The organism is Ruegeria atlantica (assembly GCF_013033965.1).
GTDB classification, from domain to species: domain Bacteria; phylum Pseudomonadota; class Alphaproteobacteria; order Rhodobacterales; family Rhodobacteraceae; genus Ruegeria; species Ruegeria atlantica_D.
The window spans coordinates 228,844-341,930 of sequence record NZ_WQFE01000002.1 but is presented as its reverse complement, the minus strand read 5'-3'; the positions used below and the strand labels follow the sequence as shown (position 1 = coordinate 341,930).

The 113,087-nt window shown below is 55.6% G+C and carries 115 protein-coding genes, 1 tRNA gene, 1 pseudogene and 1 riboswitch (2 of these 118 only partly in view); of the genes and pseudogenes, 54 read left to right on the top strand and 63 right to left on the bottom strand.

Annotated features, from left to right (window positions below):
• A protein-coding gene (gene glpK / locus GOW16_RS05565) for a glycerol kinase GlpK (RefSeq protein ID WP_170411515.1) crosses the window boundary here: on the top strand, window positions 1–615 show its 3' portion. Its footprint begins 864 nt before the window's first position; only the last 615 of its 1,479 coding nucleotides appear in the window; the start codon falls outside the window, past its left edge; its stop codon occupies window positions 613–615.
• A 13-nt stretch (window positions 616–628) separates the two neighbouring features.
• Here glpK and smpB read toward each other — a convergent pair whose 3' ends face one another.
• The 10 genes from smpB to GOW16_RS05515 form a co-directional block, all read right to left on the bottom strand.
• The gene (smpB, locus tag GOW16_RS05560; protein WP_170382128.1) at window positions 629–1,111 is read right to left on the bottom strand and encodes an SsrA-binding protein SmpB; all 483 of its coding nucleotides are present in this window, start codon (window positions 1,109–1,111) and stop codon (window positions 629–631) included.
• 47 nt (window positions 1,112–1,158) lie between these two features.
• Window positions 1,159–1,701 carry an isopentenyl-diphosphate Delta-isomerase gene (gene idi / locus GOW16_RS05555; RefSeq protein WP_170411512.1) on the bottom strand — a complete coding sequence of 181 codons (543 nt, stop codon included), beginning with the start codon at window positions 1,699–1,701 and terminating at the stop codon, window positions 1,159–1,161.
• A gap of 208 nt (window positions 1,702–1,909) precedes the next feature.
• On the bottom strand, window positions 1,910–2,323 hold the full coding sequence (locus GOW16_RS05550; protein WP_170411509.1) for a c-type cytochrome: 414 nt from the start codon (window positions 2,321–2,323) through the stop codon (window positions 1,910–1,912).
• A 113-nt stretch (window positions 2,324–2,436) separates the two neighbouring features.
• Window positions 2,437–3,450: a P1 family peptidase gene (locus GOW16_RS05545; protein ID WP_170411506.1), complete on the bottom strand. Its 1,014-nt coding sequence runs from the start codon at window positions 3,448–3,450 to the stop codon at window positions 2,437–2,439.
• A 24-nt stretch (window positions 3,451–3,474) separates the two neighbouring features.
• Window positions 3,475–4,221 carry an SDR family oxidoreductase gene (locus GOW16_RS05540; RefSeq protein WP_170411503.1) on the bottom strand — a complete coding sequence of 249 codons (747 nt, stop codon included), beginning with the start codon at window positions 4,219–4,221 and terminating at the stop codon, window positions 3,475–3,477.
• A gap of 60 nt (window positions 4,222–4,281) precedes the next feature.
• On the bottom strand, window positions 4,282–4,701 hold the full coding sequence (arfB, locus tag GOW16_RS05535; RefSeq protein WP_170411500.1) for an alternative ribosome rescue aminoacyl-tRNA hydrolase ArfB: 420 nt from the start codon (window positions 4,699–4,701) through the stop codon (window positions 4,282–4,284).
• Window positions 4,702–4,962: 261 nt separating this feature from the next.
• Entirely contained in the window at window positions 4,963–5,607 is a 645-nt protein-coding gene (locus GOW16_RS05530) for a queuosine precursor transporter (RefSeq protein WP_170411497.1), read from the bottom strand.
• 91 nt (window positions 5,608–5,698) lie between these two features.
• Window positions 5,699–6,583, bottom strand: coding sequence for an esterase-like activity of phytase family protein (locus GOW16_RS05525; protein WP_170411494.1), 885 nt, complete (start codon window positions 6,581–6,583; stop codon window positions 5,699–5,701).
• A complete protein-coding gene (gene mepA, locus GOW16_RS05520; protein WP_170411490.1) occupies window positions 6,556–7,419 on the bottom strand; it encodes a penicillin-insensitive murein endopeptidase in 864 nt (287 codons plus the stop codon). The genes GOW16_RS05525 and mepA overlap by 28 nt, the downstream gene beginning before the upstream one ends.
• Window positions 7,416–8,783 (bottom strand): MFS transporter, encoded by a 1,368-nt coding sequence (locus GOW16_RS05515; protein WP_170411487.1) that lies wholly within the window; start codon window positions 8,781–8,783, stop codon window positions 7,416–7,418. Before GOW16_RS05515 ends, mepA begins: the two co-directional genes overlap by 4 nt.
• A 129-nt stretch (window positions 8,784–8,912) precedes the next feature.
• Here GOW16_RS05515 and GOW16_RS05510 point away from each other — a divergent pair, with 129 nt between their 5' ends.
• The 3 genes from GOW16_RS05510 to yaaA all read left to right on the top strand — a co-directional run bounded on the left by GOW16_RS05510 (window position 8,913) and on the right by yaaA (window position 12,122).
• Entirely contained in the window at window positions 8,913–9,200 is a 288-nt protein-coding gene (locus GOW16_RS05510) for a YggT family protein (protein ID WP_170411484.1), read from the top strand.
• A 78-nt stretch (window positions 9,201–9,278) separates the two neighbouring features.
• Window positions 9,279–11,318 (top strand): DNA helicase RecQ, encoded by a 2,040-nt coding sequence (recQ, locus tag GOW16_RS05505; protein ID WP_170411481.1) that lies wholly within the window; start codon window positions 9,279–9,281, stop codon window positions 11,316–11,318.
• A gap of 33 nt (window positions 11,319–11,351) precedes the next feature.
• A complete protein-coding gene (gene yaaA / locus GOW16_RS05500; protein ID WP_170411478.1) occupies window positions 11,352–12,122 on the top strand; it encodes a peroxide stress protein YaaA in 771 nt (256 codons plus the stop codon).
• Here the strand turns inward: yaaA and GOW16_RS05495 are convergent.
• Together GOW16_RS05495 and GOW16_RS05490 are read right to left on the bottom strand one after the other, a co-directional pair.
• Window positions 12,113–12,574 carry a VOC family protein gene (locus GOW16_RS05495; RefSeq protein ID WP_170411476.1) on the bottom strand — a complete coding sequence of 154 codons (462 nt, stop codon included), beginning with the start codon at window positions 12,572–12,574 and terminating at the stop codon, window positions 12,113–12,115. The two genes, yaaA and GOW16_RS05495, sit on opposite strands and share 10 nt — an antisense overlap.
• 9 nt (window positions 12,575–12,583) lie before the next feature.
• Window positions 12,584–14,791 (bottom strand): response regulator, encoded by a 2,208-nt coding sequence (locus GOW16_RS05490; RefSeq protein WP_170411474.1) that lies wholly within the window; start codon window positions 14,789–14,791, stop codon window positions 12,584–12,586.
• A gap of 115 nt (window positions 14,792–14,906) precedes the next feature.
• Here GOW16_RS05490 and GOW16_RS05485 point away from each other — a divergent pair, with 115 nt between their 5' ends.
• Entirely contained in the window at window positions 14,907–15,752 is an 846-nt protein-coding gene (locus GOW16_RS05485; protein ID WP_254429692.1) for a 2-keto-4-pentenoate hydratase, read from the top strand.
• Between the two features lies 1 nt (window position 15,753).
• Here GOW16_RS05485 and GOW16_RS05480 read toward each other — a convergent pair whose 3' ends face one another.
• The 4 genes from GOW16_RS05480 to GOW16_RS05465 are packed head-to-tail and all read right to left on the bottom strand — an operon-like array spanning window position 15,754 to window position 22,431.
• Window positions 15,754–17,796: a hypothetical protein gene (locus GOW16_RS05480; protein ID WP_170411468.1), complete on the bottom strand. Its 2,043-nt coding sequence runs from the start codon at window positions 17,794–17,796 to the stop codon at window positions 15,754–15,756.
• Window positions 17,793–20,555, bottom strand: coding sequence for a DUF4159 domain-containing protein (locus GOW16_RS05475; protein WP_170411463.1), 2,763 nt, complete (start codon window positions 20,553–20,555; stop codon window positions 17,793–17,795). The genes GOW16_RS05480 and GOW16_RS05475 overlap by 4 nt, the downstream gene beginning before the upstream one ends.
• Window positions 20,552–21,427, bottom strand: coding sequence for a DUF58 domain-containing protein (locus GOW16_RS05470; RefSeq protein WP_170411461.1), 876 nt, complete (start codon window positions 21,425–21,427; stop codon window positions 20,552–20,554). Before GOW16_RS05470 ends, GOW16_RS05475 begins: the two co-directional genes overlap by 4 nt.
• A complete protein-coding gene (locus tag GOW16_RS05465) occupies window positions 21,424–22,431 on the bottom strand; it encodes an AAA family ATPase (protein WP_170411458.1) in 1,008 nt (335 codons plus the stop codon). Before GOW16_RS05465 ends, GOW16_RS05470 begins: the two co-directional genes overlap by 4 nt.
• A 64-nt stretch (window positions 22,432–22,495) precedes the next feature.
• Here GOW16_RS05465 and GOW16_RS05460 point away from each other — a divergent pair, with 64 nt between their 5' ends.
• The gene (locus GOW16_RS05460; protein ID WP_170411455.1) at window positions 22,496–23,074 is read left to right on the top strand and encodes a DUF1285 domain-containing protein; all 579 of its coding nucleotides are present in this window, start codon (window positions 22,496–22,498) and stop codon (window positions 23,072–23,074) included.
• Here GOW16_RS05460 and GOW16_RS05455 read toward each other — a convergent pair.
• The gene (locus GOW16_RS05455) at window positions 23,071–23,919 is read right to left on the bottom strand and encodes a DMT family transporter (RefSeq protein ID WP_254429691.1); all 849 of its coding nucleotides are present in this window, start codon (window positions 23,917–23,919) and stop codon (window positions 23,071–23,073) included. The two genes, GOW16_RS05460 and GOW16_RS05455, sit on opposite strands and share 4 nt — an antisense overlap.
• 271 nt (window positions 23,920–24,190) lie before the next feature.
• On the opposite strand from GOW16_RS05455, the gene GOW16_RS05450 reads away from it, so the two are divergent.
• Window positions 24,191–24,955 (top strand): hydroxypyruvate isomerase family protein, encoded by a 765-nt coding sequence (locus GOW16_RS05450; RefSeq protein WP_170411449.1) that lies wholly within the window; start codon window positions 24,191–24,193, stop codon window positions 24,953–24,955.
• A gap of 65 nt (window positions 24,956–25,020) precedes the next feature.
• A complete protein-coding gene (locus GOW16_RS05445) occupies window positions 25,021–25,251 on the top strand; it encodes a DUF2798 domain-containing protein (protein ID WP_170411446.1) in 231 nt (76 codons plus the stop codon).
• A gap of 33 nt (window positions 25,252–25,284) precedes the next feature.
• On the opposite strand, the gene polA is transcribed toward GOW16_RS05445, so the two are convergent.
• Window positions 25,285–28,089 (bottom strand): DNA polymerase I, encoded by a 2,805-nt coding sequence (gene polA, locus GOW16_RS05440; RefSeq protein ID WP_170411443.1) that lies wholly within the window; start codon window positions 28,087–28,089, stop codon window positions 25,285–25,287.
• 27 nt (window positions 28,090–28,116) lie between these two features.
• Here polA and GOW16_RS05435 point away from each other — a divergent pair, with 27 nt between their 5' ends.
• Window positions 28,117–28,608, top strand: coding sequence for a hypothetical protein (locus GOW16_RS05435; protein WP_170411439.1), 492 nt, complete (start codon window positions 28,117–28,119; stop codon window positions 28,606–28,608).
• A gap of 7 nt (window positions 28,609–28,615) precedes the next feature.
• Here GOW16_RS05435 and GOW16_RS05430 read toward each other — a convergent pair whose 3' ends face one another.
• On the bottom strand, window positions 28,616–28,792 hold the full coding sequence (locus GOW16_RS05430; protein ID WP_170411436.1) for a zinc-finger domain-containing protein: 177 nt from the start codon (window positions 28,790–28,792) through the stop codon (window positions 28,616–28,618).
• Window positions 28,793–28,879: 87 nt separating this feature from the next.
• Here GOW16_RS05430 and GOW16_RS05425 point away from each other — a divergent pair, with 87 nt between their 5' ends.
• Complete coding sequence (locus GOW16_RS05425) at window positions 28,880–29,872, top strand: ABC transporter ATP-binding protein (protein WP_170411982.1); 993 nt, start codon at window positions 28,880–28,882, stop codon at window positions 29,870–29,872.
• On the opposite strand, the gene GOW16_RS05420 is transcribed toward GOW16_RS05425, so the two are convergent.
• Window positions 29,869–30,333, bottom strand: coding sequence for a DUF1203 domain-containing protein (locus tag GOW16_RS05420; RefSeq protein WP_170411433.1), 465 nt, complete (start codon window positions 30,331–30,333; stop codon window positions 29,869–29,871). The two genes, GOW16_RS05425 and GOW16_RS05420, sit on opposite strands and share 4 nt — an antisense overlap.
• A gap of 119 nt (window positions 30,334–30,452) precedes the next feature.
• Here GOW16_RS05420 and GOW16_RS05415 point away from each other — a divergent pair.
• From GOW16_RS05415 to GOW16_RS05405, 3 genes and pseudogenes are all read left to right on the top strand, one after another.
• Window positions 30,453–31,808 (top strand): annotated as a pseudogene (locus GOW16_RS05415) (PHP domain-containing protein); the annotation flags it as partial.
• A 336-nt stretch (window positions 31,809–32,144) separates the two neighbouring features.
• Window positions 32,145–32,558 (top strand): group III truncated hemoglobin, encoded by a 414-nt coding sequence (locus GOW16_RS05410; protein WP_170411427.1) that lies wholly within the window; start codon window positions 32,145–32,147, stop codon window positions 32,556–32,558.
• 148 nt (window positions 32,559–32,706) lie between these two features.
• A complete protein-coding gene (locus tag GOW16_RS05405; RefSeq protein ID WP_170411424.1) occupies window positions 32,707–33,645 on the top strand; it encodes a DMT family transporter in 939 nt (312 codons plus the stop codon).
• 74 nt (window positions 33,646–33,719) lie between these two features.
• On the opposite strand, the gene GOW16_RS05400 is transcribed toward GOW16_RS05405, so the two are convergent.
• Entirely contained in the window at window positions 33,720–34,832 is a 1,113-nt protein-coding gene (locus GOW16_RS05400) for an S-(hydroxymethyl)glutathione dehydrogenase/class III alcohol dehydrogenase (protein ID WP_170411421.1), read from the bottom strand.
• 130 nt (window positions 34,833–34,962) lie between these two features.
• Here GOW16_RS05400 and GOW16_RS05395 point away from each other — a divergent pair, with 130 nt between their 5' ends.
• Complete coding sequence (locus tag GOW16_RS05395; RefSeq protein WP_170411418.1) at window positions 34,963–35,253, top strand: I78 family peptidase inhibitor; 291 nt, start codon at window positions 34,963–34,965, stop codon at window positions 35,251–35,253.
• A 42-nt stretch (window positions 35,254–35,295) separates the two neighbouring features.
• Here the strand turns inward: GOW16_RS05395 and GOW16_RS05390 are convergent, their stop codons facing one another.
• Complete coding sequence (locus GOW16_RS05390) at window positions 35,296–36,138, bottom strand: formylglycine-generating enzyme family protein (RefSeq protein WP_170411416.1); 843 nt, start codon at window positions 36,136–36,138, stop codon at window positions 35,296–35,298.
• 325 nt (window positions 36,139–36,463) lie between these two features.
• Between GOW16_RS05390 and GOW16_RS05385 the strand changes: the two genes are divergently transcribed.
• Both GOW16_RS05385 and GOW16_RS23145 read left to right on the top strand, forming a co-directional pair.
• Window positions 36,464–36,931, top strand: coding sequence for a hypothetical protein (locus GOW16_RS05385; protein ID WP_438826263.1), 468 nt, complete (start codon window positions 36,464–36,466; stop codon window positions 36,929–36,931).
• Window positions 36,931–37,173: a hypothetical protein gene (locus tag GOW16_RS23145; RefSeq protein ID WP_438826262.1), complete on the top strand. Its 243-nt coding sequence runs from the start codon at window positions 36,931–36,933 to the stop codon at window positions 37,171–37,173. Before GOW16_RS05385 ends, GOW16_RS23145 begins: the two co-directional genes overlap by 1 nt.
• A gap of 3 nt (window positions 37,174–37,176) precedes the next feature.
• Here GOW16_RS23145 and GOW16_RS05380 read toward each other — a convergent pair whose 3' ends face one another.
• A complete protein-coding gene (locus tag GOW16_RS05380) occupies window positions 37,177–37,902 on the bottom strand; it encodes an SDR family NAD(P)-dependent oxidoreductase (protein WP_170411413.1) in 726 nt (241 codons plus the stop codon).
• A 229-nt stretch (window positions 37,903–38,131) separates the two neighbouring features.
• On the opposite strand from GOW16_RS05380, the gene GOW16_RS05375 reads away from it, so the two are divergent.
• The 5 genes from GOW16_RS05375 to GOW16_RS05355 are packed head-to-tail and all read left to right on the top strand — an operon-like array spanning window position 38,132 to window position 42,338.
• Complete coding sequence (locus tag GOW16_RS05375; RefSeq protein WP_170411410.1) at window positions 38,132–39,463, top strand: NAD(P)/FAD-dependent oxidoreductase; 1,332 nt, start codon at window positions 38,132–38,134, stop codon at window positions 39,461–39,463.
• The gene (locus GOW16_RS05370; protein ID WP_170411408.1) at window positions 39,417–39,962 is read left to right on the top strand and encodes a hypothetical protein; all 546 of its coding nucleotides are present in this window, start codon (window positions 39,417–39,419) and stop codon (window positions 39,960–39,962) included. The genes GOW16_RS05375 and GOW16_RS05370 overlap by 47 nt, the downstream gene beginning before the upstream one ends.
• Window positions 39,962–41,185, top strand: a complete 1,224-nt coding sequence (locus tag GOW16_RS05365; RefSeq protein ID WP_170411406.1) for an MFS transporter — start codon at window positions 39,962–39,964, stop codon at window positions 41,183–41,185. The genes GOW16_RS05370 and GOW16_RS05365 overlap by 1 nt, the downstream gene beginning before the upstream one ends.
• The gene (locus GOW16_RS05360) at window positions 41,182–41,799 is read left to right on the top strand and encodes a DUF3833 domain-containing protein (protein WP_170411404.1); all 618 of its coding nucleotides are present in this window, start codon (window positions 41,182–41,184) and stop codon (window positions 41,797–41,799) included. Before GOW16_RS05365 ends, GOW16_RS05360 begins: the two co-directional genes overlap by 4 nt.
• Window positions 41,796–42,338, top strand: coding sequence for a DUF3833 domain-containing protein (locus tag GOW16_RS05355; protein ID WP_170411402.1), 543 nt, complete (start codon window positions 41,796–41,798; stop codon window positions 42,336–42,338). Before GOW16_RS05360 ends, GOW16_RS05355 begins: the two co-directional genes overlap by 4 nt.
• Before the next feature lie 22 nt (window positions 42,339–42,360).
• Here GOW16_RS05355 and GOW16_RS05350 read toward each other — a convergent pair whose 3' ends face one another.
• The 10 genes from GOW16_RS05350 to GOW16_RS05305 all read right to left on the bottom strand — a co-directional run bounded on the left by GOW16_RS05350 (window position 42,361) and on the right by GOW16_RS05305 (window position 52,019).
• Entirely contained in the window at window positions 42,361–43,497 is a 1,137-nt protein-coding gene (locus GOW16_RS05350) for an energy transducer TonB family protein (protein WP_170411400.1), read from the bottom strand.
• Window positions 43,494–43,871, bottom strand: a complete 378-nt coding sequence (locus GOW16_RS05345; protein ID WP_170411398.1) for an ExbD/TolR family protein — start codon at window positions 43,869–43,871, stop codon at window positions 43,494–43,496. Before GOW16_RS05345 ends, GOW16_RS05350 begins: the two co-directional genes overlap by 4 nt.
• Window positions 43,868–44,194, bottom strand: coding sequence for an ExbD/TolR family protein (locus GOW16_RS05340; protein WP_170411395.1), 327 nt, complete (start codon window positions 44,192–44,194; stop codon window positions 43,868–43,870). Before GOW16_RS05340 ends, GOW16_RS05345 begins: the two co-directional genes overlap by 4 nt.
• 31 nt (window positions 44,195–44,225) lie before the next feature.
• A complete protein-coding gene (locus tag GOW16_RS05335; RefSeq protein ID WP_170411392.1) occupies window positions 44,226–44,891 on the bottom strand; it encodes a MotA/TolQ/ExbB proton channel family protein in 666 nt (221 codons plus the stop codon).
• Window positions 44,888–45,322: a hypothetical protein gene (locus tag GOW16_RS05330; protein WP_170411389.1), complete on the bottom strand. Its 435-nt coding sequence runs from the start codon at window positions 45,320–45,322 to the stop codon at window positions 44,888–44,890. Before GOW16_RS05330 ends, GOW16_RS05335 begins: the two co-directional genes overlap by 4 nt.
• 127 nt (window positions 45,323–45,449) lie before the next feature.
• Entirely contained in the window at window positions 45,450–47,987 is a 2,538-nt protein-coding gene (locus GOW16_RS05325) for a glycoside hydrolase family 9 protein (RefSeq protein WP_170411386.1), read from the bottom strand.
• Window positions 47,988–48,031: 44 nt separating this feature from the next.
• Window positions 48,032–48,961 carry a glycosyltransferase gene (locus GOW16_RS05320; RefSeq protein WP_170411383.1) on the bottom strand — a complete coding sequence of 310 codons (930 nt, stop codon included), beginning with the start codon at window positions 48,959–48,961 and terminating at the stop codon, window positions 48,032–48,034.
• Between the two features lies 1 nt (window position 48,962).
• On the bottom strand, window positions 48,963–49,928 hold the full coding sequence (locus GOW16_RS05315) for a glycosyltransferase family 2 protein (RefSeq protein ID WP_170411380.1): 966 nt from the start codon (window positions 49,926–49,928) through the stop codon (window positions 48,963–48,965).
• Entirely contained in the window at window positions 49,918–50,829 is a 912-nt protein-coding gene (locus GOW16_RS05310) for a sulfotransferase family protein (protein WP_170411377.1), read from the bottom strand. Before GOW16_RS05310 ends, GOW16_RS05315 begins: the two co-directional genes overlap by 11 nt.
• 374 nt (window positions 50,830–51,203) lie before the next feature.
• Window positions 51,204–52,019, bottom strand: coding sequence for a WecB/TagA/CpsF family glycosyltransferase (locus GOW16_RS05305; protein ID WP_217354516.1), 816 nt, complete (start codon window positions 52,017–52,019; stop codon window positions 51,204–51,206).
• 256 nt (window positions 52,020–52,275) lie between these two features.
• Between GOW16_RS05305 and GOW16_RS05300 the strand changes: the two genes are divergently transcribed.
• Window positions 52,276–54,510 (top strand): exopolysaccharide transport family protein, encoded by a 2,235-nt coding sequence (locus GOW16_RS05300; protein ID WP_170411374.1) that lies wholly within the window; start codon window positions 52,276–52,278, stop codon window positions 54,508–54,510.
• Between the two features lie 65 nt (window positions 54,511–54,575).
• Here GOW16_RS05300 and GOW16_RS05295 read toward each other — a convergent pair whose 3' ends face one another.
• The 5 genes from GOW16_RS05295 to GOW16_RS05275 all read right to left on the bottom strand — a co-directional run bounded on the left by GOW16_RS05295 (window position 54,576) and on the right by GOW16_RS05275 (window position 60,121).
• A complete protein-coding gene (locus GOW16_RS05295) occupies window positions 54,576–55,433 on the bottom strand; it encodes a sulfotransferase family protein (protein WP_302478047.1) in 858 nt (285 codons plus the stop codon).
• A 137-nt stretch (window positions 55,434–55,570) separates the two neighbouring features.
• Complete coding sequence (locus GOW16_RS05290) at window positions 55,571–56,878, bottom strand: polysaccharide biosynthesis/export family protein (protein ID WP_170411367.1); 1,308 nt, start codon at window positions 56,876–56,878, stop codon at window positions 55,571–55,573.
• Window positions 56,879–56,890: 12 nt separating this feature from the next.
• Window positions 56,891–57,595 (bottom strand): sugar transferase, encoded by a 705-nt coding sequence (locus GOW16_RS05285; protein ID WP_170411364.1) that lies wholly within the window; start codon window positions 57,593–57,595, stop codon window positions 56,891–56,893.
• A 376-nt stretch (window positions 57,596–57,971) separates the two neighbouring features.
• Window positions 57,972–58,184, bottom strand: coding sequence for a hypothetical protein (locus tag GOW16_RS05280; RefSeq protein WP_170411360.1), 213 nt, complete (start codon window positions 58,182–58,184; stop codon window positions 57,972–57,974).
• A gap of 515 nt (window positions 58,185–58,699) precedes the next feature.
• Window positions 58,700–60,121, bottom strand: coding sequence for an oligosaccharide flippase family protein (locus GOW16_RS05275; RefSeq protein ID WP_170411357.1), 1,422 nt, complete (start codon window positions 60,119–60,121; stop codon window positions 58,700–58,702).
• Window positions 60,122–60,515: 394 nt separating this feature from the next.
• Between GOW16_RS05275 and GOW16_RS05270 the strand changes: the two genes are divergently transcribed.
• The 3 genes from GOW16_RS05270 to GOW16_RS05260 all read left to right on the top strand — a co-directional run bounded on the left by GOW16_RS05270 (window position 60,516) and on the right by GOW16_RS05260 (window position 63,839).
• Window positions 60,516–61,796: an O-antigen ligase family protein gene (locus GOW16_RS05270; RefSeq protein WP_170411353.1), complete on the top strand. Its 1,281-nt coding sequence runs from the start codon at window positions 60,516–60,518 to the stop codon at window positions 61,794–61,796.
• 191 nt (window positions 61,797–61,987) lie between these two features.
• Window positions 61,988–62,902, top strand: coding sequence for a sugar phosphate nucleotidyltransferase (locus GOW16_RS05265; protein ID WP_217354515.1), 915 nt, complete (start codon window positions 61,988–61,990; stop codon window positions 62,900–62,902).
• Window positions 62,829–63,839 (top strand): NAD-dependent epimerase/dehydratase family protein, encoded by a 1,011-nt coding sequence (locus tag GOW16_RS05260; RefSeq protein ID WP_368039873.1) that lies wholly within the window; start codon window positions 62,829–62,831, stop codon window positions 63,837–63,839. Before GOW16_RS05265 ends, GOW16_RS05260 begins: the two co-directional genes overlap by 74 nt.
• Before the next feature lie 15 nt (window positions 63,840–63,854).
• Here GOW16_RS05260 and GOW16_RS05255 read toward each other — a convergent pair whose 3' ends face one another.
• From GOW16_RS05255 to rfbC, 3 genes are read right to left on the bottom strand one after another with little or no spacing between them, the layout of a single operon-like run.
• The gene (locus tag GOW16_RS05255; protein WP_170411347.1) at window positions 63,855–65,177 is read right to left on the bottom strand and encodes a protoporphyrinogen/coproporphyrinogen oxidase; all 1,323 of its coding nucleotides are present in this window, start codon (window positions 65,175–65,177) and stop codon (window positions 63,855–63,857) included.
• A 1-nt stretch (window position 65,178) separates the two neighbouring features.
• Window positions 65,179–66,117 (bottom strand): NAD-dependent epimerase/dehydratase family protein, encoded by a 939-nt coding sequence (locus GOW16_RS05250; protein ID WP_170411344.1) that lies wholly within the window; start codon window positions 66,115–66,117, stop codon window positions 65,179–65,181.
• A 35-nt stretch (window positions 66,118–66,152) separates the two neighbouring features.
• Window positions 66,153–66,683 (bottom strand): dTDP-4-dehydrorhamnose 3,5-epimerase, encoded by a 531-nt coding sequence (rfbC, locus tag GOW16_RS05245; RefSeq protein WP_170411339.1) that lies wholly within the window; start codon window positions 66,681–66,683, stop codon window positions 66,153–66,155.
• Between the two features lie 317 nt (window positions 66,684–67,000).
• Between rfbC and GOW16_RS05240 the strand changes: the two genes are divergently transcribed.
• On the top strand, window positions 67,001–68,170 hold the full coding sequence (locus tag GOW16_RS05240) for a glycosyltransferase (protein WP_170411336.1): 1,170 nt from the start codon (window positions 67,001–67,003) through the stop codon (window positions 68,168–68,170).
• 254 nt (window positions 68,171–68,424) lie between these two features.
• On the top strand, window positions 68,425–69,600 hold the full coding sequence (locus GOW16_RS05235) for a site-specific integrase (protein ID WP_170411333.1): 1,176 nt from the start codon (window positions 68,425–68,427) through the stop codon (window positions 69,598–69,600).
• Between the two features lie 165 nt (window positions 69,601–69,765).
• Here GOW16_RS05235 and GOW16_RS05230 read toward each other — a convergent pair whose 3' ends face one another.
• From GOW16_RS05230 to GOW16_RS05210, 5 genes are all read right to left on the bottom strand, one after another.
• Window positions 69,766–70,929 (bottom strand): phosphorylase family protein, encoded by a 1,164-nt coding sequence (locus GOW16_RS05230; protein ID WP_170411330.1) that lies wholly within the window; start codon window positions 70,927–70,929, stop codon window positions 69,766–69,768.
• The gene (locus tag GOW16_RS05225) at window positions 70,926–71,375 is read right to left on the bottom strand and encodes a response regulator (protein WP_170411327.1); all 450 of its coding nucleotides are present in this window, start codon (window positions 71,373–71,375) and stop codon (window positions 70,926–70,928) included. Before GOW16_RS05225 ends, GOW16_RS05230 begins: the two co-directional genes overlap by 4 nt.
• On the bottom strand, window positions 71,375–73,921 hold the full coding sequence (locus GOW16_RS05220) for a hypothetical protein (protein WP_170411324.1): 2,547 nt from the start codon (window positions 73,919–73,921) through the stop codon (window positions 71,375–71,377). The genes GOW16_RS05225 and GOW16_RS05220 overlap by 1 nt, the downstream gene beginning before the upstream one ends.
• 766 nt (window positions 73,922–74,687) lie before the next feature.
• Window positions 74,688–75,191: a hypothetical protein gene (locus GOW16_RS05215; RefSeq protein WP_170410590.1), complete on the bottom strand. Its 504-nt coding sequence runs from the start codon at window positions 75,189–75,191 to the stop codon at window positions 74,688–74,690.
• A gap of 385 nt (window positions 75,192–75,576) precedes the next feature.
• Window positions 75,577–76,236, bottom strand: a complete 660-nt coding sequence (locus tag GOW16_RS05210; protein WP_170411321.1) for a hypothetical protein — start codon at window positions 76,234–76,236, stop codon at window positions 75,577–75,579.
• Between the two features lie 74 nt (window positions 76,237–76,310).
• On the opposite strand from GOW16_RS05210, the gene GOW16_RS05205 reads away from it, so the two are divergent.
• The 4 genes from GOW16_RS05205 (at window position 76,311) to GOW16_RS05190 (ending at window position 78,810) form a co-directional block, all read left to right on the top strand.
• On the top strand, window positions 76,311–76,550 hold the full coding sequence (locus GOW16_RS05205; RefSeq protein WP_170411318.1) for a helix-turn-helix domain-containing protein: 240 nt from the start codon (window positions 76,311–76,313) through the stop codon (window positions 76,548–76,550).
• A gap of 466 nt (window positions 76,551–77,016) precedes the next feature.
• Window positions 77,017–77,757, top strand: coding sequence for a TIGR04255 family protein (locus GOW16_RS05200; RefSeq protein ID WP_170411314.1), 741 nt, complete (start codon window positions 77,017–77,019; stop codon window positions 77,755–77,757).
• Window positions 77,754–78,332, top strand: a complete 579-nt coding sequence (locus GOW16_RS05195) for a hypothetical protein (protein WP_170411311.1) — start codon at window positions 77,754–77,756, stop codon at window positions 78,330–78,332. Before GOW16_RS05200 ends, GOW16_RS05195 begins: the two co-directional genes overlap by 4 nt.
• A gap of 55 nt (window positions 78,333–78,387) precedes the next feature.
• The gene (locus GOW16_RS05190; RefSeq protein WP_170411308.1) at window positions 78,388–78,810 is read left to right on the top strand and encodes a hypothetical protein; all 423 of its coding nucleotides are present in this window, start codon (window positions 78,388–78,390) and stop codon (window positions 78,808–78,810) included.
• A 230-nt stretch (window positions 78,811–79,040) separates the two neighbouring features.
• Here GOW16_RS05190 and GOW16_RS05185 read toward each other — a convergent pair whose 3' ends face one another.
• Window positions 79,041–80,093: a hypothetical protein gene (locus GOW16_RS05185; protein ID WP_170411305.1), complete on the bottom strand. Its 1,053-nt coding sequence runs from the start codon at window positions 80,091–80,093 to the stop codon at window positions 79,041–79,043.
• 603 nt (window positions 80,094–80,696) lie between these two features.
• Between GOW16_RS05185 and GOW16_RS05180 the strand changes: the two genes are divergently transcribed.
• Complete coding sequence (locus GOW16_RS05180) at window positions 80,697–81,287, top strand: hypothetical protein (RefSeq protein WP_170411302.1); 591 nt, start codon at window positions 80,697–80,699, stop codon at window positions 81,285–81,287.
• 33 nt (window positions 81,288–81,320) lie between these two features.
• Here GOW16_RS05180 and GOW16_RS05175 read toward each other — a convergent pair whose 3' ends face one another.
• A complete protein-coding gene (locus GOW16_RS05175; protein ID WP_170411298.1) occupies window positions 81,321–81,689 on the bottom strand; it encodes a DUF3768 domain-containing protein in 369 nt (122 codons plus the stop codon).
• A gap of 550 nt (window positions 81,690–82,239) precedes the next feature.
• On the opposite strand from GOW16_RS05175, the gene GOW16_RS05170 reads away from it, so the two are divergent.
• From GOW16_RS05170 to GOW16_RS05160, 3 genes are all read left to right on the top strand, one after another.
• Entirely contained in the window at window positions 82,240–83,451 is a 1,212-nt protein-coding gene (locus tag GOW16_RS05170) for an integrase family protein (protein ID WP_170411295.1), read from the top strand.
• 180 nt (window positions 83,452–83,631) lie between these two features.
• Window positions 83,632–83,877, top strand: a complete 246-nt coding sequence (locus GOW16_RS05165) for a helix-turn-helix transcriptional regulator (protein WP_170411291.1) — start codon at window positions 83,632–83,634, stop codon at window positions 83,875–83,877.
• A 108-nt stretch (window positions 83,878–83,985) separates the two neighbouring features.
• On the top strand, window positions 83,986–86,328 hold the full coding sequence (locus tag GOW16_RS05160; protein WP_170411288.1) for a DUF5906 domain-containing protein: 2,343 nt from the start codon (window positions 83,986–83,988) through the stop codon (window positions 86,326–86,328).
• A gap of 485 nt (window positions 86,329–86,813) precedes the next feature.
• Here the strand turns inward: GOW16_RS05160 and GOW16_RS05155 are convergent, their stop codons facing one another.
• On the bottom strand, window positions 86,814–87,356 hold the full coding sequence (locus GOW16_RS05155; protein ID WP_170411284.1) for a hypothetical protein: 543 nt from the start codon (window positions 87,354–87,356) through the stop codon (window positions 86,814–86,816).
• A 40-nt stretch (window positions 87,357–87,396) separates the two neighbouring features.
• A complete protein-coding gene (locus GOW16_RS05150) occupies window positions 87,397–88,026 on the bottom strand; it encodes a DUF4236 domain-containing protein (RefSeq protein WP_170411281.1) in 630 nt (209 codons plus the stop codon).
• A 236-nt stretch (window positions 88,027–88,262) separates the two neighbouring features.
• Between GOW16_RS05150 and GOW16_RS05145 the strand changes: the two genes are divergently transcribed.
• The 8 genes from GOW16_RS05145 (at window position 88,263) to GOW16_RS05110 (ending at window position 92,345) form a co-directional block, all read left to right on the top strand.
• Window positions 88,263–88,532, top strand: coding sequence for a hypothetical protein (locus tag GOW16_RS05145; protein ID WP_170411278.1), 270 nt, complete (start codon window positions 88,263–88,265; stop codon window positions 88,530–88,532).
• The gene (locus GOW16_RS05140; protein WP_170411275.1) at window positions 88,525–88,755 is read left to right on the top strand and encodes a hypothetical protein; all 231 of its coding nucleotides are present in this window, start codon (window positions 88,525–88,527) and stop codon (window positions 88,753–88,755) included. Before GOW16_RS05145 ends, GOW16_RS05140 begins: the two co-directional genes overlap by 8 nt.
• On the top strand, window positions 88,746–89,171 hold the full coding sequence (locus tag GOW16_RS05135; protein ID WP_170411272.1) for a hypothetical protein: 426 nt from the start codon (window positions 88,746–88,748) through the stop codon (window positions 89,169–89,171). Before GOW16_RS05140 ends, GOW16_RS05135 begins: the two co-directional genes overlap by 10 nt.
• 99 nt (window positions 89,172–89,270) lie before the next feature.
• On the top strand, window positions 89,271–89,909 hold the full coding sequence (locus tag GOW16_RS05130) for a hypothetical protein (RefSeq protein WP_170411269.1): 639 nt from the start codon (window positions 89,271–89,273) through the stop codon (window positions 89,907–89,909).
• Window positions 89,887–90,291 (top strand): hypothetical protein, encoded by a 405-nt coding sequence (locus tag GOW16_RS05125; protein WP_170411266.1) that lies wholly within the window; start codon window positions 89,887–89,889, stop codon window positions 90,289–90,291. The genes GOW16_RS05130 and GOW16_RS05125 overlap by 23 nt, the downstream gene beginning before the upstream one ends.
• Before the next feature lie 2 nt (window positions 90,292–90,293).
• A complete protein-coding gene (locus GOW16_RS05120; protein ID WP_170411263.1) occupies window positions 90,294–90,872 on the top strand; it encodes a hypothetical protein in 579 nt (192 codons plus the stop codon).
• Window positions 90,862–91,644 (top strand): terminase large subunit domain-containing protein, encoded by a 783-nt coding sequence (locus tag GOW16_RS05115; RefSeq protein WP_170411260.1) that lies wholly within the window; start codon window positions 90,862–90,864, stop codon window positions 91,642–91,644. Before GOW16_RS05120 ends, GOW16_RS05115 begins: the two co-directional genes overlap by 11 nt.
• A complete protein-coding gene (locus tag GOW16_RS05110) occupies window positions 91,629–92,345 on the top strand; it encodes a hypothetical protein (protein ID WP_170411257.1) in 717 nt (238 codons plus the stop codon). Before GOW16_RS05115 ends, GOW16_RS05110 begins: the two co-directional genes overlap by 16 nt.
• A gap of 17 nt (window positions 92,346–92,362) precedes the next feature.
• On the opposite strand, the gene GOW16_RS05105 is transcribed toward GOW16_RS05110, so the two are convergent.
• Both GOW16_RS05105 and GOW16_RS05100 read right to left on the bottom strand, forming a co-directional pair.
• Window positions 92,363–93,928 (bottom strand): reverse transcriptase domain-containing protein, encoded by a 1,566-nt coding sequence (locus GOW16_RS05105; protein WP_170411254.1) that lies wholly within the window; start codon window positions 93,926–93,928, stop codon window positions 92,363–92,365.
• A 312-nt stretch (window positions 93,929–94,240) separates the two neighbouring features.
• Entirely contained in the window at window positions 94,241–94,963 is a 723-nt protein-coding gene (locus tag GOW16_RS05100; RefSeq protein WP_170411251.1) for a hypothetical protein, read from the bottom strand.
• A gap of 152 nt (window positions 94,964–95,115) precedes the next feature.
• On the opposite strand from GOW16_RS05100, the gene GOW16_RS05095 reads away from it, so the two are divergent.
• On the top strand, window positions 95,116–95,289 hold the full coding sequence (locus tag GOW16_RS05095; protein WP_254429689.1) for a helix-turn-helix domain-containing protein: 174 nt from the start codon (window positions 95,116–95,118) through the stop codon (window positions 95,287–95,289).
• Window positions 95,290–95,893: 604 nt separating this feature from the next.
• Here the strand turns inward: GOW16_RS05095 and GOW16_RS05090 are convergent.
• Window positions 95,894–96,748, bottom strand: a complete 855-nt coding sequence (locus GOW16_RS05090; RefSeq protein WP_170411245.1) for a hypothetical protein — start codon at window positions 96,746–96,748, stop codon at window positions 95,894–95,896.
• 439 nt (window positions 96,749–97,187) lie between these two features.
• Window positions 97,188–97,263: transfer RNA gene (locus GOW16_RS05085), tRNA-Lys, on the bottom strand.
• 211 nt (window positions 97,264–97,474) lie between these two features.
• On the opposite strand from GOW16_RS05085, the gene dapF reads away from it, so the two are divergent.
• Both dapF and mtaB read left to right on the top strand, forming a co-directional pair.
• Window positions 97,475–98,317, top strand: a complete 843-nt coding sequence (dapF, locus tag GOW16_RS05080; RefSeq protein ID WP_170411242.1) for a diaminopimelate epimerase — start codon at window positions 97,475–97,477, stop codon at window positions 98,315–98,317.
• On the top strand, window positions 98,314–99,570 hold the full coding sequence (gene mtaB, locus GOW16_RS05075; protein ID WP_170411239.1) for a tRNA (N(6)-L-threonylcarbamoyladenosine(37)-C(2))-methylthiotransferase MtaB: 1,257 nt from the start codon (window positions 98,314–98,316) through the stop codon (window positions 99,568–99,570). Before dapF ends, mtaB begins: the two co-directional genes overlap by 4 nt.
• A 141-nt stretch (window positions 99,571–99,711) precedes the next feature.
• Here the strand turns inward: mtaB and GOW16_RS05070 are convergent, their stop codons facing one another.
• Genes GOW16_RS05070 through petA form a run of 3 tightly spaced genes read right to left on the bottom strand, consistent with a single transcriptional unit; the run spans window position 99,712 to window position 102,446 of the window.
• Complete coding sequence (locus tag GOW16_RS05070) at window positions 99,712–100,497, bottom strand: cytochrome c1 (RefSeq protein WP_170411236.1); 786 nt, start codon at window positions 100,495–100,497, stop codon at window positions 99,712–99,714.
• A 17-nt stretch (window positions 100,498–100,514) separates the two neighbouring features.
• A complete protein-coding gene (petB, locus tag GOW16_RS05065) occupies window positions 100,515–101,846 on the bottom strand; it encodes a cytochrome b (RefSeq protein ID WP_170411233.1) in 1,332 nt (443 codons plus the stop codon).
• A gap of 15 nt (window positions 101,847–101,861) precedes the next feature.
• Window positions 101,862–102,446: a ubiquinol-cytochrome c reductase iron-sulfur subunit gene (petA, locus tag GOW16_RS05060; RefSeq protein ID WP_152459513.1), complete on the bottom strand. Its 585-nt coding sequence runs from the start codon at window positions 102,444–102,446 to the stop codon at window positions 101,862–101,864.
• Window positions 102,447–102,932: 486 nt separating this feature from the next.
• On the opposite strand from petA, the gene GOW16_RS05055 reads away from it, so the two are divergent.
• Window positions 102,933–103,376 carry a c-type cytochrome gene (locus GOW16_RS05055; protein ID WP_170411231.1) on the top strand — a complete coding sequence of 148 codons (444 nt, stop codon included), beginning with the start codon at window positions 102,933–102,935 and terminating at the stop codon, window positions 103,374–103,376.
• Window positions 103,377–103,428: 52 nt separating this feature from the next.
• Here GOW16_RS05055 and GOW16_RS05050 read toward each other — a convergent pair whose 3' ends face one another.
• Both GOW16_RS05050 and GOW16_RS05045 read right to left on the bottom strand, forming a co-directional pair.
• Entirely contained in the window at window positions 103,429–104,037 is a 609-nt protein-coding gene (locus tag GOW16_RS05050) for a glutathione S-transferase (protein ID WP_170411228.1), read from the bottom strand.
• Between the two features lie 56 nt (window positions 104,038–104,093).
• Window positions 104,094–104,723 carry an FMN-binding negative transcriptional regulator gene (locus tag GOW16_RS05045; protein WP_170411225.1) on the bottom strand — a complete coding sequence of 210 codons (630 nt, stop codon included), beginning with the start codon at window positions 104,721–104,723 and terminating at the stop codon, window positions 104,094–104,096.
• Window positions 104,724–104,776: 53 nt separating this feature from the next.
• Window positions 104,777–104,924, top strand: a riboswitch (FMN riboswitch).
• Window positions 104,925–104,996: 72 nt separating this feature from the next.
• On the opposite strand from GOW16_RS05045, the gene GOW16_RS05040 reads away from it, so the two are divergent.
• The 5 genes from GOW16_RS05040 to cobO all read left to right on the top strand — a co-directional run bounded on the left by GOW16_RS05040 (window position 104,997) and on the right by cobO (window position 108,915).
• Window positions 104,997–105,437: a 6,7-dimethyl-8-ribityllumazine synthase gene (locus tag GOW16_RS05040; protein WP_170411222.1), complete on the top strand. Its 441-nt coding sequence runs from the start codon at window positions 104,997–104,999 to the stop codon at window positions 105,435–105,437.
• Window positions 105,438–105,531: 94 nt separating this feature from the next.
• Complete coding sequence (gene aroC / locus GOW16_RS05035) at window positions 105,532–106,632, top strand: chorismate synthase (protein WP_170411218.1); 1,101 nt, start codon at window positions 105,532–105,534, stop codon at window positions 106,630–106,632.
• Window positions 106,616–107,278, top strand: a complete 663-nt coding sequence (locus GOW16_RS05030) for an HD domain-containing protein (protein WP_170411215.1) — start codon at window positions 106,616–106,618, stop codon at window positions 107,276–107,278. Before aroC ends, GOW16_RS05030 begins: the two co-directional genes overlap by 17 nt.
• A gap of 44 nt (window positions 107,279–107,322) precedes the next feature.
• Window positions 107,323–108,258, top strand: coding sequence for a DMT family transporter (locus tag GOW16_RS05025; protein ID WP_170411212.1), 936 nt, complete (start codon window positions 107,323–107,325; stop codon window positions 108,256–108,258).
• A gap of 57 nt (window positions 108,259–108,315) precedes the next feature.
• Window positions 108,316–108,915: a cob(I)yrinic acid a,c-diamide adenosyltransferase gene (gene cobO / locus GOW16_RS05020; protein ID WP_170411209.1), complete on the top strand. Its 600-nt coding sequence runs from the start codon at window positions 108,316–108,318 to the stop codon at window positions 108,913–108,915.
• Between the two features lie 34 nt (window positions 108,916–108,949).
• On the opposite strand, the gene GOW16_RS05015 is transcribed toward cobO, so the two are convergent.
• The 4 genes from GOW16_RS05015 to GOW16_RS05000 all read right to left on the bottom strand — a co-directional run bounded on the left by GOW16_RS05015 (window position 108,950) and on the right by GOW16_RS05000 (window position 111,844).
• A complete protein-coding gene (locus GOW16_RS05015; RefSeq protein WP_170411206.1) occupies window positions 108,950–109,147 on the bottom strand; it encodes a hypothetical protein in 198 nt (65 codons plus the stop codon).
• 277 nt (window positions 109,148–109,424) lie between these two features.
• Window positions 109,425–109,790: an SPW repeat domain-containing protein gene (locus GOW16_RS05010; RefSeq protein ID WP_170411203.1), complete on the bottom strand. Its 366-nt coding sequence runs from the start codon at window positions 109,788–109,790 to the stop codon at window positions 109,425–109,427.
• Between the two features lie 109 nt (window positions 109,791–109,899).
• The gene (locus tag GOW16_RS05005) at window positions 109,900–110,850 is read right to left on the bottom strand and encodes an AraC family transcriptional regulator (protein ID WP_170411200.1); all 951 of its coding nucleotides are present in this window, start codon (window positions 110,848–110,850) and stop codon (window positions 109,900–109,902) included.
• A gap of 127 nt (window positions 110,851–110,977) precedes the next feature.
• The gene (locus GOW16_RS05000) at window positions 110,978–111,844 is read right to left on the bottom strand and encodes a branched-chain amino acid aminotransferase (protein ID WP_170411197.1); all 867 of its coding nucleotides are present in this window, start codon (window positions 111,842–111,844) and stop codon (window positions 110,978–110,980) included.
• A 158-nt stretch (window positions 111,845–112,002) separates the two neighbouring features.
• Between GOW16_RS05000 and GOW16_RS04995 the strand changes: the two genes are divergently transcribed.
• Window positions 112,003–112,515 (top strand): MarR family winged helix-turn-helix transcriptional regulator, encoded by a 513-nt coding sequence (locus GOW16_RS04995; protein WP_170411194.1) that lies wholly within the window; start codon window positions 112,003–112,005, stop codon window positions 112,513–112,515.
• Window positions 112,512–113,087: the 5' portion of a response regulator gene (locus tag GOW16_RS04990; RefSeq protein WP_170411191.1), read on the top strand. 126 nt of this gene lie beyond the right edge of the window; 576 of the gene's 702 nt are visible here — the first part of the coding sequence; its start codon is at window positions 112,512–112,514; the stop codon falls past the right edge of the window. The genes GOW16_RS04995 and GOW16_RS04990 overlap by 4 nt, the downstream gene beginning before the upstream one ends.

Genomic DNA, 113,087 nt, shown 5'->3' with positions numbered 1-113,087 from the left:
CTGGATGGCAAGCGGACCTATGCGCTGGAGGGGTCAATCTTTGTGGCCGGTGCCGCCGTGCAATGGCTGCGCGATGCGTTGCAGATCATCGAAAGCGCCCCAGAAAGCGGTGAACTTGCCCAAAAGGCCGACCCGAACCAGCATGTGGTGCTGGTGCCCGCCTTTACCGGCCTCGGCGCGCCGTACTGGAAACCGGATTGCCGTGGCGCGGTGTTCGGCCTGACCCGAAACTCAGGCCGTGCCGAATTTGCCAAGGCCACGTTAGAGAGCATCGCCTACCAGACCCGCGACTTGTGGCATGCCATGCAGGGCGATTGGGGTGCGGATACCGATGTCACCCTGCGCGTGGATGGTGGCGCCAGTGCATCGGATTGGGCGATGCAAGGGCTGTCCGACTATCTTGGAGCCGAGGTGGATCGGCCAGTGATGCAGGAAACCACGGCTCTGGGCGCGGCGTGGCTAGCCGGGATGCGGGCGGGTGTTTACCCGGATCAACAGGGATTTGCAGAAACCTGGGCGTTGGATCGCCGGTTTGAACCCGAACTGTCCGCCGATGAGCGTGACGCGGCATATGACCGTTGGAAACGCGCCGTCTCCGCCGCCATGGCGTTCTGAGCAGAATGAAGGATCAGCTGTGATCCTTCATCAACCGCTGTTTCTGACGTGACCAGTCGCGCTTGGCCTGGGTTTCGCGCTTGTCGTGCAGCTTCTTACCCTTTGCGATGCCGATCTTCAGCTTCGCCCGGCCCTTGTGGTTGAAATACAAAACCAGCGGCACCAGCGTCATACCTTTGCGTTGGGTCGCATTCCACAGATTCGACAGCTCTTTGCGGGACACCAGCAGCTTGCGACGGCGGCGTTCTTCGTGTTTGAAGACCTTCGCTTGTTCGTAGGGCGCAATATAGCTGTTGATCAGCCAAAGCTCTCCATCATCGACCGAGGCATAACTTTCGGCGATGTTCGACCCGCCTGCGCGCAGGGATTTGACCTCGGACCCCTCCAGCACGATGCCGCACTCGATATCCTCTTCGATCGCGTAATCGAAGCGGGCTCGCCGGTTTTCGGCGATGACTTTGTAGTTCGGGTCTGTTTTCTGCTTCTGCTTGGCCATGACGCGTTGACTTATGCGGCTTGGGCGGCCCTTGCAAGCCGTAGCCGTCAGGAGGTGGCCGAGATAATCAGATCAGGGCCGAAAATCGTGTCGGCGTGATTGTGCAGATATATCTTGAGCCACGGCGTAAACCGCTCGGGGTATCGCTGCACTTCGGCCAGAAGATCATGGTAATCGACCCAACGGATTTCCATGACTTCGTCCGGATTAGGCTCGATTTTCAGCGGGCCGCGTACATGCGCCAGAAAGATGTCGACCACTTCGTGTTCGATCATGTTGTTGCCGACATCAGCGTGGTACTCCAGCCGGTGACGGTATTCCGGGTACAGCCCGGTAATTCCCAATTCCTCGCGCAACCGGCGCACGGCGCAGACCGAAGGCGTCTCGCCCCAATCGGGATGAGTGCAGCAGGTATTCGCCCACAGGCCGGGGGTGTGATACTTGCCCAAAGCCCGGCGCTGCATCAAAATCTCGGTTCCGCGCACGACAAAAACCGACACAGCCTTGTGCCGCAGGCCTTTTTCATGCGCCTCAAGCTTGTCAACTGGGGTCAACTCGCCATCAACCCAGGCCGGGATCATGATTCCCATCTGTCGTCTCCTGCTGCCGATCTGCCGTAAGGGCCGGAAATTCGAAATTGGCTGCCGCCAGGTCGGCTTAGCTCTGCGAAATTGTGCATGCAACGCATCAAAAACCGCGCGCTTTCAAATTGGCGTTGTTCAACACGGTTATCAAGCGCACGAAAGGCCGCAGGGGCTGCGGCCTTTTGTAACTTCAAACTGTACTGGGTCTGCGGCTTTATTCGCCAGAAACGCTTATGATATAAGCGTAAACATCCTCGGCGCCCTTCTTCAGCTTGAAGGTCATCTTGGACTTGGCCGAGGTTTCACCCAGGTAATCTTTCAAAAACGCCTTGGGATCTTTTGCGTATTCCACAAAGGTTGTCTCATCCCAGACCAGCCCGTTTTCACCAGCGGCGACGATGCTGTCACCATACTTAAATTCTTCGACGGTCCCCGCGGTTCGGCCTGCAATACCATAGAGGTTCGGACCGGTTTTGCCGCCTTTGACGATCACCTCACCTGCAGGGTCTGCAATCTGGTGACAGGATTTGCACTTGTTGAAGGTTTTCTTTCCGGCTTCGGCGTCTCCTTCGGCATAAGCGGGAAGGGCCAGAAGGCCGACGATTGCGGTCGCGAGAATGCGATTCATAGCTTTTGCTCCGATACGAATTGGCTGCACCGAATGGACCGTCGGCGCAAAAAAGAGTCAACGCGCAGATTGCCGCGCGAGGGCACTGTGCCACTGCGGCATATAGGCCGTCCTTAACTTAAGTCATGTAAGTCGGACCAACAGGGTAAAAGATCTCCCGGCGCCGGCGAGGCGAGGTATACGGCCCGCGCGATGGCCCGTGCCAGACAGATCGAAGCCACATGGCCGAGAAGCCCCAATTCGACCTCTGCCAGTTGGTGGCTACCCGTGCTGACGCCAAACACCAGATCGCCATCGCCCGGCGTATGCGCGGGAACAACCGCCCGCGCGATCCCGTCGTGGGCAGCCACGGCCAGTCGTTGGCATTGTGGCTTGGACAGCGCAGCGTCCGTGGCAACGATTGCGATGGTGGTATTGGCGTTGTCCGGTTCGGCAGGTCGCATTGCCTTTGCCTTGCGGCTGGTCACGCTGCGACCAAGGCCCGTGCTGGCATCAGGCCCTAATCCGCCGAATTCGTCGCCGTATTCAAACGGAGCGGCCCAGAAATGACGATCACCGGGCGTGGTGACGCTGCCGAGTGGATTGGCCGCCACCAAGGCCCCAACCGTGACCCCGTTGTCCAACACGAACGAGGCAGAGCCCAGCCCGCCCTTGTGCATGGCGGCCAATGCGCCGGTCCCCGCTCCGACGGTGCCCAGATCGAACTGGTCTGCGGCATCCTCGAATGCGCGACGCCCAAGCACGCGATAGGGATTCTCGGCCCAGGCTTTGTCTCCACCGTTGAGCAAGTCGAACAGGATTGCACCCGGAACGATGGGAACGACAGCATTGCCAACCTCAAACCCACGGTGTTGCGCTTGCAGGGCATCGGCCACTCCGGAACAGGCGTCCAGGCCAAAGGCCGAACCGCCGGACAGAACGATCGCATCGACGCGCGACACGGATTTGTCGGGGGCCAGAAGGTCGGTTTCCCGCGTACCCGGTGCGCCACCCATAACATGTACAGACGCCGTGAAAGGCTCAGTTGCCGTCAGAACTGTCGCCCCGGATTTGAGCGCATCATCCTGCGCGTTTCCGACCAGAAGGCCGGGAATATCGGTGATCAGGTTTCGGGGTCCGGGTGTCATTGTTTTTTCAGATTTTGGAGCGGATCAGATGCAGCGGCCACCGTCGACCTCCAATGCTGCGCCGGTGATCATGCTGGCCTCGTCGGAACACAGGAAACAAGCCGCGTTAGCCATGTCCTCAGGCGTCGAGAATCTGCCCAGCGGGATGGTCGACAGGAACTTGGCCCGTATCTCGGGCGTGTCCTCGCCCATGAAGGATTTGAGCAGTGGCGTTTCCCCCGCAACTGGGCAAATGGCGTTCACCCGGACGCCGGATGGGGCCAATTCGACCGCCATGGTCTTTGTCGCGGTGATCATCCAGCCTTTCGACGCATTGTACCAGTTCAAATTCGGGCGTGGCGACAGACCGGCGGTTGAGGCGACGTTCAGGATCGCGCCGGTGCCGCGCGACTTCATATGAGGAACCAGAGCGCGCGCCGTCAGGTAGACAGACTTTATGTTCACGTTGAAAACGCGGTCAAATTCCTCTTCGCTGACATCCTCAAGCGGGGTGGGCAGATGGGTTACGCCGGCGTTGTTGACCAGAATATCAAGGTGCCCAAGCCGGTCAAAAGCCGCATCCGCCATGCCCTGCACCGACGGGCCATTGGCTAGATCGACCTGATGTGCAAAGGCGTTGGGACCCAACTGATTGGCCTGCACTTCGGCCGCATCACCGTTGATGTCCGCGATCATGACGCGCGCGCCTTCGGACAGGAATTTCCGCGCAATACCAGCACCAAAGCCTGATGCGCTGCCAGTTACAATGGCGGTTTTTCCCTCTAACCTCATGATCTTGTCCTCTTGCAACTGCGCCGGGTCAGAGTAGCGATGCGCAACAAAGATACCAGATCAATCTTCGGCCACCTTGCCGCGCAAAGCTTTGACGTCCGACCGTGCCTTTTTGGAAGCCAATCGTCGCTTGACCGACCCATAGGTGGGTTTGGTAGCGATACGGCGCTTGGGTTTAATCGTAGCGCGGACAATAAGCTCGGCCAGACGGTTGCGTGCAATTTCTCGGTTGCGCGCCTGACTGCGGGTTTCGTCGCATTGAATGATGATCGCACCCTCTTTGGTCCAGCGTCGCCCCGCCAGCCGCTTGAGCCGCGATTTGACCGGATCAGGCAAAGAGGGTGAGCGCGCCGCCTCGAACCGCAATTCGACGGCGGTGGACACCTTGTTCACGTTCTGCCCGCCGGGACCGGATGAGCGAACAAAGCTTTCGGTCATTTCCCAGTCTTGCAGGGTGATATCGTCGGTGACGCGCAACATGGGCGCGACCTTACAGGCCTGATCCAAAAACAAAAAGGGCCGTCCCAGCGGGACGGCCCTTCGAAAGCTCAGGAGGTTGGGTCGGTTAGATCAATCGACCAGCCGGAGCGAGCGCTCCGCCAAGGGCTGCCTTAACAGGCGATCCCCCCGGTTGTTCCAACACCTCTCTCCAATCCCTTTCTCGACATTGGATCACCTCCTTTCAATCTGTTTCCGTTACCCGGAATCGTGCCACGAGTTGCGCGAAACGCAAAGCTTTTTTTACGCGGGCTGCGCCGTCAGTCGCGCCACGATTACTTTGAACGGGATCAACGCGATCAGGGCCAGCGACAGTTTTACCAGCCAATCCGCAAACGCCAGCGATACCCATAGGGGTGCCATCGGACCCGTCAGCATGAAGGGCACAGGTTCCCATGCCCAGCTGATTGCCGCATCGGCATCCGCGCCGAAAATCGTAACCGAGGCCGAGAACGCGATGATAAAGAACAAGGTGGTGTCCAGCGCCGACCCGACCAGCGTCGATGCCAAAGGCGCGCGCCACCACCGGCCGCCGCGCAGCTTGTTGAACACAGCCACATCAGTCAGCTGAGCGATCAGGAATCCGGTGCCCGAGGCCACCGCAACCCGCAGCGGTACAGCGGCATAGGTGAACCCATCACCCTGCAGAATGATTTGCGTTCCTATCAGCGAGCAGATGATACCGGTGACGAAACCGGCGAATACCACCCTGCGGGCAGCTTCCACGCCGTAGACACGGTTCATGATATCCGTGACCAGAAAAGCCACCGGGAAGGTAAAGGCACCCCAGGTCAGAAGGCCATCCAGCAGCAGAAACTGGACCAGAATGTTTGAGGCCACAACAATAGTAGCCATGGCAATGATGCCGGGAATATAAGCGCGTTGCATTTTCAGATGCCCGTTTTGACAAGGTAGCGGCGACTTGGCCAAGGGACCGTCCCAAGGCAAGCCGCGCTTCTAGACCTTTGTTTTGGACGTGTCAATCGGGCAGCACGTACTCGACCAGTTCGGTGCGCTGAAGCGCCAGAAAATTGTCATCGGAAACCATTGTCGCCCGCAAGCGGCCCTGATCATCGCGCCAAATGGACAAACCTTCGAGGTTGTCATGCGCACCAGTTCCGGTTTGAAACAGAACCTCTTCGGCACGTGGGATATCGCCGTCCAACTGCCATCGCCGCAGGCGCGATCGGAACCCGGTCCAGCCAACGTCTCGTTCCAAAACGTAAAACCTGCCATCTGGTCCGAAGTCTGCTGCAACCGGCAGGAATTTTCCGCGTTGCGGCAAGACAAAAGGCGTCGACCACGCCCGACCGTCCCAGCGGTAAACAGGGATATCACCGGCCGCGGTTCGGTTTTCCTCGGGCATTGTGAAAAGATGGCCACGGCGATCAATGGCCAACGCCTCTAGTGACCCGTTGACCTCAAAGTCATCGAACGCTGTAGGTCGCGGTAGAACCTGTGCCTTTTTCCCTGGCGCAGGATAAAATGCCACTCGATGTGTGCTTTCAAACGACACATACAGGCCGCCATCTGGTGCAACGGCTATGCCTTCTGAATCCCCAGCCCCACCTGTCAGTGGACGTCCCCTGCTGGAAATCAGCGGCCAGTTTCCAGTGATCTGAATGTCGGATATCTTGTCACTTTTGCGCTTGATCTGCGCGGTGATCAGCGTTGCCCGGTCGGTCATGCCAATCAATTCGCGGCCATTATCCGAGATGTGGACAGCTGAAAACCCGCCAAACCACTCGGCCGAGTGACGCCAAGTGAAGCTGCCAATGTGATCAGGTCTCTTGTTATCAAGTGCCCAAACCGCGCCTGCCAGCAATAGCGCGATGATCAGTTGGATTGCAGAACTTGTACGCATTGCTGAGGCAGATCGGCCAATCGGTATTCACGCCGTTTCTTGGGCGCCGGTGCATTCGGGTCGGGCGGGGGCGGGTTGAGGATGTTGTTCACCCATTGCTGCGCCTCGGCACAGCCATCGCCTTTTGGCGGAGGATCCTGATTAACGCAACCACCAGATCCGCGCGGGCATTTCAGGCGCACGTGGAAATGGTAGTGATGACCCCACCAGGGCCGGATCTTACGCAAATAGGCGCGATTGCCTGTCTCGTTCTTGCACATTTCGACTTTGGCCCCGGGAAAAACGAAAATTCGCGCAACCCGCTTATCCTTGGCCGCAGCGCGCAGCACTGCGTGGTGCTGCTTCGTCCAGTTGCCATTCACAAAAGCGCCATTCGACCGGCGCAGCGATATCGACGAGATGTTCTCGCGTGCCTTTCGGCTGAGCCGCATGTTGTCGCCGGGCAGCATCCAGATATCAATGTCCAGACCCAGCTGGTGGCTGCGGTGCCCGGATGTCATTGGGCCACCGCGCGGCTGGCTGATATCCCCGATATAGAGACCATTCCAGCCCGGCTGTTTCGCCGCAATTCGGCTGAGGTCCTGTACATAGTCAATCGCAACCGGGTGGCCCCAGTTGCGGTTGCGCGACAGACGCATCGCTTGCCATGTCGGTCCTGTCTCGGGCAATTGCACCGACCCTGCCGCGCATCCGCGCGAATAACTGCCGAAGGCTGCGGATTTTTGCTGCGAACTTTCTTTCTGCGCCCCGAACAACTGCTTTGCCAAGGGCTGAGCCGAGGCGGTGTTCGCCAGCGCAATTGCGGCCAGTAGCGCCAAAAAACGTAATAAAATCATCTGCTCTGATCCCCTTCCGGTCTGACCCAGCGCATCAGGAATAGACCCAGAATAAACAACAGAACGATTGGTGAAACCCCCAAACGCGCGCTTCCCGTGACCGCTGTGGCAATCGCGATCAGCATCGGTGCCGCAAATGAGGTCGCACGACCCGACAAACCATAAAGGCCAAAGCTTTCGACCGGCGCCTCCGGATCGGTATGGCGTACCATCATCGAGCGGCTGGCAGACTGCAAAATGCCGCCCATGCCGCCGATCAGCACGCCACAGCCGAAGAACACCATATCCGGCAGACCCGACCCTTCAGCCAAGGGGATGCCAAAGACCTGCGTCCGGTCCATCGATACAATGGTAGTGCAGACAAAGATCAGCACCCAGATGGTCACCAGAATGACCGGTTTGGGGCCGAATTTTCGGTCCAGCTTGCCGCCGATCCAGGAAAACGCAGCCGCCGCCAGAACACTGACGATGCCAAAGACCCCGATCTTGATCAGATCCCACTCCAACACCAGTGTCGCGTAGACACCGCCAAACGAGTAAAGACCGTTCAACGCATCGCGGTAGAACATGGACGAGCCCAGATAGGCTGCCAGGCTGGTGCGGTGGCGCAGGTTGGATATGGATTTTCCCAGCAGACGAAGGGCTTCGCCGACGCTGCCCTTGCGTTCCGCATTCGGATCATCGCGCACCCACAGGAAATAGGGCACCATGAACAGAATGAACCAGCCAGCGGTGAACGGCCCGACAAAGCGCGTACCCTCGCGGGTCGCTGCATCCAGCCCAAACAGCGGGTCCATTCCGATCAGCGTCTTGCCGTTGCCCTGCTCGACAAACAGCGCCAGCATGATCGCAAGTGAGATCAGTCCGCCAAAGTAACCAAAGGCAAAGCCAGAGCCGGAGATCTCGCCAACCTCATTGTCGTCGCCCAGATCGGGCAGCTGCGAATTGATAAAGATCAGCGCGTATTCCGCCCCGACAAAGCCCAGACCAAAGGCCGACAGCATCAGCCACATGTTCGACCCGTCGGGCATCGTGTACCAAAGTGCGGCAGAGCCAACGGCGTACATTACCGAAAACGAAAATATCCATGGCATCCGACGCCCCGACACGTCCGCCATGGCCCCCATCAGCGGCGCGCCAAAGGCGATGATCAGCCCAATGATGGTCATGCAATTCGCCCACACTGTCTGCGCCCGCGCATCTGCGGCGTCGGCATCCAGACCGGACGTCAGATAATACTCTGCCGCCACTCCGGCGAAGTAGGGACCAAAGACAAATGTAACGAGCAGAGTATGGTACGGCTGGCTTGCCCAATCGAAAAACCACCAGCCCCAGATGCGCTTGCGCTTGGATATTTCCGCCATTTCTGCCCCTGTTTATCGTTGCTTTCATAAGACGGGTCTTTGGACCAATTCGCAAGCGTTCTGTTGGCGCGCACTTGCTCTTTGCTGCACAGGCGCTTAGGTCTCAGCTAGTTAGAAATCGGAGTGCCCATGCTGTCGCTGATCCAAATCCTTCTGCTGATCCTGGACATTGTCTGGTTCATCATCCTGGCCCATGTGATCATGAGCTGGCTGATCAACTTTCAGGTTCTCAACCTGCATCAACAATTGGTCGCGCAAATCTGGTATGGCCTGAACCGCATCCTTGAACCCATCTATGGCCCGATCCGCCGCATCCTGCCCAATATGGGTGGGTTGGATCTGACGCCTTTGGTGGTACTGATCGCCGTTTATGCGCTGCGGATTATCCTGATCAACAATGCGGTCTATTTCGTCTGACCTCTTGTTCACTGAATCTTAGTATGTGATTGTCCTGTCTTAAGAGCAGATAAACCTTAGAGCAGGGCAACCCCGCACATGTTCGACGCCGCACCGATGCTGCGAGATGTCTTTGGATTCGACGACTTCCGCCCCGGGCAGGAAGAGATCGTTGATGCCGTCACGCTGGGCGAAAACGTGCTGGCAATCATGCCAACGGGTGGTGGCAAATCCCTGTGTTATCAGCTGCCTGCCCTGATGCGCGATGGTGTGACGGTCGTGATCTCGCCCCTCATCGCCCTGATGCGCGACCAGGTGCGCGGCCTGCAAGAGGCCGGTGTCGAGGCCGGCGCGCTCACGTCTGGCAATACCCCCGAAGAAACCGATGCCGTATGGGATGCGTTGGAAGCCGGGCGTCTCAAGCTGCTGTATATGGCACCCGAGCGTTTGGCTGCCGGATCGGCGCTGGGAATGCTGCGCCGGATCAATGTCAGTCTGATTGCCGTAGACGAGGCCCATTGCGTCAGCCAGTGGGGCCATGATTTCCGGCCGGACTATCTGCGGATCGGAGAATTGCGGCGCGCGCTGAATGTGCCCCTTGCGGCCTTCACTGCAACGGCCGACGCTGAAACGCAGGACGAGATTGTTGAAAAACTGTTCGACGGCACGCCTCCTAACAAGTTCCTGCGCGGATTCGACCGCCCCAACATCCACCTAGCCTTCGGAGCCAAGGATGGCCCCCGCAAACAGATCCTCGACTTTGCCGAAGCGCGTAAGGGTCAGTCAGGCATCGTCTATTGTGGCACCCGCAACAAGACCGAGGTGCTGGCGCAGGCGCTACGCGCCGAAGGGCACTCGGCCTGCCACTACCACGGTGGAATGGAAGCCGAAGATCGCCGCATTGTCGAAACCCGCTTTGCGCGCGAAGACGGCCTGATTGTCGTCGCAACCGTCGCCTTTGGCATGGGCATCGACAAACCCGATATTCGCTGGGTCGCCCATGCGGACCTGCCCAAATCCATCGAGGCCTACTATCAGGAAATCGGACGCGCCGGACGCGATGGCGACCCCGCCGAGACCCTGACCCTGTTCGGTCCCGACGACATCCGCCTGCGCCGCTCGCAAATCGACGAAGGGCTTGCCCCTCCGGAGCGCCGTATGGCCGATCACGCGCGCTTGAACTCTTTGCTGGGATTGGCCGAGGCGCTGAAATGCCGCCGTCAGACTCTGTTGGGGTATTTCGGTGAACAGTCAAAGCCGTGCGGAAAATGTGATCTGTGTGACACTCCGCCCGAGGTGTTCGATGGCACAACGCCTGTCCGCATGGCCCTGTCAGCGATCCTACGCACCGAGGAATGGTTCGGGGCCGGTCACCTGATCGATATTCTTCTTGGCAATGAAACCGACAAGATCCGTGCGCGGCGCCACGACAATTTATCGACCTACGGCATCGGCAAAGAGTGGTCGCGCCCGCAATGGCAAGCCATTTTCCGGCAGATGATGGGCCATGATCTGGTCCGCCCCGACCCCGAACGCCACGGCGCGTTGCGCATGACGGAAACGGCCAAGCCGATCCTGAAAGGCGAGGCGCAGATCAGTCTGCGCAAAGATACGCTGCGTAAGGCCGGACGCCGCCCCGCAGTCAAAATGATGGTGTCCGAGGAAGATGCGCCGCTGCTGTCGGCTTTGAAGGCCAAGCGGCGCGCTCTGGCCGAATCCGCGCGAGTCCCGGCCTATGTCATATTCCCCGACCGCACGCTGATCGAAATGGCTGAAAAACGCCCTGCGACGCTGGACGATATGGCCCGAATTGGTGGGGTCGGTGCGAAAAAGCTGGAACGCTACGGCGATATCTTTCTTGAAGTCATTGCCGGCGCGGTCGAGGCCGTGCACCCTGCGCGCCGCAAACTGGCTGGCCGGGATCAAGGTGATATTTACGACCAATTGCTTGAAGTGCAGTCACAGCTGTCGCGGGGTCCCGACGGGATCGACAAACCGCTGACCTGTTCCGCCTCGCAACTGGCCAAGGTTGCTCAGCTGCGGTCAGACGACCCGCGCGCGATGCAGCATGTTCTGGGTGAGCGTCGTCACGAACGGTTTGGGGCAGCTTTTCTGGACGTGTTGCGACAGACGCACTAGATACGCCGGAACAGGCAAGGAAAGAGGGCGGATATGCTGGTAGTGATTTCCCCGGCCAAACGGCTGGATTGGGCAGAACGGGACGTCGCGGTCACGCAGCCCGACTTTCAGGACGATGCCATCCGCCTGTCCAAGACTGCCCGCAACCTGACTTTGGGCGATCTGAAAAAGCTGATGGACCTGAGCGATGATCTGGCGCGTCTGAACCGAGATCGATATCGCGCCTTTTCAGACGCGCCCGAAGCCGAGGCAACCCGCCCTGCTGCGCTGGCCTTTGCAGGAGACACCTATCAAGGGCTGGAGGCGGCGTCGCTGGAGTCCGATGAAATGGCGTGGGCGCAGGATCATCTTCGTATTCTGTCCGGTCTTTATGGTGTACTGCGTCCACTGGATTCCATTCAGGCCTATCGGCTTGAGATGGGCAGCAAACTCAAGACTCGTCGCGGAAAGAACCTGTATGAGTACTGGCGCGATCAACTGAGCAAAGCGCTTAATGCGCAAGGTGCTGAGGTTGGATCAGAAGTCCTGGTGAACTGCGCCAGCCAGGAATATTTTGGCGCAGTAGACCTTAAAGCGCTGAAACTTCGCGTTATCACCCCTGTTTTCATGGAAGACAAAGCCGGCACGCCAAAGATCGTAAGCTTTTTTGCCAAAAAAGCGCGCGGGGCGATGGCGCGCTACATCATTCAGAACCGGCTGAACGATCCTAAGGGGCTGCTGGACTTTGACTCAGGCGGCTATGAATACCGGCCCGAATTGTCCGAAGAAGATAAACCCGTCTTCGTGCGCCCCTATCAGGCCTGATCCAGCATCGACGGATCGTATGCGACCAGCTCGACCGTGTTGCCTTCGGGGTCTTCGGTGAAGATGCCGCGCCAGCCGATCCATCCAAACTGCTCAACCCGATAGGGCTGACCAAGATGGTCATACCATCGCATCACCGCGTCTTGCTCGTCGAATGGCAGCGACAAGGCGATGTGATGCAAGGACGACGCGCCACCCGTCACCGGATTTTGCGATCCAGTCGGATGCAGGTCCGGTCGCGGGGCCGCAGCGTGGTGAAATAGGGCCAATACTTGCGTGTGACCACCGTATCCGGGCGCGATCTGGAAGAAGGTGATCGCGCTGTTGTGGTCACCACTAAGTCGCTTTAGCCCAATGACATTTTCATAAAATGCAACCATGGCTGCCATATCCGCGCAGCGGATGGCAATTTCACCCAGCGCGCGGGGCCGAAATCCACGATCTTCAGACATGAACTCAATCTAATCAGCCCGGCCTTCCTCTGCAATGACCGGGCAACAATCATCCGGTTTGTTGGTCAGGACCATTTGGTGAATCTTCCGTTTTTGCAGAGGTTTAGTCAGGTAGTGATCCAACCCCGCAGACAATATCCCCTGATCGTCGCCTGCCATTGCATGCGCCGTCAGGGCGACAACGGGTACATGTCTGCCGGTTTCAATCTCGCGACGCCGGATTTCGGCAGTGGCCTGTTTTCCATCCATTTTCGGCATCGAAATATCCATAAAAATTAGGTCAGGATCAAAGTCCTGATGCTCCTGCACCGCTTCGATCCCGTTTCCGGCAAACCGCAGGTCGATGTTCAGATCCTTGACCATTTTCCTGAGGATCAACTGATTGGTCCGATTATCTTCGGCCGCGAGAACGCGCATGATGCGCTGCGTTTCACTACATTCAGGCTTGTTTGACCCCGGATCATCTGGCGCGAGCTCCGAAGGGCTTTTTGTGCGGCCAAGCGCCTGCAGGCGTGCGTAGAGCTCGGCTCTGGGGATCGGTTTTTGCAGGACGCCTTCGATCAGATGCCGAGCTGGGTGGGCGTGAATGACCCCGGGGTTGGCCGACATCACAACAACCGGCAGATCGCCCATACCTCTGTCTTTCAGTATCACAGCCAGTTCAAGCCCGTCCATGTCGGGCAGGTCATGATCGCACAGCAAAAGGTTCACGCTGTCATCCAGCGCATCCAGCGCCTCTCGACCAGATGCGCATACGGTGACCTGCGACCCCAAGCGCCCCAGTTGTTTGGACAGAATTGCACGGTTGGCGGCCAGATCCTCGACGATCATCACATGGCGCAGGCGGCCTTGAAGATCCGGAGGAACGGGTTGCGGGCCTTCTGCCGTCGGCAGCGAGAACCGAAACCCGAAGCAGGACCCCTGCCCCGGCTCGCTATCCACCCAGATCGATCCACCCATTAAAGTGATCAACCGTTTCGTAATTGCCAGTCCCAGACCGGTTCCTTCGAAAGCCCGGTTTCGTTCGTCTTCGACCTGATTGAATTCACCAAAAATATGGCCGACCTTGTCTTGGTCGATGCCGATGCCGGTGTCTTCGATCGCAACATGCACATCGCAGGTTTGAGCGTCCGGGTTGGGTACGCCGGTGACGCGGATCAGGACATGGCCTTTGGACGTGAACTTGACCGCATTGCCGACGAGATTGGTCAAAACCTGACGCACCCGCCCCGGATCGCCAACAAACAAGGTGGGCAGGAACAGATCGTAGTCCACCAATAGCGTCAGACCCTTGTCGCGCACGCTGGGTTGCAACAGCATCGCAACCTCAAGAATGCAGCGTTCAAAGTCGAACTGTTCGGGGTGCAGGGTCAGCTTGTCCGCCTCGATCTTTGAATAGTCCAGGACGTCGTTGATAATCACCAAAAGCGCTTCGCCTGAATTGCGGATGGTGTTCAGGTACAGTCGCTGTTCTTCATCCAACGGCGTTTCTGACATCAATTCGGTCATGCCCACGATGCCGTTCATCGGGGTTCGAATCTCATGGCTCATATTGGCCAGAAACGCCGATTTGGCGCGATTTGCTGCCTCGGCCCGTTCGCGGGCGGCGGTGAGCTCAGCCTCGTGGCGCACGGATGCGGTGATGTTCAGGGCCAGGCTGACCACATCGCCGCCATGGCCACGCTGGTCGATCAATTTGATGTAATGGCCATTCCACAGCCGGATGACCTCGGGCTGGGGGTGTGGCATTGCCCACCTCTGCAACATCCTGTCATGCCATCCGGACGTCGGTTCCGACCCGATATCAATCAGTCCTTCGGTCGTCAGTATCTCAAGAATCCTGGGATAGGTCACACCTGGCGCAACCTCTTCCAGCCCGTCAAATACACTCAGATACGCCGCGTTTGCCCCGATCAGACGGCTCTCCTCGTCAAAGAACGCGAACCCATCCTGAATGGTTTGGATGGAATGCCACAACCGCCGTTCGGCCACTTCGATCTTGGCGTTGGCAACCGTCAGGTCGGATTTGACCTTCTCATTCTCATCGCGGACCGTTTCAACCTCGGCCTGCGTTTCACCGATGCGCTTGCTCAGCGCCATCGCGTGCAGGCCCAGTTTGCGGTTCGCGGCCGACAACTCTGTCTGCTTCATTTCCAACAAACGTTCGGCCGCCAGGCGCGCGCGCCGTTCCTGTGCCAGTTTTCCTGCAAGACTCATCTTTGGTGATCCCGGGACAATCCGCATTCAGCATCCGGACAGAGCGTGAAGAACTGTTTAAACCGTTGCCGAAATATCCAAGCTCATGTCACGTTTGGTAAAACGGAGGAGTGCTATGCGTGTTTTCTTTGGTGCTTTGATGGGTTTCGGCGTGATTGCGCAGCCACTGGCGGCGGATTGCGCAACGGAGGCTCAGATCGATCAGTTTGTCGCCGACTACATCTTGGGTACGCCCGCAGCTGCGCTTTCGCCAGATGGCTCAATGGAGGACGCGTTGTGCACGCAATCCCGACTAGCAGCAGCGTTAGAGCCGCATTTGGGGCCCATCATTGGCTACAAGGCCGGACTTACCAGCGCGCCAGCGCAAGAAAGGTTTGGCGCATCCGAACCGGTTCAGGGAGTCCTGTTTCGCGACATGATGCTGCATGACGGTGCCAGCGTTCCCTCGGACTGGGGCGCGCGACCGGTATTCGAAGCCGATCTGGTGCTAGTCGTTGGGGATGCGCGGCTAAATCAAGCCGAAACGCCCGAGGAAGTGCTTCAGAACATCGCGGCAATCCGCCCCTTTATCGAATTGCCGGATCTGACACTCGCCGAAGGCGAACCGATTACCCCGGTCACTCTGACCGCAATCGGCGTCTCACCCAGATTGGGTGTTCTGGGTGCAGAAATTCCTGTGACGGACGCGGCGGCCATGGGAAAGGCATTGGTGGACATGACCGTCACACTCCGCGCCGCCGATGGAGAGGTTCTGGCGCAAGCACCGGGATCTGCCGTGCTGGGACATCCGGCCAATGCGGCTCTTTGGCTGATGTCCAAGGGGATCGAGTTTAAACCGGGCGATCTGATTTCCGTTGGATCATTCGGTCCGCTGTTTCCGCCTGCAAAGGGGAAAGGCGGGGCAACAGTATCCTATGACGGCTTGCCCGGAGACCCGACGGTCAGCGTGGTGTTCGAGTGATCTAGCGCCGCCCTTCACGCAGCCAGCCCGCAAGAAGGAACCCGCCTGCGAGCAACAACACCAGCCAGGGCGGCAACAGCCCTGCCTGTGTCACGTCACGTGTTTCATAGGCGTTGCGCGGGGTCAGGCCGATCCATCCACGCCCCGATGCAGGACGTCCGGCACGTACATTGCGGATCGTTGGCAAACCGTCCTCCAAACGCACGGCACCGCCGCGCAGTTCAGCTATCACAGGCTCCAGCACTTCGGCCGTCGCGATGGTGCGCTCAAATTCTTTGGGTGCCGCGGGGCCAAGTCCGATGACGGTGGAATGGTCCCCCTCCTGCAGGCGATAAAGGCCGATCTCAGGCCCGAAATACTGAGCTTCGAAGCGCCCCGGAGAGACCTCATCCAATGTAATCTCCAGCGTTTCACCGTTCGGGCGCGTCACAGTCACCGGCCCGACCTCATCGCCAAGCGTCTGGCGGATAATGCGCATCACCTGGCCATTGGCCTCGGCCCATAGCGCCTCTTCCTCAAGCTCAGGCTCTTTCATCATCCAGTGCGCCAGTCGGCGCAGCAGTTCAAGCTGCGGGCCGCCGCCCTCGAAACCCCGACTCCACAACCACGCATGGTCCGAGGCCAACAACGCCACGCGCCCTTCACCAACGCGGTTCAGCACCAGCAGAGGCCGGTCATCCACTCCGGTCATCAACACTTCGCCCTTGCGGTGTTTGACGTCGATCTGGCGCAACCATGCGCCCCAGTTTTCGGCATCACCCAGGTCAGTCGTGACCGGGTGGCGATGCCCCAGATCAGTAACCATCGGGACATAGCGTTCCTCGATCACACGCGCGGTTGGATGTGCGGGTAGGATCGGCGCCAGGGGTGAGCGGAAGATGCTGTCGGCGCTGGCGAAATCCGGACCAGCTGCGACCAGAACGGCACCACCTTCATTGATATAGTTGGTGACGTTGTCCAGATAGATCGCGGGCAGGATGCCGCGCCGCTTGTAGCGGTCAAAAATGATCAGGTCGAAATCGTTTATCTTTTCCAGAAACAACTCGCGCGTTGGGAAGGCAATCAGCGACAGTTCGTCCACCGGCACCCCGTCCTGCTTTTCGGGCGGGCGCAGAATGGTGAAATGTACCAGATCGACCGAGCTATCGGATTTCAGCAGGTTACGCCATGTCCGCCCGCCCGGATGCGGTTCCCCGGATACCAGCAGCACGCGCAGACGGTCACGAACTCCGTTCATCTGGATCAGCGCGGTGTTGTTGCGATCGGTCAGCTCGCCCTCGGCTGCTGGCACGGTAAACTGAATCACGTTGCGCCCGCCATGGGGCAGCGTGATCGGCAGCTCAACATCAACACCAATGGGTATCGTGTATTGCTCGGGCTCGGCGCCGTCCACCGAGATTTCCAGCGGCGCGGTCGTGGCCCCGGCGGGCGCGGCTCCGCTGTCTTCCACCCGCAAAGTCAGGGTGACAGGCTCATCGATAATGGCAAAGGCAGGCGCGTTGCGGACGATCAGACGGCGATCCCAATCCGCTTCGCGCCCGGTCTGAAGCAGATGCATAGGCGCGGGCAGATCGGGGGCCTGATCAGCGTCATGCACGATCCCGTCAGATACCACCAGAATTCCGGCGATCCGGGCGCGCGGTTCTTCGGCCAGCGCTTCGTTCAAGGCCGCCATCACCTGTGTGCCTTCGTCCCCGTCGCCGTCACCTACGCGAATGCGGCGTAGTTCCGTATTGTCGCGGGATCCAATCTCGGCCGCCAGTTCCCCGGCAGCTTGTGCGGTCTGGTCCGCCCGATCTGATAGGGTCTGGCTGGCGCTTTCATCCTCGATCATCAACACGATATCGGTCAGCGGCGCGCGATCTTCGACCTGATAGACCGGCCCGGACAAAGCTGCGATCACCACCAAAGCCGCCAATCCGCGCAGGGCCCAGCCCGACAGGCCGCGCCACAGGGCCAGCAAGACCCCAGAAACGGCAATTGCGGCCACGATTGCCAGAACGGGCCACGGGATCAGCGGATCGAATATGACGGTTCCTGTCATTGTCCCAACCTGTCCAGCAAGGCAGGCACGTGCACCTGATCGGATTTGTAGTTTCCGGTTAGCACATGCATCACCAGATTGACGCCGAAACGATTTGCCAGTTCGCGCTGCCGTTCACCCGCATAGCCACGCCCCACCGGCAACAGCGCCTGACCATTGCGATCAATGGCCCAGGCCCCGGCCCAGTCATTGCCGCCAATCACGACCGGCGTCACATTGTCATTGAGGTTGCGGAACGGCATCCCTTCAATCTGTTCCGCATCCATAGGTGCGGCCTCGACCCACACCTCGGTGCCCGCATAGCGACCCGGGAAATCCTGTAACAGGTAGAAGGCACGGGTCAGGACATGGTCACGGGGAATAGGCTCTAACGAAGGGATATTCAGTGGCGCAGCGATCTGTTGCAGCTTGCGCCCATTTGGGCTGGCCGCCCCAAAGCGTGCGACGTCTGCATCGCGTGTGTCGAACAGGATCATGCCCCCGGATCGCAGATAAGCATTGAGTTTGGCATAGGCCTCGGCGGAGGGTTGCGGCTGGTCCGGCGAAATCGGCCAGTAGAGTAGCGGGAAAAACGCCAACTCATCGCGCTCCAAATCCACTCCGATGGGGTCCGCCGGCTCGACAGAGGTTCGATAGAACAGCGTTTGCGCCAAACCGCGCATACCGGCGGCGGCGATGTCATCAACTTGCGCATCACCCGTCAGAACATGCGCCAGAACCAGTTCCTGTGTCGCGTTCAACGCAAAATCGGTATCTTCGGGGGTTTGCGCCTGCGCCTCGGGCACCAGCAAAATTGCACCCAGCGCGACTGCGGTCGCCTTGGCCAGACCCAAGCGACCGGACAAAGCCAGCGAGGCGATCACGTCGACCGTCAGCAACAACAACGCAAGGCTCAGCAGAATGCCCCCGATAGGTGTCTCGGTGCTGATCTCCTGCCCCTTGATCGGAACATCCGATGGCCAGATCGCCGGGCTAAGCACCGTTTCATCATTCAGAACGTTGCGGGCCAGTTTCTGTTTGCCGCTTTCGTAGAGGCCCGGTCGCAGGTCCGGACCGATCTGACCAGACACAAGTTCGACACCATCGACGCCTGCCAGATTGCCTGCATCCGACAGGACGCCAAAGCCGTCCATGACCTGAATCGGCTCCCAAGTCGTGCCTTGCAACTGTGACTCCTGCCGCGATTTCGCTGCTGATGCCACTGCCAGCCGGTCCAGCATTTCGACAAACAATCCTGACAAAGGCAAGCTGGACCATTCGGCATCCGCCGTCACATGAAACAGCACAACCTGCCCCAAGCCCAGCGCTTTGCGGGTTACCAAGGGCGTTCCATCCGATAACGATGCAATGACACGATCCGCCAAATTAGGGTCTGGTTGCGCCATGACTTGAGTTGTTACCGTTACATCCTCAGGCACCTGCAACCCATAGAAAGGCGAATTTTCCGGGAAGGGTGCCAGCCCCTTGGCCTCACCCCAACTCATGGCCCCGCCGACCGAGCGTCCGCCACTGCGCAGGCGCACCGGCAACAATGTATCTTCAGCATCCCGGCCAAGATCGCTGGCCGCCATCCGCGGGCCGGCAAATCGCAACAGCAAACCGCCCTGTTCAACCCATTCGATCAGGGCCGCTTGTTCAGATTCAGCCAGTTTCGCCACATCGGCCAGCACGATCACATCCGGATTTGCGGGAAGGACTTCCAGCAATCCGCCGTCAACGAAATCCGCCGTCGGGATAAGAACTTGCGTCAGGTAGTGCAGCGGCGACAGCAGCTCCAACCCTTCACGGTTGAGCGTTCCGGCGATAAGGGCGACCTCGCGCCGACGCAGGCTGTCATCCGTCAACGTCACAGCCCCGGCCGACCGCTGGCCCTGAATTTCAAACCGTGTGATCCGGGCGCGCAGTTCCGACGGCAGGGCCAGCTCGACCTGTCCCAAAGTCTCACCACTGGCAAAGTCTAAGTCGATCGATTGCAAGGTCCGCATCGCACCGGCAGGGTCGCGACCCTGAGCCAGAACGGTGATGCGCTCTGCGGAACCAGGCTCGGCCCGTTGCGCAGACAATTGAATGACGCCGTCTTGATATGTGGCGGGCAGAATAGCTATCGCAGGTGTCGGAGCCTGATAGACTGTCACATCGCCGCGCGCGCGCAATGCAGACAGGATCGCCTCGTGCCCCTCATAGGCCAGGCGATCGCTGAACCAATGGGTGTCAAACCCTCCATCCGCCTGATTCAGAGCATCCAGAGCTATGTCTATCTGCGCCTGATTCGGTTGCCACGGTGTCGGTGTGAGCCCGGGCAAACGGCCCCGCCACGCCTCGGCCGCTTGGAAAACAGGTGGTTCGGGTTCGGTCAGCCGCAGGATAGCAACGGTTCGACCCGCACGCCCCGCCTCGGTCAATTGTGCATCGATCTGGTCCAGCGTCGTTGACCATCGCGTCGCTCCGGCCCAGCTGGCATCCAGCACCAGCAGCAACGGCCCGGACCCCGCCTGATCGCGCGAGGGGTTCAGGACCGGCCCGGCTAAGCCAATGATAATCGCCGCCGCCGCCAGCATACGCAGCAACAGCAACCACCATGGGGTGCGATCCGAAACGCTCTCATCATCTTTCAGTCCCAACAGCAGCGTCACCGCCGGAAACAATCGACGGATCGGTGCGGGCGGTACGGCGCGCAGGATCAGCCATAGGATCGGCAGGGTCAAAAGACCCAGCAACACCCACGGAGCGGTAAAGCCAATGCCCGCCAGAACCGTCATCCCGTCCCCCCGTCCAACGCACGATAGAGCCACAACAGAGCCGCCTGCGCACTGTCACCGGTGTGATGCAAGCCCAGTTGCCATCCCGTCGCGCGGCAGAGTTGGGTCAGCGCGTCCTTGCGCTTGGCAAGCCGTTCCAAATACCGCTCACGCAGGTCTCCGGCCTTGAGCGTTTCGTGCCGGACCGACCCTCCGACACTTTCAAAGATCGTGCGGCCCCGATAGGGAAACGTTTCCTCTCCCGGATCGAGAACCTGCAAAACCAGCCCCCGCACCCCCCGGTCAGCGGCTTTGGTCAGGGCCAGTTCGACCTCATCCATCGGACCCAGGAAATCGGAAATGAACACGGCGCGCGCATGTGGGATCATGGCGCGGTGTTCGGGGGGCGTGTAGTCGGTCTCGGCGTCTTCGGACCATGCCTGTGCCAGCCGGATTATCTGCGCATTGCCACGTCGCGGTGGCAAAGTCGTTCCAGTCAAGCCCACGCGTTCGCCACCGCGCACCAGCAGTATTGCGGTCGCAAGGCCCAGCAGCCGCGCGCGGTCAGCCTTGGTGGGCAGGCTCTTGTCGGATGCAAACCGCATTGATGCACCCTGATCGACCCACAGCATAACCGATTGCGCAATCTGCCATTCACGTTCGCGCACGAATTGCTGATCTCCGCGCGCGGAACGTCGATGGTCGATCATCCGGCGGCTGTCGCCGATCTGGGCGGGGCGATATTGCCAGAAGTCATCGCCAAGGCCCGAGCGGCGGCGCCCATGATCACCCAACAGAACCGTTCCGGCCAGATGTTCAGCGCGCGCCAACAGCGGCGGCAGCCGGGACGCCTCGGCCTCTGATCTTTCACGAAGGGTCAGCGCGGCATTCACGCCGCGGCCTCAGTCCGGACCAATCCTGCGGCGGTGGACTCAATAAGATCGGCCAAACTGTCACCGCGTGCCCGCGCCGCAAAGTTCAATGCCATCCGGTGGCTGAGCACCGGACGGGCCATATCCAGAACATCCTCGGCATTTGGGGCCAGCCGTCCCTGAAGCATCGCGCGCGCGCGTACTGTCATCATGAGTGCCTGCGCGGCACGTGGACCGGGACCCCAGGCAACAGTTTCGGCGACCCGTTCAGAAACACCCGCCTCTTCGGGGCGGAAGGCGCGGACAAGATCAAGGATCAACTCCACAACCGAGTCCCCGACCGGCATCCGGCGCAAAAGAACTTGGGCGGCCAACAGCTCTTCCTTGGTGAAAATCTCGTGCGCGGCTTCTTCTTCGACACCTGTCGTGGCCAAAAGAATATCGCGCTCGGTCTGGCGATCGGGGTAATCGACGTCGATCCGAACCAGGAAACGGTCCAGCTGCGCCTCGGGCAGTGGATAGGTGCCCTCTTGTTCAATCGGGTTCTGTGTCGCCAGCACATGAAAGGGCACACCCAGATCGCGGTCTTCACCGGCCACGGTCACGGTGCGTTCTTGCATCGCCTGCAGCAACGCCGACTGGGTTCTTGGGCTGGCGCGGTTGATCTCATCCGCCATCAGCAATTCACAGAAGATCGGGCCGGGAATGAATCGGAAATGACGGCTGCCATCTTCGGCTGTATCCAGAACCTCGGATCCCAGAATGTCGGCGGGCATCAGGTCGGGCGTAAACTGGATGCGGTTGCCGTGGAGCCCCATCACGGTCGACAGCGTTTCCACCAAGCGGGTCTTACCTAGGCCGGGCAAACCGATCAGCAGCGCATGCCCCCCACACAATAACGCGGTCAGGGTCAGGTCCACGACCCTTTCCTGTCCGATAAAGCGACGGGTGATCGAGGCCTTGGCCTCTTGCAGTTTGATTTCCAGCGCTTCGATCTCGGACACGAGGTCGGCAGGTTCGGTCATGACTTTCCCTTCCGTGGACTAATATGATTGAAGTGTATCGCGCGAAAAGGAAATGGCAAAAGCAATGAGCGGACAAAAACCTGTGACCCCCTCTCCGGACGGGCTGGCGGCCTCAGTCAAAGCGGCCAAAACCAGGGGTTTACCCCCCGTTCACCTGTGGAATCCTCCGTTTTGCGGCGATCTGGACATCCATATCGCAAAAGATGGGTCTTGGACTTATCTAGGGTCGCCCATCAACAGGTTCGAGCTTGTGAAGCTTTTTTCCTCAATTCTTAAGAAAGAAGAGGGGAAATACTACCTGGTGACCCCGGTGGAAAAAGTGGGAATCACTGTCGAGGATGCACCTTTTGTCGCCGTGGATGTCGACGCATCAGGCGAGGGTCAGACCCAAATGCTGACATTCACAACCCATGTTGGCGACACAGCGATTGCCGGCCCGGATCACCCGATCCGGATTGTCATCGATTCAGAAACAGAAGAGCCGTCTCCCTATGTATTGGTCCGCAACAATCTTGAGGCCCGTATAGATCGCAAAAGTTTCTACCGCCTCGTGGACATCGCCACGCACAAGGATGATTGGTTTGGCGTCTGGTCCAGCGGGCAGTTTTTCCCACTGATCCGCTCGGAAGACCTGACCGATTAGGCGGTCTTGGCGGATCGCCGCTCTTGCGCCAGAACAACTGCCATTGCAACGATTCCCGCGCCCAGCGCACGGGTCCAGTTCCACTCTTCCCCCAGCACCAGCATGATCAGCATCACATAGAAGGGGGCGACATTGATGTGGAAGGACGACAGCGCGACGCCCAGCTTGCCAATCGAGGCGATGAACAGAACCTGGCTCAGCCCCATAGACACAAGCGCATAGATCATCAGCATCCCTGCCTGCTGCATATCAAACGATGTCGCAGGCATCACATCCATGCCTAATTGTGCCGATCCGAACATCAGCACCGACGCCATCGCCAGACCCCCGACGAAGGTGATGGTGGTGCGTCCGACCCGGCTCAGTTCAGGGAAATCCCGGGCGGTCGCCATGCTGGCCCAACAGAACAAAGCCGTCGAGACAACCGCGCAAGCTGCACCCAATCCCAGTTGGGCTGGCGCCAACGCGCTTGTGGCGATCAGACCTCCGACAATTGAAACAATTACGCCCAGCGCAAAATTCCACCTCAGCCGACGCGTTCCCGCGGCCAATTCCAACAGCGTCGCCATCAAAGGCGCACACGACGCGACAATCGCAACCGTCACCGGATCGGTCAGCTTTTGCGCCACGATCATCAGGAACATGGCCACCCCAATGCCGCATCCGCCGACGATCATCGCGTGCCGCCAGCGGGCGGAAAGAACCCGATGCGGCCCGTCGATCAGCATCCAGATTGGCATCATGACAACAACGGCCAACGCCAAACGCGCGGTCAGCAAGGCAACAGGGGGCCACGTCTGCAACAGCACTTCGGCCGCCGGAAACCCGGCCGCCCAGGTCAGCATAGAGGCTACTGCCAACCCATTGCCGGACAAAGCAGAATTCCGTCCTGTGGACACAGAAAGGGTGTTCCCGCGCACAGGGTCAGGGCTCATCGCCATCATATTCAAACCTTTTGTTGGCACAGCGTTCTGAAATGATTCGCCGCGTTGCCCCGAACCTCGCTGATTCAATGGGCGCATTCTGGTCGAATTTCGACAAACTGTCGTTTTCAGTCTCTTTCGCTGAAATCACCACGCAGATAAGGTCACCGCACCAGCTATCCAAAGGCCACTCATGCCAAAACTCGCAGCGAATATTTCCCTGCTTTTTACTGAACTGCCCTATCTGGACCGATTCCAGGCCGCCGCAGACGCGGGGTTTAAGGCGGTCGAGATTCTGTTCCCTTACGAGTTGGCGGCCAAAGAAACCCAACGCGCCCTGTTGGCCAACGGGCTTGAACTGGTTCTGATCAACGCGCCGCCGCCAAACTACACGGGCGGTGATCCCGGCTATGCCGCTATTCCCGGTGGCGAAGGCCGATTCCAATCCGATATCCGCCGCGTTCTGCGGTATGCCGAGGTTCTGCGCCCAGGGCTGATCCACATCATGTCAGGCTATTCCAGCGGACCGGATGCGTTTGCGTGCATGGTCCATAACCTGCAATGGGCGGCTGACCTGGCACCGCAACAACAGTTCACGATCGAGCCTCTTAACCCGGTGTCTCAACCCGATTACTTCCTGAATGACTATGATCTGGCTGTTGAAATTTTGGATCGTGTGGATCGCCCGAATGTCGGTCTGCAATTTGACAGTTTTCACGCCCATATGATCCACGGAGACGCCTTGGCCGTTTGGAACAAGTTCCACCACAAGGTCACACATGCCCAGGTCGGAGCGGCACCCGACCGTTCTGAACCGGGGCGCGGCCCGACGGACTTCACGCGACTGTTTGCAGCGATGGAGAACACTGGCTACGCCAATTGGGTCAGTGCCGAATACACCCCTTCTACACCGCGCACCGCCGCATCACTTGGCTGGATGGGACAACACGCCACCTGATCCAGTCTGGCAAGTGAGCGGAAAGTATCTAAAAACGGGGCATCGCGACCCTAAGGATGCCCGAAATGATCCCTGCCCGCTTTGCCCATGCCGTGTTTGGTTTGATCATGTCCGGTTTGATGTCATGTATTGTCACCGGCATCGCCACCGTCAAAGCGGTCGGCTTCGGCCCAAACACCTTCGGTGATTGGATGGCATCTTGGGCTTTTTGCTGGCCAATAGCGTTTGCCGTCATCCTGACCCTTGGACCCACTGTGAAACGCATGGTCGAGGGCTGGGTCAGACCGCAGGACTGAGCCGCTGCGAAGAGGGCCTGATGAGCAGCGCCCCTAATGCGCCTCGGCCCAGTTCGCGCCTTGCCCGGCATCGACGCTCAGCTTGACGTCCAGCTTAACCGCGGGGTCCGAGGCCCCTTCCATCACGTCGCGCGCCACGTCGATCACCTGACCCACCGCATCCTCGGCGACTTCGAACAGCAATTCGTCATGCACCTGCAACAGCATCTTTGCAGGCAATCCGTTGATGGCATCCGGCATCCGCACCATCGCGCGCCGGATCACATCCGCCGCCGTGCCCTGAATCGGCGCGTTGATCGCAGCACGGCGCGAGAAGCCCGCATGCGGCCCCTTGGCATTGATTTCCGGCGTGTGGATTTTGCGCCCAAACAGGGTTTGCACATAGCCATGCTCTTTGGCGAAAGCCACGGTGTCGTCCATATACCGGCGAATGCCCGGAAAACGCTCGAAATAGCGGTCGATGAACCCCTGCGCCTCGGCCCGCGGGATGCGCAGGTTGCGGGCCAGACCAAATCCCGAGATGCCGTAGATCACACCAAAGTTGATCGCTTTGGCCTGACGGCGGATATCCGGCGTCATCTCGTCCAGCGGCACATCGAACATCTCGGACGCCGTCATGGCGTGAATGTCCAGCCCATCTGAAAACGCCTGTTTCAAGGCCGAAATATCGGCGATATGTGCCAGTATCCGCAACTCGATCTGGCTGTAGTCGAGGCTGACCAGCACGTTGCCCGGCTCGGCAATGAACGCCTCGCGAATGCGGCGGCCTTCTTCAGTACGCACCGGAATGTTCTGCAGGTTCGGATCGGTCGAGGCCAAACGCCCGGTACTCGCCCCGGTGATCGAATAGGACGTGTGCACCCGGCCCGTATCGGGGTTAATATGGGTCTGCAATGCGTCGGTATAGGTCGATTTCAGCTTGGACAGCTGCCGCCAGTCCAGCACCCGGCGTGGCAGTTCATGCTCGGTGGCAAGATCTTCCAGAACATCTGCCCCGGTCGAGTATTTCCCGGTCTTGCCCTTCTTGCCGCCTTCCAGACCCATCTTGTCGAACAGAATCTCACCCAGCTGTGCGGGGGAACCGACGTTGAAGTTTTCACCGGCCAACTCGTGGATTTCGGCCTCTAACCCGGCCATTTTCTGGGCAAAGGCGTTGGACATGCGGCTCAGCACATCGCGGTCGACCTTGATGCCGTGCATCTCCATCTCGGCCAGAACCGGCACCAGCGGCCGCTCGAGCGTTTCGTACACCGTCGTCACCTGCACCTGATGCAGTTGCGGTTTGAACAGCTGCCACAGGCGCAAGGTGATATCCGCATCCTCGGCCGCATAGGCGGTGGCCTCGTCAATCGGCACCTTGTCGAAGGTGATCGCCGACTTGCCCGAGCCCAGCAGCGGCTTGATCGGGATCGGCGTGTGGTTCAGATAGCGTTCGGACAGCGTGTCCATGCCATGCCCATGTTCACCGCCATGCATCGCATAAGACATCAGCATCGTGTCGTCGATAGGCGCAACATTCACGCCATAACGCGCAAAGATTTTGGCGTCGTATTTCATGTTCTGCCCGATCTTAAGGATAGACGGGTCTTCGAACATCGGTTTCAGCAGGGCCAGAGCCTCGTCCAGCGGCATCTGCCCCTCGGCCAGTGCATCCGAGCCGAACAGATCATCCGTTGCGCTTTCGCGGTGAATCAGCGGGATGTAACAGGCCTCACCCGCCTCGACGCATAGCGATATTCCGACCAGTTCGGCGATCATTTCATTTAGCCCGGTGGTCTCGGTATCCACTGCGACCCAGCCACGCTCATAGGCCTGATCAATCCACTTTTGCAGCGCCCCGGCATCGCGCACACATTCGTATTTGGACGCGTCGAACGGGATGGCCTCTGCTTCGGCTACTTCATCTGCGGGCGCAGGCGCATCGGCAATCACCGGTGCTTCGGCGCCCAGCTTGTCGGCAATCCGCTTTGTCAGAGTGCGAAACTCCATCTCGGCCAGGAAGCCCAGCAGGGTCTCGGCATCGGGGTCTTTCACTTCCAGATCATCCAGCGTGAAATCCAGCGGCGTGTTCTCGTCCAACTGCACCAGCTTCTTCGACAGCTCGATCTGATCGCGTTTTTCGATCAGAGTCTGACGACGCTTGGGCTGCTTGATCTCTTCCGCACGGTCCAGCAGCGTTTCCAGATCGCCATATTCGTTGATCAACAAAGCTGCGGTTTTCACTCCGATCCCCGGTGCCCCCGGCACGTTGTCAACACTGTCGCCTGCCAGCGCCTGCACATCGACCACGCGTTCCGGCCCGACGCCGAATTTCTCGACCACGCCATCGCGGTCGATGCGCTTGTTCTTCATCGCATCCAGCATTTCGACGCCACCGCCGACCAATTGCATCAGGTCCTTGTCGGAACTGACGATGGTCACACGCCCGCCCGCCTCGCGCGCCTGAACGGCCAAAGTGGCGATAATGTCGTCCGCCTCATAGCCTTCAAGCTCTTTGCAGGCGATGTTGAAGGCTTTGGTGGCCTCACGCGTCAACGGCATCTGCGGGCGCAGGTCTTCTGGCATCGCTTCGCGGTTGGCCTTGTAGAGGTCATACAGATCGTTGCGGAACGTGTGCGAACCCTTGTCAAAGATCACCGCCACATGGGTGGGCGCATCTGGACCGGCGTTTCCTTCGACATATTTCTGCAACATGTTGCAAAAGCCCGAAACGGCTCCGATTGGCAGTCCGTCCGACTTGCGCGTCAGTGGCGGCAGCGCGTGATAGGCTCGAAAAATAAAAGCTGATCCATCGATCAGATGCAGGTGACAGCCTTTTCCGAATTCGCTCTTGCTCATGGTGCCCTGCCTTATAGGATCGTGGTCATGTTCAGTCTGCACGTTTTATCGGCCATCGCGTCCGCAACCGCAATCGCTCTTGTCGCCACAACCGCGCAGGCGGGGCCAAAATTGCCCGCTGATTGCTTGTCAATTCAGGGCACTTCTTCCAACTGCGCCCCGATCCTGGCTTGCTTGGGCAACAGCGGTATATTTTTCACAGGCCGCGCTATCGGATGGGGTGAAGGAACCCACGCCGGGCGGACAAGTGCGAATTTTGGCTGTCATGGACAGTGGCGCGCCCAAGGAAGTTTTGGTTTCGGGGAAGCCACACTTGAATGTGACAATGGGCTAACCGGAAAGGCTTTCTTTACGTACCAGCATCCGGAAACCGGCACCGCCAGTGGCATTGGCCGCCTCAGCAACGGAAAGGCATTTCATGTGTGGTCCGGTGCCAATGTCGATCAGTTCCTGATCAATAAATATGGCGATGTCGATGCTGGCGCGCTGTGTCAGAATTTTGCCAAACCCGGCACCTGACGGGCCGTCAGCCCTGCTCTGAGCCTTTCAGAACATATTTGCAGTCGCAATATGGGCACTCGACCCAGCCGCTGTCCTCGGGGATCTGCAACCAGACGCGCGGATGGCCCAATGCACCTTCGCCACCATCACAGGCGACACGGGCGGTCTCGACGATCTTGGTTTCCGGCGCTTCAATTGTCACGGCTGGCGATCCTTCACTGGTTGTCGGCCTCGCGGGCATGCATTAGGTGCGTTTATGAGCGATGAGCAAACCGGGGGCAAGAGCCACATGGCCGATGCGGCAATCAGGATCGAAGGGCTGCGCAAGACCTATCGCGGCGGCAAGGGCCAGCCCGAGAAACAGGCGTTGAAGGGCATTGATCTCAGTATTCCGCGAGGGTCGGTGTTTGGCCTGCTGGGACCAAACGGGGCTGGAAAATCGACGTTGATCAACATCCTGGCCGGTCTGGTGGTGAAATCGGCCGGCTCCGTGTCGATCTGGGGCTATGATCAGGACCGCAATCCGCGCCAATCCCGTGCTTCGATTGGGGTCATGCCGCAGGAACTGAACCTTGACCCGTTCTTTACCCCGCGCGGCGCGCTGGAGGTTCAGGCCGGGCTGTATGGCGTACCCAAGGCCGAGCGCCGAAGTGACGAGATCCTTGAACTGGTCGGCCTCAGCGACAAGGCCGAGGCCTATGCCCGCACCCTTTCGGGCGGTATGCGGCGGCGGCTTCTGCTGGCTAAAGCGCTGGTGCATCACCCCAGGATTCTGGTGTTGGACGAACCTACGGCAGGCGTGGATATCGAGCTGCGCCAGATGCTTTGGACAAATGTGCGCAAGCTGAACGACCAAGGCATGACCATCATCCTGACCACACATTACCTGGAAGAAGCGCAAGAGATGTGTGATGAGATCGCCATCATCAACCACGGTGAGAAAATCGCGCAGGACAGCACTGCCAACCTGCTTGGCCGCATGGACAGCCGCACCATGGTCATCGTGCCCGACAGCCCTGTCGTTGAACTGCCGGTGACTGAAGGCGTCGAAGCCGCGTTGCGCGACGATGGTAGCCTAGTGTTGCAATACCACAGCGCCCAGACCAGTGCCGAGCAGGTTTTGGAATCCGTGCGCGCAGCCAATATCCGCATCCGCGACGTTCGCACCGAAGAGGCTGATCTGGAGGATGTGTTCCTCGCCCTGACGTCCAGCCGATCGGAAGGCACACCGACCGGCGATCAGGATCAGCCGCACCGGGGGATGCACCGGGTCAAGCTTTAGGCGCGATCAATTCGCGCCTGATAACAGTTGTTTCGCGAGGATCGGATGTGGATATAGGCCACATCTGGGCGGGCAAAGATATCTCTGATTTTTGCATCGATCTGGCCCGTAGGCGTGATGGCACCGGTGCCATAGACGATGCGGTCATCTGTTCCATAGCCCTTGATCAGATAGTCTGGCGAGGTGGTCAGGATTTCTGGCATTTCGGTACCCTCATACCGCTCACAAGGCGCTGCACACAGAAAGATCGGGCCGGTTTCGGCGTAAGGTTGCGTCTCTAAAAAGGGGCGATGTGCCAGTATCAGCATATCCTCCCCTTCGGGGATATTCTGCAAACAATGGCGGCAGGGATTGCCTGCTCCGGTCGAAACAGCGCGTTCTGGCGTTATGCCATATGCATCCGGGTGACCAGACTGAAGGGCGCGAACTTCGTCAGTCGGTAATGCGGTGATTTTGAACATTGGGATCTCCTTCTTTGCCTCGAACATGCCCGGTACCCAGCTTTCAGGCGACCCGTTTCCTGCGCAATGACGCAAAGGACTCGAAAAGGAACAAAGCGTGAATATAATATGGAATCGTCATGTATGCCGAACTGTCGATCACGTCGAACTTCACCTTCCTCACTGGGGCCTCGCACCCCGAGGAGTATATGGAGCGTGCCGTCACCCTGGGCCTGCCTGCCATTGTGATTGCCGATGACAACTCGGTCGCCGGCATCGTCCGCGCCCACACGCAAGCGCGCGAGATCGCCCGCAAGGTGCGCGAACGGCTGGAGTGGGAGGCGCAGAACACCTCTATCGGTCCGCCTTGCCTCGATCACATCCCCAAACCGCCCTCATATCCCGTCCACGCGGTGCCGCGCCTGATCCCGGCGGCGCGGCTGATCTTCACCGATGCGCCCACCGTAACCGCCCTGCCCCTGAACCGGCAGGGCTGGGCCAACCTGTGCCGTATCCTCTCCAAAGGCCGCCTGCGCGCCGAGAACGGCGATTGCATCCTGCACATGTCCGATCTTTTGGAGTTCTCAGACGGTCTCCACCTGCTGCTCTGGCCACAGGCGGCCCGGCCTCCGGGCGGCGCGGACGCATGGCGGACACAGGCGCAACAATTGACGCGCCGCTTTGGTGGGCGGATGCATCTGTTGAGGCACCTCCGGTATGATGGCGCAGATAGTGCATATTTCTCAATATTAGAGACTGAATCAAGTCAACTTTGCATTCCAACCCTCGCCAGCGCCACGCCGCTGATGCATCACGGCGCACGGCGCAAGCTGGCCGATGTTGTGACCGCCATCCGTCTGCGCCGCAAGGTGGATGAGCTAGGCCGTGAAGCATTGGCCAATGGTGAGCAACGCTTGCGCTCGAAACCCGAGATGCTGCGGATATTCAAAGGTCATGAGGACGCCGTTACGCGCACTCACGCACTCAGCAAAGACCTGAAATTCTCGCTGGGCGAGCTCCGCTATGAGTACCCCAGCGAGGGCAGCGCGCAGGAAACCCCGACTAAACGCCTGCACCGTCTGGCGCATGAGGGGGTGAACTGGCGTTACCCCGAAGGGGCGTCAGACAAGGTGCAGAAGATGCTGGCGCATGAACTCACCCTGATCAAAAAGTTGAAATATGAACCTTACTTCCTGACTGTTCACAACATCGTCAAATTCGCCCGTTCGCGTGACATCCTGTGCCAGGGGCGCGGCTCAGCAGCCAATTCAGTTGTTTGCTACTGCCTGCGTATCACCGAGGTCGGCCCCGAAGAGGATACCATGGTATTTGAACGCTTCGTCTCCGAGGCGCGCGATGAGCCCCCCGACATTGATGTGGATTTTGATCACGAGCGCCGCGAAGAAGACGCCAGCTGGCTGACCGCTGCGCGTGGCAACGGCTACCATCAGGTCGACGATGTCTGGCGCCGTGCCGGGCTGAGGCCCTCGGTGATCGAACGGCTGGCCGAGGCCGATGCTTTTGCTGCCTGCGATCTGACCCGGCGTGAGGCGTTATGGCAGGCCAAGGCGATTGCCACCGCCAAACCGCTGCCCCTGTTTTCACAGGATCTGGAGGGCGAGGCGCTGGACGAGCCCGAGGCCTACCTGCCGCAGATGACGCTGGGCGAACAGGTGGTTGAGGATTACGTGGCCACCCGCCTCAGCCTCAAAGCACACCCGGTGGCCTTGTTGCGGCACCTCCTGACGCCGGACCCGCGCGACAAAACCACGCCTGTTGCATGATCACAGAACGAGATATTAGCCCTGAACAGAGTCGAAATCGGGCCTGAAATGACCAAACCAACCTTACCCCCGCGCTTTCCTGCAACGCCGAACCAGATCAGCGCACAGGTCCACGCATTTTACGCCCGAGTGCGAGAGGACGCGGTACTGGGGCCCGTCTTCAACAAACATGTCCACGATTGGCCCGCACATGAGGAGAAGATCGCCGCGTTCTGGCGCAACGCGATTTTGTTCGAGCGCAGTTATGACGGCAACCCGCAACGAGTCCATATCGAGCGGCCCGACGTAAAGCCCGAGTTCTTCGCCCATTGGCTGGACCTGTTCGAAGAAGTCGCAACCCAGACGCTGCCCTCTGAAACCGCGGCACCTTGGGTCGCGCTGGCCCGTCGCATCGGGGTGGGAATGAAAGCTGGCGTGCAATCCGCACGCCAACCCAAGGACGCACCACCGATCCTGCGATGATCTTGCGTCATACCGGCCATGCGATGTTAGCGGTAAATTAGGGGCTATGCGTGCCACCAAAATGGGTTTACTCAAAGGCAAGCCACCCGCAGCACAGGCGGAGTGATGGCGCAGTTACAACACCGATATATCACCCGAGGCCGCACCGATGAGCACTCAGAACTCTACCCTCCGGGGACTTGGCTATGCGTTTTTGGGCTTTGCGGTCTTTGCCAGCCATGACGCATTGATCAAGGCGCTTGGCGGCGTCTACTCGGTGATGCAGATCATCTTTTTTGCCACGCTGTTTTCCTTTGTGCCGATGGCCGTCACGATTCTGACCGACCGGACAACAGGGAACTTTCTGCCCCATCACCCCTGGCTGGTGTTGCTGCGATCTGGCCTGATGGTCACTGCAATGTCCTGCGCGTTCTATGCGTTTTCAGTTTTGCCGTTGGCCGAGGTTTATTCGCTGCTATTTTCCTTCCCGCTGATTGTGACAGTCCTGTCGATTCCCATTCTCGGCGAAGTGGTCCGCGCACAACGTTGGGCCGCCGTGGGCGTGGGCTTGATCGGCGTTCTGATTGTTCTGCGCCCAGGCGCAACGGATATCACGCTGGGTCATCTGGCCGCTCTGACAGCCGCTTTCTGCAGCGCCTTTGCATCCGTGCTGGTGCGCAAGATCGGGAATGAAGAACGCTCGGCCGTACTGATCCTGTACCCCATGCTGCTGGCCATCGCGGTGATGAGCCTGGCCCAACCTGCGGTGTACCACCCCCCATCCCTGCTGCATCTGGCGATGATGGCATTGGTGGGCGTGTTCTCGGTCATCGCCCAGCACCTGATCATTCTCGCCTATCGCGCCGCGCCTGCGGGCGTTATTGCCCCCAGCCAATACAGCCAGATCATCTGGGCCACGATTTTTGGCATGGTTTTCTTTGGTGAACGCCCGGACATCTGGGTGGCGGTTGGCGCAAGCGTCATAATCGCATCCGGCGTCTATGTGGTCTGGCGCGAGAGCAGGGCCAACACCACCTCGGCCAACACCCCTGTTCTGCGGGTCCGGTCACCGCGGTCAGATACCGGGGCGTCACGGCCGGGGGAGTAAATCCCAGAAAAAACGGCGCACTGTTCTGCGCGCCGTTGATACTCGCATTTCGCGGATCGCCTCGTATAAGAGTCTTAGTAAACCACCACCGATCGGATACTCTCGCCCTTATGCATCAGGTCGAAGCCGTGGTTGATGTCGTCCAGACCCATGGTGTGGGTGATCATCGGGTCGATCTCGATCTTGCCGTCCATATACCAATCCACGATCTTGGGGACATCGGTCCGGCCCCGTGCACCGCCAAAGGCCGTGCCGCGCCACGAGCGGCCAGTGACCAGTTGGAATGGGCGGGTCGAGATTTCGGCCCCGGCAGGCGCTACGCCGATGATGATCGATTCACCCCAGCCCTTGTGCGCCGACTCCAGCGCTGCGCGCATCACGCCAACATTGCCGGTGGCATCAAAAGTGTAGTCCGCGCCGCCCTTGGTCAGACTGACCAGATAGGGGACCAAATCGCCTTCAACTTCGGACGGGTTGACGAAATCGGTCATGCCGAATTTGGTCGCCATTTCCACTTTGGAAGGGTTCAGATCGACGCCAACGATCTGATCGGCCCCGGCCAGACGCAGGCCCTGGATCACGTTCAGGCCGATACCACCCAGACCAAACACGATGGCACGGCTGCCGATTTCCACCTTTGCCGTGTTGATCACCGCGCCGATGCCGGTGGTCACGCCACAACCGATATAGCAGATTTTGTCGAAGGGCGCGTCCTCACGCACTTTGGCCAGCGCGATCTCGGGCAGAACCGTGTGGTTCGCGAAAGTCGAGCAGCCCATGTAGTGCAGGATCGGATCGCCATCCAGCGTCGAAAAGCGCGAGGTTCCGTCGGGCATGAGACCCTGGCCTTGGGTTTCACGGATCGCCTGACACAGGTTAGTCTTGGGGTGCAGGCAGTATTCGCACTCGCGACATTCCGGGGTGTAAAGCGGGATCACGTGATCGCCCGGCTTCAGGCTGGTCACGCCCGGGCCGACCTCGACCACCACGCCCGCGCCTTCATGGCCCAGAATGGCCGGGAACAGGCCCTCGGGATCAGCACCCGACAGGGTGAATTCATCGGTGTGGCAAATGCCGGTGGCCTTGATCTCGACCAGAACCTCACCCGCTTTGGGGCCTTCGAGGTTCACATCCATCACTTCCAAAGGTTTGCCCGCCTGAACGGCGACGGCGGCACGGGTACGCATGGTCGTTGTCTCCCTGTCTTATTTGCCCCGACCCTGCGTTAATTGCAGGGCGTTTTCAACTGCGCTTTGGTGACAGGTTGGCTAATTGTTTGATATTGCAGTAACGACATTGTCAGAAGGAGAAACGCCAATGCACCGATTTTTGCCCGCGCTGGCCCTGCTGGCAGCCTGCGCCGAAACAGCGCCCGTACCCGAGGACAACCCGACCCCGCCCGAAGCCGCGCCGGTTGATCTGGCCTTTTGCCTGGGCGAAGACTTTGCCGATTCTATCGGCCAACCCGTTTCGACCATTCAGGCGCAGTTGCCGGAACGGTCGCGCGTTCTGGGCCCCGATGACCTTGCCACACAGGATTATCGCATCGACCGGCTGAATGTTTTTGTGAATGGATCAGGTATCATTCAACGCCTGACCTGCGGGTAGTACACATTTTGGCAGTGCCTCATCAGCTCTGAACGGATTTCTTTACTTCTCCACTTCAAAGATGCGAACAACCCGAATACCTGGGTAAGGTCTCCTGCGATCCAAAGTCGGGCGAATACGAGACGCTGGACGCAACCCATCCATGGCGGTATTGAACGCCCCGCCTTTGGCGACCACGCGTTCGCAAGAACTTTGCTGTTTTGAGAGAGACAGGTAGGCACTACTTGTTGGCAAACCTAAATGCTCTTCCGTCCAGCAAGACAGGGTAATCTCATCAACATTGCCCGCCATATGGCGAACACCCCACGCATTGGCTGCATCGAGGTCTTCAACCGGCACCGGAATTCGTCGGTTCTTGAGCGCAGGCAGTGATACTTCGCGCCCGCGCAGATGCTCTGTCGCCCTTCTCGAAAAGTTCGCCTGATCAGCAGTCAGTTCGTCCCCTTGCGCGAACCTAGTTTCCGTCCCGGCGCGGGCGGCGTATTCCCATTCTGCCTCGGTTGGTAAACGATAAACTTCCTCGCCAACCAGCGAGTTCAACCACGCCGTATATTCCAGCGCATCCAGATACGACACATTAATCACGGGGTGGTCAGTGCCCAGGGTCACTTGCCCGTATAGCGTTTGCACACTGTGCTCTGGCACATGTGAGCACCCTCCGGCGTCAACGCAGGCCATCCATTCCGCATGCGTAACTTCATTGCGACCAATCGCATAGAGAATATCCATCTTTACCCGATGGCGAGGGTGTTCGCTGGGGATGATGTTGATCTCATCTGGCCCACGCACGCCAAGATAGCCGTCCTTGCCGTAAAACGTGAAAGGATTGCGGGACTCACCGGGGATGGCCCCCATCATGAATGAACCGGGAGGCATGACGATCATTTCGGGGCAATCTTCACATTCCTGAAAACGCTCAAGCGGATTTCCGATAGGACCCCTCGTCGGCGGGGCACTTTCTGCCGCAATCTTCGCGGTACATACCGCTCCCCAGATCACAAGCAATGAAACGGAAAGAAGTGCCGCGCGATAGAAAATCATCTCTTTTATAAAATCCTGAACGAGGGTGAACTGCGCCCATTGGCTGGAAAATTTGAATCAGGCCATAGGGCAAATTGCAACTTGATCACCGCCTTTTTCGGCTGGGTCGCTCTCGACTCGGTAGGTGATTCTGCGATAAGAACAAAGTAAGAACATTTAATGTCTGCCGATGCCAAAACGCCGAATACTCTCATTGTGGTTCCCTCGTCTGGAGGCTGAACGGCTGATCCGTGCTGCGCGGGGGCTGCATGCTGGCCCTTTGGCCGTGGTTGCGGAACAGTCAAACATGCAGGTGATTACGTCGCTGAACGCAGAAGCGCAGACCGCCGGGCTGCGCGTGGGTCAGCCGGTGCGTGACGCCCATGCCATGTGCGCGACCCTGATCACGCGGCATCGCAATGCCCCGGCCGAGGCAGCGCTGCTGAGCGTGATCGAAACCGACTGCGCCGATATGGGACTGAGCGTGCAGATGGGCATTGCCGACACGCTGGGCGCAGCTTGGGCACTGGCACGCTATGCGGGGCACGAGGCCACATCGGATCGCAACGGCGACGCCATCAGCCTGGAAGCCCGCGCCACCCGCGCGCGCAGGCAAAACGGCGGCACTGGATCAAGGGCGGGGCCGCGCCGCAGGTGATGGCCCTGGGCGATGGCGCACGCATTGCCGCGCCGGGGCAGTCCTATGGCGCGCTCAGCCCCCTGCCCATCGCAGCACTGCGGCTTGAGGATCAGGTAGTCGCACAACTAAATCGACTGGGCCTGCGCCAGATCGGCGATCTGCTGGGCCAGCCGCGTGCAAGTTTGGCGCGGCGATTTGGGCGCGGGCTGGTGTCGCGGCTGGATCAGGCCATGGGCAGTTTGGTTAAAATATCTGATTAGAGTCTATTTTCCTCGGTAAACCAGCCAATCCGGCAGGTAATCCAGCAAACGGATCACCCAGGAAAACGGCGCCGGGAAATCGGTGCGGAACCGGCGGCGCGACATCGCCCTGACCACCCGGTCCGCCGCGTCCTCGGGTGTCATCAGCATCGGCATCTTGAAAGTGTTCTTTTCAGTCAGGCGGGTCTTAATGAAGCCTGGATTGACGATCCGCACGGTTACCCCCGTACCTGACAGATCAAATCGCATCGTTTCAGCCAATGAGACCAGCGCTGCCTTGCTCGCTGCATACCCAACCGCAGCCGGAAGCCCGCGATAGCCGGACAAAGACCCGATCAGCGTTATGTCACCCCGGCCCAAACGCACAAAACCCGGCACCGTCTCACCCAACACGCGTAGCGCGCCAAGGTAATTCACGTCAGTCATGGACAGAACGGTCTCGGTGTCCCAATCGGCGGACCTCATCGGTTCATAGGCACCGGCGTTGTAGACCAGACCGTCCACCTCGCCGACCTCTGTCACGGCGCGGCGAACAGCATCAAGGTCAGTTACGTCAAAGGGTACTATTCGCGCATTCGGCAGAGTTTCACAAATCTCGACCAGCCGCGCCGCATTGCGGGCAGACAGGACCAGGTTTGCCCCCTGACGGCTCAGCGCTTCGGCCACGGACCGGCCTAACCCCTCGCTGGCGCCCACAATCCAATAGGTTTTTCCGTCAAAACTGCTCATGCGTGGGCCATTCGAACTGTCGGGTACACATGGCCCGGACATTGGTTTCGTGTTGTTTCAGACATGTTAGGGAATTTACGGGCCAGCGACAAAGATGGATCACGTGAACGCATCAAAAATCGGGCCAGACTTTACGAAGTAACGCACGTTCAAAAAAAGTCCAGCCAGATTGATCCGTATCCACATCTGATGCGTAATCTCTTTTAAAATGTCGCACTAAGAGGATCACATGTTCGACGAACCAAGGGGCGTACGCAAGAAAATCGCAATTGTAGGTGCAGGCATTTCAGGTCTATCCGCAGCTTACTACCTGTCAGAAGACAATGACGTAACGGTCTATGAGGCCGAGCCACGACTGGGCGGCCATGCCCGGACGGTGATGGCAGGTAGAAACGGTGATCAACCGGTCGACACCGGTTTTATCGTATTCAACTATTCCACCTACCCCAACCTCACCAAGCTGTTCGATGAATTGCACGTGCCGGTCATCAAAAGCGAGATGAGCTTTGGCGCCACCATCGACAATGGTCGCCTCGAATATGGCCTAAACAATCTGCGAACCCTGACGGCGCAAAAACGCAACCTGATGCGCCCGGCCTATTACAAGATGATCTCAGACATCTTGCGCTTTGGCAAAGAGGCGCCAGAGGCTGCCAAGGACGATGACACCACGATTGGGGAACTGATTGATCAACTGAGACTGGGCCACTGGTTCCGCCACAACTACCTGATGCCCATGTGTGGAGCAATCTGGTCCACCCCTGTTGAGTTCATTGACCGCTTTCCCGCACGGTCACTGGTACAGTTTTTCCAGAACCATGCATTGCTGGCTGGCGATCGGGCCAAACAACACCAATGGTGGACAGTCAAAGGTGGCAGCATCGAATATGTTCGCAGGATCGAGGCCGCCTTGCGCGCTCGCGGCAGCGAGATCCGCGTCGCCTCACCCGTCCAGCACATTCAGCGGAATGAACTGGGCGTGACAGTACACAGCGAGGGTCAGGCGGATCTGTATGATGAGATCATTCTGGCCACCCATTCCGATCAGTCATTGGCTATACTGGGTGACAGCGCAACGACTGAGGAACGGGCGGCGCTGGGATCGATCAAATATCAGCCTAACAAGGCCGTTTTGCATTGCGATCCCGGCCAGATGCCCAAAAGACGCGCCTGCTGGTCCAGCTGGACTTATCGTTCCCAGGCCGGAAATGTCGGCGTCACCTACTGGATGAACCGGTTGCAGAACATTCCGGACAGCGATCCGATGTTTGTTACGCTCAACGTCTCGGCAGATATTCCGGAAGACAAAGTTTATGACGAAGTCGAATTCGCCCATCCGGTGTTTGATCAGGCAGCCCTGAAGGCCCAAGGTCAAATTCGCGAAATGCAGGGGCAGAACAAAACCTGGTTTGCAGGCGCATATAACCGGCACGGTTTTCACGAAGACGGGATTGCCAGCGCGATGCATGTCGTCGAACGGCTGAAAGCTGCCCCTCTATCCAACGGAGCTGACAATGGCGTTCTTGAAAAAGATCCGGTCATCCGTGTCCCGGCCGAATAACGCGATCTGGCGCGCTGCGTTTCTGTCACTGGCTTTGCTGGCCCCCGGCGAGCTAGCAGCATCAGCTGTGACGAATGAGTTGCCAAATGCCGAGCTGCGCGGATCCGCGACGTTCCGTTATCTGGGCCTGCCCATCTATGACGCCAAGCTGTTTACGCCCGGTGGCGCCCCGTTCAGCTGGAGTGAGGATTTCGGGTTGCAGCTGACCTACCGCAAGAACATCAAGCAGAAGGCTCTGATCGAATCCACGCTTGATGAAATGACACGGCAGGGCAACAGCGGGCTGACACAGGCTAATCTGGGACAGTGCTTTGAGGCCGTCAGCAAAGGTGATGTTTATCTGGCTGTCTCGGATGGGCCAAACAAGGTTGGTTTCTGGCTCAACGGGCGCAAAACCTGCACCCTGACCGGGCAGGGCATCAAAAAGACATTCATGTCGATCTTTCTTGGCGACAATACCAGATCGGCAAGCTTTACGCGCCAGTTGAAGGGGCAATGATGCTGTATCCACGGGTCAGCTTCTATGCGCTGATGCTCGCGGCGGCGGGTATTCCCCTCTATATCCACTTGCCGCGCTTTGCCTCCGTGAACCTTGGGATCAGTCTCGGCGTGATTGGAACGGTGTTGCTGGTGATCCGGCTTGTGGATCTGGTGCAGGACCCGCTGATTGGCTGGGCAATTGACCGATGGCCGAGTGGTCAGTTGGCCTTTGCCGCCATTGCCGCCGCGGGGTTGGCAGTTGGCTTTCCGCTGCTTTTTGCCCTGCCCGAGGGCGCGAGCGTAACATCGCTGGTCCTTATCCTGATCCTGCTGTTTTCGGCCTACAGCCTTGGTACCATTCTGCTGTATGGGCGCAGCGCCACGCTGGCCAAGACACCAGACGCCAAAGAGTTGATGACACTGGCAGCCTTCCGTGAAGGTGGACAATTGGCAGGTGTTGTCATTGCCGCCAGCGCCCCTGCCCTGTTCGTCGCTTTGGGGGCCGGCGCGCAGGGGTACCCCGCCTTTGGACTGTTCCTGGGTGTTCTATCCATTATGACCATTGCAGTGACTTTCCCGATGTGGCGGCGCACGCCTATTACTGGCGAGGGCCTGTCTTTCGCCGGGCTGGGTCAGGCCGGGGCACTGCGCCTTTTGGCGCTGGCCCTGGTCAACAGCCTGCCAGTCGCCATCACTTCGACCCTGTTTCTGTTCTTCGTCGAAGACAGGCTGCAACTGCCGGGCAAGGCGGGTCCGTTGCTGATCCTGTTCTTCCTCAGCGCCGGCGCCAGTGTGCCGCTTTGGGCTAAGCTCAGCAACCGAATTGGGCCGAAACAGACTCTGATCATCGCCATGCCACTGTCCATTGCCAGCTTTATCGGGGCGGCGATGTTGCCATCAGGCGAACTGCTGGGCTTTGCCTTGATCTGCCTTGCCTCTGGCGCGGCGCTCGGGGCCGACATGGTAGTTCTGCCTGCCATGTTTTCGGTCGTTTTGACCCGCGCTGGCCTGAATGCCTCAGCCGCGTTCGGTATCTGGTCCTTTGCAGGCAAGCTTGGGCTTGCGCTTGCTGCCTTTTTCACACTGCCCCTGCTTGAACGCAGCGGCTTTGCACCCGGTCAATCGAATTCCGCACAAGCCTTGGACACACTCAACCTAGCTTATGCGGTGCTTCCCTGCATCCTGAAACTCGGCGCGTTTGGCATGGTCTTGACGCTGCCAACGGAGGTCTCAGCCAAATGAAAACGCTTGTTGTTTTACTGCTCGCCGCCCTCGCTCTGTTTATTGCCAAGAACCGGTTCCTGAGCTTTCGGGCGCAATCGCCGGACGACTACACAGGCACAGGACCAGCGTTCAAAATGAAAGAGGTCCTGAACGGAGAGATCCTGTCAGAAGGTCTGATCTATGGACCGAATGGCAAGATGTCTAACAGCTTTGTCGCCCGCATGGTTGGGAAATGGGATGGCAACACCGGCACGCTGGCCGAATACTTCACCTATTCCAACGGCAAGCAAATGACACGCAAATGGTTTCTGACGCTGGGCACTGGCAATACGTTTACCGCCACGGCTGACGACATCGTCGGCGAAGGCCATGGAACGATTTCGGGATCAACCGTCAAACTGACCTACCGCATCATTTTGCCCAAGGACGCCGGTGGGCACACGTTGGATGTAACCGACTGGATGTATCTGACCGAAAACGGTGTGATCATGAACCGATCTGAGATGCGCAAGTTCGGCATTAAGGTCGCAGAGCTGATCGCCACGATGCGCCCCGCGCCCGAGGTCAAATCCGCTCATGTCCCCGGTTCAAACGGCTATGATGCGGACGCAGAGCAAAGGCCAGTACAATGATCTCGCGCCGTGTCCTTGTTGCGGGTCTGGCAGTCGCCGGACTGGCGGTTCTGACTGCCTGTTCAGCTAAACCGCGCATTCCCAAGACCTTTCTATCTGACCGGCAGTTAAACCTTGAAGAGTTCTTTGAGGGTAAGACCGTCGCCTATGGCCAGTTTCAGGATGTTTTGGGCAACGTTCCGCGCCGCTTTACGGTGGATATCGACGGAACGTGGGATGGCGAAACCCTGACTCTGGTTGAGGACTTCGTCTATGACGATGGCGCGACCGAGCAACGTATCTGGACGTTGACCAAAACCGGCGCGGACACCTGGACAGGCACCGCCCCCGGCGTACTGGGAACCGCCAGCGGGGTTGAGCGCGGCGATACGTTCAACTGGAAGTACAAGATCGACCTGCCAATCAAAGAAGGCACCATGCGGGTCAATTTCGATGATTGGATGTGGCTGCTAGAGGATGATCGCCTGCTGAACCGGGCCTATGTCTCGCGTTACGGTGTGCGATTGGGCGAAGTTATCCTGTTCTTCGAAAAGAAATGATGTCCTGCGGACCGGCCCCGGGTCAATTGCTGGTGTAGAAGAAGGACAGTTTGCGGCTGACCCCACCCGGCGGCAGCGGAAAGGGCGAGGCCGCCTGTACCTGCGCCCGTGCAGCCCGGTCAACCTCGGACGATCCGGAACTGTCGATGACATCGACCCAGGCCAGGGTGCCATCGGGATTGATCTCGAAAAACACTTTGGCAAACCCCCGGGCCGCTACAAAAATCGGTGGCGCGCGGTTCAGGTGAACCAGAACCTCACCGGCATAGTTGGTTGTGTCCGAATTCCCAGGACCGCGCCCACCCGAGCGGCTGCCGCTGCTGCCGGATGTGAATGCATCCAACCCTTCGCGCCTATAGGCATACAGCGGCGATTCAACCTCTTCTGTCGGGAACTGCAACTCGCTGAAGTCCCGCGCGCCATTCAGCACGCCACGCCGTTCCGGCGTCGGCTGGCGATCGGCGCGCTGCGGCCGGATCGAGGACGTCACGGCCAGCTCTGTCCCGTCTTCGGCTGCATCCTGTTCGGTCGGTTCAACCGGATCGTCAGGATCAATCGCCTCGGCTTCCAACGGAACCACGGGGATCGCAGCCTCGGGCGACGGAGTGATCGGCAATGCCGCCAACTCCTGTGGAGCAGGGGCCACGGGCTGGATCTCGGTCGCGACCTCCGGCTCGGCAATGTCTGCTTCGGGGTTTCCTTCAGTGACTTCTGCCGCTGTTTCGGCCTCGACCGGCGGGGTTTCATTTGCATCATCGCTGGCGGCGGCATCCTCTTCGGCGGTGTTTTCGGTATCGGCCACATCCGGCTCGACCGGTTCCGTCGCAATCGACTGAACCACCTCCGCCTCGCCGATATCAGGCGCGTAAACCTCCTGCGGGTTTTCAGACGCAACAAGCGCCTCGCTGACCGGGATTTCCGGTTCCTCGGGCGGCGTTTCAACCGGGGGTTCGGGTGCTTCGGCCGGTTCAGGTTCAACCGGCTCGGCGACGACCCCGGCAAGGTCCTCGAACGTCGTGCTTAGCTCTATTGATTCATTCGCCTGACCATCTGGCGTGCCTTCCGCAAGCCGCTGCCCGGTCACGCTCAGCCCCATCAGGTGCAGGAAAAGCGACACCAGAATAGCCGCTGCCGCTATCATGGCCGAGCGCCGGATCATTCCAGGGCCTTCTCGGTCACAACAAAGACAGATGATGCGCCCAGGCGGCGCAACGCACCTGTCACCTCGATCAAACGGGGACCCGGTGCGTTTCGGTCGGGAACAATGCGTACAGCCTCGGCCCCTTGGTCACGCATATGCGTTTCGGGGTCGGTTGGTTCTCCGCGAAAGCTCAGCGTGCCATCTGCGTGCAGGATCAGCGCATCGGGCGGTTCGCGCCCTTCAAGGTCTGACGTGTTCACCAGCTTAAGATCCGGATCCAGCGGCGGGGCCAGCGTGCCGGTGAGCAGGAAAAAGATCAGCATCAGGAAAACGACGTTGATCAACGCAATCGTCGAGTCGCGGTTGCGTTTGGGGCGTCTGTACTTGATCATTCCAGCACCAGAATGCTTAGCCCGTCACGCCCGCGCAACCGGACCAGAACATCTATGACGCGCTGCGCCGTCGTATCTGCGTCCAAACTGACCAGCACCTGCCCAGACTCCAGTTGCGTTTCCAGATCCGCAAGCGAAACCGGCTGCCCGTTCAGGATCAGCCGTTCCGATCCCAGTTGCAGGAACAACCGCTCGGTCGGTGTATCCGAAGTCGCATTGCCGCCTACTGCGTTGCTCAGCTCGATCTCACCATATTTGGAGAAGGTCGACGACAGCATGAAGAACAGCAACAGCAGGAAAATTACGTCGATGAGGGGGGTCATCGACAAAGGGCGCCGGACAAAGGGTGCGACGTTACGCATGTCCGGGCGCGGTCGCCATTGCCCGTGTATCGTCAGCCTGCGGAACGGCCTGCCCTGGCACCAAAATCGTGCGCAGCGCCTTGTCTGCAAACACCCGCTCACGCGCTGTGCGGCTTTCGAACCAGGACAGCAGCATCGAGGTCGGCATCGCCACAGCCAGCCCTACAGCCGTTGTCAAAAGGGCGACCCAGATGCCGCCGGCAAGCAGTGATGGGTCAACAGATGATCCGGCGGATTGCAGGCTCTGAAACGCCTCAATCATCCCCAGAACCGTGCCAAACAGGCCCAGTAGCGGCGCAAGCTGTGCCACCGTGTCCAACATCCGGAACCCACGCTCAAGCCCTGCAAGCGCCAGACCGGCCTCGGCATCCAGCCGTTGGTCCAGACCAGGCGTATCCGGGGCTTCCATCGCGACCTGCACCAACGGGGCAAGATAGCTGCGGCTTTGGGCCAGGCGCGCGTGGGCGGTTTGCGGATCGCCCGCATCCCAGGCCGCAAGCGCCTCGGACAATACCCGGTGGCGCCCGACGCCAGAGGCCGCAAATTGCCAGAGTTTGTAGAGCGTGACCGCAACGGTCACCACGGACATCGCGATCAGGATGGCAACAACCGGCCCGCCCAGATCAAGGATTTCGCGCAGCGCTTCAAAGGGGCTCATCCAATCAACTCCACATCTGTTCGGCTTCGCAATTTTAGCCCGTCCTCACATATCGAACTCTCTGCTCCGGCCACCTTGCAGGTGTTTGTGCCATTGATCAGGGCGCGTCCGACTGCAATGCAGCCCATACCCGGCAAATCGAACTGTCGTACTCGCGGGCGATCTACGGGTAAGTCGCGAAAGTTGAAAAGTGACAGTCTGACCACGCTGCCAGAAGCGTCAAATATCACAGTCTCAAAGCTGGCCTCATCAATGGCCGTCCCGGTTTGGTTTTCCACCACAAAGGTCAATCTGCAGGCGTTTTCGACGTCCTGAACCGTATTCAGCTCGATTTGAAGGCTTTCCAAAGCAGTCGCTGCGGTCTGTGCCATAGCAATTGCAGGCAATGCGAATACGCAAAATGCAACAAGTGCCGGACGGAGAAACAACATTGGCGCGCTCCCGGTTGTTCAAGGCAGACATCAAGGGCCGGCGACGCTCCGCTGGCGTTCAGCTACACATAGTCAATGCAGGAGGTTGGTGAAAGGGGGACCTTTGAGTTTGTGATAAGGGATCACATCAGCGTTCTTGCGCGGTCGCCAGCGCGCAGGCAATCAACCACTCAAGGGCGTTGGACTTCATACCATGTTCGGCTGAAATCACGATACTCCGGCTTTCAAAAATCTGGGCATAAACAGGCCAGTCTTCCTGGTTCGTCGGATAAATCGAACCACGAACCTTTCTGAGTTCCCATTCATGCATCTTTCCCCCGGTTACGCCAAAGCTGATCTGACCGGGAATAGTGGCCGCCCCAAACCTTTCGGTCATCAACGGGTCCGCGAAATCCCGCTTTCCGAGGCCCTGAACGAGTGAAACGTTGGCTGGGTTACAGCCCAGGCCAAACCACATCCCCTCAATGGCAGCGTTGGATATTTCGGTCGGCAATTCGCCCCTTGCGGCGTAGTACATCATCCACTGACTGGCACGCCAGTTCGAGCCCGGCCCAAACCGCATCCAGGCCCGGCTCCACGGATAGGTTGCAGTTGTGTGCAACCCGAAATCGCGTCCCATGCGTTTCAATTGCAGGGCACGGTATTTGATCCATCCTTCAATTGCCGCAACGATTTTCGCGTTTGACGGGCGTCCTTCGCGGGACGCCAGAACATATTCGAGGTACGAGTTGGGATACCTCTCTGCCACGATCGCTTTGATCGGGTTGTCGGATTGCGGTGCAAAAGGATTGTTGTCTTCGAACAAAACACGGGCGGTCTCATCCCCGCTTGCGCGGAAAACAACCGCCGCCGAAGCGATGCGCGCCCGTTGCACACTATCGCGATTGTTTCCCGCCTGATCCTGGGCAGGCACCGGCTGGCTCTCTGCCCAATGCCAGGCACGGACGGCTTCATTGATGAGGGCGTCACCCAAAACGGCATCGCCACAAACCGTCTTGATCACATGGCCCAGTTTTGCCGCTCCAAAGGCGAAACGGAAGGCGGCCCAGTCTTCGGCGCCGTAGGCGTAGGTTGTCTGAACCGGATTCCACGAGACCGACCCGATAATGCCGCTGCTTGAATATTCGACCCCGCCGATGATCGCGCCATCGTCACCTTGCGTTCTGCGCCACACCGAGGCCCCCCAAAGTGCCTCGTGAATGAGATCTGGCAGAACCGTTTCCCCATCGCCCAAATCCAGATCGTTCTTTTTGGCAGCAACAACAGGGTCAGCGAACGGCTTGCCACTTTCCGGCAGGTTAAGGGACAACGAACGGGTGTGTTCAAAGGTCTCTATTATATCCGCCATGTGGTAGACGACATCCATATGCTGGATGCGTCGATCCCAGTCTCCGGCGTCATGCCAGCCACCCCATGCGTCCGGGTTGGCGGCCATCGCATCCTGATCAGCCGAACCGTTGGCCGGATGCGCTGCTGCATACTCGGACAGCAATTTGAACGCGTCGGCTTTGGCGTACCCTTCGATTGTCTGGCCTATGGTCACTTGGGTTTGCCAAACGGTCAGCCCGTCGTCGGGATGGCCATTGCGCGGGCGCGTCCTGCCTTCACCATAGGGCTCAGCGATCTCGCAGCCTGATCTTTGGTGAAAATACCAACGCGCGGCCAGCCTCAGTGCGTTTTCATAGGGCCGAGGTGACACCTCGAATGGAAACGAACGCCCGAAACCTTCAACATGCAGATAGTATTGCCCGGCGCGTTCGATATTCGAAAAGTCGGCCTCGTATATATCGCAGCCGTTGAAGTTTGCGCCTTTTTGATGCGGTTCCCCGACGGATTTTGCCAATGCCAACTGCCCGGACTTCAACACGGAACCGTCTTCCGCTGAAATCAGACTCCAGCCCGTGCCTTGTGACAACAGCGCGTCAGTGCTGCCGGTGCGACCGTCTTTGTCGTGACCCCACCAGCTGCCGACATATCCGATCTTGGGACCGGTCAGCGGATACCCGGCCTGACAAACATGGATGGCCTCGCTGAATACCTGGGGCTCGCGACGTCGTTCGGTCAGCGGAACCGAAGGCCCCTCAAGCGTGACAAGCGCACCGTCAGGCACAGCGCGATCCAGCTCGAACGTCATATAGTGCCGCTTGCTGCTTTCCCATCGTCTGACCGCGACCGCCCGCGTGCCGATCGGTGTTGATTTGCGGTAAAGCGCTACGATCTGGGCGGGCTCTCCATTGATCGTGATGCGCCAATTCTTAGGCTGGTCTGCCAGGGCGAGCTTCTGGCGCGCTTTCTTTCCTTGCCGAAATCCGCTGCGACGGCTTTGTGGGACAACCTCCGGCCACGGTATGAACAGCTGAGGTTCGGTCAGGTTCATGTCACCCGAAAAGCACCCTGACCGACCGTTCAGCTGACCCGCGGACCCAAATGGGTTCCAGGGATCCGGGGACCATTTCACGCGGTCCGTGTCGGAAACGGCAACGGGTTCGGCAAGATCAAAAGCTGTATCCAGAACCGTTATGTGCACCATATTGCCACCCGCAAACCCAATGATGCTGTCTTGCGTTTCACCCGAGGCCGCAGAGGCGCCGAGACAACTGGCAAACGGCGCAAAAACCGCTAACGCGGTTCCCTGCTTCAACAGCATGCGTCGTGACAGCGCCATTGCCTTTATCCTCCGCACGGGTCTTTCGTACACTCTCGTCAGACCTAAACTCGTCGATCCAGGCTGCGAACGAACCGCCAGATCAATTTAGGGCGAAACAGGCTATCTGGGTACATAAGCATTCCGCACAGCCCTTCAACGAGCGCGGTTGGTTTGCGCCCGTACTGGTATTGATTTCTGACGCCGGTCCAGAACACGTCAATTTGCCTGGCCCGCAGCAGACGTCGCAAGCGCGATCCGAACTCTTGTTGCATCGCCGGATTGTCGGCGACTTTGTCGATGCACGGAACTCGGCGGGAAAACACCGGACCACGAGTCATGTAGTTGGCACCGCTTGCGACCTGACGATAAAACAATAGCGCGGGCCCTGCGACCACGGCAAACGGACCGATCAGCGCGACGCGGCACCAAAACTCCCAGTCCTCACCATTCGTGAGACTTTCGTCAAATCCCCCGGACTGCCGCGCAATTTCCGCACGAAGAGCCAGCGCCCCGCCATTTACGATGAAGTTTTTTCGCAGCAAAGCGGCTAGTTGATCGTGCTGAGGGACAAGTAAGCGGTTGTCTGCCCCCCGCAGCTCCTCACCATCCATGTTGATGCGCTGCACACCGGCCACCGCACCGACCACATGCGGGTCAGTCAGGGCTGCACTGAATCTGTCCAACGCCTGAGGATGCAAAACATCATCCGCGTCGAGAAACAAAAGCAGTTGGCCCTTTGCCATTCGTAAGCCAAGATTTCGGGCTGCACTGACCCCTTTGGCCGGTCCTGAAATCGGCAGGATACGGTCATCCTTTCCAGCAAACCTTTCCAGAATGTCCCGAGTGCCGTCAATCGACCCGTCATCAATGCAAAGGACTTCGAAGTCTGACATGGTTTGCTGGCAGACGCTTTTCAGCGTCTCCTCGATGAACCGCTCCATGTTCCGAGCCGGGATAATGATCGAGAACCGGAGTGCAGACTTTTGCTCCATGTCATCGCCCCCCAACCCGGTCAACCTGAACTGCCGACGCGCTGTACTCGGCGAAGTCGAACCGCAAAAGAGCCGCTAGCATCCCCAATCCGCGAAAGATTTCCAACACGCCGCGGTGCCACCTGGCACTTGAACCAAACCCCAAACAAACACAGATCAGACAGCCCCAGCCAATAGCGCCAAATCCTTTGATGGCGCGCATCACAACCCCACGGCGATGGATCAGTGCGATGCGACCCAGCGTGTTGCCCTTTCGGAACCAGCGCCGTGCAAGCCAGCGCATTGAAGTCCGGTTTTCGGGGACGTCGTCCCAGACCAAGGCGTCCGACGACGCCCGGATTGTACCCCCGGCTTCGCGCACCCTCGTGAAGAACTCTTCGTCCTCACCGCCGGTGATGTTGAAACGTGGATCAAACCAGATCCCAAGCTTGCGGACAACACTCGCATCAACGAGGGAGTTATTGGTGGCAGCCGAATTCAGGCGTGTCCCTTGTTCGTAAGGCCCCATTCGGAACAGATTCAATGCGTCAACCCAGCCCGGCGGATCCTTCCGGTATTTTGGCTCTACCGGCCCCTGAACCGCGACAGTATCGGGCAGCACTACCGTTTCAAGCATCTGTTCCAACCAATGCGCTGACACGGATTCATCATCATCCAGAAAGGCGATGTAGTCAGCGTCTTGCGGTGCTTCCGCCAGCGCCCGATTGCGCGCGGATACAATTCCACGCGCATGTTCGACAACATAGCAAACCGGCCATTTGGTTAAATTCTGTATGTCGCCCAATGTGTCCTTTGCGGTTGCCTCCGGCGCATTATCAACAATCACCATTGTGACACGCACGGTCTTCTTCTCAAGTTTTTGCGCATTGAGACTTTCGATCAATGAGCGAAGCCCCTGAGGTCGCAGATATGTGGCAATGCAAATTGCAATATGAGGATGGGAGTGCTTTCGCAGATCAGCGTTCATAACCAGCCAGCTCCAGCGCGTTACCCGCCAGCCTGTCAAACCGGGCTATTTTTGCGTCCGACCAGGATGCCCAGCGCTTTACCGGGTTGAAATCCGCCGATTTTTCTTCGGGTTTCCACCGGTCATCATTCGAAACTTTCGACCGCGACGAACCACGGACGGGCATTTTGTCGATCTCGTCCCAGGGATAACGGTCCTCGGCCAATCCGATATGGGACAGCAATCTGCGAACATTTTCATGCGTATCTGCGACGACGTCTTCGTATCTGACGATCATCGTGTCTGAATTTGCGTTTTTGCCGGTGTCATCAAAAGTCATGATCGCCTCGGTCCCAAGGCGCCATTCATCGGCCAGTTGGCGAAAGTTCTTACTGGTCAACGAATACCGCGAGAACGTCTTAAGTGACGATTCCACCACGTCACGCCCATCTCTCAGGCACAAAATGATTTTTGCGTCGGGAAAGATATAGCGTGCGAGGGTCAGATCCTGAACGTGCGGGCATTTCAGCAAAATGTGCTTCGCATCGTCTTGCGCCTGCAATTCGCGAAACCAGGCCCCGGCGAGCATGGCCAGAACGTCGTACTTTCCCATAACTTCTTCGTTTCTTGGAAAATACCGCAGAAAGTCACGGGTGAATGCGGCTGCGTCTCCTGCTGCGTGCAGCAAAGGGAATTCGTAAAGTCTGCCGGGGTCGGCTGAAACATCCGGGTGTTTTGACACAAGGTCGCGAACAAAATTTGTGCCCGATCTTGGCATAACTCCCAACACCAGAATGGGCGTGTTAATGTCGCCCCGGGCACGACGCGCCAGATCGGCCAGATGCTTCCCCTGTTCAGGCGAAATTCGGGGCATGAAATCTTCGTCATTTAAAAACCGGGCGCCAAGAACACGCTTTGTCATTCTGACTACTTGGTTGATGCGAAGATCGCCGGCCAACTGGACCGTATTTGAAACACTCATGCGTTATCCACCTCTGTTGGTGATGGAAGAGCCATGCGCATTTCGCACCGTCAAACGATGGCACCTGCGCTGATCATACCCAACAACGCCCATCTTTCTTGAAACTATCCCGTTGACCGGTCTAACCGATGCCAGCGCCAATGACACATGACACTCGTGCCAGGCAAACGCACGAAATAGGGATATCCGGACCCCTTCCGCCGGAATGTCGATCAAAAAACGTCTAAGAAAATCAATGATAAACACAAAAAATACCTTTTGAACTCGTGACGTGCCGCACCTTTCAGACCATACAAAACAACAACCAACTGCCCTCAGCGGCGCGAAAACAGTCTTGATACATCCTTCTTCAAAACGATGCTCAACGCATGCGGCACAGTCACCAGATACCTTGTGAAAAGATACCTTGGACCCGTTGCAATGCGATGAACCCACTCTAACCCAAAATTCTGCATCCAAAGCGGCGCGCGGGGATAATCCCCAACGACGTAGTGAAAGCACCCTCCGCAGGTAACAACCCAGGCGCAATGTTCCAGTTTTGGCGCGATCCGGGCGGAAAAATACTGCTCTTTGGGTTTGCCCAGACCAACCCACAAAATATCGGCACCGCTGGCATTGATGTCGGCGACAATATCGTCTTCCTCAGCATCACTGAAATAGCCGTTTCGCCTGCCCGCGATTTTCAACCCGGGGTAAAGTTCAACCAGCTTTTCAGCGCAGTGGCGATTGATGTCTTCCACTCCACCCAGCAGATAAAAGCTCAACCCGTGCTCTTGCGCCATTTTAGCGGCCGTATGGATGAAGTCGGTTGTTGCCGTGCGCTCTGGGATTCCTGGTCCGTTGTGGGATATCTTCGATGCCCAAACGACGATTTGGCCATCCGCGTGGACGATGTCCGCCGAGTTGATCACCTTCGCAAAGCGCTCATCGCTCGCATAAGAAGAGATCGCGTGTGCATTGGAATCAAAAACCGTTACTGCGCGATGTAAACTTCCGCTTTTACGACGTTCGACATCTTCAAGCATCGCCGCATTAAGCTGTTCGTCGCTTGCAAGAGCGACGGGCATTCCTCCGACAAGAATATGCGGTAATCGCATGTCAATTGTCTTATTCATCCCTACAGATCCCACAAACCTCCCAGCAAAATAGCTGGGTACAAACAACAATAACCAAGCGCAGCGATTCTAAATGTAAGGTTAAATCCAAATACTCAGTCTTTAGTCAAATTCACTCCAAACCAGGTGATCACGGCCACATAACCACCATTTTCCAAACCAATCCACTAGATCCTAGCACATTGTCGCCGTCTAGTGCAGTTTTCTCTGTTGAAAAAGCCGTCCAGGGCCTATGTTCGCAATAGTCCTTTTTTCGAGTGTTTATTTTGTTATGACCGATCAGTACCGCAGAGGTTTGGATGTAGAGCTATCCGGGTTAGGCGCGCCATCAACCGGTGACCCGGAACTTAGGGTACTGTCGAACGTCGCATGGGCTATCAGACGTTCTTTTCTCTGGATTGTGCTTTTCAGCTTTAGCGGGGCAGTTCTAGCCTATCTTCTTACCTATGCCGCTGACAAGAAGTACACCTCCAGTGCGAAGGTGATGATTGAAACTCGCGTCCAGACGGAAACCGAGTTTACCCCTCAGGTCTCGGGGCTTCCGCTGTCACTGACATCCCTGGAAAGCGAGCTTGAGCTTTTGCGCTCGACCGATTTGATCGAAAATGTTGTTGATCGCTTGGACCTGACCTCCGACCCGGAGTTTTCCGGGGAGGAAACCGGCTTTTCTCTGTCGCCGGTTGCGTTGCTGCGCGGCGCTATCAAAGGCGCGCTCAGCCTTGTTGGTGTCGGGAATGATACCGGGTCGGCAGGGGACGGCACACAATCTGAAGCCGAACTTCTTCGCGAAACGACCATCGAAAACCTGTTGAAATCCAGCAGTATCGAACAAATCGGCGAAACGTCTGCCGTCTACCAGATACAGGTTACCGCAAAATCTCCGCACAAAGCGGCGAATGTCGCCAACAGTCTCGCGTCCGAATATCTTACAGTTCTGACGAAGATGAAGCGCGACGACCTTCTTCAATCTCAGGAATGGCTGGCGACGCGGATTGGACAAATTCGTGAAGACCTGAACAAACTGAGCTCGGATCTCGAAGCACATTCGATTGAGACCCCTTATACGCCTGACGAGTATGCGACGATCAAAGCGCAGCGGATCAAAGCGGAGAAACGCGCAAAGCTGGCGACGGATGAGCTGATCGTTATCGAAGATGACATTGCGGCCATTAAAAACCTCAGAAGTAATGGAAAGGATAAGGAAGCTGTCGCGCTTGCAATGCAATTGGGAGTACTGCCGCAAGGTTCATCTGTGCAATCAGACTTGCAAAGTGACCTGGAAGCCTTGGATGCAGCTCAGGCAGCCGCAGAGCAAAAAATCGAAGTTCTGAACGGGCAACTTGCCGGGCTGAGCCTGCGTATCGATACGTTGCGGGAACAACAGGTTCAACAAGTTCAACACGACTCCATCACCAAGAGAATCGAAAACGAAATTTTGGTGGCTGAAGAGATCTATCGGGACTTTGTCTCGCAGTTGGGCCGACGGACGGAACAAGGCAACTATTTGGATGCGGGCGCGCATATCATCGAAACGGCCAGGGTCTCCGTTGATCATTCCGATCCGAAGCGCTCGCAGGTTGCGATTGTTGCTTTGTTCTTTGTGTTCTTCGCCGGTATGTGCTGGACCGTTCTCAGAGAGTTGGTTCAAAACCGTCTGAGAACTACGTTCGAGTACGAAAGCACAACCGGAACTAAGCTGACCGCAATTGTGCCCGAAATCAAAGACGAGCCACCCTTTGAATCCTTCTTTACGAATGATGGAAAATTCGACCCCCAACTGTCACATTTTGGCAGAAAGCTATTGGCCAGTAGTGATATCGGCTTGCGAACCCTGAGAAACGACGCCTCTCCGACTTCGCCGCAAGCTGCTGAATTTTTCTCCAAAAACCTGGATGGGAAGTCCGGTCAACGGATCTCGGACGAAGCCTGCATCATCTATTCGGGTGCTTCCGCACTACCTGATGAGGGGAAAACCTCGTCTCTGCTTCTAATCGGCTCGGGTTGCGCCCAGGCAGGATATCGAACCCTTATCATTGATTGCGACACCGTCACATCGACCTACAGGGATTTGTCCCAGCTTTCGGTCGAAGCTCTTAAGAAGGCGGTAAACGAACCCCAGTCCATGCAGGACTTCATTGTCGGGACCCCACAGGATGGCTTGGACATTTTGCCCCTGATCGGCGCCAGGGATGATGAGGTCCGCACCAAGGCAGTAGAAGATTTCTTTTGCTCACCGGCGTTCCTGAACCTTCTGTATTCTCTTTCGGACTCATACGAGGTCATTTTGTTGGATACTCCGCCGCTTCTCAAATCTGTGGAGTCGGCCTACCTGTCCCAGATTTCACAAAGGGTTATCCTGTTTGCAAGGTGGAACAGCACAGACAGAAACTCAGTTTTGCAAGCCATGCGCGAACTGGAAAACGCAGGCGTCCGCCCTTCCGCTTTGGTGGCAACGCGCGTCGACATGAAACACGTCAAGCACTACGCGGACCCGATATTGAGGTGAGACTGTGTCTTTGCGGATCGTGGTTCAGCAATTTCCGTTTTTGCAAACCTGAAGCATAGGTTTCATCAGCCAGACGCGGCGTCTCTATCTTCATTCTGTGCCGCGTACCCGCGATCAAATTGGTAGCAATACGCGTCGGGCAGCTGGACGCTTTCAAAGCCGGTGCACAAAGCTTCTGCTTCCTCTTGGGTCAACTTGTCACGCCATTTATCGACCTGTTTTCGGCTGTTCCTATGGATATCATATGGGTTTTCTGTGTCGTCGGCAGTCGCCGAGGACAGCTCTTGTACAGATGACCGGACACTTGGGCTCATTTCGCGACCGCAGAACCCATAAACGGTTTCCAGAACCCCTTCTGTATCCAGGCAAAGATCCTCATATTTTACATGCAGGAACTGGTCATGGCCTTCGGCATGGTTGATTGCCGCGCACCAACATTTTGCAACACGCCGTCCGAACTCTTCCAAGCGTCGTAGTTGGTCGCCGCCTGCGTCCCACCAACCACGCTCCTGGAAGCTTAGCGCAATGTCCGCCGGATGACGTGTCAGGAAAATCAAAACAGGCTTGTATTCCTGAAAAAACCAACCGCACGCAAAGGGATTCACTTCTTTGATGACCATTCGGGCTGGGCCGTGGGAATAAGGCGGCCATTGCGACAAATGAGCCAACACGCTGGGCCGGAAGGCCGCTGAACCCGCCTGGATCCGCTGTTTTACGTCAAGGTAAATCTCCGGTGGCGCCGCGATGTCAAATTCTACCATGGATTCACCTGAGTGCCGTGTCACGTAGGTTCGCGTGAAGGGTTCTCTGAGGTACTGAATATCTGGGCCGAGACCCAACAAGCTGCCGATCCAACTTGAACCGCTGCGCGGCATCGATACGACAAATATCGGCCTTCCGCTTTGGCTTCGGGACGATCCCATAAGTGATGCGAAGCGCACTGCCGTGTAAGGAATCAAATTTTTAAAACGCTTCATGCCGTACGCCTGCCAAACGTTACTTCACATTGCCAAACCGATTTCCATCAGGGAACAAAATCATGGCGGGCCACTTGGGACAACTATTCGGTCAGTGGAACGTCCGTCATGATCTCTTGAACGGATATCTCCAGACTATCGCCAGGAAGAAGTTCCGTCAGCTTTTCAGCGGCGAGCGTTTGAAGTTGCCCGTCCACCACCCGAAAAATCACCACGGTGTAATCAATATCGCTGATCAGCGACTCTGTGCCAATCTCGCTCGAAGCGCCCGCAAGGTACTTCGAGATGGTATCCATGCGAACACCTGCATCCCGAATGGCAAGACTTGCGGTCCGGCGCTCTTGCAGCAATCGTAGCGACCTTTCTTGCTCATATTGCTCCTGATCTCGACGAAGCCGAGTCAAAATAAGCCCGGTGGTCGCCAAGTCCTCTTCAACGTCCAGAAGACGTGTGGCCGAAAGAACTGTGGTACGGCGCGTGTCGGCAAGCCTGGAACCCGGGGCCAAACCCTTATCTACAAGGCTTACGACCCTCGCTTCTTCTTCTTCGTCAGCGGCCAAAGCCTTGGCCAGCTCTGACTTTTGTTGCTCCAGAATTCTGATTCTTTCCGAGGCCTGCTTTTTCGCGTTCTCGAAATAAGCACGCTCGCCGGCTTCGTTGTCACGGTTAATGGTCCGGATCTTAATCTGTTCAGCCAGAAGTTCCTGCAAAACCTTTGGCGAAATGGTCACGTCCTCGGGTTTGGGTGGGGCAAGATCCAAATTGTTTGCCAGTTCGGTAGATGCGCGCCAGACCTCAACAACGGCTTGAGCGTGCTGAACGGCGGCTTGACCATAAGTGGTCTGGTAGCGCACCAATTGAATTGGATCAATCGTCACATCATCCGTCAGTAGTTGACTTCTAACGCCGCCCGCCAACGCAACCGCCTCACGCGCCGTAATAGCCGGTCGGTAATCAATCATTCCCGTTCGCGCCACATCTCCGCCGATCACGATCGGGCGGTACCCAGTCCGCGCGATTTCAATCTCGTCTCCATCCAGCTGGATAATGTAGATTTCACCCTGAAGGTCGTATTGCTTGACGATCTTTCCGGCGGCGTCCTGCCGAACCAGTTGCTCCAACTCTTCGGACGACAGACCTTGAGCCCTGAAATGCCCCAGCCAATTCAGATTGATGTCCCCGTGCACGTCAATTGTTGCATCGAAGGATAAATCATCCAGGCCTGTCAAAGATACACGCACTTCGTCGCCGGGTTCCAAATTGAAATCCGCGGCTGACGGCCCCGCGCTTAGAAACAATGCGACAATGAAAGCCCACAGCCCAACGACCCGCAGACTTCGTTTGTACATGGCTGATGTGAATATCACACCGCAATTCGATCTGGTTTTCATGATCCTACCATTTCAGCGACCGGTGCCGCTACACACGGCCCCGATGGTCCGATAAAGAATTTTGAGGTCGACCCAGAATCCGATGCTGCGCGCATAGTCGCTGTCATAAACCGCACGATGCGAGAACTCGACCTCGTTCCGTTTCGACACTTGCCACAGCCCCGTTATTCCTGGTTTCATCAGATTGTAGTCGTGACCGGGGTAAAGAGCCTTCTGTTCCGGCATCATCGGTCGCGGGCCGACCAAGCTCATGTCTCCGACAAGCACGTTCCAGAGCTGCGGCAACTCGTCCAACGACGTCGTTCTGATAAAGCGACCAAGTTTTGTAACGCGCGGATCATTGTCCAACTTTTGCTTTGTTTCCCATTCCGCGGCAGCGGCAGGATTTTTGCTCAAGTGTTTCTCGAGAAAACCGTCCGCATCTGGAATCATCGAACGAAACTTCAGGAAATCAAACTCGCGTCCACCTAAGCCGACGCGGCGCTGCCGAAATATGACCGCTCCACCGTCCAACTTAATCAAAACCGCGATTGCAAACATAAGCGGCAAAACAAAGGGCGCACCAACCAGCACCAAGACAATGTCCAAGAGACGCTTGCCTTTGATCGCATAAAAACTTCTCAGATTAAAATAGTCGTCTTTATTCTTTGTAGAGCTTTGACTTGGTTGATAAATATTGGTGTCTTCTAACTCAAAAGAACCTCGTATTTGGTTCATAATAACCCCCAAAACTAACACAGCACACAATACTAACAGCGCACGGGCACCAACCGCGCGCGACACTCACTTCCGACTATTGCCCGCCACAATGGCAAACCAAGGCAATGTTCAACTACTTTTCGCTCGATAGACCTGGGACCGGACGCTTATAATTGCGCTTACCCAAGAGTTCTGGTCCGACTCACCTAAAAATGCCAAGCGTTCATAACCTTAAAAAATATCGCACTTATAACCTTAAGTGACAACATATTTGTTAAGAATAGGCATGTGCACGCCCATTGTGCCAAGTAAATGAACAGCTTCCACAGGAGCAACGATACCGGTCTTGCGGGCAGATCAGTCTGGTGCGCGCGTCATTTGACGAGAAGATTTCTCAGTTGCGGGATTTTACCGGCAACTTGTTGATGATTTTCAGGCGTAGTTTGCTGTTAAAGGCGACGTGCAAGCAAGCAAGCAAAACAGGCGCCAGGCATCCGATCAGGATGCTGGAAATCGCGGCCTCGCCCAAGCCTGCGCCGCGCAGCAGAAATGCGACAAAACACAGCGCGAAAACCAGGGGACCCGACAATAAATACACGGCAACCATTGTTCTTAGCTCTTGCTTTCGGAATTCAGTAACGATTCTGCATCTGCCCAGTTTAGGCTTGGAATGTGTACATTTTGGGGCAGGCATTCAAGTGCCCCACCTCCTGTAAAAAGATGACCCCCAACAAACACATGTTCTGAAGTCACAATCAGTATTGAGGCTGGCCTTTTGATCCCCGTTCGGAAGCAGACAACGATAGCTCGTATAGCCCGAAGAAACAGCTTGTCCGACGGTGGCTCAAAACCAAGCAAGAAGTTTCGCGGTTCGTTGTCGGTCAGCGGTTTCTACTGGTTTTCATATACTTAACCTGCCCGCGCAAACGAAGGACAGCGCAGGGCCAAGGAGATCAACTCTCATGACACTTTTGCCAATCGTGACAGCGCTCAAATCAGAAACGAAAACCAAACCAGCCACAGCACCCAGGGGCGCGTATAAGCGGAATTTCGCATGGCATCTGGCCGGAGGGGGTTCGCCAGGACCTTTGTTTTGATGTGGATGTCGTTCTGCAAAGTAAATCAGGAGGAAAATCCGCTTAGGGCAAACCACCGGGTTGCCTTCCGAAACACCGCCACAGCTGCCGTTTGTCGTACGCCGACCAAGACTGCAAACATGACCAGCGCGCCAAGCGTCAATACCCCGAATTGCGCAGGAACATCGGTCAGTGCGTCGGCCCAGAAACCAAATGGCGCAAATGCCATCGCACCGACCAAAGCCTTGATCACTTCGTCGATCGGAATGGTAATGGGGTCAATTCTACTTCCGAAGTAGTAATAGGCGACAAGCCCAAGCACACCGCTTACCAAAAACGCCAGCGAAGCTCCTGACGCTCCAAACAGGTAAATGAAAACAAACGAGAGCCCGACGTGCACGGCCAATGAGCAGATGGTGATTCCAAGCTGAAGCCCCGTCTTTTTGGATCTGGAAAACGAAAAGCTCAAATACGCGCCTTGCAAGCCGAAAGCCAATGATGCCAGGGCCAGAACCCGCAAGAACCCTTGTGTTTGAGACGCAAAAGCGGGTTCAAACATCAAATTTGCAAAAACATCTGCGGCGCAGACCAGTGCGGCAACGATTGGCATCGCGATTAGCATCAGGAACGAAAAGTAGCGCGTCAGCACCGCGTTCGAAGAGGCGGTTCCACGGACTTCCAGTTCCTCAAAAACCGATGGACCCACAACGCGCGACAAGGTATCCATCGGCAACCGCAACGTCCGCGAAGCAAGAGACTGGGCAGCCGCAAAATACCCGGCGAACTCCATGCCTGCAAAAATCGCCAACAGAGACTGCGTTGACATCGCAAAAAACGTTGCGGTCGACGAGACCACGGCGACGGGAAAACCAAATAACAAATAGGCTTTCAACGCCGAGTAGCTGGGAACTTCGATACCCGATCTTCGAAGTGCAATCAGCAAGGCATAAGCGCCCGGCAACGCTGCGCCCAGCGACATTCCGATCAAGGCACTTTGGTAGCCGCCCCCGTTCAATACGAATAGGACGGCAAGCGATACGCCCAGCAAATGCCGCAGTAGCGTAACCGCCGCGTATTTGGGCCCTTCATTGTATTGGCGCAGGCAGGCCGTTCCCAATTCGTGCATTGCGTGGCTGACGCAATACACAGCGGCAAAAAACAGGCTGTCGATCCAGGAGCCCGGAACAATCAAAGGAATGAGACTGGCAAAAACCAACAGCGCCAACGCCAACGCGACCGACGTACCAAGCACGGACGCGATCGTCCTGCCTTCGAACTCTTTCGAGTGATGGAACCTGCCGATAGCGATGGCAAGCCAATGGAACGTGAAGGAAAAAATCAGGTTTCCCAGAAGAAGCGTCAGGTTGTACCGCCCGAAATCCGCAGGCCCCAACACGCGTGTCAGAACAATCAGGATCGCGATTGCGATTAATGCCGACAGCATTCTGGGGGCAAAATACCACGTCATTGGAAGTGATTTACCGTCTTTAGCTGCCGAACATTCATAAACTCTCACCCAACCGCCCGACATGGGCGAAAAACTATTTTAACCAAAATACCGCGATGCGAATAACTATCACGTAGCGCTTTTGCAGTGTGCCAAATTTTGTACTTTTAAGACCCACAATCCGGTCTGGCACGATGTCTTTTTAGGCATAGACACCCTTCTTTGTCGATTCAGAGGGTGCTGATTGTTTCGAAACAAAGCTTCACACACGCCGATTGGCGGGTATCATGCTAATGCAGCTCAGATAGGTTTGGCGCGTCATTTTCAGTCAGCCTGTCGCTCTTACGTAGATTAAACAGTTCAACAGTTAGTGCCTTGCTCGGGAATTGAGCGTTTGGCCATTCAAGACACATTCATGACGCTTGCCAATGTAAACATTCCGTCGCAGCAGTCCGCAGGACTTTTGTTCCATCACCTTATCCTGGCGGTGGGGATGGTGGTCATGTTGATGATCGGAACGGACTTTATCTCAATCGTCTTGTGGCAGCATCCAATGGCCAAGAAGGTCGAAGTCATCCTTCTTATCCCGCTGCTGGCGATTACGCTTTTGTATTTCAAGCATTTTATTCGCGGCGTGCTTGCCTCGCCCGAGATTGCGCTGATGGTTTTATTTGCCGTCTTATCAATTGTTTGGAGCGACTACCCACGGCACACAATACAACGGTGCATCCCTCTGGTCGTCACCTCGGCATTTGCTTTGGCCCTGGGCAGTATGATGTCACTGCGCGGGCTGTTGCTGTTCATTTCGATCTTTTTTGCCGCGACGATGTTGCTGTCGCTGGGCGCTATTATTGCGTTGCCCCAAGCCCGCGGGATCCCTCCGTGGGACGATGTCTGGAACGGCATCTATGTACACAAAAACGGTTTTGGTCTTGCTGCCGCTCTGGGCATGGTGTCTTGCTACTATGCCTCTTGGCAATTCACCGGACGGTTGAAGGCGGTCTTTGTTGCCGGGCTTGTCCTCTCACTGTTCCTTTTGGTGATGTCTCAATCGCGCACCTCGCAGATCGTGGCAATTCTTTCGATGTCCGCCATGCTCGCCAGTCAAATCATGCCGAAGAGGGAAACAATTTGGGCCATTACATACATATTGTCTTCCGCCTTCATGGTTGGGGTGGTGACGTTCATTCTTGCGTCCCCCATTGCCGAGCCAATTTTCGGGCTGATCGGCCGTAAACCAACTCTGTCGGACCGAATCCCGACATGGGAACTGGTCTGGCCCTTTGTCACCGAACGGTTCTGGGTCGGCTACGGATATGCTGCCCACTGGTACGAGGAGGGAACCTATGCCCTCTACTACGCAATGAAGCTGGAGTACCCGCCTCATTACTCACACAACGGGTTGCTCGAAACGTTTCTGAATGTTGGTTTCGTTGGGGTAATACTCTTATTTTGTGCGTTTTTTCGCCTGTTTTTCTCAGTCTTCTACTGCATGCGCTACATCCCGCAGAGGGACGCGTTCGTTTTTGTTTTCGTTTTGGGGATGCTCTATTTTTTCTCTAACATTACCGAAAGTTCCATACTCAGCAGGCTTAGCGACAGTTGGATGTTCTTTGTAGCATACGGAACAAAGATCAGCCTCGTCGCCAAAGCCTTGCGTCGCAGCGCAAGACTGCAAGGTGGGTCAGTCGTTTGAACGTCATGGCAGGAAGAGTTTCCAAAACTATTCATTTTTCGTTAAATTGATCCCATTGTTTCGAAAAGTAGTACATTTCTACTGACACGACCCGGGCAGAACAATTGACAGCAACCGCCCCGGTGGTGTGCACTTTTGGCATTCGTACTTTGAGTCTTTTTCTAATCGTCCAATCCTCTGAGGAGGCGCAATTGAAGACAGCAATATTTGCCGGCGGCAAGGGTTCTCGCCTGATCGAGGAAACCCGTGTACGCCCCAAGCCCTTGGTTGAAATCGCCAACCGACCGATCCTGTGGCACATCATGCAGCATTATTCGACCTATGGTCACCACGAATTCGTACTGGCGCTGGGGTACATGGGCGACCTGATCAAACGCTACATTTCCAACCTGTGCCAATACGAGGGCAATCTGCGCATCGACTTCGACAAGCGAGAACTGTTCGGCGAACCAGACTATATCAACGGTGCCCGGGACGTGGAAACGCCGCCCTGGACCGTGGATCTGATCGACACTGGCATGGACACGATGACAGGTGGCCGTCTGGCCCGGCTTCAACCTTATCTGGGTGGCGAGACTTTCATGCTGACCTATGGCGATGGGGTGTCAAATGTCGATCTGGATGCCCTGCTCGCGTTTCACAGATCGCATGGCAAATTGGCAACCATCACCATGGTCCGCCCGCTGACCACCTTCGGTCACCTGCAGGTGCGCGAGGATGGGCTGGTCGAAGGGTTCATGGAAAAGCCCGAGACCGCAGCCGACTGGATCAATGGCGGTTTCTTCGTGCTGGAACCCGAAGTGTTCGATGCCGTCGCCAGCGTCAATGGCGACGAAATCATGTGGGAAGAAGGACCGCTGCCCAGGCTGATGGAGATGGGCGAGTTGATGGCGTACCGCCATCCCGGCTTCTGGTATTGTATGGATCACCTGGCGGACAAACGCCGGCTTGAGGAGATGTGGAAAAATGGCAACCGACCGTGGGCAACATGGGAACATTCAGAAGGTCCTGTTAACGGGTCATCTCGGCTACGTGGGGACGGTCACCGCCCCGGTCTTGGCCGCGGCGGGAATCCAGGTGACTGGGTGCGATATAAATCTCTTTGACCGGGCCGATTTCGCGCCTGGAGGGGACGTTCCCGACATTCCGAACATTGGCAAGGACATCCGCGATCTGACGGTCGAGGACCTGAAAGGTTTTGACGCGGTTGTGCATCTGGCGGCCCTGTCAAACGACCCGCTGGGCCAGTTGCGCCCGGGCCTGACACAGCAGATCAACCACGAGGGAACAATCCACGTGGCTAAACAGGCAAAAGCCGCCGGCGTTTCTCGTTTCGTGTTCGCCTCATCCTGTTCGAATTATGGCCGCGCGGGAGAGGAGTTCGTCGACGAGAACGGCCAGCTTAATCCGCAGACTGACTACGGCGTGTCCAAGGTGCTGGCCGAACGGGATCTGAAACCGCTGGCGGATGAGACGTTCACTCCGACTTTCCTGCGCTTTGCCACGGCCTACGGGGCAAGCCCGCGGATGCGGTTTGACATCGTGCTGAACAATCTGATCGCACACGCCTATACCTCGGGCCGCATTCTGATGATGTCGGACGGCACGCCGTGGCGGCCGATCATCCATGTCGAGGATATGGCCCGCGCTTTCCTTGCCACGCTTGAAGCCGACCCAAAGGTGATTTCGGGCGAGGCGTTCAACGTTTGCCGCACTGAAAACAATTATCAGATCAAAGACCTGGCCGAAATCGTGGCCGACACCGTGCCCGGCGCCCAGATCGACTATGCCGCCGATGCCGGGCCAGACAACCGGTCGTACCGCGTCAGCTCTGCCAAGATCGAGAAATGCATTCCGGGGTTCGAACCCAAATGGGATGCGGCTCGGGGCGCACAGCAGCTGTATGAGGCGGTCAAAGCCTGCGATCTGAAAGTAGACGACTTCGAGGGCCGGAAATACAAACGTCTGGCCCAACTGGAGGCGCTGTTGCAGGAAGACCAGCTGGATCAGGATTTTCGCAGAACCGTGCCGGTCGCATCGTGATCGGCACTCCTTGATTTACACAGCCTGGAGCGTTTCCATAACGGTCCGGGCACCCCGTTCGCCGGATTTGAACGCCTCATCCGTCCACTGGTACCCCCATTCGCCAAACCGGCCGACATAAGTTATACCGACCTCATCCAGCCATTTGTGTACAATCGGCAGCGCCTCTTCACGATCGAGGTCGAAGATGATGTTGGCATGGGTGATCAGACGAGCATCGGTGTGCAGGATTTCCTCGTCCTCTTTGATCAGACCGATCTTGACCAGATCGTCGATCACCGGCTGGATCAAATCCTGTGGTGACACATCCAACGGTCTGTACTTGTGAGAATAGTAGCATTCGGCCTGAATAGAGCCACATCCCGGCGGGCAAGTCTTGGTCGACATCTTGTGTGGAAAGCTGAGACGCGTGAACACGATGTCTTCGTCATAGATGTAGGTCCAGGTCGCAGGTGTGAAATCATCCCGCGCAAGCCCCAGGTTGACGGTGACGCATGTTGTACAGGCCAGTTTGGCAGCCGCATCCAGAACATGCTGCGGCGCGCCTTTGACCATCGGGATCAGATCGGGCAGCGGAATGGACGAGATCAGCTGACCGTAATGCTCTGTCACGCCATTCTCGAACTGGACGGTCTTCCCAACAGGGTCGATCGCGACCACTTTGTGATCCAGATGTAGTTCTGACTTCTCCATGAAGGGCTTTAGGTACGAGATAAAACCACCCTCGGTCGGATACCGGAAATCGGTGATATAGTGCACATCCGGCGTTTCCGCGAAAACAGCGCCGCGGATAACCTCGTCCATCGACGGACGATACAGCCGCGGCCCCATCCAGACCGTACTCATCTGGTCGGCATCGACCGTGTGGTACTTTTTGCCGTAAACCGCCGGGAAATGTGTAGCGAAGGTCTCTCCAAAAACCGAAATGAGCCATTCCAGATAGTTGGCCGGTTTCTCGACCACTTCTTTCTTCGACGCTTCGATGAAATCCAGAATGCACTGTGTTTTCAACTCGTCCGGCAAGTTGTGCAGATTGGCCTGCGCCGGATGCTTGACCCACGCGCCGTGGTAATAGTTGTTTACGTAAGCCTGCAGCTTTTCGTACGCACCACTAACATTTTCAGCGAACAGGTCCTGAATACGCGGGTCTTTTGAGAACGAGATATGCGGGCCATCATCAAAGATGAAACCGCTGTCATGAACGAAGGTGGCGGTGTGCCCGCCGGGAAAACTGTTTTTGTCATACATCCGCGAACGAATGCCCTGACCATGCAATTGGTGGGCCGCACCCAAACCGGCCATGCCGGACCCAAGAATAACTATATTTTCGTTGCTCATATCAATTTTCTCTCGCAATTTCGCGGCGCCACCATGCGATGGTGTCCGCAACTCCGGTTTCCAATGTGAATTTCGGGGTCCAACCCAGCATGTCGCGCAAACGCGTATTGTCGGCCTCGACCAATGGCGGATCGCCCGCGCGCGCCTCGCGGGCCCCCAGGCGAACCAAATCTTCCGCGCCGATCTGGCGAGCGATTTCCATAATCAGTTCAGCCAGCGGAATGGCTGTGCCACTGCCGATGTTAAACGGCCCTTCGAGATTGCTGTTCAACAATCCAACCATCGCACTGGCCACATCTTCGACATGCAGAAAGTCCCGTTTCTGCCGCCCATGGGTACACAGTGCCTCGCGACCCTCCAACAAGGACACAATGACATCCGCCGCGAGGCGCTTGGGGTTTTCACCCGGCCCGTACAGAAAGAAAGGTCGCGCCCAGGCACCCGAAAGGCCCAGCGCACCACACATCCGGCCCAAAGCAACGGATAGCCCCGCCTTTGCCGCCCCATACTCGGTAGCCGGATCAAGAGGCGTAAATCCTTCACGCAGCTTTGTCGTTCCGCTCCAATCGTACTCCATGCACGACCCGCAAAAGGTCACGCGCTGGCCACCGGCTTTGGCAAAGGCAAACAGCAGGTCGATTGAATGATGCATCCATTGGAAATTGTCCAAGGCTTGCTGATTGCCTGGTCCCATGTACCAGGCCAGCGCCAACAGATGACTGGGCTTGTGCTCTTGTAAGACTGCCGCAACCGCTGTTGCATCAGTCATATCGACCTGAACCCAACTCGCGTCGCCATCAACGTCAGGATGCGGATCACTGCGATAGGTGGCAATCACCGAATGACCGGCATCTGCGAGTTGTCGAACGCAGGCACGGCCAATAAAGCCAGCGGCCCCCGTCACCAGCACTTTGGTTGTATCCTTTTTCGAGCTCGTCATGCAGTGGTCTACCGTTCTGAGAATCTGTTCTGGGATCAGGCGTCAAGCAATGGCCAGCTGGCGTCTTTTTCGGAAACAGTCGTGATAGGTATTGGCCATTGTATACCCAAAGCAGGGTCATTGTATCGAATCCCCTGCTCGACACCCGGGGTGTAGAACGCACTGGCTGAATAGAAAGCCTGCGCCCCGTCAGTCAGCGCAAGATAGCCATGTGCGAACATCTCGGGCACGTAAAGCGCGCGCCTGTTCTGCGCCGAAAGCTCAATTCCAAAATGCTGATGATAAGTTGGACTGTCAGGTCGCAGGTCCACAATCACATCATAAATCGCGCCTGTAATGCAGCGCATGAACTTGGCCTCGGTCGCCGGGGACTGTTGATAGTGAAGTCCACGGATCGTTCCTTTTTTCTCATTAAATGAAAGGTTTACCTGGGCGATGGCTGGCTTTAGGCCATGCTCTTCGAACTCATTCGCGCAGAAGGCGCGGGCAAAGAACCCACGGTCGTCCGAAATTTCCTTCAGGTCGACAACAAATGCACCCTTCAAAGGGGTTTCAGTAAAAATCATTAAAATTCCGCCTTTTTCAACGGCACGCAAACAATACGCCAGCCGGCTGCCTTGAAATCTGGCAAAGATGTCCGGGCGAGTTCGCCGCTTTGCAAGGATCCTGAAGAGAGCGCCTGACACTGAAACTTAAGCAGACACGCCCTGTGTTTTCCATAGTTTTCGGCGAGCATCGAATGTAGCTTATGCCGCGTGCGGAAAACTTGTTCGTTCAGCGGGCCAAACGGCACCCCAGCCGGAAACCCTGCCAATATTTTCTTTGAAACGGTACCTCTCGGGATGTGTATTATGTCTATATTTTTTCCTAAAGGATTAAGCGTTTGACCAGCCCAGCCGTGCCCATACCACCGTCCCGAGAGGTTTTGATCTTTTCCCAACGCAATCTGAACGACAACGTATCCCGCTGTTCTGGATTCGAGTTCGAGGACGTGATCGCCAACATTGAAACCGCCGATATCCTCTCGCCCCGACGCGCCAGGGAACCACGACTGCCCTACAATCCGAAACGCTGGCTTTCAAAGCGGACGGACCTATTCAGATATTGGCCGTCCGGTGTTCCCAAGACACGCCTTGACCGGGACTACGACATCTTCTTTTGCGATGTTCAAAAACCTCAGGAGCTGCTGGTGCTTGACGCGCTTCCCAATTGGCGGGACCGCTGCGGTGTCGCGATCTGCGTTCTGGAAGAGGTTTGGACCCAGGAACTGGAACGTCATATGCCGCTGGTTCGGACACTTGCGGATTTCGACCTTATCGGATGCGCCTTTGCCGAGACCTGCGACGCGTTACACCGGGTTACCGGTAAACCGGTCATTCACCTTCCGGGAGCGGCCGACATGGTTCGGTTCGCGCCGGAAACTCTGGCTGCGGACCGACCAATCGATGTGTATTGCATGGGCAGGCGACGCCCCGAAATCCATGAAAGGCTGTTGAAAGTCATCAAGGATCGCGCGGGATTCTATTTATACGATTCAGCCACCAAACCTCCGATCGCTGCCGATCACACCGTGCACCGTGATCTGCTGGCAAATCTGGTCCAGCATACAAAGCTCTTCATGGTCGATATCGCCAAGATTGGTCACGCGGATCAAAAACGTGGCAACGTTGCGTGGGGCCCGCGGCATGTCGAAGGCATTGCGGGCGGGGCCGCTCAGGTCGGGTATGCGCCGGATACCGACGACTATCGTCAGTATTTTGACTGGCCTGAATCAGTTGTCAGATTGTCAGAGGACCCGGACGAGGCGGTCGATCAGATCGTCAAACTGCTGGACGACCCGGCCGAACTGGATCGGATGCGCCGCATCAACCTTGCCGCGGCCTTGAACAAGCATGACTGGGTACACCGGTGGGCACAGCTTTTGGAGCACTTGCAAATAGCCGAATCCGAAGGCATAGCCCAGCGCCGTCAGCACCTGTCGGATATGGCCGAGCGGCTAAATTCACGAAATCAATCGCAACCGACAGCGGCAAATCTGTCAGCAACTCGGTGATGACACCAAGCTTACGTTCGCAGGTGGAAAAGTGGTGAGCCGTGCAGGATTCGAACCTGCGACCCACTGATTAAAAGTTAGTTCAACCGGCATTTCTACGGTTTTCTACGCTGCGCCACATTGGTGTATAACCATTTGAAATATCTGTGTTTTTATTGAGATTTCTCCACACCCCCCTCATACTATTTGTCACAAAGTACTACGCCCAGTGGTTGCTAGGTGGTTGCTGTGGCTGTTTTGAGGAACCAAAGCTAATGAAATTGACTAAACGACAAATCGACAACGCCACATGCGACGAGAACAAAGCGTATTGCCTTTGGGATGACAGCTTAACTGGGTTTGGCGTCAAGCTGCTGCCCTCTGGTGCGAAACGATACGTCGTCAAATATCGCTCCTATGGCGGTGGACGTCGCGCCAAACAACGTTGGTATACTATTGGCACACATGGGCAAATCCCGTTCGACCAAGCGAAGGAGGATGCGCGACAAATATTGGCGGCCGTGAAACGCGGCGAAGATCCCCAAGGTGAAAAACTTGCCATACGTGGTGCGCCTAGAGTTGTGGATGCGTGGGAGAAATTCGAACACGAGGAGCTGGCCAACAAGAAGCCAGCGACCATCCGAGATTACACCTCTTGTTGGGAACGGCACATTGGTCCGAAACTGGGCAGCACCAAAGCTGTAGATGTTTCACGATCAGACGTTAGCCGGTTACATCGGTCGCTGAGTGAAACGCCATACTTGGCAAATCGGATGCTGGCCTTGTTGTCATCATTGATGAACCGATGTGAAGCGTGGGAATGGCGAGAACAGGGAACTAACCCATGCCGCTATGTTAAGAAGTTCGAAGAGCTATCACGGGAGCGATACTTATCTGGCCCTGAACTGGAGCGGCTCGGGAAAGCGTTGCGCGATCTAGTAGACGAAGGCGCTATTTGGCCAGACGTAGCTAATCTAATCAGGCTCCTATTGCTGACAGGTGCCCGACGGAACGAAATCGCCAAGTGTGAGTGGGATTGGATTGACTGGGACCGGCGGCGAATCTTGCTGCCTGATAGTAAGACTGGGGCGAAGCCACTGTTTTTGGGCGACAGTGCAGTTAAGATTTTAGGGCGACAAAAAGTGACAACGCGCGATCCGGGTTCAATTTACGTGTTCCCCGGCAAGAAACAGGATTCACCGTTGGTCAACTTGTCAAAACCTTGGAAGGTGATCTGCGAGGCCGCAGCACTTAAAGACATCAGGATACACGATCTTCGCCACACCGCTGCCAGTATCGCAGTGGGCCAAGGTATTGCCCTCCCTATTATCGGGCGCTTGCTAGGCCATACACAAACTCAAACAACCGCTCGCTACGCACATGTTGACAGCGATCCTGCGCTGGCTGCCGCCAATGCTATTGGCAATGCTATCGATGACTCAATCGGATAAACACAACAATGCAGTGTGTGATTTGAGCTTTCCGTAGCCTGTGGTTCCTGTTGCCGAATTCACCAATTTTTTCGATTGGCAATACCCAGACTTGCGAGCGTCCTCCAGTTTATCTCCGAGCGTGCACCGATCCGCGACCCTTTTGAGTTGGCAAGAAATCCAGTCTCAACTTTTAAAGTTTTTTTTCGCCAACCTCTTGGTAACATCCACAACAAATCGCGCCGAAAGAACGGAACCTGGTGTTTGAAGGTGATTGTTCTTTTGAGCATCACCCAAGTCTACGACTGTTTTCGCGCCGAAGAAAACAGGTTTTCGTTGCGACGATGATGCAGCTTGGTAAACCGAGAACATCTCCATGTCCAAGCCGGCAACTTTCCTGTGTTGCGTGCCAATACGCTCCATAGCTTCCGCACTACTAACAACCGCAGAACCAGACGTGCTAGGTGCTAATTGAATTGTTGAAGATGAAACTTCATCGTTGAACAAACCATCCTTATAACGGCTGCCAGTCGGGTCTTCGGCAAGAATGGTTGCAATTTCACTTCGCGCTTCAGGAGACATATTGACGCCATAGGCTTCCATTTTGAAGCCTTCATCGGTCCATTTCCCCGTTTGATATTCCCAGCAAATATCTGACGCAATAAGTGCGCCTAGCTTGGTTTCGTCATCGAATCCGGCACAGATACCGGGCATTGCCACGACTGATGGGTTGAAGTAGTCGATACTCTTTGCGGTACATATTGCGGCCTCTACTAGCCCCATACGCGCTGTGCGGACACATACCCCCCTAAGCTTCCCAATCTCAACTGAAATGCAGTCGAGTCCTCTGTAATTTATTGGAGCACCTAAGGTCGCTCCAGAATGTTTGAGTGCCTGTCTCTCTTTTTCAAGAGCGCAAACAAATAGAAAGTCTATGGCGGGAACCGCTTTTACTTTCTCCAATTCGAGTGCGAGAGTCTGTTTCCATTGCTGGCGTTCTTCGTCAAATAGAACAAGACCGATGCCTGCTTCTGCAAAGCTACGTATTCTCGTATCAACTAGATCATCGAACCCGGTCAAAGCAATTGCATTGGTTGATTGATTGTTTGAACTGCCTTTCACGAGGTCCAATACTTCCTCTGAAACGTCTGTCGGCGTATCTCCGTGACGAAATGGAAGCATAAGATCCAGTATGATCAGATCGTATGTCCGTTCATAAATCAGTTTACTTGCCTCTGATAGGCAATCAGCTGCATCGATTGTGGTCGCAAAATCAGAGAATCGGCTAGAGACTTCTTGCTGAACAGAAGCCAACTTCTCTGGATTATCTTCAACAATAAGAACTTTCATAGTTTGCGCACCACTTCACCAAGCTTTTTCTGCCACATATCACTTCCCATTTCGTAGTGGACACAATCTAGAAGACGCACTGTGAACATTGAACAGAGTCGCTCCTTTACAAACTTTAGGGCGACTAACTCCCCATCAATTTCCACCTCATGGTATTGAGTTAGAATTACAATAGGGTCAATGCGCTGAGTGTAATCAAACTCATGAATTACTTCTAAGCCGCCGGATAATAAGGAGGAAGGAGGCCCTTTTCCAGGTTGCTGCGTGTGGCTAGGCAAGGCCATGTCCAGCAATACTAAATCAAATTTTTGGTTGTCTATTTCTTTGATTGCTTCACTTACGGAGACAGCAGTCTTGACCCACTGCACATTCAATTCCGACGTAATGAACTCTACCAGCTCTTCGGATTTGTGCGGATCGTCTTCAACTATCAAGACATCGACCATTAGTAGACTAGCCCAAATTTACACGTTACTCGAACTCTTTCGTTCACGCAGACAACATTGAAACCAGTCATCTCTTGGGTATCTTTCTGCATTCTGGCCAGCTTTTTGAAGCCACTTCGGCCTTCTACAACAAGAGCATCGTCGTCGCTACCTTCCATTGCTTGCTTAATGCTGTCGTTGACTTCAGTGTCTGTCGCACCCGGCGAGACTTCCGAAGAAATCATCATCACGAGTTCTTTGCGACCAGATGAGCTTTGAGAGAAGCCAAAGTCGCAGAGTAGTTGTCCACGTTTTTTTCCATGTTTTGCAGCGTTATAGACCACTACGTATAAGGCGTCGTAGAGCAAGTGGTAGGTGCCACCAGAAAGCTGAATGTCGCTGTTTTTCTCAAACTCGACCAACGGCCAAAAATCGGGGAAGGTTTCCTGAACCTCGGCTTGAACCGCATCGAAGAGCAAATTCAATGGTGCGCTGGGAGAGAGGTTCGTAGGTTCTTTAAACCAACTGATAACCGTTCGAAAACGATCATCCAGCAAAGTACCGAGCTCTCGCGTAAAAGCATGGGCGAGGCCTCTTAGCTCCGTTGGTACCAATCGACGAAATTCGGCGGCATTGAACGTTCCCCATACCTGCTTACAATTCCCCAAGTGCTCTCGGACTCGACGCAAGTCTCGCTCAGCCAAACGCCAGCAATAGCTATAGATCTTTGCATTCACATGAGCGTAGCTTTTTGTGTCAGCATAGGTTTGATCAATGTCAAGAATAGCGGCTCGAAGAACATCGCTTCGATCCTTTCTGAAAACATCTGTATCAAACAAACCCTTTGGCTTTTTGTTACTGTTGATCTGCAGAAAATCCCGACCTAATTCGTCGATCCCTGACTGATAATTCGAAATCCAACGGTGGATCGCCTTAGCACTATCATCGTTGCTGAGCAGGTCTTCAAATTTAGGATCATCCAGCAAACTCTGCACCGGACCCAGCATAGCACCTTTTAAAGTACCATGCCGAATTCGCCTTCCCAAGTAAGACGCAATCCCAAATTTTGTGTTGCTGCAAAATTCGTCAAAGGCCTTGGAAATCAGATTTGCCATCCTGACTTCAGGCTTCTGCTGCTGTGCCAACTCGGAATCCGAATCTGTAATCAGATACGCGAATAGTGCTATTCTATTAGACCTCAAGATACTGCTGAGTTCAGTAAAAAAGTTATCTTGGAGCCATTCAGAATACCGATTCGGGTCAACGTATACGCGTGTGTCATCGATTTCCCCGCGTATTTTTTGCAACCTTAAATCAATTCTAAGTGTCTTTGCCCTTTCTAAAAGCAAAGGTTCGTTGGTGCGCTCACCAAACCACTCATGCATATCTGCTCTGCATTCAAAAAAGCTATCCGTGTCCTCGAAAAGCCTGAAAAGCTGACTAAGGAAAGCTTCGTCGCACATTTCATAAACAAAATCAGCGACTACAGATGAAGTCTGGTCAATAAACTTCAGAAAGGAAAGCAAATCTGAGTGGAAGTCTTTGATAACTATTTCCTGGATCAGCCGCCGAAGAAGGAAGGTGTCAGCATCCTTTTTTGAACGCCTTGCAATCAAGCACTTTGTGACAAATTTTATTAGATCGTCGGGATTTTCATCCGCAATATTGGCCAGATACTTACGGTTGGCAATACTAGCAACATCACGCGTGACGCCCATCAACGTCATGAAATCACTCGAAGAAATGTTGAGCTTTCCTTCGCTCTCCTCCAAAAGGTGTATAAAACCAGCCGTTCTTGAGAAAATTCCAGAAGCTTCGAAGTCAAATTTTCTTAGGTTTATGGTTTGCGGCGTCTTACGTTCGAGTAACTGTTGAAAGGTAACTAAGCCATCGAAATAATTTCTGATGAACTCATCACCTTCGGGGTCGTTTATTAGTATCTGATGCTCTTGATCATGGTAATACCGATCAATTGCATTTCTGTACCTTGAAACTTCTGCGATCTCGATCCAAGTAATCGACTGGCGGTAAAAGCCATAGTCGGCTTCGAGATAACTATCTTTTATCAATTTTCCGAAATTTATATTTTCACCTGAGATAATGCCCCAGATATCTCCAATAATTTCTTCAATCTCGTCAAAAGCATCTCCGCCCAAATTAAACTGTGCTGTCTTGTTCAAGTTAAAATGGTGTATTGCAGAAAATATTACACCATCAAACAGCGATGATTGATTGAAACTTTGAAGTTTGCTATGAAAATCACCCACATTATAAGAGCATGGAAGATGAACGAATTTGGCCAAATCCAGAGTAAATTGATTCAAGCCATTTCGTGCCTCAATTCCTAGTATGTTCTTCCTGACAGAAAACAGATCATACGTTTCTCCCATAGTATCTGCTATTGAAAGCGCTACGATATTGTTGGCAGACAAGCCGTACCGCGTCAAAGCGTTGGCGCAAATTTCTTTTTCAGGTGAAAGCTCCTCGAGTTGCGTGTAAATATGCACAAGCTTGATCATCAAGAAGTAGGAACAACCAACGCGATGTTCGATTTTGTCGACTTCCATTAACGCCTTAGATAGATCACCGTCCGCGAGATGGCAGTTAAGAGAGTACAAATCCTCTAAAGCTGCGTTTATTCTTTCCTGATGTTTACGTAAGCGCGAAGCACAAGTAGCAATCTCGTTATGGATGGGCTGCCTTGTCAACCTTACGTGAGATTCAAAATTAGAAGGTTCTTTGGGGAATTCAGGTGGGAGTTTAAGATGTTTGAAGAGCAGATGGTCGTGCAATAGGTCGTTTACACGTTGGCATTCGGAAAAAGGCACTCTCTTCCGAAGACGATTCAAAGTTTCGATTTGCTGGGTGTCTCCTTTGGGGTCGAGTAGACCTCTGAGGAGGTTTTTTGTTTCTTTAGATAGGCCTTCAAACAATGCAGGAACTCGTTGGTTTAGTGCTTCAATATGAATTCAACCTGATGGAACCTTCAAGTAGTTTCAAGTAGTTGGTTTGAATTTTCTGAACTTGTCCGCTCGAGTCTACAATACAGATGTGGGACGTAAGCTACGGCCTCAAGCATTGTCTATTCGTTTGGTTAGTGACCAGCAGCAATGCATGTGCGCTGTCATGTTTGACGGTTACTGCAACGAAAGCTGTCCGACTGAGAGCGCGGCGCTGATGCACGGACGTCGCGTCAATGCCAAATACTGTGTCAAATAGCGGAACTGCCATGCTCTGCGCAGTAGAGCGCCGCTCAGCACGTTTCGGCGCGAATAATGGGCCAACTTTCATTGCAGTGCCTCTAAGCCTGAGATTTTGAAACAAAAAAGATCATCAAAACATCAGCTCTTGAAACTCAAACCACGCCCCTCCGTCCCTATACGTTTTTGAGTATTCGACCCTGCTGTTGGTGCCATTCGACCAAGTCGCGCGACCTATGCAATAAGCTTCCTTTGGCGACTGAGACTCTGTCGATATGTTCACGAGGGCCTGCATCGTGACACCACTATTCTGAATAACCTGCTCTTTGGAAAGCGCTATGATTTCATCGTGGATGCTCTCGCAATCCAGATCGCCAACTTCAAAATCCATTTGCCGCAAGAGGTCAGTGACCATTTCAAAGGGGTTCGGCGGCTCACCTTGGGACAACCAGTTCAGCCCAAACGTCAAGATAAAGCTTACGACCACAAAACCTACAACAACCCTCACAAGCTCATGTGCAGCGCTTTTTGTGGCTACGTTGTCTTCAACCGTTTGTTGCGGTGCGCCGCAGTTAGGACAAGCGGCGGCCTGGTCAGAGATTTTAGCTTCGCATTCGTAGCAGGTTGTTAAGGCCATCGTTCACTACTCATTTTATGTCTGAATTGCTTGTTGGTTTGAGCCAGAGGTTTCTGCGATTGCGCCGTGGCGATCTTGGGACACGTTGTCAGAGGGTGCAGAGGCCGAGGCCAGGCCGCCTCGTTGGTCAGTGGCTAATTGGCGGACAAAATCATCGCCATGCCGATCAGTGGACCTAGTATGAACTGGATTGAACAGATTACGCGGAACCACCCGCTAATCTTATGACCATTGGCCTTCAATTGTATTCCACTGCGGAACATTGATTGGCCAAGATAGAAGCAGACCATCATGGCGAACGCGCCGATTAAGAACTTCATTTTGTATCCTGTCATAGCGGGGGTTAGAAGGTTCGGACTAGGTAACGTCTGGCAAGTCTTGAGGTCTATTGAAGGACCAGTGCTGCGCACACTTGCGAAAAATCAGGGTAGATAGGATCAGACGCGTGTTTTTGCCCGGTCTGCACACCGAACTCGATCATCTCATCCATACATGGTGCGATGCGTTCCGCGATAATCTGCAACTGCCCGGATTGGATCAGGTGCTGCACTTGGGCGTCGGATTGGATCAAACCGGTGTAGTAGTTTGCGGCAGACGCGACTTTGATCTGGTAAGTTGCATATCGCCAATCGGCGATCTGTGCATCAAAGGACAGGTAATTCGCCAACCAACTTGGCAAGCCAATACTCTCCACAGGCTCATCGGCTTCACCAAAAATGAAACCTCGTGCGGAACCAGCAATGATGAGTTCGAGGAAATACTGCGCGTCGGCTTCAGTCTCGATCGAAACATCGGTTCCAACTTCATTCAACATAAACAACGCGGCCAATAGAGCTCGTTCGGTGCCAGCGCCCCAAAGACCGTCAATCTGATGCAGGTACAAGTTGTGCTGTTGGAGTTCAGCTTGTGCCTCTTCGCGCGAAGTATGGTTGAGGGCACGGAATGCAGTTTCAAGATTGTGACGCATGGTCTCTGTCTGTGCAGAAGCAGCGCTCGCGAAAGCAAGCAGGAGGAATGTCAGTAAATTTCTCAGCAAGTTAGACAACCTTATTCCAAAATGGGATTATTCTAACTTGGGATTATCAGGTCGCCAACGACTGATCAATACGGCACCTGACATTGAAATCCCTCAGAACCAGAGAACATCAAATTTTGATAGCTGGCCTCAAAGAAGCCAGACTCCAAGCAGGCTTGACGCAAGCTGCGCTTGCAGAACGTCTGGGCACGGTTCAGTCGTTTGTCGCTAAGTCCGAAACTGGTGAAAGACGGATGGATGTAGTTGAGTTTGCGAGATGGGCGGAGGCGACAACAGGCGTTGAGGCTTTCTGCAAAATTCTCACCACAATGATTGAACCGTGAGAGACAATGCCAACGAGCTGATCTAACTTGCTTATCACGGTTTAAAGACTGTTACTGGTACCGTAGGTAGCCAACTCAGGTGCAGTAAAAATTGTTATCCAAGCATTCAGCGCCGCTTACATAGTACAGGCATCTCCTGCACCTGATCGAAATTGGAAGACTACTTGCTCGTAGATGTCGGCGCCAAGGTTGAAGATAGGGATTACCCTCATGCGAATATTTGATCCACGATGTGTTGTCGGGAGAACGATGTATTTACGCAGTGGTGATACAATAAATTGCATCTATTCTGGTCAGATGGTCACACTTGATTCTGGTATGCCGTGACCTTTGAAAACGCCTTGATGCGCCAAGTCATTGGCATAGAATCGTTTTATCCAGTTGAATCAGAATGGGTTTTTCGATTCAATAATGGGCAGTCGCGGGTTTTTTTGATGCTCGTCTAACTTACTTCGAGAGGTTATCTGTGCGCTACAAGAAGGCGCCAATTTTGGAAGCGGTGTTAGCCTTTAGTTGGTCGTCCGAAAAGTCATTGGATGAGCTTAAGGAAGTATTGTCTTTGCCCGCCTTTGAGCGCTTCGACGAGCCAAAGCCACGCATCCAAGTTGGCGCATCAATTGATGTGGACCAAGGCCAGTTCTCGCACCAGCAAAAGCAACTGGGTTTTGAGGTCGCGCTTCGGAACGGCTCCGAGATTGTATTTCTCGAGCAACGACAGTTTGTTTTTGTTCAGCGCGCACCATACGACCGTTGGGCTTACTTTAGCGAGCAAGCTACATCGCTTGTTGATCCGGTAATAAAACTACTTGAAGTCGATGCCTTCGAACGCATCGGTCTTCGATTTGTCAATCGTATCGATATCCCAAGTCGCGACAGTAATGGGATAAATACAGACGACTACGTTACTTTTAACTTCAACGGGCCACGAGAGGATCGCGGCATTATTGAAGAGTTCCAGATGAGGGTTGTGAAGCCAACTGAGAAAGCTGGCATTCACTATGCACTTGTACTCGCGACTACAGCACCGCCCATGCCGGATTACGTCTCAATTCTCCTCGACATTGACGTCTTCACAAAGAAAGTCGTCCCTTCAAGCGGAATTGAGTTGACGGACACCCTAGATGAAATGCGGATACAGAAGAACCATATATTTGAGGAATGCCTTACAAATAAGGCTCGTGAGCTGTTTGGAGGAGTAGAGAAATGACGTTTGTCGACACAATGAACTTCCCCAGAAGCCCGCTCATGCCCGGGCGAGCATTTGACAGGATCGACGGTTTTTTCAATCGTCTGGAGCGTTCGGTGGGCTCTCAGTATCTCGATGAGGAAACTGATCCCGCGACTGCAGCGAGAAGCCCGTTAGAAGAGCGGCTTAGATTTGTTCAGGATGCAATATCCGATGTCTCAATGCACCTTCCGAGTGGCTTCGCACACGGTCTGAATCGCCAGTTTGCTAACCTCATGGATGAAGACGCTTGGGAAAGTTCAGACGAACTCATTAGCTCTAATGCTCTGAGCGCGTTTTTGGTGGCTCTCGTGCTCACTAAAGCCAGAAAACGTCCGGGCATTGGAACTAATGGCATAGGATCGGTCACTGCCGCTTGGACAGAAGGGCCAAATCGACTGACCATAGAGTTTTTGCCTAGTGGGAAAGCTTCGCTGGTTCTGACCCGTGCCTTTGAGACAGATGAACCGGAGCGAGCTGCTTTTGCTCCGATGCGTCCTGATCGACTCTGTGCGGTTCTTGCACCGTTTGAGCCAGAGGTGTGGTTTGACGGGTGAGGGCAACGATCTTCCTAACCCGAGCAAAGTTGTTCGCTACGTGCCATACGCAAGGATGCGCCGCGATGCTGATGACAACTACCTTGGCCCTCTGCCCGAAGCATTCGTAGAAAGACCAGTCGACGATTACTTGTCGGTAACATGGTGTGAGTACTTCCAAGGCAATGAAGAGGCTCAGCTTCGATGCGCAATCGAAGCGCTTCGAAACAGCAATATGAACGTCAAGGCCAAAGCGTGTTTTTGTGTTGGCGCGACACCGGATATCATTGCGACAATCGAGGCGCATGGAGCTGTGGCACGGGCTGTTTACTATCCAGTTGACGACAATCCAGCGCATGCAGGCATCTATGGCGTCACCCCTGAAGAAGTACTTTTGCAGGCTGTTCTCGCGGACGAAGTCTGGAACACATTTCTTACGAAGCAGGATGTGGACGCAATCGATTTGGGCGACTGCCAGAAGTCAAACACCGTGGGGTAGATTACCGGCAGTCTAATATCGTAAACGCACCAATCAAAATGGGGTACCCCAAATCGCTTGCACGGCCAATTTCACACCGTCAAGGAATATTCTGGGCTCGCTGCCGACTCTCTCTGCGCAACGCTCGAATGGCCGGTTCCGTGTACGTTCCTCAATCTGCGAATAATAAAGGCGGGAGTAACATCCCGCCTAGGTGTTCTAACTTTTGGGCTTCTTGCTCGCAGAAGGTTTCACAAGAACAACTCTGGACCCCTCGGACTTTGTGAAGCCTTAGTTCTGACGACAGGTGGCTCATAGTGTTTGGTGGCAGAGCGTTTTTTTACAGCTCGCCAAAAATCCTCTATTCTCTCGTCCGAATAGTCTTCCCCTTCGTCAGTGCGGTACACATCAGCGATCGCCTTCAAGGCACCAATTAGTTTGTTCTTGAGCTTCACTCCTTCACCGCCAGAGATCATCAGGTCAGGAAGTTCCACAAGCGAGTTTATCTCGGCCAGTCGTCTGTGCAAAACAGCGGTGTACCCTTTAGGGCTCTCATGTTGGTTCTTGTGCGTCTTCACAACGCTGCCATCCGCATCGTATTCATTCTTTTGGTAGAGTGTTTTGCACTTGTATGGGCTTTTCAAGATGTAGCGAGCAAGCGCACAGACATCATCTTTTCCCTTTTCGAATTCGACAATGCGGACCGGAGTAACGCCGCCTTCGTCTTCCGGGAATCTTTTCGAAAGCTGTGCTCCTTTCTTTCTGCAGTTTATTTTTTCCGTCGTCCAAAGCAGTATGTGGTAGTGCGGGCTCAAAATCCGCCCACAATCCACATCGCCGTCTTTGTGCTGGCGGTTCACTGTGGCCTGCACCTCTCCCATTCCGAGGAAATTAGGGCCAAGGTCATTCATTACAGTCGCACAACGTTTGCGGATCTTGGCCCAGTCTATCTCGGTAACTCGATCACCAGTGAAGTCCTCCGGATTCACGATGGTGACATGATACAGGCTACCTTCTTTTGGAATCCTTTGTTCTTGAAGCAACATCGCATCAACGAGTAAGTCGCTTGCCCAGGTTCTGAACTTTGTGTTCGAAGCAATGAGTCGACTACAGTTTGGAACTTCATCAATGAGCCCGTTTAGGAAATGCCCCATTTTGCGACTAAACCGATCATTCTTACGAGCGCCTCGAAATACCGAGTCACCAAACAAACGCTCATTATTGAGCCAATTTTCGCGGATTGAGTCAGGGGTACGATCTGGGTTGTGGGGTTTGTGGTAGGTCATTTTTTTTGTTCTTTTCATACTGCTCTGATGAACGAGGTGGGGCTGTGATTTTCCTGAACTTGGCAATCTTCTATGTCTAACCACGCTGTAGATGGCTGTAGACTGGGAAATGGGTAAATCTGCCATTGATCAGTACATACTACTAAAGCGCGTGTTACTGGTGGATGGCGCCTGGCTCTGTCCCGTGAACGATTGTGTCGTCGAATCTTCATATGAAAGCACATCGTCAATGCGATACCTGATTGACCTCCCAAATTTGTGGAAGGGAATTCCGGTTCCCATAGCGCGTTGCTTCCTCAACCACTGAACAGAAACGCCAAGCCGATTGGCAACTTGGCCTTCGGCCCAATACGCCAGTTTAGTTGAGGCATTGGCGGGCTTGCTGCTGCTCCCTGCGTGTACTTTCTTAGTCGGCATTTAAATCTCCTTTTTTGTCTACCGATGTTCTGCGCCCTGTCGCTTTGTGCGTCAGGTGACATGGAGCATTATCGCGCAGCAAAAACAGTTTTTCTCTTGCTTTTTTTCCGGGTGAATTTGCTCAAAGTGCTGTAAAGAAGCATTCTTTGGCGATATTAAGTCAATCATGGTATTTAATACAGAATACAATGTTTGAGAGAGTTAATGGATCACGAAACGAGCGATCTAGAGCTACACAACACGAATCAGTCAAACCGCAATAAGTTCAAAACAGTTTACGTTGATGAGCACGGCTTCCTGATGCGAAAACTTGCAAAGCGTGGCGACCGTCTATCACGAGACCTGGAGAGGCTTGCGATGGAAGTGGACAAGCTTCACGACTATCTCAAAAAGCACGAAGCCGCGTCGGTGAGACCATTCCACCGTTCAGCGGATGTTTTGAAGCGTATCGTTTACGCTGTAGGAGCCCATGTTCTTCGATATGAACAAGAGGAAACCTTAGTCCGGACTGTTTGGAAGCTGAACACGCAAGATAAGTTAAGAGCCATTCACAAGAATGCGCCTCGCCCGAGCGTAAACCCATTCTTTTGGGTGTATCACCTTATCCTTGGAGACCAGAAAAAGATTTCCAGAGACCAACGCTCGAAATCAGCGCGTCAGCTACTCTATGCTTATCAGCATGGCGTGCCCGTTGAGTTCTTGACCGGGTTTATCTATCAGACCGGTTACAGGGAAGCTACTAAGGCGGGGGACAATGGCTATAGGGAAGTCTGGCACCACAGTCACAAGGTATAAAAATGCTGACCAGTTATGGTCAGCATTAAGTCGTTAGAGTTCGCTACCAAGCAAAAGTGTCATGAGGCGCGTTGTTTTCTCTGGGTTCGTGGAGTCTGGGGAGTCGTCGTCCAAATCTTTATTGTAGTAGTTGATCTCCCAATGAACGGGACGGTTGTTCACACGGATTTCTCCGAAGTCATGTTCACTGCCTGCTTCGCAACTATCGTCCCCAACCTTTCCACCCAGTTGTTTGACTATGGTATCGACCTCGGCGCGACCTAGATTGTGTATGCCCATCGAGATCATGACGATACCGTCTGCACCCGATTTGCGGAAAGTGTCGTTCAATGTTCGGTTCTTATGAACTCGCGATACGGCAATAGATTGATTGGCACCACTGATGCTTCCGTTTCCAGCCATGGAAAAGGTCCTTTCATTTAGGATGTATAGAGATTGCAAACGGTCAGGAATTCACTTCCTGAAACTGACGCGCATTGCGTGTGCTATACTGTTGGGTATGATCCACGCAAAAAAGCAGTGTTGCTTTGGCTGCGCATTGTTAGTGTACTATTAATCGGCAAAAATGTCAAAAAGAGACCATTTATCAAAAAGTTAACCTGCGGCAGCAGACTTGGATTAAGTCACCCAGCCACTACTGAATTCCACCCACTTCTACGTCAATCTATGCCGCGTGGTTGCTAGGTGGTTGCTGTAGGCGCGGGAAAATCTCGCCTATTCTTGCTAACCCTTTGAAAAAAGTGGTGAGCCGTGCAGGATTCGAACCTGCGACCCACTGATTAAAAGACACCTCACTGGATTTATACGGTTGGTGCGCCTTGGTGCAGTTTATCATCTAAAACAATTGGTTATCATCTTATTGCAACGAACATCAGTCGGTTGACAGTGCGCCGAAATGCGTCTTAGTGAAATGGTCTGTTGCAAAAAACGTTGCAAAATTTGGACCAGACAGATGACCACAGCAATTGATTTTCGTCGAGATTCTCAGCTTCTGAAAGCCGCTCCCGGCATGTATCGGCACAAGGGCGATGCCTTCCCCGGCCTATATCTCAATGTCGGTAAACGGCGCTCAACTTGGTATCTCAAGGCGCGGGTTAACGGCAAAACCAAGTCAGTCAAACTCGGTGTATTCCCGATCATGACGGCGGCGCAGGCGCTCAAGCAGGCGTCAAAGGAAACGGCCCACCATGGCAATGAAACAACCGCCGCTATCCGCAAGGTGAGCGACGCTTGGCGCGAGTATGTTGCCGATGCGCTAGCGAACGAGCGGGCGTCGGAAAAACACCTGACCGACATGGAGCGGAAGCTGGAACGGTATGCGTCAGACATACTCGACAAGAGCCCAACGCAGGTTTCGCTTTTGGATGTCCGCCGTTGTTTAAACGCGATTCCATCGGTCTCGACTCGGCACCATGTCAAAGCCGGAATCAACAACGCCTATTCAATGCTCGATATTCCGACACCAATCCAGCGCGGTAAGATCAAGCTGAAACAGGTGGGGTCACGAGACACCTTTTGGAAAGTCTTATGCGACTCTGATGAAACCATCGACAGACGAGATTGGTCGCCCATGTGGGAAGCAATCATGGCTGTAAAAAACCCACTGCGCCGGATCGCTTGGGTCGTAATGCTTTTCACCGGTATCCGCGCAGATGATGTCCGCTCGCTACGTTGGGATCAGGTGGACCTACAACGCAAAACCATTCGCCTACCGAAACTGAAAAATGGCGAAGACCGGACTCTACCGATTTGCGAAACAGTGGTTCGCGCACTCTTGTCGATCCGAGGCGGTGGCTCTGAGCAAGTGTTCCCGGCGTCGTCCCAAACGGGTTACTTAGACCATCTCGACGTCCTCAGGCATCCGGCCATTATACGAGACAGCGGACGCACCGACAAAAACGGCGAGCCTATCATGGAGGGTGCACCGGTCTTACGCCAACATGATGCACGTCACCATTTTACGTCGGCATGTGGCCCCGCGCGAATTCCATCATATGCGGTCGCATTTCTCCGGGGTGACATAACATCCAAAGATACCGACGACGACATGGCGATGCATTATCAAGAAGACCTCGCCATTGAGGATTTGGTGGCCGACATTGAGAACGTAATTTTGCTACGCATAAAGCAAACACCTGATTTCGAACTTGAACTCAGCGACTAAGCGCACCATGTTCGATACGCGCCTAATGCCGCGTCGTGAGACGCCGCGCACCGTTATGGTGGGCGTGAGACTAGCCTAGGGAGCGCCGCGCTGGAAGCGGCCCTAGGTGATGAGCCGAACCAGCGAGTATCAACGGAGGCCTCTGTCTGTTCATGATTGGACAGAAGGAAACCGTCGATTATGGCTACGTCCGAACTACGCGCGCTCGAACGGCGCATTAAAGAGCTGGAAATACGGCTTAACCTCCCACAACTGATGACACCCCGGCAGGTGTGCGAATTCCTCCATATCTCAGAACGCCAGTTCTACGAATGGAAGAAGGCTGGTGATACGCCTCCCGCAATCTACTGGTCAGAACGCACTGTGCGGTATGACCGTGATGCGGTGATGGCTTGGGCGAAACAGAAAGAAGTGGGGCAGGTTTAACGACCCGCCCCACATGATCAGTGATGCCGCAAGTACGTTGGATAACTCGCTTATAATCGAGCACGCGGCAACTCTGAACTTGTGATGCGGGTCCAACCTGAAAATGGAATGGACAAACATCTAAACGAATCCGCCGGTATTATGCTCCGCCTATTTGACGGATATGAAAAACGGCACATTGAAATGGGTGGCGAATTGGCCGCCAACGACAAAGGCAAAGTGAATGGCAAAACGCAAACGGTGTCGGGCCCGCTGACCACCCAATTGGTTGCACGTCACATCGCCGGTGAAAAGCCCGTTGGCGTTGCTCCCGTGCGTGTTGATAGCACGTGCACTTGGGGCGTGCTCGATGTTGATTGCTACGATATGCCCGAAGACGACGTTTTCGCCCTCCGTGAACGTATACATGCACGCTCTGCCGCTTTCAGAACAAAGTCGCGCGGTTTGCACATTGTTGTGTTCGTGGACGAACCCGTGCCTGCGAAATTGATGCATCAGTATCTAGTCGCGCTACGCAAACGATTGCCAAAGAAGGTGCAACAGAAGACCGAAGTGTTTCCAAAGGAAACGCAAACGGTGGTGGCGCCTGACAATGAACCAACGGCGGTCTGGTTGCCAGTCAACGGCCAGAAACGCGAGTTCGCTTGGTTGATAGATCATGAGAGTATGAAAGGTGCTCTCGACGAGATCAGCACGTCAATGTTGCTCGATCACATCGATAAACACTGTCGAACACCTACACAGATCGTAACCGATATCGTTAATGCTACACCAGCACTCGACACTTCGGAAATCGGCTACAAGGTGCCTGACAATCCAGCTGGACGAAACGATCTATTAATGAGGGTCGCTATGTCGATGCAGGCGCGCGGCTGGCCTGATACGGAAATGGATGCGGAAATTCGAAGGCTAAATGGCGACACTGGTTTCCACGAACTGTTCGTTGATGGCGCACTACCCGAAGCAGAAATCGTGAACCTGCTGCGTTCCGCGAAAAGACGCGAAAAAGGCACGCCAACACCACTCCACTATCGGTTGGTTGAAAAGTTCAATCGCGAATGGGCTGTAATGCGTGTCAACGGGCAGGTGGAGTTCCTGAACCGTGAAGAGGGCGAATGTTACGCCAAGAACGCGTTTCTTGATGCCACCGCACCCCAAATGGTCATGATGGGCAAACATCGCACGCCGATATCAAAACTCTGGTTGCATGACATCGATCGAGCCGAGTATCGCGGCATTGTTATTGAACCACCAGACTATAACGGCCCCGGCTTCAATGTGTTTAAGGGCTGGGCGTGCCAACCTCAAAATGGCAATTCAACGCTTTGGGAGGAATACATCCAAGATGTACTATGCTCAGGCGACGCGGCTTTGGCGCAATGGGTAATGACCTACCTAGCTGACGGCGTACAACGGCCATGGTCGCATCACCCCGGCAGCGCCCTTGCGCTACGCGGTGGACAAGGAGCTGGTAAATCATTTCTTGGGCGCGCGATACGTAAACTCATTGGCCCCGCACACGCGCAGCAAATAGCGGAATCTGATCGCATGTTTGCGCGCTTCAATCGTGGTCTGTTCGGATCAACATTTGTGTTGTGTGAAGAATCTTTGTTTGCCGGGTCGTCGCGACAGGCGGCAATTGCGAAGTCGTTCATTACCTCAGATACGTGGTCGTATGAACAAAAGTATTTGGCTCAGTTTGATGGCAAGAATGTCCACCGCATCATTGCGACAACTAATGACGATCAAGCTGTTCACATAGACCATGACGACCGCCGTTGGACTGTAATCGAGGTGCCCACGCGTTTTGATAGTCACTCAAAGGAAGCAATAGCGTGGTGGGAGCCATATTACCGGCTGATTGACGACAACCCAGGTGTTGTTCTCGACTACCTTTTGCAGTTTGAAGTCGACCACGACTTAATCCGCTATGGACACGTCACCGAAGCTAAATCTCGTGACAAGGTTGCTTCTGATCCGCTGTTGGCTTTGATGGACGAGATCGCTGAAACCGGCGTTTTGCCAGATGACCTTAGCGGCGCAGGCAAGGTATCAACCGCAACACTTGCGAGGGAATGCTATGCACGGGGAGCGTCGCGAAAAGACCATCCAAGGAAGTTTTCCAACCAAATGCGCGACAAGTTCGGCGCACAAACTGCTGGTCGCAACTGCACGTGGATTGAGACTGTACATCGTGGAACCGATAGCAATGGTATCCTGACAGTGACGCCGGTTTACTCGACCGATAGGCCGGGTGTGGTATTGCCTCCGTTGCGCGAATTCCGCCGGTTAGTCGCCCACAAAACAGGTAACACCTACCCAGAAGATGGCGAGTGGCGCGTCTACCAGCCACCTAACCCTGGGTACGACACCGATCCCAATGGCGGTGATCCTGATGCGGTTGAAAAGTATCTGACGCAAAGGTGGGTGCGAGACGAAACACCGTTTTAAGCCATCAATCGGCGCACATGGATGCTATGTGTTCTTTGTGCGCCGACTAACTTTATGATAGTAAACAATATTATCACATAGCGCACAAACACACATGAACTCAGCTTTGTGAAAGTGTGGCGAATGCAGGTATCCTTGCGGGCATGAAGTGATTGCACAAGTGTATTTCATTTCTATGTGTTCTTTGTGTGCTATGTGTGAAATCGACATAAAAACAATTAGTTATCATAGGCACGTAGCAAAACACATGGATGACATGTGCGCTGGAATGCGCTCCGACCGCGGCCTTGTATTAGCTCTTTCCGAAATCTCCGCCCACTCGTTGCGATCCGGTCGTAATTGGGCGGCCAATACCGCCCAACTGACAACTAATCAGTATTTCTAGCCTTATGGATCAAATGGTTAGATGGTTTTTGCAACGCATCTTGCAACAGGTGCTACTTGCCGGGCGGAAAGGTCAATTGAAATCAGGTTTAAGCTAAGCGCTAAGACTTATTTGGCCTAGAGGGTGCAATCTCATTTTGGGCAATTCTAAGCAGCTTAGGATAAAATCCATTGAAAATGTCTGCTGCTTTTTGAGCCGCTTCTGGCGGAAGATCGTTGTCGTCTATGATCTTAAAGCTGTGGATGAGTAAGTAGAACTGCTTGGTGAAGTCGTCGGACAGCGTGAGAAGATTGTCTTCGAACTCTTTTCGGCAATCAACCCATGCCGCCCATTTGGCCTCTTCGTCTTCTTTGCGACTATCGCTGGCGAAATACGTTTCGGGGTGCATTTGCTCGTCACAGTAGCCAGAAAACACCCTATCCGCGTGGTTGGATGCCCTTCTGAGGTGCGCAAGGATCGCAGTGTACGTCTCTTTTCGGAAATCCCAGATGCGGTCTTGCGCGTACTTGAAACGCTCGATCTCCGCCAGTTCACGTGCAGTCGAAAGTGTGGCGCGCTTGTTTAGATACGCACCCAAAAACGTGCCCAGAATCGCAAATCCACCACCGAGCAAAACGGCAGCTATTTCAGTTGATAGAGTCATTGAATCTGTCGATGCAATTGTCAGACCTAAGTTGGCAAGATCAAGTTTTTCGCTCTGCTGCGGCTAGTTCGGTGGTTACCTCGGCTTTTACCCTATCAAGTGCAGCAGACAACTTTTGCGCGCCTTGCTCATGCTCGCTTGCCAGTTTTAGTAGATCCCTTTGCGCCGATTTCAGTCTGCCGCTGAACATACCAAATTTCATGCCCTTGAGACGGCTGATGATGGCGCGTAACGCGGCTCTTTGCTCGTCGACTGAATCCTCGATACCTTGGTACCCTGCCATAGCTGTTTCAAACCGTTTTACCAACGTCTGAAACTTAGAAGAACTCGGCCCTCGTCCCCCTTCAAAGGATTCAACAGCTTTGTTCCAACTCGCAGACACTTTATTGGTCTTCGGGGATAGTGAATTGAAAGTCTTCGCCTTTTGGTCAAGCAGCTTACCCAACTGCATCAACTCGTCTTCGGGTTTCAGACCGTTGGCATTTGCCCAGCCTGTTTGCTTTGACCAAGAAAGGCCTGTCCCGGGCACCCCGACGGTGGTGCGTACACCTTTCGAATTGAGGTTCACAGTAGCACCTCGGCCACCAAGGCTGGTACTGACTCCGCTCTTTGACACGTTCAGCCGCACGCCGGGAGCAATCTTTATTCTCTTCTGGAAACGGAAGCCCATTAAATCCTCGCCTTCTACAATACACCTTTAAGTTTAGCTGACCGACCAAAACCACGCCAGTCACCACTTTTAGTTTTCCACCTAAATCTCCCGCATCTCCACCTTCTTCTTCGGAACATCGTCCCAAAGCGAGGTGATACGCATCATTCGTCGGACCCGTTGACAAACCGCGTGTCTGAGGGTGGTTCGATATTCCTTTTTCCCTCGGGCGCGCTTCATCTCCGAAGGACAAAGCGATGAAGATCAGCGCGCGTATTGAAGATGGCAACGCCATCCTGAGCCTCACCACCATTTCCAGCCGTTCCATGTTGAAGGTCAACGATGCGGACCGATTGGCTGATGATCTGGAACGTTTCCTGACCGATCCCGATGCCGAGGCAATCAATCGCCACTACCGGCTTGTGCCTCACGAAACAGGTCTGATCGTCCATGCCATACAGGGCGATTTCGACCTCCCTTGGCGGCACATCACTACTGTTGTGGACGGGCTGCGAGCCAATGTCTGATTGGCATTCACTGCCTCGAACTCAAAGCGCGTTGGCAGATGCCCAATTGCCGACGCGCGGGGTTTTCAAGATCGGTGACGATCCGACTCCACGCCTTGTCTATGTCGTCTGGTCGGAACTGCCAGCCGACTGGCAACGTCGTTCAGCCGAGAACATCGTGTATGCCGCGATTGTGCGTCATGTGACGCCCGGAACAGTTTATCCGGGGTGTCCATGGGGCTGACGGGAACAGACCGCCCGCAGACGCCCGAAGAGGCGTTCGTTGTGGCAATCATCATGCAGGCCTATCGCGATCTGTTTATGCCGATACAAAAGAACGCTGCCAGTGCCGGTATCACACAGCTGGAACAAGATCAGGCCATTTCATTTCTGACAGATCATCAGGGCGCGTTTGCGCGCCACCGAAATGATCTTTGCTCTCTCATCGGCTGGGATGGTGACGTACTTGCCGCCTGTATTCGCCGGATGATGGAAGGTGAAGAATTCCCCATTGTTTCGGACAAAAACGCGTCCTCCTTCCGAAAACATCTCCAAGGGGTCGAGCGTGTTCGGGTGCGTTGGAAGTACCTGAAATCACCGCCTAAAAGACCTTCTTCTTCGGTTGAGAAGACCCGGGAGCGGGACCGATTGTTGGTCTGAGCAACGCCGACGCACCGCTCCTATCTGTCCAGACCAGATTGAGCGTGGCGTCCCGAATTGCGTCACGCTCAATTTTGTTTGGAACCATAGGAGAATAACATGTCGGATGAGACCACGGCTGCCCTGCAAGCCCTGATCAAGCAGGTTGAAACGCTCACCACCACGGTGACTGATCAGCAGAAACGAATGGACGGGCTGTATGAGCACAACTCCCGTCTGCTTGATCAAATTAAAGAAGGCACACGGGATAGCACCCCGGCCAAGAAATCCATCGTGGATATTGTTCAGGAGGAGCGGCAAGAGCAGAAGATGCGCGATGCTGGCCTTGAACGTGCTGACGACGGAAACTGGTATCCAAAGGGCATCCGTCCTGCGCACTCCCTTACCCGCGAAGAAGCCCGTGACCCCGTGAAGTATCGCGAAGCGAAAGCCGCTGCTGAGAAGGCCGGGGCCAATCTGCACATCTTCGATCCGAGCACATCGGGCGACGCGCAGAACCGTGGCCGACCGAACACCGCAACAACGCGCACCTCCGTCGTAAAAGACGAGGATGCTTGCCGCGTCTACATCCGTCGCGATGTGATGGGGTCGTCCGATTTCCGGGCACAGTATCGGAAACTGCGCGAGGATGGTTTCACGCCTGTGTCGTGGGATCAGCCTGACGACCTTCCCCAGCATATGCAGACCAAACTGCGCCTGATGGAGAATGCGGCCAATGCCAGCGCAAGTGACACCTGAGGACCGCGCCTGCATCCAGTTCGCTTTGTTTGTCACCATGGGCTTGGGGCCAGAGGACGACATTATCGTTGCGCGCGACGGCCAGCACTATTTCTGGGAATCCGAACTGGTCAAACTCGAGCCGTCAGGAAGCCCGCAAGACGCTGTTGTCGTCACGCTTGCTCAGGTGATGAAACTGCACCTGCATGGCTTCGGGTTTGCCGAGCTGCGCGACGATCTCGTGCGGTCGGGCGTCGGGGAACAGTTTGCAAAGCGCGTTCATGATCATTTGGAATCTGTCTCCGTGGAGGAATGGGAGCGGCTGCGAGAGCGCATCGTTTGGTACGGCGACGATAACGTTGCCCCGATCATTGGCTCAACCAAGGTTACAGGTGAGTCCTGATTATGGCGCAGGGTGGGAACAAGAATTCGGGCCGTCGGGCGATTATCGACATGCGGCCTGACAAGAACGAGATCATCAAAGACATTGTGCTTGGACGGCGGTCTATGGCTGAAATCGCCCGCCGTCTCGGTGTCGATTATTCAACCGTACAACGCTATCGGGATGAGAAGATCACCGAAGAAATGCGCCGGGAAATCATGGCCGAGACACGCATTCAGGGGATTGAGGCAGATACCGAGATCATCAACCAAGACCGCATGGACATCGCCATGACCTATGAGTCCTTGGCGCGGCGGGTCGAAAAACTGATCACCAAGGCGGAGCAGAACGAAGATGACGGGTTTGCTTTGGCCGCAATGGAGGGGTTGCGGAAAGTCCTGCGCGATATTGCGACCATGCAGGGCAAGCTGGCCCAAAACTTGACGGTCAACGTATCTCTGGCCGAGTCCAAGGAATGGGTCACGCTCCGCACCATCCTGCAAGAGGTTTGTGACGAGGTGCCCGCTGCCCGCGAACCGCTGCTGCGCCGAATGCGCCACCATGTTCTGTCTGTCAGTCAGGAGAGCGGCGATGCCATTTGACGCCTTCCATGACTGGTGCCTTGGTCTCGAACGTGATCTCGACCCGGCGGCGAAGATAGCGCATTTCCTGCAACAGGAAATCCCGAACGCCTTGCCGGACCCTTGGCAGGTCGAGGCGATCACATCAGCCGCGCAGACAGTCGCGCTGCTGGTTTGCCGACAGGCGGGTAAGTCCTGCGTTCTGGCAACGCGCGGTGTTCGTGAACTTGAGCGCGGCGGCACAACCATATGTCTCGCGCCAGCAGAACGTCAGACACGCGAGATAACGCGCAAAGTGCAACTGTACCTGCGCGCGACCGATCTCGTCGTTGAGCGTGCGACACAGACAGAGATTGAGTGCAGCAATGGCGGGCGGTTCATTGCCGTTCCAGCGTCCGGGGCCACGATCCGGGGTTACACCGCCGATCTGCTGCTTGTTGATGAGATGGCGTATCTGCCCGGTGCCAACGGTGGCGAAGATGTTGTTGTCGCCTTGCTGCCGATGCTGAAAGACGATGGACAGACATTCTACGCCAGCACGCCCGCAGGGAAAAACAACCTGTTCGCCAACCTGTTTCTCGAACCCAAAGACAGCGTGCATCGGATCAAGGTGCCCGGAACGTCGATTCCCCGCCTTGCGCCCCGTGTCGAACGGCTCCGCGCCCAGCTATCGGCCACAAGGTTCAGGCAGGAGGTCATGTGCGAATTCCTGTCAGACGGCATGTCCTATTTCGACCTGTCCATCATTGAAAACGCGACCAGCATGGAGGGCGCGGTATGCCCGAGGATTTGAACCTGATCTATCGTCCCAATGGCGATGTAGTGAACGAAACGAACCAAGACCCAGCTATACCGAGAGTGAAAGGCTATGTGCGGTATTGGATCGGGGCCGACCTTGGTCAGGCCAATGACTTTAGCACCGTCTGCGTGATCAAGGATCAGCAGCTACCCATCTACGATGGATGCCAAGTCACTCTCGGGCAGCGCGACCGCACAATTGTCTATGCCGACAAGTTTCGCGGGGTGTCCTATGTGGATGTGGTCGATCACCTGATCAAGTTGCGCAATGCCCCACCATTCGGCGGTAAGTCGGATTTGGTCATCGACGGGACCAGTTTGGGCCGGGTCGTATCCGACATGCTGTTCGAACAGAGCGTCCCGCATACAGCCATTCAGATGACTGGCGGCTCGGACTACACGACCAAAGGCCGATACTGCAACGCTTCCAAAACCCTGATGGTCGAAAACCTTGCCGTGCTGTTCGCATCGGGTGAATTGAAGTTCGCACACGACCTGCCTCTGCGCGATGAGATTGAGGAAGACCTGGCCTCGTTCACGACGCAGACAACGGCAGCGGGCAATCAGATCATCACCCAATCCCGCAACGCGTCAGGCCACGGCGATCTTGGGATCGGGCTGATTGTGGCGGCTTTCGCCTCGCAGTATTTGACCGGGCGGGCGATACAGGTCCGCAGTTTAATCGGAATGTACTGAAAACCCACCTGACCAGATTAATAGTCAAACGCATCAAACAACGCAGAAACGTCAAATGAGGAATCATAACCGGGAGCCTGAACACCTTCCAAACCAAAGGTGAAAAAGTGCTTCCTTGCAGCCCGCCAACCTCTCACCAAACTAGGGAATTGAACCTCGACGTCATCATCGTCATCCCCTTCATCGCGCCATGCCGACGGAGAAATCCAGTTGCCTAGAATGAGTTCTTCGTTTGACGGAGTTGGGCAGTTTCTACCATACCTGCTTCGCAGTATTTGCCTTCTTTGAACACAAGCCCGACGGACCATGTTGACTGTCCAACCGTCCAGCGCTTTCAGTATCGTGGGGTCTTCAATCAGGCAGTAGAAACCCATCAGGCCGCGCATCGTCCTGAGTTGTCCCTGATTATAGAGAAAGTCTTGGATATCTTGCTCCTTGAGACCACCATAAAAACCTCTGCGAAGCTCATATATCAGGCCCAGCAAATCCCAATCGTAGCCTCGTCTTCTATTGGCTCTTCTGTGATTGAAGCCGTGATTTAGCGCGTTTATTAAGTAAACATTGATCAGCCGAGATACTTTTTGCTGTAGTTTCTTCTCAGTCTTTTTGGGAAGCGTAAGGCCGGCATCTTTGAAACCATAGCCTAGGTACGTAAAATCATTGATGGTCCGCACTTCATGCTGGTAGTCAGAAATCACCGCAATGCCGGGTGATTTTTTGCGGTTAACGATTAATCCGCTTTCCGCACAATGCCGATCAAAGCATCGCTCCAGCCGCTGCGCTTCTTCGTAGCTGCCACAAATCGCCACTACGTCATCCGCGAACCGTACAAATTTCCCTGACTCGGCAGACAGTTTTCTGTCGAGGTCATGATTTGCGAGGTTCGCCAATATCAGGGAAGCTGACGAACCTTGCGGCGTCCCCTTTACTTTGCGCTTGAACGTCGAAGTTCGGTGGCCTTCGGCATCTCCATATCGGTGATGAAGAAAGGCTTCAAAGATGTGCCGCTCATGGGGTGTCAAACTAACCGTTGTCCGGTCAGCGATCTTCTTTTTCAGATAGTTCGCGGGGATGTTGTCAAAGTACTTTTCGAAGTCGATTTGTACCGCGAACAGTTTCCCTCCTTTGTCAAAATCTCTCAACGCCAAAATAGCATCAAAGACGTTCTTATCCGGGTGGTAGGCATATGAGTGAGGGGACAGCCGTTTCTTATTTCTGTTTATTGTCCGTCTAAGCAAAACGTTTGCCACCGCAGCGTCTGGAATTCCAAAAGCCGTGACTTCGCGCTTGGAACCGTCCGGCTTGGGTATCTGGAAATGAACGGCGGGTTCGGGATCGTATTCTTCTCGCAGAATCTTGTGCCAAATCGCGGTCGCGATAACGTTGGCATTTCGCTTGCAATGTCGCGGATCAAAATGACGGTGCAGCGGAGTTCGTGACCGTACAGATGGCGACGCTGCTGATAGGCCGGTTCGGCGTTCAAACTTTTCCCGGTACTTAGCCTCTTTTTCCGCCTGCTGACGCTCTTTATCAAATGCTTTCTTGCTCAAGCGTTTGATTTCTGACCTTAATTCGTTGCGCATTATTTCTCTCTTAAATTTCGGTGGGGCGCATAGAGTAAGGGGAAACGGCAACCTTTGGTCGCCGATACCATCCAGTAGATCTCTCGAACCACTGTCGCCAATTCAGTTTCCCGAAAAGGTCGTCATCGACCCTATAAGGGCCAGGTAGATCACGCCCCACCTAGGCTTCACGCCATGCCAGACAGAAAGCAAAGCCTTCGGGAGGTGTCAATCTTAGATTGTAAACAGCTACTCCAATGATGCAGCCATTTACGCTTTACGCAGAAAACTCAAAACATTTGTGGCTATCAGAATGGCAGTGCCAGAGGACAATCACAGACCCAAATTCGCGTTAGTGCGATGATACTCCCAGATTGCACGATCCAGCGTCAGCGATGTCCAGTTTTGTCCTCTTCTTCGCAACTCCTTGGCGGCAAGTCGAAGTAACACTGAGGTTTGACGTGGCTGAGGAAGATTTTGCATTTGCAAGGCTTCGCCGATGAAACTTTGAACTCTCCTATCTGGTTTTCCAAGATCGTCGTCGCCAGCAAGCATCAAAAAATAGTCGAAAGCGATCCCACTAGACTGCCCAGGTAACCCTAAGATTATTGCCTCGGCAAATTCCCTGCGTTCTTGAGTCAAGTCCGTAAAACCGTCAATACCAGCACTTAATAACGCGCGGCAAAACAGATAGACTGCCTCCGCCTTCAAAATGCCTGAGCGAGAAGAAGTTCTTTGCCGATTTTCGTAGACAGATGCGGCCATTTCCTTGGGGACGATGTTTTCGCAAATTGCTACGAACTCATGAACGCTATGTTCACCGGGACCTCGAGTTTCACGCGCGGCAGCAAAGAGCGTCCAACCAGAAAATTGACAAAACCGTTCCACGGTATTTTGCGTGCTGCTGTAGCGTGCGCTGATTGAGAAAACTGCGTCAATGACACATAGGGGAAGTGAGGCATAACGGTACTCGCCAGCCAAGGCCGGAATCTCGAGATCAGTTTTCTCAATTTGATCTGCTAGTTCTGCGACCAAAGATATTGAGACAAAGTTCAAGGTCAAAGCCCAAGATGTCGACGATTAGTGACATCAAGTAGGCGCCTAAGTTACCGCCAGTCAAGTAAAATGTCACTGATCGTCTGTAGACTGATTGCCGACAATTGCGGCCTGACTGCCGCATGGACATTCGTTCTCGGTTAAGCTTAAACATGCGCAGACTGCGCCAGTCGAAAGGCTGGTCACAGGAAGAATTTGCTCATGAAGCTGGGCTGCACAGAACCTATATTAGCGATCTTGAGCGTGGAGCCCGCAATCCCACGATCACCGTCGTGGACAAGCTGGCAAAAGCACTGGGTGTCAAGGTCGGTGCTTTACTGGACTGACCGAGGATTGACACACGTGGCCATCAACAGACGAAAAACTCTGGTCGACTTGAGAGAGTTTCCCAGAGCGCTTGAACTCTCGAGAAGCCTATATCGCGAGAAAAAACACCTTAGCCAATCCCTCGAATGTGTGGAAATTGCTGAGTTGCTTGGCGTATCTAATATTGCAGTATGGCACGCCTATCACCGTGGTGATCTTGGTGTACCATCTCCTAACCCAGCAAGGGCAGAGGCATGGGCGCGAGGAGAAGCATATTACATTGCTCCTGACCGTAAGTGTCGAAAATGCCATGGGGAGCGTAGAATACCCGGTGACGATACGTGCTACGACTGTGCAAGGGGCCGACGCGACAAGATGCGGAGATCATAGCTTGGGAGTGGGCCTTCCTAGAATCCCAAGACTTCAAGACGAAACACCATAAGACCGAAAGAGCGTTTACTTTTCTGCAGTGAGTTTGACAAATGCTGGGGTAAATACACAACAGGGTGCAACATTTTGAGCGAGGATTATGTCAAACGGCTAATAAAACTCGTCGCGGAACTTCTCGCGATTGCCGTTACCGTTGTGCTCCTTCAAGTGTTCATCAATTGGGTCGGGTTCCAATCAGCGTGGCCCATTCTTGTTGTCGTTCTGATCGTCTTGCTCGTCGTCATCGCTGCCATGCGCGAGCAATAGGTCAGCCTGCTGTGGGTTTTGCCGCCAACTATGAACTTCTGTCACAGCGTAAGATTTATTGTACCACAAGCCACCTTCATTGACTTGGGTTACCTCAAGCGTAACATCTAATATCACTCCACCCGCCAATCGTAGATCAGTTGTGCCCTCAAGGATTTGATGCTTGAAGCGTTCATCAAGCATTTTTGCTCCAAACTCATGCCCATTCGCGAACAACTTCCACTGTCGATTGCTGTCGATTAGCGGAGGCTGAACAAGAACCACTTCCAACCGTTCCGGGACCACACGTGGCTCAGCCACATCTTCGTTTTCTATCGCAGGATGGCGAGTAGCGCGCTCCAGAAACTCATCTCGTGGCACGATTACTTCGGGCCTTTTGTCTTTATCGTTTGGAACAGCGGCAACCCCCGAAATCGCCTGATCTTGTTCGACTGCCTTAAAGAACTCTCTCCGAGGTGTTTTGACAGTTTCTGAACGCTCAATTTTCGACACGGCTTCAGCAATTCGGGCAATGTCCTCATCGGTTAAGGTTGTGTTCTCGTCAGCCAAAGCCTCGACCACCTCATCCATCGCTTTACCTTGAAAGTGTCCCACTGCGTTGTTGAATAGAGTTGTTGTCAAAATGATAGCAAGTGTCTTCAATCTATCGCGCGTCACGACTCCTCTAAGCAGAGTTATGATACGGAGACTTCCCTCTCCAGATGTCTCATAGACTAGCGAAAATTCAACGCCTGGCTCCATCAAATAGATGGCCTCACCAGCCATTTTCTCAAATTCAACCATAGCACGCCCTATCGCCCCGATTGTCGGTCGGGCATTAGGCTCAAGATCGAAGTAAATCGTTACGGGTTGCTCAATCATCTATTTGTAAACCAACGGTTATTGCACTTTCTGTCACTAGACACAGTTCAACCATGCATTGCAACAATTCACAGGCCGCTAACGCACAGAGTTACATCTCGTGCCAGCCGCCCAAGCCGACGCCCTATAATCACGTTGCAGAGTGAGCCAATTGGGCTAGTTTTCTGATACGCAAACTGGACTGTTTCATTCGAACTGTTCCATGGCTGAAAAAAATGGCTAGGCTCCCCATCTTATCCGGCGCGGTATTCAACAAAATGAGATCGATAAGTTAACGTTAGACGTTGCAAAAATGTTGCAAAAACCGAAAACGGGCAGCGTCAACGCTGCCCGTTTTTCGTTTCCGATCAATCGGTTAAAGTGGTGAGCCGTGCAGGATTCGAACCTGCGACCCACTGATTAAAAGTCAGTTGCTCTACCAACTGAGCTAACGGCCCACTCTTTTGTTGGATCTCGTCGATCCGTGGCGCTCTTTAAGTCATTTTCCCAACCGGGTTCAAGACCTTAATTGCACCTCGTTTCGCCAGAGTAATCAGTGTTTCCGGCGACCCGATAGGCGGCCTAATTAGGCAGGTGGCGCAGGGGGGTCAACCCCCTTTTTTCAGGAATCTGCATCGCAGGGTGGATTCCTTTCGGGCGCAGGGTTATATGCCCGCCATGCAAGGATTACAGAACACTGGTTTGCCCTTCATGAAGATGCACGGGCTGGGCAATGACTTTGTCGTTGTGGATGCGCGCGCGTCTTTGGCGCGGATTACCCCAGCGCTTGCGCGGGGAATTGGGCATCGGCAATTCGGCGTAGGTTTCGACCAGCTGGCTGTTATCGAAAACGGCGAGGCGGATGCGCATCTGGTGTTTTATAATTCAGATGGATCCACCTCGGCGGCATGCGGAAATGCCACCCGCTGCATTGCCCGCTTCCTGATGGAGGAGTCGGGCAAATCCGAACTGACACTGACGACCGAACGCGGCACCCTTTATGCGCAAGACGCCGGCGACGGCCTGACCTCGGTCAACATGGGCCAGCCACAGCTGAACTGGAACGAGATTCCGCTGGCTGAAGAGGTCGACACATTGGAGCTTCCGATCGAAGGCACACCGACAGCCACCGGGATGGGCAACCCACACTGCACATTCTTTGTCGACGACGCGGAAGCCATCCCTCTGATCGAGTTCGGTTCGCGCTATGAACATCACCCGCTTTACCCCGAGCGCACCAATGTGCAGGTCGCGCAAATCATCGGGCCGGATCATATCCGTATGCGCGTGTGGGAACGTGGCGTAGGCGTCACTCTGGCCTCAGGCTCGTCCTCTTGCGCCACGTCCGTTGCGGCCGCACGTCGCGGCCTGACCGGGCGCAAAGTACAAATTGAGCTGGATGGCGGGACGATCTGGATCGACTGGCGCGACGATGGCGTCTGGATGACCGGACCCACCTGCCATGTCTTCTCGGGCACGCTGACACCGGAATTCCTGGAGTCGCTGGGATGAGCGCCCCCAAATTCACGACGCTGGGTTGCCGCCTGAATGCGTATGAAACCGAAGCGATGAAAGAGCTGTCGGCGCAGGCCGGACTGACCGACGCGGTGATCGTGAACACCTGCGCCGTTACAGCTGAGGCAGTGCGCAAAGCCCGGCAGGAAATCCGCAAGCTGCGACGGGAAAACCCTGATGCACGGTTGATCGTGACCGGCTGTGCGGCCCAGACCGAGCCCGAAACCTTTGCCCAGATGGACGAGGTCGATGCGGTCATTGGCAACATGGAAAAGATGCAACCCGAGACGTGGACTGGCATGGCCGCTGATTTCATCGGCGAAACCGAGGCGGTGCAGGTCGACGACATCATGTCCGTTACCGAAACCGCAGGCCACCTGATCGACGGTTTCGGAACCCGGTCTCGCGCCTATGTGCAGGTCCAGAATGGCTGCGATCATCGCTGCACCTTCTGCATCATTCCCTACGGTCGTGGGAACTCGCGCAGCGTCCCTGCGGGCGTTGTGGTGGATCAGATCAAGCGGCTGGTCGACCGGGGCTACAACGAGGTCGTTCTGACAGGCGTTGACCTGACGTCGTGGGGCGCAGACCTGCCAGTACAGCCCAAGCTGGGCGATCTGGTCATGCGCATCCTCAAACTGGTGCCCGATCTACCGCGCCTGCGGATCAGCTCGATCGACTCGATCGAGGTGGATGAGAACCTGATGCAGGCGATTGCGACCGAGCCGCGCCTGATGCCCCACCTGCATCTGTCACTGCAGCATGGTGACGACCTGATCCTGAAACGGATGAAAAGACGCCACCTGCGTGACGATGCCATCCGCTTTACCGAAGAGGCGCGAAAATTGCGCCCAGACATGACCTTTGGCGCCGACATTATCGCCGGTTTCCCAACCGAAACAGACGCGCATTTCGAAAACTCGCTAAAGCTGGTGAGCGACTGCGAGCTGACCTGGCTGCACGTCTTCCCCTATTCCAAACGCGAAGGTACTCCGGCGGCCCGCATCCCACAGCAGGTGAACGGTAAACTCATCAAGGATCGCGCTGCCCGCCTGCGTGCAGCGGGCGAAGCACAGGTTACAAAGCATCTGCAGGCTCAGATCGGCAATACCCATCACATCTTGATGGAGAACCCGCATATGGGCCGAACCGAGCAATTCACCGAGGTCGCGTTCAACACCCCCCAGCCCGAGGGTCAGATCGTGACTGCAACGATCATCGGACAAACCGACACCCAACTCAAAGCCTGATCCGCTCTTCATCTGGCCAAAAATACCTCGGGGTTGAATTGGCCGCAGGCCAAGAAGGGGCTGGCCCCTTCACCGAGCAGGCAAGAAAAAACCCCCGCAACCGGATGGTGCGGGGGTTTTCAATTCTGTCTGCAGGCGGACTTAGTGCTGGCGCTTACCTTTCACACCAGCCCACAAGCGTTTGTTGACGAGGTACAGCAGCACCGACAGGAGCGACAGGAAGATCACACCGACGAAGCCCGAGTATTTGCGCTCCATCATCTTCGGCTCGGCGGTCCACATCAGGAAGGCCGCGATGTCCTCGGACATGGCTTCAACGGTGGCCGGATGGCCATCGGTGAATTCAACCTGATCTTCGGCCAGAGGCGGCGCCATCGAAATCCAGCCTCCAGGGAAGGCTTTGTTCTCGTACAGGATGGTGCCTGCTTCTTCTTTCTCTTCACCGGTATAGCCGTCCAGCAGCGAGGCGATGTACTCTGCACCACCCATACCTTTGAAAAACTGGTTGATCCCCAGACCATAGGGTCCGTGGAAACCGGCGCGGGCCTTGGCCATCAGGCTCAGGTCCGGTGCGCCAACACCGTCATTGACCGGGAAGTGGTCGGTTGGGATGGCCGGACGGAAGTCGTCCAGCTCGGGGTCGAACACTTCGAAGTTTTCTGCCGAATAGGCGATGACTTCTTCTTCTGAATAGCCCAGCGCTTCGAGATCACGCAGAGGCACATAGCGCAGGCCGTGGCAGGCCGCGCAAACCTCGGTATAGATCTGAAGACCGCGCTGCAGCTGGTTTTGATCCCAGGTGCCAAAGGGGCCTTCGAACGAGAAGTGGAAGTCTTCGATGTGCTGTTCGCCGCCACCTGCTGCGAAGGACGCAGCAGGGGTAAGGGCCAAAGCAAACGCGGCACCGATTGCAAGTTTCTTGAACATGTTTCCGGTCCCTCTTCTTACTCGGCCGGCGTGGCGTCGGCGTCAGCCTTGCCATAATGCGCGTTGAAGTCTTCCTCGATGGTCTCGGGCTGCGGCAGCGGCTTTTCGATAACACCAAGGATCGGCAGGATCACGAAGAAATAGGCGAACCAGTAGGCCGATGCGATCAGCGAGAAGGTCGCATAGGGCTCTTCCGCGGGCATCGCTCCCAACCACATCAGGGCAAAGAAGTCGATGATCAACAGGTAGAACCACCATTTGAACATCGGGCGATACTTGCCCGAACGCACGGTCGACGTGTCCAGCCAGGGCGCCAGCGCCATGGCCAGAATCGCACCGAACATCGCAATCACACCGAAGAACTTGGCGTCGATGATGCCGCCGGTGATGAAGCTGGCGAACTGAACGACCCAGACCTCACCGGTGAAGGCGCGCAGGATCGCGTAGAACGGCAGGAAGTACCATTCGGGCACGATGTGTGCAGGTGTGACCAGCGGGTTCGCTTCGATGTAGTTGTCCGGGTGGCCCAGATAGTTCGGCATGAAGCCGACAACCGCCCAGAACACGACCAGGATCACGGCCAGCGCGAACAGGTCCTTGATCACGAAGTACGGCCAGAAAGGCAGGGTGTCTTTCTCGGCCTCGGCTTTCGACGTGCGGCGAACTTCAACACCAGTGGGGTTGTTGTTGCCGGTGGTGTGGAAAGCCCAGATGTGCACGATGACCAGCGCCGCAATCACAAACGGCAGCAGGTAGTGCAGCGAGAAGAAGCGGTTCAGCGTGGCATTGTCCACCGCCGGTCCGCCCAGCAGCCAGGTCTGAATCGCGTCACCCACAAACGGGATCGCGCCAAACAGGCCGGTGATCACGGTCGCACCCCAGAAGGACATCTGCCCCCAAGGCAGAACGTAGCCCATGAAGGCGGTGCCCATCATCATCAGATAGATCAGCATACCGATGATCCATGTGATTTCACGCGGGGCTTTGTACGAGCCATAGTACAGGCCACGGAACATGTGAATGTAGACCGCGACAAAGAACAGCGACGCGCCGTTCATGTGCAGATAACGGATAAAGTAGCCGCCATTCACGTTGCGCATAATGTGTTCAATGCTGGCAAAGGCCAGATCAACATGCGGGGTGTAGTGCATCACCAGAACGATACCGGTGACGATTTGCAGCGCCAGGCAGAACGCCAGGACGATGCCCCAGATCCACCACCAGTTCAGGTTCTTGGGGGTGGGGATCATGATGGTGTCGTAAATCAGGCCGACGATGGGCAGGCGGCTGTTCAGCCACTTCTCGCCGTTTGTCTTCGGCTCGTAATGATCGTGGGGAATTCCGGACATAAGTTTGGGTCTCCCTTAGCCGAGCTTGATGGTGCTGTTGTCCACCCATTCCGCAGGCGGAACAGGCAGGTTTTCAGGTGCGGGTCCCTTGCGGATACGTCCGGCCAGATCGTAGTGCGATCCGTGGCAGGGGCAGAACCAGCCACCAAAGTCACCTGCATCGCCCAGAGGCACACAGCCGAGGTGCGTACATACGCCCATCTGCACAATCCACGCGCCCGGCGCTTCGCCTTCGGGCGACGGCATCACACGGTTGGCGTCGGTCGCCGGTGCGTCAGCGCTGAGGTTGAAGTTGCGCGCCAGCGGATCAGGCAGTGCGTCAACACCTTCGGCATCCTGTTCCTGTGCTTCTTGAATCTCGGCACCTGTGCGGTGGCGGACAAACACGGGTTTACCCAGCCATTTCACGGTCAACTGTGTACCGGGTTCAACGCCACTCACATCCACGCGGATCGAGGACAGCGCCTGAACGTCTGCCGATGGGTTCATTTGATTGATCAGGGGCCATACGGCTGCACCCGTCGCAACGACACCTGCGCCGCCTGCGACGTAGTAGAGGAAATCTCTGCGGGTGCCTTCGTGGTCTTCTGCGTGGGACACGAGGTTTTCTCCGATTCCGGCGCCCGCGGGCGCGGGCAAACATGCATCAGCACCGCATCAAAGCGGCGTCTCATCGCGGCTATCTAGCCGGGAGAAATCGGTTCGTCCAGCGGTCATAGGCGCGCAGTGCGCCGTATCTGGGCTTTCATGTCACAACGAAGGGCAAAATTTTCAAGCTATCGGCGCGTTTATGCGAAGAAATCCGCCAACCGCCGCTGTTCAGTTCTAATGTGATTCGCTCTGCGTATGCATGATCAAGATTTGTAGATCTGTTCCTGTCCCAGACAGTTCATCGGGTACGGATTTGCGAAATCCTGACCTTGTTATACCACTTAAGCCTTATTGTGCAGCAGGTCCGCAACTGTGCATAAATTGAGTAGAAAATACATATTTTACAATGGTCTAGCCATGCCTGTTTTCGATTGCACTTTTGACGGGAATCGACGATGGCCCTGAAGATATCCGAACCACTTTAGGACGTTCTCTATGTCAAAGCTCTTTGCACATGTACTGACCTTCGCACTGACCATGTCGTCTCAGGTCGCCGCGGCCGGTGATCCGGCGAAAGGTGAAAAACTCTACAATCGCTGCTCTTCTTGCCACGCAATCATCAAAGATGGCCAAGTTCTGGTCAAAGGCGGCATAACCGGCCCGAATCTTTACGGAGTCGTCGGGCGTGTCGCCGGAACCGAGTCAGATTACCTGAACGGAAGCGAGCGTTTGCCCATCGGAATGTTCACCGACGACATGATCCGCGCCGGTCAGGAAGGGCTGGTCTGGACGCAAGAGAATATCGCCACGTATTCCAAAGACCCGATCGTATTCATCAAGGAATATCTGGACGACGAAACCGCGCGCCCCAATATGAGCGTCAGGCTAAAGAAGGGCGCTGACGACATCGCGGCCTATCTCGCGACCTTCAGCGAGTGATCGCCGTTGCTGGTCGTTCTGATATCAGAGCGGCCAGCGTTTCAGTCTCAATTCAAGTCGGCGGCTGCGTAGCAACCATGCTGGGACGTTCGGCAAAGTTCTCGCACCACGCGGCCAGCGCGTCATTTCCTTTGCGCCACCCGCGCGCGTCGTGACGGAAATCGAGGTAGCCCAGCGCGCAGGCTACAGCAACCTGCCCCATGTCCAGCGAACCCGACAGGTGCGCCATCCATCTCTGATTCAATGCGGCACAGGCACGTTCGATCTTGTCCCACTGCGCATCCGCCCAGCCATCCCACTGTTTGTCTTCAGGCCGCATCCGACCCTCGTAGGTAATCAGCAACGCCGCATCCAGAATACCATCCGCCAGCGCCTCAAGCGTCAGCACATCCCACTGCGCGGCCCCTTCTTGATACAGCCCCGCTTTTGCGCGGTTGTTCAGAAAGGCGCAAATGACGCGGCTATCAAACAGGGTTGGGCCATCGGGACGCTCCAATGCCGGAACTTTCGTCAATGGCACCTTGGCCAGCAACGCCTCTGACGGGTCAATCGGGGTAGTTGCTGCAGTGACCAGCTCAACATCCTGCAACTGGTCTGTTTCATGCAACAAAACCATGACTTTGCGGACATAGGGCGAAGTAGGGCTGAAATAGAGTTTCATAAGCGGTCTCCCTGAATTGCCGAAACTCTACAGGACGAAACGCAAAACAAAACCCGTCAATTGGTGCCCTCGCCACCACCGCTCATCAACTTTTGCAGAGCCTCAAGCTCGGATCCGATCCCGTTATGTGCAATATGTTCCGCCGCGCGCAGGCGGGCTGCGTCGGGTTTGTTCTGGTTCAATTTCCAGGTGCCCTGAATGTCGTCGATACGCAGACGGAAAGGAACGATCATCCGCATCATTCGATCCAATGCGTCTGAACTCATCTTGCTGGTCGTCCATGGGGGTTTGGGCATCAGACGTTCCTCATAGAAGGCGGACTGGCGATTTAGCAGGTCCAGCAACTCTTCTTGAGGTCGCTGCTCCAAATGACCTGACAGATGCACGGCGACGTAGTTCCAGGTCGGGACCTGATCGTCGATCCCATACCAATCAGGTGACACATAACCGTCCGGACCCGTGACGGCGATTCGGGCTGATTTAGGGTCTTTCAGTATGCGCACGATCGGGTTGGACCTGACGAGATGCAGCTCAGCCTGCGCGCCATCCTCAGACAGCAGAAACGGTACATGGCTGATCAACGGTGCTTCGTCCGTCGAAACCGCCAGTACCCCGAACGCGCGGTCGAGTGCAAAGGTGATGTGTCGCGCGGTCTCTTCTGCGCGAAAAGACGGATTGGGATGCATGGCGGTCCTCCTGCAAAATCTCTTGCAGAACCCTTCGCACCTTGGCAAGGTCCCGCTGTTCTCAGGGCGGGGCGAAATTCCCCACCGGCGGTATGCGGGCGTTGACCCGTAAGCCCGCGAGCGGCCCCGGTTTGCGGGGTGTCAGCAGATCTGGTGAGATGCCAGAGCCGACGGTTACAGTCCGGATGAAAGAGAACGTGCAGTGCGTCGGCTGTTGCCTGCGCCTGCCCGTGATCGCCTTGGGTGACGTGTCTGTTACGAAAGGAGATCATGATGACACACACCCGCTATGCTTTTGTGAAAGCCAACTGGCATTCCGATATCGTTGACCAGGCTCTCAAAGGGTTTCTGGAGCTTATCCCCGTCGATCAGGTTGATGTTTATGACGTCCCTGGCGCGTTCGAGATGCCGCTGCTGGCCCGCGATCTGGCCCAAACCGGCCGCTATGCTGCGGTTGCCTGCGCGGCGTTTGTCGTGGACGGTGGCATTTACCGGCATGATTTCGTGGCTCAGGCCGTTGTAGACGGGTTGATGCGCGCTGGCATGGATACAGGCGTACCGGTCCTGTCTGTTTCCCTGACGCCGCATCAGTATCAGGAGACCGATCACCACAACGCCATCTACCGCGCGCATTTTGTAGAGAAAGGCCGCGAAGCCGCACAAGCTGCGCTGAAAATCAACACGACACGCGCACAACTGGCCACTGCTGCGTAAGGTCATTGGGTTGGGGCAAACACGCCCCAACCGCAAATCCGCTTGAGGCCAAGGGCCTTGCCCGCTAATCACGACGCTCAAAGGAGCATGCCCCATGTCGATGAACAGTTATGGCCACCTCTTCCGTGTCACCACCTGGGGTGAAAGCCACGGGCCCGCGTTGGGCGCGACCGTCGATGGCTGCCCTCCGGGCGTTGCGATCGATGAGGGCATGATTCAGCACTGGCTGGACAAGCGCAAACCGGGTCAGAACAAATTCACCACTCAGCGGCGCGAACCCGATCAGGTGAAAATCCTGTCCGGCGTGTTTGAAGGCCAGACAACGGGTACGCCGGTGCAGCTGATGATCGAAAACACCGATCAGCGCTCGAAAGACTACGGCGATATCATGGACAAGTTCCGTCCCGGTCACGCCGACATCACCTACTGGCAGAAATACGGCATTCGCGACTATCGCGGTGGCGGGCGCAGTTCGGCTCGGGAAACTGCCTCACGTGTTGCGGCTGGTGGGTTGGCCCGCGAAGCGATCAAGCAAATTGCCCCGAATGTGCAAATCACCGGCTACATGACTCAGATCGGGCCGTATAAAATCGACCGGGACAACTTCGACTGGTCCCAGATCGAACAGAATCCGTTCTGGACCCCCGATGCTCAAGCGGCTGAGGACTGGGCGGCTTACCTGGACGATCTGCGCAAGTCCGGAAACTCGGTTGGCGCGATTGTTGAGGTTGTGGCACGCGGCGTCCCTGCCGGGATCGGCGCGCCGGTTTATGCCAAGTTAGATACTGATTTGGCCGCTGCGATGATGTCGATCAATGCGGTGAAGGGCGTTGAGATCGGTGAAGGGATGGCCGCTGCCGAATTGACGGGTGAGGCAAATGCGGACGAGATCTTCATGGGTCAGAATGGCCCACAATACAGTTCAAACCACGCAGGCGGTATTCTTGGCGGAATCTCAACCGGGCAGGACGTTGTTGTGCGGTTCGCAGTCAAACCGACATCGTCGATCCTGACCACACGCAAGACCATAACCAAGTCCGGTGAAGAGACCGAGATCATCACCAAGGGGCGCCATGACCCCTGCGTCGGTATTCGCGCCGTACCGGTGGGTGAAGCGATGATGGCCTGCGTGATCCTCGACCACCTGTTGCTGCATCGCGGCCAGATCGGAGAGAACCGTGGACGGATCGGCTGATCTGCGCACACGCCTGCGTGCCGTCGTTGCGCAGCGTATGGAAACCGACCCCGCCCATGACCTGGCCCATCTGGACCGGGTCTGGGTGAACGCTCAGTCCATTGCCGATGATCAGACCGACATGCCCGTGCTGCTGGCAGCCGCATACCTGCATGATCTGGTCAACCTGTCGAAGGACGACCCCGACCGCCATTTGGCATCGCGCCGATCGGCTGAGAAATCAGAGTCTATTCTGGCTAATCTGGGCTATTCCGAGGACCAGATTCAGGCGATCAAACACGCAATTGAAGCGCACAGCTTTTCGGCCAACATCACACCGGAGACGCCCGAGGCCTGCATCTTGCGCGATGCGGACAGGTTGGATGCGCTGGGGGCGATTGGCGTTGCCCGGAACTTCTCGGTCTCCGGCGCGTTGGGACGGTCGCTTTATGATCCGGCGGATCCCTTTGCCGCCAACCGTCCACTGGACGACCTGCATTTTTCGATCGACCACTGGAAAGTCAAACTGCTGGGCCTGCCAGGTGATATGTTGACCGAGGGTGGCCGAGAAATTGCACAGCGCAGAATTTCGCGCATGATCCGGTTTCTGGAAGAGTTCGCGCAAGAGATCGGGAGCCCTCTGCCACCTGATTGGACGAATCTGTAAACGGCGCGTTGATCTTTCCTCGCCAAAAGCGCAGGTTCGCGCCGATGGCAAAATCCTTAACATCACATCGACCTTTGCTGGCTGTCGCTCTGAAAGTGAGTGCGGTGTTTCTGTTCACCGTGATGGCAGCCGTTATCAAGGCGCAGTCCGATCACTTTCCGCCCGGCGAAATGGTATTCTTCCGATCTCTCTTTGCCATTCCCGTCATTGTCATCTGGTTGGTCGCACGTGGAGAATTGGCGCAGGGTTTCGTTGTCCGCAAACCCTCGGGCCATTTCTGGCGCGGCGTTCTGGGGACCACGGCGATGGGGCTTACGTTCACTGGCCTTGGCCTGATCCCGTTGCCCGAAGCCACTGCGATCGGGTACGCCACGCCTATTTTCACCCTGATCCTTGCCGCGGCCATGTTGGGAGAACGTATCCGAAAAATCAGGATCGCCGCCGTATCCGTCGGCCTTTTGGGTGTTCTGATCATGATCTGGCCGCGGCTGGGTGGCAACAACATGGAGGCTGCGGCCACATTAGGCGCTTTGTGCATTCTGGGTGCGACTGTCGCCCGGGCCTTTGTGCAGATCCACATCCGGCAACTGGTGCAGGTCGATCATCCGGCTGCGATTGTTTTCTATTTCTCGATGACGGCGACCATCCTGTCCGGGCTCACAATTTTTGGGGGTTGGGTCATGCCCACTTGGGAACAGGCTACCTTTTTGATTCTGGCTGGTCTGATCGGGGGCGTTGCCCAGATTCTGGTGACCTCGTCCTATCGCTTTGGTCAGGCCTCGATGCTGGCACCGTATGATTATACCTCGATGCTGTTTGCTATCGTCATTGGCTATGTCTGGTTCAGTGAACTGCCGACGGCGGTGATGTTGGCCGGGGCAGCACTGGTGATTGCAGGTAATATCGTGGTGATCTGGCGGGAACACCAACTGGGATTGGAGCGCGGCAAGGCACGCTCGGTCACCGATCCCAAAGCCTGATCTTTACCTTTGCAAAACTTCCCCTAGGGTGTGCCCAACACAAGATGAGGGTTTCCCATGAGCGATGCACAGGATCACAAGGAAAAGATGCAAAAGGTGCAGGCCCAGCACCGTAAGAAAGTGTCCGAGGCCGTTGATCCGGACCGCGGGCTGGTGCTGATCAACACCGGTAAAGGCAAGGGCAAATCCTCGGCCGCGTTCGGGGTTGTAATCCGCGCCTTGGGTTGGGGTCAGAAGGTCGCCGTTGTTCAGTTCATCAAGGGCAAGTGGAAAACCGGCGAGCGTCGCTTTTTCGAAGAACGCGATCTGGTGACCTGGCACACGATGGGTGAAGGTTTCACCTGGGATACCCAGGACCGGGAACGCGACATCGCCGCCGCGAACTCGGCTTTCGATAAGGCACGCGCGTTGATGTCCAGCGGTGACTACGATCTGGTCGTGCTAGACGAGATCAACATCGCGCTTCGGTACGAGTACCTGACGGTCGATCAGGTGATCGACGGCCTGAATGAGCGGTCTGACAAGACCGGCGTGTTCCTGACAGGTCGAGACGCGCCGCAGGCTTTGCGTGACTATGCGGATCTGGTCACCGAAATGACCGAAGAAAAGCACCCGTTTCAGGCCGGTATCAAAGCCCAGCGCGGCGTGGATTTCTAAACATCAGAGACTAAACAGCCCCAAACCGGGGCTGTTACGCTTGCGGGTTTTCGTTGAGAAACCGGACCGACCCGCGCTGGCTGGCAGCGCTGGCAGGCAACGTTTGTTCACCCCTGCTGCCCCGGGCTGCCTTCGGCTTGTCGACATAGGCGCAATAGTCGTCGTCACAGCAACACCCGCAAGCAGTGGCCGCTTCGTGCCGAGCCATGATTTCGTCGAGCGGATCGCCCATCATCAACCTCCGTAACCTGTCCGCGCCTTCGATGCGCGTCGTTTTCGAGACGGTGGCGTGCCCTCACTTTACCATGTGCTATGCACGCAGACCGCCTCGAAATTCTGTGCTGGATGCTAGCACATCTGGCCTTGCCTTTTATCTGACTATTTTTGTCGGACTTTGCAAGGTCAAAAATCAACGCCTCTGTATGAACGCTAAATGCCGCCCGTCCGTTAGGCAGGCGGCATTGGTTCAGGAGGCTTTACGTTATTAAGCGGAGAAAAATGCTTCTGGTTCAGGCAGTAACACCCTCCTCTGGTGCACTAAGCGAAATGACGGCAACCACCGCAGCACCATTCAGCCAGTAATAGACTGCATCGAGCCCCGAGAATCCAAACAGGCTGGGCGCGGCCAGAAACGCCACACCGACCAGCAGATCGACCGCAAGGTGGTACTTGTATGGAAGAACGCGCCAGATCCCCAAGTGGTGATCGGTCAGGACGGTAAGCACAAAGGCCGCAATGCCGGTAACAACAGACAGCCACAAGGCCATCGGGTTGGACTGGCCCAGACCCAACACAAAGGGCAGCACCATCAGTGCCAAGGCAACCGGATAATCCAGATAGGCGTGAACAGAACGGGTGACAAATCGCAGAGACATGAGAGTTCCTTTCCTTTCATGGGATGACCACAAGTTAGGAAAGAAAATCGGAACGTTTAATTCGGGATCGTTCGTGAAATATTGCAGATCGTTCAGAATACCGGATCAATTAGTGCATCGAGCGATAGGCAGCCGGTGATACGCCAACCTGTTTCTTGAACACCCGCGAAAAGGCGGCCTCCGAGGCATAGCCGACTTCGGCCGCCGCGTCGGCCACGTTCCAGCGCGCCTCGGTCAGACCGTGACAGGCAATCTGCATTCGCCAATCGGTTAAGTATTGCATGGGCGTTGTGCCTAACTTCTCTGTAAAGAGTTGCGCGAACGCAGTGCGAGACATTCCAGCCTCACGTGCCAGGGACTCGACGCTCCATTCCTGCGCAGGGGCTCGATGAAAAGCAGTCAATGCGCGTGATATGCGCGGGTCGGCGAACCCGGCAAGCGCGGTATCGCTGGGGCTTTGGTGTTCAAGATGGGCGCGGATGGCCTGCGCGAACAATACTTCGGACAGTTTCAGCGCAATAAGGTCACCACCGATCCGCGCGCCGGTGATCTCGGACCCGATCATACGCAGGGTGGCTTCGATCCAGGCCCCGGCCTCTTCGCCATAATTTTCGATCAGGATGTACGGGGGAAGCCGGTCAATCAGCATATGCCCGGTACCCTGCCGCCCTGGCGGGCCTGTGAATGAGAAATGACCGCAGATCAATTGCGTATCACGGCTTTTGTCTTCGCCGCCGTAAATGAGAACGCCATCGCCTTGGTATCCGGAGTCTTGCAGCACCTGTTCGAGTGGCAATGCATCCAGTGGCTTGACCTCATTACACAACAACGCGTGGGCAGAACCATGCGGAATCAGGATCAGATCACCTTGCTTCAGACGCAGCATGTCGCCTGTATTAGAGACGTATACATTCAATTCTCCGCGCTGCACGAAGTGAAACCGAGCGACGTTCTGAAAGGCCGGCACCTGAATGCCAAACGGCGGAGTAAAAGACGTGCGGAAGTAAAACGTACCCCGCAGAGACAAACGGGTGAGAATATCGCTCAGTAGATCTAACATGGGTTTAACGTACATCCGGTTGCGCATTCGTCCAGCCCGGTGAACGAACCGCAATTTCATTTGAACGACCAGCAAAGAAAAACCCCCGCGAAAACGCGAGGGCTTCACTAGATGTTTCCGGTTTCGATCAGGCGCGGACCAGAGCCTCGTAATCGGCGGCGATCTCGCGGGTCAGATCTCCGACCTCAAACGTATAGTCGCCGATCTGGCCCACCGGGGTCACTTCGGCAGCCGTGCCGGTCAGCCAGCATTGTTCGAAATCGGCCATTTCCTCGGGCTTGATGCGGCGTTCGTGAACAGTGATGCCTTTGTCCTTGAGCATCTGAATGACGGTCTGGCGGGTGATCCCGTTCAGGAAGCAATCGGCCAGAGGTGTATGAACCTCACCATCTTTCACGAAGAACACATTCGCACCGGTCGCCTCGGCCACATAACCGCGCCAGTCCATGAACAGCGCGTCCGAGCAGCCCTTGGCCTCGGCCTTATGTTTCGAGATGGTGCAGATCATGTAAAGACCTGCCGCCTTGGCGTGCACCGGAATGGTCTCCGGGCTGGGGCGTTTCCATTCCGCGATATCCAGCTTGGCGCCCTGCATCTTGGCGTCGCCATAATAGGCACCCCATGGCCAAACAGCCACGGCCATCCGGACCGGGTTCTTGGCCGATGCCACACCCATATCGTCGCCCGAGCCGCGCCAGACCAGCGCGCGGACATAGGCGTCCTGCAGGCCACTGGCCTTCAGCGCTTCTTCCTTGGCGGCCTCGATGTCGTCCACCGAATACGGCATCGGCATATCCAGAGCCTCGGCCGAGGCAATCAAACGCTGGGAATGTTCGCGACTTTTGAAGATCTTGCCGTTATACGCACGCTCACCTTCGAACACCGAAGACGCATAATGCATCGCATGGGTCAGGATGTGCACATTGGCTTCGCGCCAGGGCACCAGTTTGCCATCCAACCAGATGACACCGTCACGATCATCATACCCCGCCATGCGAAACCTCCAGACCTGGGATTATTTTCCGATTGTTGCGTCAATTAAGTCCACATCGGACATAAAATTGCGCAAAAACTGCGATTCGATACCTGTCCACTCTTGGAATGTCAATAACGCTGACATAAACTCGGAACGAGTAACGAATGAGGCATACTATGTCGGATACCCGCCCCGCCCCAGCCTTTGGTGGCGAGAGCCTGTTGTTTTTGACCGACGAGCAGTTGCGGCAAGGAATTGAGGCGATGTTTTTCGCCTATCGCGGCTTTACCGCAGATCCGGATCGCATATTGACCGAAATGGCCTATGGACGGGCGCATCACCGGGCGATCCACTTCATCAACCGGGCACCGGGGACGACGGTAAACAACCTTCTGGCCATTCTGGGCGTGACAAAACAGTCTCTGAACAGGGTTTTGCGGACATTGATTGAGGACGGGCTTGTCGAAAGCCGGGTCGGATCAGTGGACAAACGCGAAAGACACCTATTTCTGACAGAACAGGGTAAGGCGCTGGAGGCCAAACTCTCTGAAGCCCAGCGCGTTCGAATGCGCGCAGCGTACAAAAAGGCGGGACCCGAGGCTGTGTCGGGGTTTCGTAAAGTGCTTGAAGCAATGATGGATGCTGATATGCGTCATGCCTATACGAAACTGCGGGAAACTACCTCATGAGCGATATGGACGCCCATCTGCTGATCGTCGACGATGACGAGCGTATTCGCGATCTGTTGAAGAAGTTTCTGATGCGGAACGGATTTCTGGTGACGGCCGCGCGGGATGCGGCGCATGCACGGCGGGTGCTGTCGGGGCTGGATTTCGACATGATCGTGCTGGACGTGATGATGCCCGGCGAGGATGGCGTCAGCCTGACCAAGGCGCTACGCGAGACCCATGCCACACCGATCCTGCTGTTGACGGCGCGCGGTGAGACCGAGCACCGCATAGCCGGGCTTGAGGCCGGCGCGGATGACTATCTGGCGAAACCATTTGAGCCCAAAGAGCTGTTGCTGCGGATCAATGCGATATTGCGGCGAATGCCGGAAACACCCGCGCAGGATGCGACGGCGAAGATACTGCACCTTGGCCCGATCCGGTACGATATCGAGCGTGGCGAGATGTGGCAGGGCGAGGACCCGGTACGCCTGACAGCGACCGAAAGCCAGTTGATGAAGATTTTCTCGGCCCAGCCGGGTGAGCCGATCAGCCGGACCAAACTGGTCGAAGATCTGGGCCGCGACAAAGGT

Coding starts and splice junctions, on each gene's coding strand:
- smpB (WP_170382128.1), bottom strand. CDS start 1,111: ATGGCCAAGCAGAAGCAGAAAACAGACCCGAACTACAAAGTCATCGCC.
- idi (WP_170411512.1), bottom strand. CDS start 1,701: ATGGGAATCATGATCCCGGCCTGGGTTGATGGCGAGTTGACCCCAGTT.
- GOW16_RS05550 (WP_170411509.1), bottom strand. CDS start 2,323: ATGAATCGCATTCTCGCGACCGCAATCGTCGGCCTTCTGGCCCTTCCC.
- GOW16_RS05545 (WP_170411506.1), bottom strand. CDS start 3,450: ATGACACCCGGACCCCGAAACCTGATCACCGATATTCCCGGCCTTCTG.
- GOW16_RS05540 (WP_170411503.1), bottom strand. CDS start 4,221: ATGAGGTTAGAGGGAAAAACCGCCATTGTAACTGGCAGCGCATCAGGC.
- arfB (WP_170411500.1), bottom strand. CDS start 4,701: ATGTTGCGCGTCACCGACGATATCACCCTGCAAGACTGGGAAATGACC.
- GOW16_RS05530 (WP_170411497.1), bottom strand. CDS start 5,607: ATGCAACGCGCTTATATTCCCGGCATCATTGCCATGGCTACTATTGTT.
- GOW16_RS05525 (WP_170411494.1), bottom strand. CDS start 6,583: ATGCGTACAAGTTCTGCAATCCAACTGATCATCGCGCTATTGCTGGCA.
- mepA (WP_170411490.1), bottom strand. CDS start 7,419: ATGATTTTATTACGTTTTTTGGCGCTACTGGCCGCAATTGCGCTGGCG.
- GOW16_RS05515 (WP_170411487.1), bottom strand. CDS start 8,783: ATGGCGGAAATATCCAAGCGCAAGCGCATCTGGGGCTGGTGGTTTTTC.
- GOW16_RS05510 (WP_170411484.1), top strand. CDS start 8,913: ATGCTGTCGCTGATCCAAATCCTTCTGCTGATCCTGGACATTGTCTGG.
- recQ (WP_170411481.1), top strand. CDS start 9,279: ATGTTCGACGCCGCACCGATGCTGCGAGATGTCTTTGGATTCGACGAC.
- yaaA (WP_170411478.1), top strand. CDS start 11,352: ATGCTGGTAGTGATTTCCCCGGCCAAACGGCTGGATTGGGCAGAACGG.
- GOW16_RS05495 (WP_170411476.1), bottom strand. CDS start 12,574: ATGTCTGAAGATCGTGGATTTCGGCCCCGCGCGCTGGGTGAAATTGCC.
- GOW16_RS05490 (WP_170411474.1), bottom strand. CDS start 14,791: ATGAGTCTTGCAGGAAAACTGGCACAGGAACGGCGCGCGCGCCTGGCG.
- GOW16_RS05485 (WP_254429692.1), top strand. CDS start 14,907: ATGCGTGTTTTCTTTGGTGCTTTGATGGGTTTCGGCGTGATTGCGCAG.
- GOW16_RS05480 (WP_170411468.1), bottom strand. CDS start 17,796: ATGACAGGAACCGTCATATTCGATCCGCTGATCCCGTGGCCCGTTCTG.
- GOW16_RS05475 (WP_170411463.1), bottom strand. CDS start 20,555: ATGACGGTTCTGGCGGGCATTGGCTTTACCGCTCCGTGGGTGTTGCTG.
- GOW16_RS05465 (WP_170411458.1), bottom strand. CDS start 22,431: ATGACCGAACCTGCCGACCTCGTGTCCGAGATCGAAGCGCTGGAAATC.
- GOW16_RS05460 (WP_170411455.1), top strand. CDS start 22,496: ATGAGCGGACAAAAACCTGTGACCCCCTCTCCGGACGGGCTGGCGGCC.
- GOW16_RS05455 (WP_254429691.1), bottom strand. CDS start 23,919: ATGCTGACCTGGGCGGCCGGGTTTCCGGCGGCCGAAGTGCTGTTGCAG.
- GOW16_RS05450 (WP_170411449.1), top strand. CDS start 24,191: ATGCCAAAACTCGCAGCGAATATTTCCCTGCTTTTTACTGAACTGCCC.
- GOW16_RS05445 (WP_170411446.1), top strand. CDS start 25,021: ATGATCCCTGCCCGCTTTGCCCATGCCGTGTTTGGTTTGATCATGTCC.
- polA (WP_170411443.1), bottom strand. CDS start 28,089: ATGAGCAAGAGCGAATTCGGAAAAGGCTGTCACCTGCATCTGATCGAT.
- GOW16_RS05435 (WP_170411439.1), top strand. CDS start 28,117: ATGTTCAGTCTGCACGTTTTATCGGCCATCGCGTCCGCAACCGCAATC.
- GOW16_RS05425 (WP_170411982.1), top strand. CDS start 28,880: ATGGCCGATGCGGCAATCAGGATCGAAGGGCTGCGCAAGACCTATCGC.
- GOW16_RS05420 (WP_170411433.1), bottom strand. CDS start 30,333: ATGTTCAAAATCACCGCATTACCGACTGACGAAGTTCGCGCCCTTCAG.
- GOW16_RS05410 (WP_170411427.1), top strand. CDS start 32,145: ATGACCAAACCAACCTTACCCCCGCGCTTTCCTGCAACGCCGAACCAG.
- GOW16_RS05405 (WP_170411424.1), top strand. CDS start 32,707: ATGAGCACTCAGAACTCTACCCTCCGGGGACTTGGCTATGCGTTTTTG.
- GOW16_RS05400 (WP_170411421.1), bottom strand. CDS start 34,832: ATGCGTACCCGTGCCGCCGTCGCCGTTCAGGCGGGCAAACCTTTGGAA.
- GOW16_RS05395 (WP_170411418.1), top strand. CDS start 34,963: ATGCACCGATTTTTGCCCGCGCTGGCCCTGCTGGCAGCCTGCGCCGAA.
- GOW16_RS05390 (WP_170411416.1), bottom strand. CDS start 36,138: ATGATCGTCATGCCTCCCGGTTCATTCATGATGGGGGCCATCCCCGGT.
- GOW16_RS05385 (WP_438826263.1), top strand. CDS start 36,464: ATGCCAAAACGCCGAATACTCTCATTGTGGTTCCCTCGTCTGGAGGCT.
- GOW16_RS23145 (WP_438826262.1), top strand. CDS start 36,931: ATGGCCCTGGGCGATGGCGCACGCATTGCCGCGCCGGGGCAGTCCTAT.
- GOW16_RS05380 (WP_170411413.1), bottom strand. CDS start 37,902: ATGAGCAGTTTTGACGGAAAAACCTATTGGATTGTGGGCGCCAGCGAG.
- GOW16_RS05375 (WP_170411410.1), top strand. CDS start 38,132: ATGTTCGACGAACCAAGGGGCGTACGCAAGAAAATCGCAATTGTAGGT.
- GOW16_RS05370 (WP_170411408.1), top strand. CDS start 39,417: ATGGCGTTCTTGAAAAAGATCCGGTCATCCGTGTCCCGGCCGAATAAC.
- GOW16_RS05365 (WP_170411406.1), top strand. CDS start 39,962: ATGCTGTATCCACGGGTCAGCTTCTATGCGCTGATGCTCGCGGCGGCG.
- GOW16_RS05360 (WP_170411404.1), top strand. CDS start 41,182: ATGAAAACGCTTGTTGTTTTACTGCTCGCCGCCCTCGCTCTGTTTATT.
- GOW16_RS05355 (WP_170411402.1), top strand. CDS start 41,796: ATGATCTCGCGCCGTGTCCTTGTTGCGGGTCTGGCAGTCGCCGGACTG.
- GOW16_RS05350 (WP_170411400.1), bottom strand. CDS start 43,497: ATGATCCGGCGCTCGGCCATGATAGCGGCAGCGGCTATTCTGGTGTCG.
- GOW16_RS05345 (WP_170411398.1), bottom strand. CDS start 43,871: ATGATCAAGTACAGACGCCCCAAACGCAACCGCGACTCGACGATTGCG.
- GOW16_RS05340 (WP_170411395.1), bottom strand. CDS start 44,194: ATGACCCCCCTCATCGACGTAATTTTCCTGCTGTTGCTGTTCTTCATG.
- GOW16_RS05335 (WP_170411392.1), bottom strand. CDS start 44,891: ATGAGCCCCTTTGAAGCGCTGCGCGAAATCCTTGATCTGGGCGGGCCG.
- GOW16_RS05330 (WP_170411389.1), bottom strand. CDS start 45,322: ATGTTGTTTCTCCGTCCGGCACTTGTTGCATTTTGCGTATTCGCATTG.
- GOW16_RS05325 (WP_170411386.1), bottom strand. CDS start 47,987: ATGGCGCTGTCACGACGCATGCTGTTGAAGCAGGGAACCGCGTTAGCG.
- GOW16_RS05320 (WP_170411383.1), bottom strand. CDS start 48,961: ATGGAGCAAAAGTCTGCACTCCGGTTCTCGATCATTATCCCGGCTCGG.
- GOW16_RS05315 (WP_170411380.1), bottom strand. CDS start 49,928: ATGAACGCTGATCTGCGAAAGCACTCCCATCCTCATATTGCAATTTGC.
- GOW16_RS05310 (WP_170411377.1), bottom strand. CDS start 50,829: ATGACAAAGCGTGTTCTTGGCGCCCGGTTTTTAAATGACGAAGATTTC.
- GOW16_RS05300 (WP_170411374.1), top strand. CDS start 52,276: ATGACCGATCAGTACCGCAGAGGTTTGGATGTAGAGCTATCCGGGTTA.
- GOW16_RS05295 (WP_302478047.1), bottom strand. CDS start 55,433: ATGGGATCGTCCCGAAGCCAAAGCGGAAGGCCGATATTTGTCGTATCG.
- GOW16_RS05290 (WP_170411367.1), bottom strand. CDS start 56,878: ATGAAAACCAGATCGAATTGCGGTGTGATATTCACATCAGCCATGTAC.
- GOW16_RS05285 (WP_170411364.1), bottom strand. CDS start 57,595: ATGAACCAAATACGAGGTTCTTTTGAGTTAGAAGACACCAATATTTAT.
- GOW16_RS05280 (WP_170411360.1), bottom strand. CDS start 58,184: ATGGTTGCCGTGTATTTATTGTCGGGTCCCCTGGTTTTCGCGCTGTGT.
- GOW16_RS05275 (WP_170411357.1), bottom strand. CDS start 60,121: ATGACGTGGTATTTTGCCCCCAGAATGCTGTCGGCATTAATCGCAATC.
- GOW16_RS05270 (WP_170411353.1), top strand. CDS start 60,516: ATGACGCTTGCCAATGTAAACATTCCGTCGCAGCAGTCCGCAGGACTT.
- GOW16_RS05255 (WP_170411347.1), bottom strand. CDS start 65,177: ATGAGCAACGAAAATATAGTTATTCTTGGGTCCGGCATGGCCGGTTTG.
- GOW16_RS05250 (WP_170411344.1), bottom strand. CDS start 66,117: ATGACGAGCTCGAAAAAGGATACAACCAAAGTGCTGGTGACGGGGGCC.
- rfbC (WP_170411339.1), bottom strand. CDS start 66,683: ATGATTTTTACTGAAACCCCTTTGAAGGGTGCATTTGTTGTCGACCTG.
- GOW16_RS05235 (WP_170411333.1), top strand. CDS start 68,425: ATGAAATTGACTAAACGACAAATCGACAACGCCACATGCGACGAGAAC.
- GOW16_RS05230 (WP_170411330.1), bottom strand. CDS start 70,929: ATGAAAGTTCTTATTGTTGAAGATAATCCAGAGAAGTTGGCTTCTGTT.
- GOW16_RS05225 (WP_170411327.1), bottom strand. CDS start 71,375: ATGGTCGATGTCTTGATAGTTGAAGACGATCCGCACAAATCCGAAGAG.
- GOW16_RS05220 (WP_170411324.1), bottom strand. CDS start 73,921: ATGGAAGTCGACAAAATCGAACATCGCGTTGGTTGTTCCTACTTCTTG.
- GOW16_RS05215 (WP_170410590.1), bottom strand. CDS start 75,191: ATGGCCTTAACAACCTGCTACGAATGCGAAGCTAAAATCTCTGACCAG.
- GOW16_RS05195 (WP_170411311.1), top strand. CDS start 77,754: ATGACGTTTGTCGACACAATGAACTTCCCCAGAAGCCCGCTCATGCCC.
- GOW16_RS05190 (WP_170411308.1), top strand. CDS start 78,388: ATGCGCCGCGATGCTGATGACAACTACCTTGGCCCTCTGCCCGAAGCA.
- GOW16_RS05185 (WP_170411305.1), bottom strand. CDS start 80,093: ATGAAAAGAACAAAAAAAATGACCTACCACAAACCCCACAACCCAGAT.
- GOW16_RS05180 (WP_170411302.1), top strand. CDS start 80,697: ATGGATCACGAAACGAGCGATCTAGAGCTACACAACACGAATCAGTCA.
- GOW16_RS05175 (WP_170411298.1), bottom strand. CDS start 81,689: ATGGCTGGAAACGGAAGCATCAGTGGTGCCAATCAATCTATTGCCGTA.
- GOW16_RS05170 (WP_170411295.1), top strand. CDS start 82,240: ATGACCACAGCAATTGATTTTCGTCGAGATTCTCAGCTTCTGAAAGCC.
- GOW16_RS05165 (WP_170411291.1), top strand. CDS start 83,632: ATGGCTACGTCCGAACTACGCGCGCTCGAACGGCGCATTAAAGAGCTG.
- GOW16_RS05160 (WP_170411288.1), top strand. CDS start 83,986: ATGGACAAACATCTAAACGAATCCGCCGGTATTATGCTCCGCCTATTT.
- GOW16_RS05155 (WP_170411284.1), bottom strand. CDS start 87,356: ATGACTCTATCAACTGAAATAGCTGCCGTTTTGCTCGGTGGTGGATTT.
- GOW16_RS05150 (WP_170411281.1), bottom strand. CDS start 88,026: ATGGGCTTCCGTTTCCAGAAGAGAATAAAGATTGCTCCCGGCGTGCGG.
- GOW16_RS05145 (WP_170411278.1), top strand. CDS start 88,263: ATGAAGATCAGCGCGCGTATTGAAGATGGCAACGCCATCCTGAGCCTC.
- GOW16_RS05140 (WP_170411275.1), top strand. CDS start 88,525: ATGTCTGATTGGCATTCACTGCCTCGAACTCAAAGCGCGTTGGCAGAT.
- GOW16_RS05135 (WP_170411272.1), top strand. CDS start 88,746: ATGGGGCTGACGGGAACAGACCGCCCGCAGACGCCCGAAGAGGCGTTC.
- GOW16_RS05130 (WP_170411269.1), top strand. CDS start 89,271: ATGTCGGATGAGACCACGGCTGCCCTGCAAGCCCTGATCAAGCAGGTT.
- GOW16_RS05125 (WP_170411266.1), top strand. CDS start 89,887: ATGCCAGCGCAAGTGACACCTGAGGACCGCGCCTGCATCCAGTTCGCT.
- GOW16_RS05120 (WP_170411263.1), top strand. CDS start 90,294: ATGGCGCAGGGTGGGAACAAGAATTCGGGCCGTCGGGCGATTATCGAC.
- GOW16_RS05115 (WP_170411260.1), top strand. CDS start 90,862: ATGCCATTTGACGCCTTCCATGACTGGTGCCTTGGTCTCGAACGTGAT.
- GOW16_RS05110 (WP_170411257.1), top strand. CDS start 91,629: ATGCCCGAGGATTTGAACCTGATCTATCGTCCCAATGGCGATGTAGTG.
- GOW16_RS05105 (WP_170411254.1), bottom strand. CDS start 93,928: ATGCGCAACGAATTAAGGTCAGAAATCAAACGCTTGAGCAAGAAAGCA.
- GOW16_RS05095 (WP_254429689.1), top strand. CDS start 95,116: ATGCGCAGACTGCGCCAGTCGAAAGGCTGGTCACAGGAAGAATTTGCT.
- GOW16_RS05090 (WP_170411245.1), bottom strand. CDS start 96,748: ATGGTTGAATTTGAGAAAATGGCTGGTGAGGCCATCTATTTGATGGAG.
- dapF (WP_170411242.1), top strand. CDS start 97,475: ATGCCCGCCATGCAAGGATTACAGAACACTGGTTTGCCCTTCATGAAG.
- mtaB (WP_170411239.1), top strand. CDS start 98,314: ATGAGCGCCCCCAAATTCACGACGCTGGGTTGCCGCCTGAATGCGTAT.
- GOW16_RS05070 (WP_170411236.1), bottom strand. CDS start 100,497: ATGTTCAAGAAACTTGCAATCGGTGCCGCGTTTGCTTTGGCCCTTACC.
- petB (WP_170411233.1), bottom strand. CDS start 101,846: ATGTCCGGAATTCCCCACGATCATTACGAGCCGAAGACAAACGGCGAG.
- GOW16_RS05055 (WP_170411231.1), top strand. CDS start 102,933: ATGTCAAAGCTCTTTGCACATGTACTGACCTTCGCACTGACCATGTCG.
- GOW16_RS05050 (WP_170411228.1), bottom strand. CDS start 104,037: ATGAAACTCTATTTCAGCCCTACTTCGCCCTATGTCCGCAAAGTCATG.
- GOW16_RS05045 (WP_170411225.1), bottom strand. CDS start 104,723: ATGCATCCCAATCCGTCTTTTCGCGCAGAAGAGACCGCGCGACACATC.
- GOW16_RS05040 (WP_170411222.1), top strand. CDS start 104,997: ATGACACACACCCGCTATGCTTTTGTGAAAGCCAACTGGCATTCCGAT.
- aroC (WP_170411218.1), top strand. CDS start 105,532: ATGTCGATGAACAGTTATGGCCACCTCTTCCGTGTCACCACCTGGGGT.
- GOW16_RS05025 (WP_170411212.1), top strand. CDS start 107,323: ATGGCAAAATCCTTAACATCACATCGACCTTTGCTGGCTGTCGCTCTG.
- cobO (WP_170411209.1), top strand. CDS start 108,316: ATGAGCGATGCACAGGATCACAAGGAAAAGATGCAAAAGGTGCAGGCC.
- GOW16_RS05015 (WP_170411206.1), bottom strand. CDS start 109,147: ATGGGCGATCCGCTCGACGAAATCATGGCTCGGCACGAAGCGGCCACT.
- GOW16_RS05010 (WP_170411203.1), bottom strand. CDS start 109,790: ATGTCTCTGCGATTTGTCACCCGTTCTGTTCACGCCTATCTGGATTAT.
- GOW16_RS05005 (WP_170411200.1), bottom strand. CDS start 110,850: ATGTTAGATCTACTGAGCGATATTCTCACCCGTTTGTCTCTGCGGGGT.
- GOW16_RS05000 (WP_170411197.1), bottom strand. CDS start 111,844: ATGGCGGGGTATGATGATCGTGACGGTGTCATCTGGTTGGATGGCAAA.
- GOW16_RS04995 (WP_170411194.1), top strand. CDS start 112,003: ATGTCGGATACCCGCCCCGCCCCAGCCTTTGGTGGCGAGAGCCTGTTG.